130 protein-coding genes, 1 tRNA gene and 3 pseudogenes are annotated in these 105,911 nt (G+C 66.7%); 70 read left to right on the top strand and 64 right to left on the bottom strand.

What is annotated here, in order from left to right; all coding sequences use genetic code 11:
* The first annotated feature begins 107 nt into the window (after window positions 1-107).
* Complete coding sequence (locus AAHG03_RS18995; RefSeq protein WP_342152419.1) at window positions 108-962, top strand: methyltransferase domain-containing protein; 855 nt, start codon at window positions 108-110, stop codon at window positions 960-962.
* Between the two features lie 201 nt (window positions 963-1,163).
* Here AAHG03_RS18995 and AAHG03_RS18990 read toward each other — a convergent pair whose 3' ends face one another.
* Window positions 1,164-2,672: a carboxypeptidase M32 gene (locus AAHG03_RS18990; RefSeq protein ID WP_342152418.1), complete on the bottom strand. Its 1,509-nt coding sequence runs from the start codon at window positions 2,670-2,672 to the stop codon at window positions 1,164-1,166.
* Window positions 2,673-2,949: 277 nt separating this feature from the next.
* Here AAHG03_RS18990 and AAHG03_RS18985 point away from each other — a divergent pair, with 277 nt between their 5' ends.
* Window positions 2,950-3,129, top strand: a complete 180-nt coding sequence (locus AAHG03_RS18985) for a hypothetical protein (RefSeq protein WP_342152416.1) — start codon at window positions 2,950-2,952, stop codon at window positions 3,127-3,129.
* 33 nt (window positions 3,130-3,162) lie between these two features.
* On the opposite strand, the gene AAHG03_RS18980 is transcribed toward AAHG03_RS18985, so the two are convergent.
* The 3 genes from AAHG03_RS18980 to AAHG03_RS18970 form a co-directional block, all read right to left on the bottom strand.
* Entirely contained in the window at window positions 3,163-4,275 is a 1,113-nt protein-coding gene (locus AAHG03_RS18980) for a sensor histidine kinase (RefSeq protein WP_342152414.1), read from the bottom strand.
* A 295-nt stretch (window positions 4,276-4,570) separates the two neighbouring features.
* Window positions 4,571-6,202 carry an ABC1 kinase family protein gene (locus tag AAHG03_RS18975; RefSeq protein WP_342152412.1) on the bottom strand — a complete coding sequence of 544 codons (1,632 nt, stop codon included), beginning with the start codon at window positions 6,200-6,202 and terminating at the stop codon, window positions 4,571-4,573.
* A 124-nt stretch (window positions 6,203-6,326) separates the two neighbouring features.
* Window positions 6,327-7,640, bottom strand: coding sequence for a replication-associated recombination protein A (locus tag AAHG03_RS18970; protein ID WP_342152411.1), 1,314 nt, complete (start codon window positions 7,638-7,640; stop codon window positions 6,327-6,329).
* 142 nt (window positions 7,641-7,782) lie between these two features.
* On the opposite strand from AAHG03_RS18970, the gene AAHG03_RS18965 reads away from it, so the two are divergent.
* Window positions 7,783-7,872 (top strand) — tRNA-Ser (locus tag AAHG03_RS18965).
* A 110-nt stretch (window positions 7,873-7,982) separates the two neighbouring features.
* On the top strand, window positions 7,983-9,296 hold the full coding sequence (locus tag AAHG03_RS18960; protein WP_342152409.1) for a tyrosine-type recombinase/integrase: 1,314 nt from the start codon (window positions 7,983-7,985) through the stop codon (window positions 9,294-9,296).
* On the opposite strand, the gene AAHG03_RS18955 is transcribed toward AAHG03_RS18960, so the two are convergent.
* The 27 genes from AAHG03_RS18955 to AAHG03_RS18825 form a co-directional block, all read right to left on the bottom strand.
* On the bottom strand, window positions 9,260-9,469 hold the full coding sequence (locus tag AAHG03_RS18955) for a hypothetical protein (protein WP_342152408.1): 210 nt from the start codon (window positions 9,467-9,469) through the stop codon (window positions 9,260-9,262). The genes AAHG03_RS18960 and AAHG03_RS18955 overlap by 37 nt on opposite strands.
* A gap of 13 nt (window positions 9,470-9,482) precedes the next feature.
* Window positions 9,483-9,848, bottom strand: a complete 366-nt coding sequence (locus AAHG03_RS18950; protein ID WP_342152407.1) for a hypothetical protein — start codon at window positions 9,846-9,848, stop codon at window positions 9,483-9,485.
* A complete protein-coding gene (locus tag AAHG03_RS18945) occupies window positions 9,845-10,258 on the bottom strand; it encodes a hypothetical protein (RefSeq protein ID WP_342152405.1) in 414 nt (137 codons plus the stop codon). Before AAHG03_RS18945 ends, AAHG03_RS18950 begins: the two co-directional genes overlap by 4 nt.
* On the bottom strand, window positions 10,239-10,682 hold the full coding sequence (locus AAHG03_RS18940) for a hypothetical protein (RefSeq protein ID WP_342152404.1): 444 nt from the start codon (window positions 10,680-10,682) through the stop codon (window positions 10,239-10,241). Before AAHG03_RS18940 ends, AAHG03_RS18945 begins: the two co-directional genes overlap by 20 nt.
* A complete protein-coding gene (locus tag AAHG03_RS18935; protein WP_342152403.1) occupies window positions 10,675-11,220 on the bottom strand; it encodes a phosphohydrolase in 546 nt (181 codons plus the stop codon). Before AAHG03_RS18935 ends, AAHG03_RS18940 begins: the two co-directional genes overlap by 8 nt.
* Window positions 11,217-12,059, bottom strand: a complete 843-nt coding sequence (locus AAHG03_RS18930; RefSeq protein WP_342152401.1) for a hypothetical protein — start codon at window positions 12,057-12,059, stop codon at window positions 11,217-11,219. Before AAHG03_RS18930 ends, AAHG03_RS18935 begins: the two co-directional genes overlap by 4 nt.
* Window positions 12,056-12,316, bottom strand: a complete 261-nt coding sequence (locus AAHG03_RS18925) for a hypothetical protein (protein ID WP_342152400.1) — start codon at window positions 12,314-12,316, stop codon at window positions 12,056-12,058. Before AAHG03_RS18925 ends, AAHG03_RS18930 begins: the two co-directional genes overlap by 4 nt.
* Window positions 12,303-12,533 carry a hypothetical protein gene (locus AAHG03_RS18920; protein WP_342152399.1) on the bottom strand — a complete coding sequence of 77 codons (231 nt, stop codon included), beginning with the start codon at window positions 12,531-12,533 and terminating at the stop codon, window positions 12,303-12,305. The genes AAHG03_RS18925 and AAHG03_RS18920 overlap by 14 nt, the downstream gene beginning before the upstream one ends.
* A gap of 1 nt (window position 12,534) precedes the next feature.
* The gene (locus AAHG03_RS18915) at window positions 12,535-13,836 is read right to left on the bottom strand and encodes a hypothetical protein (protein ID WP_342152397.1); all 1,302 of its coding nucleotides are present in this window, start codon (window positions 13,834-13,836) and stop codon (window positions 12,535-12,537) included.
* The gene (locus tag AAHG03_RS18910) at window positions 13,833-14,063 is read right to left on the bottom strand and encodes a DUF3310 domain-containing protein (protein ID WP_342152396.1); all 231 of its coding nucleotides are present in this window, start codon (window positions 14,061-14,063) and stop codon (window positions 13,833-13,835) included. The genes AAHG03_RS18915 and AAHG03_RS18910 overlap by 4 nt, the downstream gene beginning before the upstream one ends.
* Window positions 14,063-14,779 (bottom strand): FAD-dependent thymidylate synthase, encoded by a 717-nt coding sequence (gene thyX / locus AAHG03_RS18905; protein ID WP_342152395.1) that lies wholly within the window; start codon window positions 14,777-14,779, stop codon window positions 14,063-14,065. The genes AAHG03_RS18910 and thyX overlap by 1 nt, the downstream gene beginning before the upstream one ends.
* Entirely contained in the window at window positions 14,776-15,156 is a 381-nt protein-coding gene (locus tag AAHG03_RS18900) for a hypothetical protein (RefSeq protein ID WP_342152394.1), read from the bottom strand. Before AAHG03_RS18900 ends, thyX begins: the two co-directional genes overlap by 4 nt.
* Window positions 15,153-15,608 carry a hypothetical protein gene (locus tag AAHG03_RS18895; protein ID WP_342152393.1) on the bottom strand — a complete coding sequence of 152 codons (456 nt, stop codon included), beginning with the start codon at window positions 15,606-15,608 and terminating at the stop codon, window positions 15,153-15,155. The genes AAHG03_RS18900 and AAHG03_RS18895 overlap by 4 nt, the downstream gene beginning before the upstream one ends.
* Window positions 15,609-15,612: 4 nt before the next feature.
* Window positions 15,613-15,987, bottom strand: coding sequence for a hypothetical protein (locus tag AAHG03_RS18890; protein ID WP_342152391.1), 375 nt, complete (start codon window positions 15,985-15,987; stop codon window positions 15,613-15,615).
* Entirely contained in the window at window positions 15,984-16,361 is a 378-nt protein-coding gene (locus AAHG03_RS18885) for a hypothetical protein (RefSeq protein ID WP_342152389.1), read from the bottom strand. Before AAHG03_RS18885 ends, AAHG03_RS18890 begins: the two co-directional genes overlap by 4 nt.
* Window positions 16,355-16,732 carry a helix-turn-helix domain-containing protein gene (locus AAHG03_RS18880; RefSeq protein ID WP_342152388.1) on the bottom strand — a complete coding sequence of 126 codons (378 nt, stop codon included), beginning with the start codon at window positions 16,730-16,732 and terminating at the stop codon, window positions 16,355-16,357. Before AAHG03_RS18880 ends, AAHG03_RS18885 begins: the two co-directional genes overlap by 7 nt.
* On the bottom strand, window positions 16,729-17,121 hold the full coding sequence (locus AAHG03_RS18875; RefSeq protein ID WP_342152386.1) for an HNH endonuclease: 393 nt from the start codon (window positions 17,119-17,121) through the stop codon (window positions 16,729-16,731). Before AAHG03_RS18875 ends, AAHG03_RS18880 begins: the two co-directional genes overlap by 4 nt.
* Window positions 17,118-17,414: a hypothetical protein gene (locus tag AAHG03_RS18870; RefSeq protein ID WP_342152385.1), complete on the bottom strand. Its 297-nt coding sequence runs from the start codon at window positions 17,412-17,414 to the stop codon at window positions 17,118-17,120. Before AAHG03_RS18870 ends, AAHG03_RS18875 begins: the two co-directional genes overlap by 4 nt.
* 12 nt (window positions 17,415-17,426) lie before the next feature.
* The gene (locus AAHG03_RS18865; RefSeq protein ID WP_342152384.1) at window positions 17,427-18,485 is read right to left on the bottom strand and encodes a hypothetical protein; all 1,059 of its coding nucleotides are present in this window, start codon (window positions 18,483-18,485) and stop codon (window positions 17,427-17,429) included.
* Window positions 18,482-18,613, bottom strand: a complete 132-nt coding sequence (locus AAHG03_RS18860) for a hypothetical protein (protein WP_342152383.1) — start codon at window positions 18,611-18,613, stop codon at window positions 18,482-18,484. Before AAHG03_RS18860 ends, AAHG03_RS18865 begins: the two co-directional genes overlap by 4 nt.
* Entirely contained in the window at window positions 18,585-18,782 is a 198-nt protein-coding gene (locus tag AAHG03_RS18855; protein ID WP_342152382.1) for a hypothetical protein, read from the bottom strand. Before AAHG03_RS18855 ends, AAHG03_RS18860 begins: the two co-directional genes overlap by 29 nt.
* A gap of 5 nt (window positions 18,783-18,787) precedes the next feature.
* Window positions 18,788-19,357: a hypothetical protein gene (locus AAHG03_RS18850; protein ID WP_342152381.1), complete on the bottom strand. Its 570-nt coding sequence runs from the start codon at window positions 19,355-19,357 to the stop codon at window positions 18,788-18,790.
* A gap of 66 nt (window positions 19,358-19,423) precedes the next feature.
* Window positions 19,424-20,107, bottom strand: a complete 684-nt coding sequence (locus AAHG03_RS18845; RefSeq protein ID WP_342152380.1) for a hypothetical protein — start codon at window positions 20,105-20,107, stop codon at window positions 19,424-19,426.
* A gap of 192 nt (window positions 20,108-20,299) precedes the next feature.
* Window positions 20,300-21,067 (bottom strand): hypothetical protein, encoded by a 768-nt coding sequence (locus tag AAHG03_RS18840; RefSeq protein WP_342152379.1) that lies wholly within the window; start codon window positions 21,065-21,067, stop codon window positions 20,300-20,302.
* Window positions 21,046-21,549, bottom strand: a complete 504-nt coding sequence (locus tag AAHG03_RS18835; protein ID WP_342152378.1) for a hypothetical protein — start codon at window positions 21,547-21,549, stop codon at window positions 21,046-21,048. The genes AAHG03_RS18840 and AAHG03_RS18835 overlap by 22 nt, the downstream gene beginning before the upstream one ends.
* A 3-nt stretch (window positions 21,550-21,552) precedes the next feature.
* Entirely contained in the window at window positions 21,553-22,050 is a 498-nt protein-coding gene (locus AAHG03_RS18830) for a hypothetical protein (RefSeq protein WP_342152377.1), read from the bottom strand.
* 14 nt (window positions 22,051-22,064) lie between these two features.
* Window positions 22,065-22,709: a S24 family peptidase gene (locus AAHG03_RS18825; protein WP_342152375.1), complete on the bottom strand. Its 645-nt coding sequence runs from the start codon at window positions 22,707-22,709 to the stop codon at window positions 22,065-22,067.
* A gap of 85 nt (window positions 22,710-22,794) precedes the next feature.
* Between AAHG03_RS18825 and AAHG03_RS18820 the strand changes: the two genes are divergently transcribed.
* The 3 genes from AAHG03_RS18820 to AAHG03_RS18810 are packed head-to-tail and all read left to right on the top strand — an operon-like array spanning window position 22,795 to window position 23,716.
* Window positions 22,795-23,037 carry a hypothetical protein gene (locus AAHG03_RS18820; protein WP_342152374.1) on the top strand — a complete coding sequence of 81 codons (243 nt, stop codon included), beginning with the start codon at window positions 22,795-22,797 and terminating at the stop codon, window positions 23,035-23,037.
* Window positions 23,034-23,453, top strand: a complete 420-nt coding sequence (locus AAHG03_RS18815; protein ID WP_342152372.1) for a hypothetical protein — start codon at window positions 23,034-23,036, stop codon at window positions 23,451-23,453. Before AAHG03_RS18820 ends, AAHG03_RS18815 begins: the two co-directional genes overlap by 4 nt.
* Window positions 23,450-23,716: a hypothetical protein gene (locus tag AAHG03_RS18810; RefSeq protein ID WP_342152371.1), complete on the top strand. Its 267-nt coding sequence runs from the start codon at window positions 23,450-23,452 to the stop codon at window positions 23,714-23,716. The genes AAHG03_RS18815 and AAHG03_RS18810 overlap by 4 nt, the downstream gene beginning before the upstream one ends.
* Window positions 23,717-23,986: 270 nt before the next feature.
* On the opposite strand, the gene AAHG03_RS18805 is transcribed toward AAHG03_RS18810, so the two are convergent.
* Both AAHG03_RS18805 and AAHG03_RS18800 read right to left on the bottom strand, forming a co-directional pair.
* Window positions 23,987-24,232: a hypothetical protein gene (locus AAHG03_RS18805; protein ID WP_342152369.1), complete on the bottom strand. Its 246-nt coding sequence runs from the start codon at window positions 24,230-24,232 to the stop codon at window positions 23,987-23,989.
* Window positions 24,222-24,386 (bottom strand): hypothetical protein, encoded by a 165-nt coding sequence (locus AAHG03_RS18800; protein ID WP_342152367.1) that lies wholly within the window; start codon window positions 24,384-24,386, stop codon window positions 24,222-24,224. The genes AAHG03_RS18805 and AAHG03_RS18800 overlap by 11 nt, the downstream gene beginning before the upstream one ends.
* 136 nt (window positions 24,387-24,522) lie before the next feature.
* On the opposite strand from AAHG03_RS18800, the gene AAHG03_RS18795 reads away from it, so the two are divergent.
* The 34 genes from AAHG03_RS18795 (at window position 24,523) to AAHG03_RS18630 (ending at window position 47,550) form a co-directional block, all read left to right on the top strand.
* Complete coding sequence (locus tag AAHG03_RS18795) at window positions 24,523-24,888, top strand: hypothetical protein (protein WP_342152366.1); 366 nt, start codon at window positions 24,523-24,525, stop codon at window positions 24,886-24,888.
* Window positions 24,885-25,172: a hypothetical protein gene (locus AAHG03_RS18790; RefSeq protein WP_342152365.1), complete on the top strand. Its 288-nt coding sequence runs from the start codon at window positions 24,885-24,887 to the stop codon at window positions 25,170-25,172. The genes AAHG03_RS18795 and AAHG03_RS18790 overlap by 4 nt, the downstream gene beginning before the upstream one ends.
* A gap of 60 nt (window positions 25,173-25,232) precedes the next feature.
* Window positions 25,233-25,766: a Ros/MucR family transcriptional regulator gene (locus tag AAHG03_RS18785; RefSeq protein ID WP_342152364.1), complete on the top strand. Its 534-nt coding sequence runs from the start codon at window positions 25,233-25,235 to the stop codon at window positions 25,764-25,766.
* Window positions 25,767-25,771: 5 nt separating this feature from the next.
* A complete protein-coding gene (locus tag AAHG03_RS18780; RefSeq protein ID WP_342152362.1) occupies window positions 25,772-26,332 on the top strand; it encodes a RusA family crossover junction endodeoxyribonuclease in 561 nt (186 codons plus the stop codon).
* Complete coding sequence (locus tag AAHG03_RS18775) at window positions 26,329-26,526, top strand: hypothetical protein (RefSeq protein WP_342152360.1); 198 nt, start codon at window positions 26,329-26,331, stop codon at window positions 26,524-26,526. The genes AAHG03_RS18780 and AAHG03_RS18775 overlap by 4 nt, the downstream gene beginning before the upstream one ends.
* Window positions 26,523-27,926: a DEAD/DEAH box helicase gene (locus tag AAHG03_RS18770; protein ID WP_342152358.1), complete on the top strand. Its 1,404-nt coding sequence runs from the start codon at window positions 26,523-26,525 to the stop codon at window positions 27,924-27,926. Before AAHG03_RS18775 ends, AAHG03_RS18770 begins: the two co-directional genes overlap by 4 nt.
* Window positions 27,923-28,969, top strand: a complete 1,047-nt coding sequence (locus AAHG03_RS18765) for a DNA-methyltransferase (protein ID WP_342152357.1) — start codon at window positions 27,923-27,925, stop codon at window positions 28,967-28,969. The genes AAHG03_RS18770 and AAHG03_RS18765 overlap by 4 nt, the downstream gene beginning before the upstream one ends.
* Window positions 28,970-28,972: 3 nt before the next feature.
* Window positions 28,973-29,188, top strand: a complete 216-nt coding sequence (locus tag AAHG03_RS18760; RefSeq protein WP_342152355.1) for a hypothetical protein — start codon at window positions 28,973-28,975, stop codon at window positions 29,186-29,188.
* Complete coding sequence (locus AAHG03_RS18755) at window positions 29,188-30,594, top strand: replicative DNA helicase (RefSeq protein ID WP_342152353.1); 1,407 nt, start codon at window positions 29,188-29,190, stop codon at window positions 30,592-30,594. Before AAHG03_RS18760 ends, AAHG03_RS18755 begins: the two co-directional genes overlap by 1 nt.
* Complete coding sequence (locus AAHG03_RS18750) at window positions 30,588-31,526, top strand: DUF1376 domain-containing protein (protein WP_342152351.1); 939 nt, start codon at window positions 30,588-30,590, stop codon at window positions 31,524-31,526. The genes AAHG03_RS18755 and AAHG03_RS18750 overlap by 7 nt, the downstream gene beginning before the upstream one ends.
* Window positions 31,523-31,777 (top strand): hypothetical protein, encoded by a 255-nt coding sequence (locus AAHG03_RS18745; protein WP_342152349.1) that lies wholly within the window; start codon window positions 31,523-31,525, stop codon window positions 31,775-31,777. Before AAHG03_RS18750 ends, AAHG03_RS18745 begins: the two co-directional genes overlap by 4 nt.
* Window positions 31,778-31,824: 47 nt before the next feature.
* Complete coding sequence (gene nusG, locus AAHG03_RS18740; RefSeq protein WP_342152348.1) at window positions 31,825-32,517, top strand: transcription termination/antitermination protein NusG; 693 nt, start codon at window positions 31,825-31,827, stop codon at window positions 32,515-32,517.
* 453 nt (window positions 32,518-32,970) lie between these two features.
* On the top strand, window positions 32,971-33,552 hold the full coding sequence (locus tag AAHG03_RS18735; protein ID WP_342152346.1) for an HNH endonuclease signature motif containing protein: 582 nt from the start codon (window positions 32,971-32,973) through the stop codon (window positions 33,550-33,552).
* Window positions 33,549-33,740 carry a hypothetical protein gene (locus tag AAHG03_RS18730; RefSeq protein WP_342152344.1) on the top strand — a complete coding sequence of 64 codons (192 nt, stop codon included), beginning with the start codon at window positions 33,549-33,551 and terminating at the stop codon, window positions 33,738-33,740. The genes AAHG03_RS18735 and AAHG03_RS18730 overlap by 4 nt, the downstream gene beginning before the upstream one ends.
* Before the next feature lie 127 nt (window positions 33,741-33,867).
* Window positions 33,868-34,464: a hypothetical protein gene (locus tag AAHG03_RS18725; protein ID WP_342152343.1), complete on the top strand. Its 597-nt coding sequence runs from the start codon at window positions 33,868-33,870 to the stop codon at window positions 34,462-34,464.
* A 59-nt stretch (window positions 34,465-34,523) separates the two neighbouring features.
* Window positions 34,524-36,170, top strand: coding sequence for a terminase large subunit (locus AAHG03_RS18720; RefSeq protein WP_342152467.1), 1,647 nt, complete (start codon window positions 34,524-34,526; stop codon window positions 36,168-36,170).
* A gap of 66 nt (window positions 36,171-36,236) precedes the next feature.
* On the top strand, window positions 36,237-36,434 hold the full coding sequence (locus AAHG03_RS18715) for a hypothetical protein (protein WP_342152342.1): 198 nt from the start codon (window positions 36,237-36,239) through the stop codon (window positions 36,432-36,434).
* Window positions 36,435-36,461: 27 nt separating this feature from the next.
* Complete coding sequence (locus AAHG03_RS18710) at window positions 36,462-36,677, top strand: hypothetical protein (protein ID WP_342152341.1); 216 nt, start codon at window positions 36,462-36,464, stop codon at window positions 36,675-36,677.
* Window positions 36,678-36,733: 56 nt separating this feature from the next.
* Entirely contained in the window at window positions 36,734-38,002 is a 1,269-nt protein-coding gene (locus AAHG03_RS18705; protein WP_342152339.1) for a phage portal protein, read from the top strand.
* Window positions 37,999-39,198 (top strand): S49 family peptidase, encoded by a 1,200-nt coding sequence (locus AAHG03_RS18700; protein ID WP_342152338.1) that lies wholly within the window; start codon window positions 37,999-38,001, stop codon window positions 39,196-39,198. The genes AAHG03_RS18705 and AAHG03_RS18700 overlap by 4 nt, the downstream gene beginning before the upstream one ends.
* Window positions 39,199-39,279: 81 nt before the next feature.
* On the top strand, window positions 39,280-40,626 hold the full coding sequence (locus AAHG03_RS18695; RefSeq protein WP_342152336.1) for a phage major capsid protein: 1,347 nt from the start codon (window positions 39,280-39,282) through the stop codon (window positions 40,624-40,626).
* Window positions 40,627-40,719: 93 nt separating this feature from the next.
* On the top strand, window positions 40,720-41,205 hold the full coding sequence (locus AAHG03_RS18690) for a hypothetical protein (protein ID WP_342152334.1): 486 nt from the start codon (window positions 40,720-40,722) through the stop codon (window positions 41,203-41,205).
* Between the two features lie 68 nt (window positions 41,206-41,273).
* A complete protein-coding gene (locus tag AAHG03_RS18685; RefSeq protein WP_342152332.1) occupies window positions 41,274-41,993 on the top strand; it encodes a hypothetical protein in 720 nt (239 codons plus the stop codon).
* A 27-nt stretch (window positions 41,994-42,020) separates the two neighbouring features.
* The gene (locus tag AAHG03_RS18680) at window positions 42,021-42,446 is read left to right on the top strand and encodes a hypothetical protein (protein WP_342152330.1); all 426 of its coding nucleotides are present in this window, start codon (window positions 42,021-42,023) and stop codon (window positions 42,444-42,446) included.
* Window positions 42,446-42,610 carry a hypothetical protein gene (locus AAHG03_RS18675; RefSeq protein ID WP_342152329.1) on the top strand — a complete coding sequence of 55 codons (165 nt, stop codon included), beginning with the start codon at window positions 42,446-42,448 and terminating at the stop codon, window positions 42,608-42,610. The genes AAHG03_RS18680 and AAHG03_RS18675 overlap by 1 nt, the downstream gene beginning before the upstream one ends.
* A gap of 599 nt (window positions 42,611-43,209) precedes the next feature.
* The gene (locus AAHG03_RS18670) at window positions 43,210-43,368 is read left to right on the top strand and encodes a hypothetical protein (RefSeq protein WP_342152327.1); all 159 of its coding nucleotides are present in this window, start codon (window positions 43,210-43,212) and stop codon (window positions 43,366-43,368) included.
* A complete protein-coding gene (locus AAHG03_RS18665) occupies window positions 43,365-44,021 on the top strand; it encodes a hypothetical protein (protein WP_342152326.1) in 657 nt (218 codons plus the stop codon). Before AAHG03_RS18670 ends, AAHG03_RS18665 begins: the two co-directional genes overlap by 4 nt.
* Window positions 44,018-44,365, top strand: a complete 348-nt coding sequence (locus AAHG03_RS18660) for a hypothetical protein (RefSeq protein WP_342152325.1) — start codon at window positions 44,018-44,020, stop codon at window positions 44,363-44,365. Before AAHG03_RS18665 ends, AAHG03_RS18660 begins: the two co-directional genes overlap by 4 nt.
* A complete protein-coding gene (locus tag AAHG03_RS18655; protein WP_342152322.1) occupies window positions 44,366-45,040 on the top strand; it encodes a hypothetical protein in 675 nt (224 codons plus the stop codon).
* Between the two features lie 3 nt (window positions 45,041-45,043).
* Window positions 45,044-45,469: a phage tail terminator-like protein gene (locus tag AAHG03_RS18650; protein ID WP_342152320.1), complete on the top strand. Its 426-nt coding sequence runs from the start codon at window positions 45,044-45,046 to the stop codon at window positions 45,467-45,469.
* Between the two features lie 100 nt (window positions 45,470-45,569).
* Window positions 45,570-46,499, top strand: coding sequence for a phage tail tube protein (locus tag AAHG03_RS18645; protein WP_342152319.1), 930 nt, complete (start codon window positions 45,570-45,572; stop codon window positions 46,497-46,499).
* Between the two features lie 69 nt (window positions 46,500-46,568).
* A complete protein-coding gene (locus AAHG03_RS18640; RefSeq protein WP_342152317.1) occupies window positions 46,569-46,793 on the top strand; it encodes a hypothetical protein in 225 nt (74 codons plus the stop codon).
* Window positions 46,790-47,215: a hypothetical protein gene (locus AAHG03_RS18635; protein WP_342152315.1), complete on the top strand. Its 426-nt coding sequence runs from the start codon at window positions 46,790-46,792 to the stop codon at window positions 47,213-47,215. Before AAHG03_RS18640 ends, AAHG03_RS18635 begins: the two co-directional genes overlap by 4 nt.
* 47 nt (window positions 47,216-47,262) lie before the next feature.
* Window positions 47,263-47,550, top strand: coding sequence for a phage tail assembly chaperone (locus tag AAHG03_RS18630; protein WP_342152314.1), 288 nt, complete (start codon window positions 47,263-47,265; stop codon window positions 47,548-47,550).
* Window positions 47,551-47,558: 8 nt separating this feature from the next.
* On the opposite strand, the gene AAHG03_RS18625 is transcribed toward AAHG03_RS18630, so the two are convergent.
* Window positions 47,559-48,656 carry a hypothetical protein gene (locus tag AAHG03_RS18625; RefSeq protein WP_342152313.1) on the bottom strand — a complete coding sequence of 366 codons (1,098 nt, stop codon included), beginning with the start codon at window positions 48,654-48,656 and terminating at the stop codon, window positions 47,559-47,561.
* A 133-nt stretch (window positions 48,657-48,789) separates the two neighbouring features.
* Here AAHG03_RS18625 and AAHG03_RS18620 point away from each other — a divergent pair, with 133 nt between their 5' ends.
* The 5 genes from AAHG03_RS18620 to AAHG03_RS18600 are packed head-to-tail and all read left to right on the top strand — an operon-like array spanning window position 48,790 to window position 60,704.
* Window positions 48,790-56,772 carry a phage tail length tape measure family protein gene (locus AAHG03_RS18620; protein ID WP_342152312.1) on the top strand — a complete coding sequence of 2,661 codons (7,983 nt, stop codon included), beginning with the start codon at window positions 48,790-48,792 and terminating at the stop codon, window positions 56,770-56,772.
* A complete protein-coding gene (locus AAHG03_RS18615; RefSeq protein WP_342152310.1) occupies window positions 56,772-58,493 on the top strand; it encodes a hypothetical protein in 1,722 nt (573 codons plus the stop codon). The genes AAHG03_RS18620 and AAHG03_RS18615 overlap by 1 nt, the downstream gene beginning before the upstream one ends.
* Window positions 58,493-59,350 (top strand): hypothetical protein, encoded by an 858-nt coding sequence (locus AAHG03_RS18610; RefSeq protein WP_342152309.1) that lies wholly within the window; start codon window positions 58,493-58,495, stop codon window positions 59,348-59,350. The genes AAHG03_RS18615 and AAHG03_RS18610 overlap by 1 nt, the downstream gene beginning before the upstream one ends.
* Window positions 59,350-60,243 (top strand): hypothetical protein, encoded by an 894-nt coding sequence (locus tag AAHG03_RS18605; protein ID WP_342152307.1) that lies wholly within the window; start codon window positions 59,350-59,352, stop codon window positions 60,241-60,243. The genes AAHG03_RS18610 and AAHG03_RS18605 overlap by 1 nt, the downstream gene beginning before the upstream one ends.
* Window positions 60,240-60,704, top strand: coding sequence for a hypothetical protein (locus AAHG03_RS18600; RefSeq protein ID WP_342152306.1), 465 nt, complete (start codon window positions 60,240-60,242; stop codon window positions 60,702-60,704). The genes AAHG03_RS18605 and AAHG03_RS18600 overlap by 4 nt, the downstream gene beginning before the upstream one ends.
* Window positions 60,705-60,774: 70 nt before the next feature.
* On the opposite strand, the gene AAHG03_RS18595 is transcribed toward AAHG03_RS18600, so the two are convergent.
* Together AAHG03_RS18595 and AAHG03_RS27110 are read right to left on the bottom strand one after the other, a co-directional pair.
* Window positions 60,775-60,981: a hypothetical protein gene (locus tag AAHG03_RS18595; RefSeq protein WP_342152304.1), complete on the bottom strand. Its 207-nt coding sequence runs from the start codon at window positions 60,979-60,981 to the stop codon at window positions 60,775-60,777.
* Window positions 60,982-61,257 (bottom strand): annotated as a pseudogene (locus tag AAHG03_RS27110) (HNH endonuclease signature motif containing protein); the annotation flags it as partial.
* Window positions 61,258-61,316: 59 nt separating this feature from the next.
* Between AAHG03_RS27110 and AAHG03_RS18590 the strand changes: the two are divergent.
* The 4 genes from AAHG03_RS18590 (at window position 61,317) to AAHG03_RS18575 (ending at window position 64,084) form a co-directional block, all read left to right on the top strand.
* Window positions 61,317-62,015 (top strand): NlpC/P60 family protein, encoded by a 699-nt coding sequence (locus tag AAHG03_RS18590; RefSeq protein ID WP_342152303.1) that lies wholly within the window; start codon window positions 61,317-61,319, stop codon window positions 62,013-62,015.
* A 197-nt stretch (window positions 62,016-62,212) separates the two neighbouring features.
* Complete coding sequence (locus AAHG03_RS18585) at window positions 62,213-63,004, top strand: hypothetical protein (protein WP_342152302.1); 792 nt, start codon at window positions 62,213-62,215, stop codon at window positions 63,002-63,004.
* A 181-nt stretch (window positions 63,005-63,185) separates the two neighbouring features.
* Complete coding sequence (locus AAHG03_RS18580; protein WP_342152301.1) at window positions 63,186-63,704, top strand: hypothetical protein; 519 nt, start codon at window positions 63,186-63,188, stop codon at window positions 63,702-63,704.
* A gap of 35 nt (window positions 63,705-63,739) precedes the next feature.
* Window positions 63,740-64,084: a hypothetical protein gene (locus tag AAHG03_RS18575; protein ID WP_342152299.1), complete on the top strand. Its 345-nt coding sequence runs from the start codon at window positions 63,740-63,742 to the stop codon at window positions 64,082-64,084.
* A gap of 78 nt (window positions 64,085-64,162) precedes the next feature.
* On the opposite strand, the gene AAHG03_RS18570 is transcribed toward AAHG03_RS18575, so the two are convergent.
* Both AAHG03_RS18570 and AAHG03_RS18565 read right to left on the bottom strand, forming a co-directional pair.
* Window positions 64,163-64,612, bottom strand: coding sequence for a tellurite resistance TerB family protein (locus tag AAHG03_RS18570; protein WP_342152298.1), 450 nt, complete (start codon window positions 64,610-64,612; stop codon window positions 64,163-64,165).
* 51 nt (window positions 64,613-64,663) lie between these two features.
* A complete protein-coding gene (locus AAHG03_RS18565; RefSeq protein ID WP_342152297.1) occupies window positions 64,664-64,852 on the bottom strand; it encodes a hypothetical protein in 189 nt (62 codons plus the stop codon).
* A gap of 214 nt (window positions 64,853-65,066) precedes the next feature.
* On the opposite strand from AAHG03_RS18565, the gene AAHG03_RS18560 reads away from it, so the two are divergent.
* Window positions 65,067-65,252 (top strand): hypothetical protein, encoded by a 186-nt coding sequence (locus AAHG03_RS18560; protein WP_342152296.1) that lies wholly within the window; start codon window positions 65,067-65,069, stop codon window positions 65,250-65,252.
* Between the two features lie 83 nt (window positions 65,253-65,335).
* Here AAHG03_RS18560 and AAHG03_RS18555 read toward each other — a convergent pair whose 3' ends face one another.
* From AAHG03_RS18555 to AAHG03_RS18495, 13 genes are all read right to left on the bottom strand, one after another.
* Window positions 65,336-65,542 (bottom strand): hypothetical protein, encoded by a 207-nt coding sequence (locus AAHG03_RS18555; protein ID WP_342152294.1) that lies wholly within the window; start codon window positions 65,540-65,542, stop codon window positions 65,336-65,338.
* Between the two features lie 25 nt (window positions 65,543-65,567).
* On the bottom strand, window positions 65,568-65,948 hold the full coding sequence (locus AAHG03_RS18550) for a hypothetical protein (protein ID WP_342152293.1): 381 nt from the start codon (window positions 65,946-65,948) through the stop codon (window positions 65,568-65,570).
* A 143-nt stretch (window positions 65,949-66,091) separates the two neighbouring features.
* Window positions 66,092-67,258, bottom strand: coding sequence for a helix-turn-helix domain-containing protein (locus tag AAHG03_RS18545; RefSeq protein ID WP_342152291.1), 1,167 nt, complete (start codon window positions 67,256-67,258; stop codon window positions 66,092-66,094).
* Complete coding sequence (locus AAHG03_RS18540; RefSeq protein ID WP_342152290.1) at window positions 67,258-67,986, bottom strand: hypothetical protein; 729 nt, start codon at window positions 67,984-67,986, stop codon at window positions 67,258-67,260. Before AAHG03_RS18540 ends, AAHG03_RS18545 begins: the two co-directional genes overlap by 1 nt.
* Before the next feature lie 28 nt (window positions 67,987-68,014).
* Window positions 68,015-68,227 carry a hypothetical protein gene (locus tag AAHG03_RS18535; RefSeq protein WP_342152288.1) on the bottom strand — a complete coding sequence of 71 codons (213 nt, stop codon included), beginning with the start codon at window positions 68,225-68,227 and terminating at the stop codon, window positions 68,015-68,017.
* A gap of 2 nt (window positions 68,228-68,229) precedes the next feature.
* Complete coding sequence (locus AAHG03_RS18530) at window positions 68,230-68,649, bottom strand: hypothetical protein (protein ID WP_342152287.1); 420 nt, start codon at window positions 68,647-68,649, stop codon at window positions 68,230-68,232.
* A complete protein-coding gene (locus tag AAHG03_RS18525) occupies window positions 68,642-68,893 on the bottom strand; it encodes a hypothetical protein (protein WP_342152286.1) in 252 nt (83 codons plus the stop codon). Before AAHG03_RS18525 ends, AAHG03_RS18530 begins: the two co-directional genes overlap by 8 nt.
* A 48-nt stretch (window positions 68,894-68,941) precedes the next feature.
* Complete coding sequence (locus AAHG03_RS18520; protein ID WP_342152285.1) at window positions 68,942-69,178, bottom strand: hypothetical protein; 237 nt, start codon at window positions 69,176-69,178, stop codon at window positions 68,942-68,944.
* A complete protein-coding gene (locus tag AAHG03_RS18515; RefSeq protein WP_342152283.1) occupies window positions 69,178-69,888 on the bottom strand; it encodes a metallophosphoesterase family protein in 711 nt (236 codons plus the stop codon). Before AAHG03_RS18515 ends, AAHG03_RS18520 begins: the two co-directional genes overlap by 1 nt.
* A 3-nt stretch (window positions 69,889-69,891) precedes the next feature.
* Window positions 69,892-70,206, bottom strand: a complete 315-nt coding sequence (locus AAHG03_RS18510; protein WP_342152282.1) for a hypothetical protein — start codon at window positions 70,204-70,206, stop codon at window positions 69,892-69,894.
* The gene (locus AAHG03_RS18505; protein WP_342152280.1) at window positions 70,203-70,457 is read right to left on the bottom strand and encodes a DUF7446 family protein; all 255 of its coding nucleotides are present in this window, start codon (window positions 70,455-70,457) and stop codon (window positions 70,203-70,205) included. Before AAHG03_RS18505 ends, AAHG03_RS18510 begins: the two co-directional genes overlap by 4 nt.
* A 66-nt stretch (window positions 70,458-70,523) precedes the next feature.
* Window positions 70,524-70,940 carry an HNH endonuclease gene (locus tag AAHG03_RS18500; protein WP_342152279.1) on the bottom strand — a complete coding sequence of 139 codons (417 nt, stop codon included), beginning with the start codon at window positions 70,938-70,940 and terminating at the stop codon, window positions 70,524-70,526.
* 63 nt (window positions 70,941-71,003) lie between these two features.
* On the bottom strand, window positions 71,004-71,495 hold the full coding sequence (locus AAHG03_RS18495) for an HNH endonuclease family protein (protein WP_342152278.1): 492 nt from the start codon (window positions 71,493-71,495) through the stop codon (window positions 71,004-71,006).
* Window positions 71,496-71,740: 245 nt separating this feature from the next.
* Between AAHG03_RS18495 and AAHG03_RS18490 the strand changes: the two genes are divergently transcribed.
* Window positions 71,741-73,294 carry a site-specific integrase gene (locus AAHG03_RS18490; protein ID WP_342152277.1) on the top strand — a complete coding sequence of 518 codons (1,554 nt, stop codon included), beginning with the start codon at window positions 71,741-71,743 and terminating at the stop codon, window positions 73,292-73,294.
* Between the two features lie 485 nt (window positions 73,295-73,779).
* Here AAHG03_RS18490 and AAHG03_RS18485 read toward each other — a convergent pair whose 3' ends face one another.
* The 5 genes and pseudogenes from AAHG03_RS18485 to AAHG03_RS18465 form a co-directional block, all read right to left on the bottom strand.
* Window positions 73,780-76,128 (bottom strand): DEAD/DEAH box helicase family protein, encoded by a 2,349-nt coding sequence (locus AAHG03_RS18485; protein WP_342152276.1) that lies wholly within the window; start codon window positions 76,126-76,128, stop codon window positions 73,780-73,782.
* Complete coding sequence (locus tag AAHG03_RS18480; RefSeq protein WP_342152275.1) at window positions 76,125-78,092, bottom strand: site-specific DNA-methyltransferase; 1,968 nt, start codon at window positions 78,090-78,092, stop codon at window positions 76,125-76,127. The genes AAHG03_RS18485 and AAHG03_RS18480 overlap by 4 nt, the downstream gene beginning before the upstream one ends.
* Window positions 78,093-78,612: 520 nt before the next feature.
* Window positions 78,613-79,964 (bottom strand): IS3 family transposase gene (locus AAHG03_RS18475; RefSeq protein ID WP_342152274.1). Its coding sequence is split into 2 segments (ribosomal slippage): window positions 78,613-79,626 and window positions 79,629-79,964, totalling 1,350 coding nucleotides; the frame shifts between segments, so codons are not numbered across the junction.
* 84 nt (window positions 79,965-80,048) lie between these two features.
* Window positions 80,049-80,492: pseudogene (locus AAHG03_RS18470) on the bottom strand (GAF domain-containing protein); the annotation flags it as partial.
* A 1-nt stretch (window position 80,493) separates the two neighbouring features.
* Window positions 80,494-80,685: a hypothetical protein gene (locus tag AAHG03_RS18465; protein WP_342152273.1), complete on the bottom strand. Its 192-nt coding sequence runs from the start codon at window positions 80,683-80,685 to the stop codon at window positions 80,494-80,496.
* Window positions 80,686-81,251: 566 nt separating this feature from the next.
* On the opposite strand from AAHG03_RS18465, the gene AAHG03_RS18460 reads away from it, so the two are divergent.
* On the top strand, window positions 81,252-81,983 hold the full coding sequence (locus tag AAHG03_RS18460; RefSeq protein WP_342152272.1) for a Crp/Fnr family transcriptional regulator: 732 nt from the start codon (window positions 81,252-81,254) through the stop codon (window positions 81,981-81,983).
* 439 nt (window positions 81,984-82,422) lie between these two features.
* Here AAHG03_RS18460 and tnpC read toward each other — a convergent pair.
* The 4 genes and pseudogenes from tnpC to AAHG03_RS18435 all read right to left on the bottom strand — a co-directional run.
* Window positions 82,423-83,625 (bottom strand): annotated as a pseudogene (gene tnpC / locus AAHG03_RS18450) (IS66 family transposase); the annotation flags it as partial.
* Window positions 83,626-83,865: 240 nt separating this feature from the next.
* Complete coding sequence (tnpB, locus tag AAHG03_RS18445; protein WP_342152271.1) at window positions 83,866-84,213, bottom strand: IS66 family insertion sequence element accessory protein TnpB; 348 nt, start codon at window positions 84,211-84,213, stop codon at window positions 83,866-83,868.
* Window positions 84,210-84,569, bottom strand: a complete 360-nt coding sequence (gene tnpA / locus AAHG03_RS18440) for an IS66-like element accessory protein TnpA (RefSeq protein ID WP_342152270.1) — start codon at window positions 84,567-84,569, stop codon at window positions 84,210-84,212. Before tnpA ends, tnpB begins: the two co-directional genes overlap by 4 nt.
* Before the next feature lie 334 nt (window positions 84,570-84,903).
* The gene (locus tag AAHG03_RS18435; RefSeq protein WP_342152268.1) at window positions 84,904-85,590 is read right to left on the bottom strand and encodes a TetR/AcrR family transcriptional regulator; all 687 of its coding nucleotides are present in this window, start codon (window positions 85,588-85,590) and stop codon (window positions 84,904-84,906) included.
* Window positions 85,591-85,693: 103 nt separating this feature from the next.
* Here AAHG03_RS18435 and AAHG03_RS18430 point away from each other — a divergent pair, with 103 nt between their 5' ends.
* The 11 genes from AAHG03_RS18430 to AAHG03_RS18380 all read left to right on the top strand — a co-directional run bounded on the left by AAHG03_RS18430 (window position 85,694) and on the right by AAHG03_RS18380 (window position 96,234).
* Window positions 85,694-86,185: a DUF892 family protein gene (locus tag AAHG03_RS18430; protein ID WP_342152267.1), complete on the top strand. Its 492-nt coding sequence runs from the start codon at window positions 85,694-85,696 to the stop codon at window positions 86,183-86,185.
* 218 nt (window positions 86,186-86,403) lie between these two features.
* A complete protein-coding gene (locus AAHG03_RS18425) occupies window positions 86,404-87,378 on the top strand; it encodes an amidohydrolase family protein (RefSeq protein ID WP_342152265.1) in 975 nt (324 codons plus the stop codon).
* Window positions 87,379-87,483: 105 nt separating this feature from the next.
* Window positions 87,484-87,729, top strand: a complete 246-nt coding sequence (locus AAHG03_RS18420; RefSeq protein ID WP_342152263.1) for a hypothetical protein — start codon at window positions 87,484-87,486, stop codon at window positions 87,727-87,729.
* A gap of 514 nt (window positions 87,730-88,243) precedes the next feature.
* Window positions 88,244-88,996: an SH3 domain-containing protein gene (locus tag AAHG03_RS18415; RefSeq protein WP_342152262.1), complete on the top strand. Its 753-nt coding sequence runs from the start codon at window positions 88,244-88,246 to the stop codon at window positions 88,994-88,996.
* Window positions 88,997-89,095: 99 nt separating this feature from the next.
* Window positions 89,096-89,431, top strand: a complete 336-nt coding sequence (locus AAHG03_RS18410; protein WP_342152261.1) for a DUF3768 domain-containing protein — start codon at window positions 89,096-89,098, stop codon at window positions 89,429-89,431.
* An 88-nt stretch (window positions 89,432-89,519) separates the two neighbouring features.
* Window positions 89,520-89,813, top strand: coding sequence for a hypothetical protein (locus AAHG03_RS18405; RefSeq protein ID WP_342152260.1), 294 nt, complete (start codon window positions 89,520-89,522; stop codon window positions 89,811-89,813).
* Between the two features lie 360 nt (window positions 89,814-90,173).
* Window positions 90,174-90,995 (top strand): hypothetical protein, encoded by an 822-nt coding sequence (locus AAHG03_RS18400; RefSeq protein WP_342152259.1) that lies wholly within the window; start codon window positions 90,174-90,176, stop codon window positions 90,993-90,995.
* Window positions 90,996-91,073: 78 nt separating this feature from the next.
* A complete protein-coding gene (locus tag AAHG03_RS18395) occupies window positions 91,074-92,162 on the top strand; it encodes a hypothetical protein (RefSeq protein ID WP_342152258.1) in 1,089 nt (362 codons plus the stop codon).
* 590 nt (window positions 92,163-92,752) lie between these two features.
* Entirely contained in the window at window positions 92,753-94,384 is a 1,632-nt protein-coding gene (locus AAHG03_RS18390; RefSeq protein WP_342152257.1) for an AAA family ATPase, read from the top strand.
* Window positions 94,381-95,247, top strand: a complete 867-nt coding sequence (locus tag AAHG03_RS18385) for a hypothetical protein (RefSeq protein ID WP_342152256.1) — start codon at window positions 94,381-94,383, stop codon at window positions 95,245-95,247. The genes AAHG03_RS18390 and AAHG03_RS18385 overlap by 4 nt, the downstream gene beginning before the upstream one ends.
* Window positions 95,248-95,583: 336 nt before the next feature.
* Window positions 95,584-96,234, top strand: a complete 651-nt coding sequence (locus AAHG03_RS18380) for a hypothetical protein (RefSeq protein WP_342152255.1) — start codon at window positions 95,584-95,586, stop codon at window positions 96,232-96,234.
* A gap of 50 nt (window positions 96,235-96,284) precedes the next feature.
* Here AAHG03_RS18380 and AAHG03_RS18375 read toward each other — a convergent pair whose 3' ends face one another.
* Complete coding sequence (locus AAHG03_RS18375) at window positions 96,285-97,067, bottom strand: hypothetical protein (RefSeq protein WP_342152254.1); 783 nt, start codon at window positions 97,065-97,067, stop codon at window positions 96,285-96,287.
* Between the two features lie 186 nt (window positions 97,068-97,253).
* Here AAHG03_RS18375 and AAHG03_RS18370 point away from each other — a divergent pair, with 186 nt between their 5' ends.
* Complete coding sequence (locus AAHG03_RS18370; protein ID WP_342152253.1) at window positions 97,254-97,526, top strand: hypothetical protein; 273 nt, start codon at window positions 97,254-97,256, stop codon at window positions 97,524-97,526.
* Window positions 97,527-97,568: 42 nt separating this feature from the next.
* On the opposite strand, the gene AAHG03_RS18365 is transcribed toward AAHG03_RS18370, so the two are convergent.
* Entirely contained in the window at window positions 97,569-97,907 is a 339-nt protein-coding gene (locus AAHG03_RS18365; RefSeq protein WP_342152251.1) for a hypothetical protein, read from the bottom strand.
* Between the two features lie 742 nt (window positions 97,908-98,649).
* Here AAHG03_RS18365 and AAHG03_RS18360 point away from each other — a divergent pair.
* The 4 genes from AAHG03_RS18360 (at window position 98,650) to AAHG03_RS18345 (ending at window position 103,348) form a co-directional block, all read left to right on the top strand.
* A complete protein-coding gene (locus AAHG03_RS18360; protein WP_342152249.1) occupies window positions 98,650-99,573 on the top strand; it encodes a restriction endonuclease in 924 nt (307 codons plus the stop codon).
* Between the two features lie 484 nt (window positions 99,574-100,057).
* Complete coding sequence (locus AAHG03_RS18355) at window positions 100,058-101,896, top strand: DUF262 domain-containing protein (RefSeq protein ID WP_342152247.1); 1,839 nt, start codon at window positions 100,058-100,060, stop codon at window positions 101,894-101,896.
* Between the two features lie 166 nt (window positions 101,897-102,062).
* On the top strand, window positions 102,063-102,320 hold the full coding sequence (locus tag AAHG03_RS18350) for a hypothetical protein (protein WP_342152246.1): 258 nt from the start codon (window positions 102,063-102,065) through the stop codon (window positions 102,318-102,320).
* Window positions 102,321-102,673: 353 nt separating this feature from the next.
* Complete coding sequence (locus AAHG03_RS18345; RefSeq protein ID WP_342152244.1) at window positions 102,674-103,348, top strand: DUF6538 domain-containing protein; 675 nt, start codon at window positions 102,674-102,676, stop codon at window positions 103,346-103,348.
* Window positions 103,349-103,445: 97 nt separating this feature from the next.
* Here AAHG03_RS18345 and AAHG03_RS18340 read toward each other — a convergent pair whose 3' ends face one another.
* A complete protein-coding gene (locus tag AAHG03_RS18340; RefSeq protein ID WP_342152243.1) occupies window positions 103,446-104,147 on the bottom strand; it encodes a hypothetical protein in 702 nt (233 codons plus the stop codon).
* 82 nt (window positions 104,148-104,229) lie between these two features.
* On the opposite strand from AAHG03_RS18340, the gene AAHG03_RS18335 reads away from it, so the two are divergent.
* Window positions 104,230-105,387, top strand: a complete 1,158-nt coding sequence (locus AAHG03_RS18335) for a peptidoglycan-binding domain-containing protein (protein ID WP_342152242.1) — start codon at window positions 104,230-104,232, stop codon at window positions 105,385-105,387.
* A 304-nt stretch (window positions 105,388-105,691) separates the two neighbouring features.
* Here the strand turns inward: AAHG03_RS18335 and AAHG03_RS18330 are convergent.
* The coding region (locus AAHG03_RS18330; protein ID WP_342152241.1) for a hypothetical protein at window positions 105,692-105,911 on the bottom strand (220 nt) is incomplete at its 5' end.

Here is a 105,911-nt window from a genome sequence, read left to right as displayed (position 1 = left end):
GGAGGAGGGAGGAGGGGGGTCCTCGACGCTTACGGCCGCGGGCCGGGTGCGATCCCGCTGACCCCTGCTATAAGGCGGCCCCCGCTCCGACACCGCAACGAACCGCCATGCTGCTCAACCAAGTCCTGTCGGTCGCGCGCACGGAAGGCGTCGGCGGGCTGCTGCATCGGGTCGGCAGCCGGCTCGTCGGCGCGCGCGCCCGCAGCTTCCGGGCGTATGAGGGGCGTTTTTCCGGGCGGCGCGCCCTGGAGATCGGCGGCCCGAGCGCCTGCTTCCGGGCGCGCGGCTATTTTCCGGTCTATCCGCTTCTCGCGGGCGTCGACAATTGCAACTTCGCCAAGACGACGATCTGGGAAGGCGCGATCGATGCGGGCGAGGGCTTCCACACCGATCCGGGTCGCCCGCCCGGCCGCCAGTTCATCGCCGAGGCGACCGATCTGAGCGCGGTGCCCGCGGGCGCCTACGAGGTGGTGCTGTCGTCCCACACCATCGAGCATACGGCCAACCCCCTGAAGGCGCTGGCGGAATGGCGCCGTGTCCTCACCCCGGACGGCCTGCTAGTGCTGATCGCCCCCCACAAGGACCGCACCTTCGACCATCGCCGTCCGGTGACGCGGCTCGATCACCTGATCGCCGACCGCGAGGCCGGGACCGGTGAGGACGACCGGACGCACCTCGCCGAAATCCTCGCCCTGCACGATCTCGGCCGCGATCCCGGTGTCGGCTCACGCGAAAAGTTCGCCCGGCGTTCCCAGGACAACCTCACCCACCGGGCCCTGCACCACCACGTGTTCGACACGGGGCTGGCCGAGGCGATGCTGATCGAGGCGGGGTTCCGGCCGCTCGCGGTCGAGGCGCGGCGGCCCTACAACATCGTCATCGTGGCGCAGAAGGCGGACGGCCGACCCGACGCCCCGCCACCGCTGCGGTTCTCCAGCCCGTTCCCCTCGGACCGGCGCTGAATCTCGAAAGAGTTCAACCCGGCTCCGCGCGATCGAGCCGATCCGACCCTGCGGCTGATCCCACCCTCACCCTCATCCTGAGGTGCCGCGAAGCGGCCTCGAAGGAGGCCTCCAGAAGTCTCAGCGATCCGCTGGAGCCCTCCTTCGAGGCTGCGCTTCGCTCCGCACCTCAGGATGAGGGGATTGGGTGGGTTGAGCCGGTCACACGGGCTCTTGCGCCTCCCCGAGATAGCGCCGCCGCAGATGCGCCAGGAAGTCGGCGGTGCCGAGCGGGCGGCCGGTGGCGGCGACCAGCAGGTCGTCGGTCTCCATCAGGCTCGCGCGGGCGTGGACGTTCGTGCGCAGCCAGCCGAGCAACGGTGAGAAGTCGCCGCGGGCGAGGCCGGGCCGGATCTCCGGCACCGCTTCGTTGGCGGCAGCAAACAGCTGGGCGGCGGCGAGCGCGCCGAGGGTGTAGGTCGGGAAATAGCCGAAGCTGCCGCCGGGCCAGTGGATGTCCTGAAGGCAGCCGAGGCGGTCGCTCGGCACGGTGAGGCCGAGCAACTCCTTCATCCCGGCATCGAACGCGCCGGGCAAGTCGGCCACCGCGAGGTCGCCCGCGATCATCGCGGTCTCCAGGCGGTAGCGCAGCAGGACGTGGGCCGGATAGGTCACCTCGTCGGCGTCCACCCGGATGAAGCCCGGCTCGACCCGCGTGTAGAGCCGGTGCAGGTTCTCGGCCGTCCAGGCCGGGCCGTGGCCTCCGAAGGACGCGCGTAAAGCAGGGGCGAGGTACTCACAAAAATCGAGGCCGCGGCAGGCCTGCATCTCGATGAGCAGCGACTGGCTCTCGTGCAGGCTCATGCCGCGGGCGAGCCCCACCGGCTGGTGGCGCCACGCGGCCGGGCGGCCCTGCTCGTAGAGGGCATGGCCGGTCTCGTGCAGCACGCCCATCAGGGCGCCGGTCACGGCGGCCTCATCGTAGCGGGTGGTGATGCGCACATCGTCGGTGGCGCCGCCGCAGAACGGGTGCAGGCTGACATCGAGCCGCCCGCGGGAGAAGTCGAAGCCCGCCGCCCGCATCAGCGTCAGCCCGAGTTCCCGCTGGGTCGCCACCGGGAAGGGGCCGGGCAGCGGCAGCGGCGGCGCCTCGGTGGCCTGCCGCTCGCGCACTTCCACGACGAGATCGGGCAGCACGGCGCGCAACTCCGCAAACAGCGGATCGATGCGGGCCCGGCGCATGCCCGGATCGTAGCCGTCGAGCAGGGCGTCGTAGGGCGAGAGCCCGAGCACCGCCCCCTTGGCCTCGCCGACGAGGCGCTGGAGCCGCAGCACTTCCGTCAGGTGCGGCCTGAGCTTGGCGAAGTCGGATTCGGCACGGGCCTCACGCCAGACCATCTCGCAGCGGGTCGCGGCCTTGGAGGCCGCGGCGACGAGATCGCCCGGCACGGCCGCCGCATGGACATAGGCCCGGCGCATCTCGCGCAGGTTCGCCCGCTCCCACTCGCCGAGGCTTTTGGCATCGGCCTCGGCCGCATCGAGCCGCTCCAAGGTGCGCGGATCGGTCAGGATCTCGTGCGACAGCAACTTGAGGGTCGCCATCTGTTCGCCGCGGGTGTCGGCGGCGCCGTCGGGCATCTGGGTCTGGGTGTCCCAGCCGAGGATGCCGCCGGCATCGTCGAGGGCGCCGAGGCGGGCGAAGGTCGCCGCGAGGGTGGTGTAGGCCTGCATGGGCTTCTCAGGTTCTTGTGTGCGCTGAGCCCGATCTAAGAGCCGAGACCGGAGCGAGGCAATCCGGGGAGGGCGGTCCCGCCGTCGCGCCTGCCGCGTCGGCCAGGGTGAACCAAATGCGTCCGGCAAAAACCCCCGGTTAAGGCTAAGCGCCTATCACCGGTCTCAGGGCCTTTCGCGGAAGCCCCCCGTGCCGTCGCCGCCTCCCGTGGGCGGCCGCGGTGCGGCGGCCGTGCCGCGGACGAGCCATCGAGCCTTGGTGTTGAAAGGAGCGCCGATGACCAGGGAACAACTCGCGACCGAACTGAAGCGCATGGCCTCCTCGCAGGTCAGCGACATCGAGCGCGCGGTCAAGGCGGGCCACAAGACCATCGCCTTGAACGAACTGGCCGACCTCGACCGGCAGCTCAAGGCGCTCGCCACCGCCCTCAAGGCGAAGCCCGCGGTCCGGGCGTAAACTGCCACACCCGGGAGACCGCCTCCCGGGACCTCACCCCTCGGCGGCGACCGCGGCCAGCGGCGCCACCAGGGCCATGACGACGCCGCCGCGCGGATAGCGCAGGCGGGCGTTGCCGCCGAAGCTGTGGACGAGGCTGCGCTCGATCAGGCGGGAGCCGAAGCCGCTGCGGGTCGGCGGGCGCACCGGCGGGCCGCCGTGCTCGGCCCAGCGGAACCACAGCCACTCGTTCCCGGCCTCCCCGGCGATCCGCCAGCCGATGCCGACCCGGCCGTCCTCGTTCGAGAGGGCGCCGTACTTGGCGGCGTTGGTGCCGAGTTCGTGCAGCATCAGCGCGATCGTCAGCGCCGCCCGCGGGCCGACCATGATCTCAGGGCCGGTGACTTGGAACCGCTCCGGCGTCGCGTCGCCGTGCAGGCGCACCGCGCCGTCGATGAGGCCGCGCAGCGAGGCGCTGGCCCAGGCCCCCTGCATCAGCACGTCGTGCGCCTGGGCGAGCGCCAGCATGCGCGCGCCGAGCGCCTCCGCCGCCGCGGGCAGGGAGGGGGCGTTGCGCATCGTCTGGGTGGCGATGGCCTGGACGATGGCGAGGGTGTTCTTGAGCCGGTGCTCCATCTCCATCAGCAGCACGGCCTGCCGCGCCTCGGTCTGGCGCTGCTCCGAGACGTCGCGGGCGAGCGCGAGGAAGCGGGGGGAGGGGCCCGCCACCGGCGTCACCGTCACGTCCCACGCGATCGCCTCGGTCGCGGCGCGGAAGCGCGCCGCCGTGCCGCCGCGGGCCGTCACCAGCGCGGCCTCGGCCGCCGCCCGCCCCTCCGGCCCGTCCCACCCTTCGCTCCAGACGGCGCCGCGCTGCATGCCCGCGCGCGGGTTGGCGACCAGCACGAGGCCGGCGCTATCGAGCAGGGCGACGCCGTCCGGGCTCGCGGCGAAGGGGAGGAGGATGGCCGCGTCGGCCGACGCGTCGAAGCCCTGCGGCGGCATCAGAGCGGCGCCGACGACGCAGCCGGGCCAGTCGGCGGCAGGGGTCTGCGCCTCGGGGGCGACGGCGCGCGGCGCCCCCTCGCCGAGGCGCGGAAACACGGCGTCGCCGCGGACGCGCTCGATCTCGGCGGGCGCGACACCGCCATCCAGGCCGGTTCGCATGGGTGTCCCCCTGGCGCACGGCCTCGACCCGGCCTCGGGTCGAGTCGACGCATCACCCGAGCCGGAGAGGCTTCGTGGTCTGATGCCGGGGCTTCAACGGGTGGCGGACTCGAAAACAGTCCGCTTCTTGAACCCGCCGCGCCACCATGCGGGCCGCGACTCGGTACGAGCCCAAAGGTAACAGATTCCGCTGTCCCGACAAGGCGGATACGAAGTCCAATGAAGTTTTCGCGACCGGCGAAATCTTGAGCCGGGCACGAACGTCTCGACCCGGATCGGCACAGGTTCCGAGGCCTCAACGGTCGCGGCTGAGCACCATCAGCCAGCCGACGCCGAGCATCGCCACGGTGAGCCCGATGATGACGAAGACCGGGGTGCCGAGGTCGATCAGGCGCGGCGCGAGTTGGGTGGCGAAGGCCGCCACCACGAGGCCGACGGCGACCCGCGCGGCGCCGCGCTCGATGCCGCGCACGAGCTTGTCCATGCCCTTCAGTTCGATCTCGACGGTGACGCGGCCCTGCTTGAGCCGCACCAGCATCAGATGGATCAGCGTCGGGAGTTCCGAGGCCGCGCCGAACAGGCCGGTGCCGAGCGACTCGGCCTTGCGAATCAGGCCGCGCAGGTTGAACTGCTGGCGCATGGAGGCCCGGACCGTGGGCCCGGCGGCGGAGAACAGATCGAAGTTCGGATCGAGCTGGCGCATCACCCCATCGGCGGTGACGAGCCCCTTGAACAGGATCGCGAGATCGGTCGGCATCGCGAGGTCGTTCTCGCGGGCCATGGTCATGAAGTCGGTCAGCACCAGCCCGAGATTGAGCGGGATCGAGGAATGGGTCTGGACGAAGTTCTGGGCCGATTGCTCCAGCTTCGTCAGGTCCGGGTTCGAGGTGCCGGTCCAGTCGAGCAGGGTCGCCATCAGGCCGTCGACGTCCTGCTTGAGCATGGCGCCGATGAGCACGAGCAGTTGCTGGCGCCGCTTCTGCGACAGCCGCCCGACGATGCCGAAATCGATGAAGCCGATGCGGTCGCCCGGCAGCACCAGCAGGTTGCCCGGATGCGGATCAGCGTGGAACACGCCCTCGATCAGGGCCATGCGCAGGAAGGCGTCGCAGCCCTTCTGCGCCAGCGCCTTCTTGTCGGCGCTCAGCGCCTTGAGCGCCGCCGCGTCGTTGGGCGAGACGCCGTGGATGAACTCCTGCACCAGCACCCGCTCAGAGCACCATTCCCAGTGAATCTTCGGGATGACGATGTCGTCGCGGCCGGAGAAGATCTCGGCGATCATCTCGCAGTTGCGGGCCTCGTTGAGCAGGTCCAGCTCGCCGTTGAGGCCGTTGGCGAGGTGGCGCATCTGCTCCTGCGGCTGGTAGCGGGCCATCTCGGGCCACTCCGCTTCGACGATGCGGGCGCCGTGCGCCATCAGCCGAAGGTCCGCCTCGATGACCTTGCGCAGGCCCGGCCGCAGCACCTTGACCACGACCTCCTCGCCCGAATGCAGGCGGGCGCGGTAGACTTGGGCGATGGAGGCCGAGGCGATCGGCTCGACGTCGAACTCGGCGAAGACCTGCTCGGGCGGCGCGCCGAGATCGGCCTCCAACTGCGGCCCGATCAGCGCCCACGGCACCGGCTTCACCTGGCTGTGCAGCTTCTCCAGCTCGTCGGTCCAGACCGGCGAGAGCAGGTCGGGCCGGCTCGCCAGGATCTGGCCGAACTTGATGAAGGTCGGCCCGAGCGTCTCGATGGCCCGGCGCAGGCGCTCGGGCTGGGACAGGCGGGTGACGTCGACCCGCGGGGTGCGGCGCGGGATCAGCGGGATGTTGTGCAGGCCCAGCCGGTCCACGACCTTGGTCAGGCCGAAGCCGATCAGGACCGAGGCGATCTCGGAGAGGCGCTGGCGATCGCGCGCGGCGACGAAGGCGGTCTTGAGCATTCGGTCTCTGGAACGTGCCGCGCTGGGGGAGACCCGGCGCCGGGCCGCCGGAGCGGCCCTCGCCGGGGCGCCTGCACAGGCCATGCCCATGGGGCTTTTTTGGGATGCGGCGGAAGCGCGATGCCTATTCCTCGCCGCGCCGCTCCCGGCGCAGCCGCTCCCACCACGCGAGGCGCTCACCGTAGCGGGTCTCCATGCCGCGGTCGGTCGGCTCGTAGAAGTGCTGCCGTCCGAGGCCTTCCGGCCAGTAATCCTGGCCGGAGAAGGCGTCGGGCTCGTCGTGGTCGTAGCGGTAGCCCTCGCCGTAGCCGATCCTGCGCATCAGCCCGGTCGGGGCGTTGAGGATGGTGCGCGGCGGCGGCAGCGAGCCGTTGGCCTTGGCCACCCGCGTCGCGGCCTTGTAGGCGTTGTAGACCGCGTTCGATTTGGGCGCGCAGGCGAGGTAGATCGTGACCTGCGCCAGCGCCAACTCGCCTTCCGGCGAGCCGAGGAAGTCGAAGGCGTCCTTGGCGGCGTTCGCCACGACCAGCGCCTGCGGGTCGGCGAGGCCGATATCCTCCACCGCCATCCGGACGAGGCGGCGGGCGATGAACAGGCGATCCTCGCCCGCATCCAGCATCCGGCAGAGATAGTAGAGCGCGGCGTCGGGATCGGAGCCGCGCACGGTCTTATGCAGGGCCGAGATGAGGTTGTAGTGGCCCTCCTGCGCCTTGTCGTAGATCGGGGCGCGGCGCTGCACGAGGGTCTGGAGCGTCTCGGCATCGAGCGTCTCGCCGGGCCGCGCCGAGCGCCAGACTTCTTCGGCGAGCGTCAAGGCGGCGCGACCGTCGCCGTCGGCCATGCGGACCAGCGCGGCGCGGGCCTCCTCGTCGAGGGGAAGACGGCGGTTCTCCATCTGCTCGGCCCGCGCCAGCAGGCGGGCGAGCGCCGCCGGATCGAGGGCGCGGAACAGCAGCACGCGGGCGCGGGAGAGGAGCGCCGCGTTCAGCTCGAAGGACGGGTTCTCGGTGGTGGCTCCGACGAGCGTGACGGTGCCGTCCTCCATCACGGGGAGGAAGGCATCGAGCTGGGCGCGGTTGAAGCGGTGGATCTCATCGACGAAGAGCAGCGTGCCCCGTCCCGTCGCCCGCCGCCGCCGGGCCGCCTCGAACACCTTCCGGAGTTCGGCGATGCCGGAGAAGATCGCCGAGATCTGCTCGAAATCGAGATCGGTCTCGTGGGCGAGAAGCCGCGCCACGGTTGTCTTGCCGGTGCCGGGCGGCCCCCAGAACACCAACGAGCCCAGCGACTTGCCCGCGAGAAGCCTTGTCAGCGCACCGTCCGGGCCGGTCAGGTGCTCCTGGCCAACCACTTCGGCGAGGCGGCGCGGGCGCAGCCGGTCGGCGAGCGGACGCGGCGCACCCGCCTCGAGACCGGCGGAGACGAACAGATCGGACATAGGCTGGCATCAACACCGCCGCCCGCGCCGCGGCAAGGCCTGCACGCCACGGGGGCAACGATACGCCCCGACAATCGCGAAGGCGACTTGTGGAGCGTCGACCCGCATGCTAGGGCGCTTCCCGTCGTCACGACACCTCTGCGGAGAGGTGGCAGAGCGGTTGAATGCACCGCACTCGAAATGCGGCATGCCTGCAAGGGCATCGGGGGTTCGAATCCCCCCCTCTCCGCCACTTGCCATACCCCTAACTCCTTGTCACTTAACGATTTTCGCCCAAGCCCTTGCGCCTGGCTCTCGTTTGTGTGCTACATCGCGTCATACAGACCGTAACACACGGACCCGATGTCTGGCGACTACCTTTTGAAGCGAGATGGCGTGTGGCACTTCAGCCGCCGCGTGCCGTTCAACGTCGCCGACCTCGACCGGCGCGGCATCGTTCGCCAGTCCACACGCATCCGCGTCGTGGAAGACCCGCGCGGCGCGAAGGCCCGCCGGATCGCCGACCAGATCAACGCCGACCTTGAAGCCTTCTGGCTCGGCCTGCTGAACGGCAGGGCGGAAGAGGCACAAAAGGTCTATGACGCCGCCCGCAAGCGCGCCCGCGGCTTCGGTTTCGACTACATGACCGCCGATGCCGTCGCGGCGCGGCCTGTTTCCGAAATTCTGGCGCGCCTCCAGACCATAAAGGGGCAGCCGCAAGAGCGTGAGGAGTTGGCGGCGTCCGCCTTGGGCGGCGGCGTGCCGGTCCCGCGGCTTATGCTGTCGGGCCTGTTCAATGAGTTCGAGCGGCTGAGCGCCAGCGACATCCGCGATCTCTCGCCAGATCAAGTTCGCAAATGGCGCAACCCAAAGGTCCGAGCCGTCGCCAACCTGATCGACGTGATTGGCGATCAGCCCATATCGTCCATCACGCGGCCCCAGGCGCTGGATTTCCGGGAATGGTGGCAGGCTCGGGTCGCCGACGAAGACCTCGACCCGGACACGGCCAACAAGGACTTCGGCCACCTGAACACGATGTTCAAGACGGTGGAGCGGGCGCTGAGGATCGGGCTGGGGCCGGTGTTCTCCGAGATGCGGATACGCGGCGCCAACAACGGCCAGCGCGTCGCATTCGCGCCCGCCTTCGTTCAGGACAGGTTTCTTGCCGATGGCGCGCTTGATGGGCTGAACGACGATGCCCGGTGCGTGCTCTACCTGATCGTAGAGACCGGCCTGCGGCTGTCGGAAGCCTGCAATCTCACCGAGGAAACGATCCGGCTGAGCGGCCCGGCGCCGCACGTCGTCGTCAAGCCGGATGGTCGCCGGATGAAGACGGACCAGTCGGCGCGCGAAATCCCGTTGGTGGGCGTGTCGCTCATGGCGGCGCAAGCGAGCCCGGCTGGCTTCCCGCGGTATCGAGACAAGGCCGCCTCGCTGTCGGCGATCGTCAACAAGGTGTTGCGCGGGCGCGGCCTGCTGCCCGAAGCGGGCCAGACCCTCTACTCGCTGCGGCACACATTCGAGGACCGCCTGACCAAAGTCGAAGCACCCGAGAAAGTGACGGCGGCGCTGATGGGCCATAAGTTTCACCGTCCGCGATACGGCCTCGGCCCCAGCCTAGAGCAGAAGCGGGAGTGGCTTCAGCGGATCGCTTTCAAGCCACCTTCGAAGGTGTGAGCCTCTAGAATGCGCCGCGCCCGGTCGCGCGGCGTCTCTTTCTGCGCGGCGGCCAGTTCGCGCTCCAGCCTGTCGAGGATCGGCGCGTAGACCTCGCCGTATCGCTCGACCAGATAGGCCGCATAGATCAAACCCTCACGGATCTCGGCGGCGCTCGGGTTCGGGAGCGCCACGCCCCCCTTCTCCCTAGGCATCGTCCGATCCCTCCCCCTGGCCGTGATCGGTGAGGGCGGCGGCGTACTTTTCAGAGCGATGGTGCGCCCCGGTACGGCAGGCTGCGTAGGACGCGCAGACGCGGTTGTGGTCGCCGTCCTTCCGGTGGACGCAGTAGAAGAAGCCGATGGCGTGCAGGTTGTTGAACCGAATGCTGTCGGCGTAGCCGAGCCCGACGCCCTGCGGGTCGCTTGTTCGAAACAGGCACTCACCGCAACCTTTCAGCCAAGGGCGCCCGTCCGGCGCCGGGTTGACGATGTCGTTTTCGATGTCGGGCAGCGGCGGATAGAACTCGTCGCGCAGCGGCTCGCCGTCGCGGGTCATGGGTTTCTCGCTCATCGGCCATTCTCCTGTTCCGCGAGAGCGAGGCGGCCGGCTTCGGTGAGCCGATACGGCAGGGTCTTGCCCTTGTAGTGAGCCATCGATTTCGGCAGCCACGTCTCGACGAGGCCAAGGGCGGCGAGCTTTTCCATGCTGGCGCGGCGCCACCAGTAGACAGCGCCCCGGTTCGCGGTCTCGTGCCGGCCGAGTTCGGCCAAGGCATCGGCAAGGCGCGGATGCAGGCCTGTCTCCCGCATCTCCCGCGCCCCGTCCTCGCGGTCCTTGGACCGGAGGGCGGCGATGACGAGGCGCCATTTGCCGGGAGTGAGATACAGATCGGCGGTGTGATGCTCGGGACAATCGCGGAGCGTAAGCTGCCGCTCGATCTCGTCGGCGAGAGCAATACGGTCAGGCATCCCGTCCTCCATCGGTCTCGGTGCGGGCGATGAGGGCTTGGAGCAGCGCGGCGCACAGGGCGAGTTCGGGCGTCGCGGCCTTGCCTTGGTGGCCCTTCAGCAGGTCCATGCTGGCGTCGGGCCAGACCCAGGCCGTGCCGTCGCTGAAGACGGCCCACGTCGAGCCGGGCAGTATCCGGCCGATTGCTTCAACGGTGGCATCAATGCTGCCCGTGAAGCGAGACGCATAATAGCGAGCTTCCCTGACGGCGTTTTCGTGGGGGGCGCCCATCGATCCTTGCGCCTGACGATAGGCGGCATCCCATCTCGGGCCGCCAAAAGTCTCAAAAAGATCGGCGTCGAGCGGGCGCACAAATTCATTCAGCGTGGCCTTGTCCGGCCCCTTCGCCGCGCGCACCCGCTCCAACAGCCCCTTCAGGGTCTCGACATCAGCCACGGGCCCAATCCTCCCCAACGCTGTCGAGTGCCGCCCGCAGGATCGCCGCCGACGCCTCGTAGCGCTCGCGCAGAGAGCCGGCGCCAGCAAGTTCGCGAGACGGATCGAGGTTGTCCTCGTTGTCGGCGAGCTTGACGATGATGGGGACGAGATCGCCGCTGTCGGCGATGGCCTGGATCCACGCGAGGTATGGCGGGCCCTCGGGGCGACTGAGCGCGAGCACGGCGCGGACGGCGGCGCCGAAGCCCGCGGCGCGCAGATCGTCCGCCGTCGTGTCGGTGTCCTCGATCGTGTCGTGGAGCCAGCCGACCTGAGCACACAGGGCCGCGACCTCATCGCCGAACCCCAGCCGCTCGGCGTGCGCCCGCGCTCGTGCCGCGACCTGGCCGAGATGCCCAGTGTAGGGTGCGCCGCCCTTGTCGGTCTGACCGGCGTGTGCGCGGCGGGCGAAGGCTTCGGCGGCATTGATGCGCTGGGAGAGGAGCCAAAAGGTCTCCGCATCCATGGCCTTGCCTGCGCTAGAGGGTGAGGTCGTCATCGCGTCTGCCCCTCCTGTGCGGCGGCTTCGACGGGGAGGGACGCCCCCTCCCGTGCGCCAGGGTCCGGCTGGTCGGTAGTGCGGGGGAGGGCTTCAGCCTTGTATTCGGCCAAGCGCGCGGCGCCGGACTTCGCCATTTCCGCCCACTCGTCGCTGTCGCAGTCGCAGGCCAGCGTCGCGGCCATGGCAAGGCAGACGTCGACCGATGCCATGCCGCCGTGCTCCCATTCCTCGCCAGCCGCCTTGTCGGCGAAGGCGAGGCCGATCGTCAGGGCATGGCCCCAACGCCATTTGCTGTCGTTGTCGGCGCTGGCCGAGAACGCGAGTGCCTGGACACCTCCGGCGAGGCTCGCGCCGCGCAAACCTTCGGGCAGATGAGACAGGGCCGCATCGCGTTCTGCCCGCAGCGCCTCCACCTCGGCGGAGAGGCAGGCGCGCTCGACGGCAGCGGCACGAAGCGCATCGAGTAGCGCCGCCGGATCGTCGGCCGCGGTGACGTCGAGCGTGATGCCAGCGCGCTCGGCAAGGCGGCGCTCGCCCTCGCGGCCGGCGATGGCCTCGTTGCAGGCGAAGACGACGCGCTCCTCCAAGGTCTGAAGTTCAGGCCGCAGGGCGTCGGTGCGAAACCGCGACTCGTACTTCTGAAGGACCGCCTCCATCCGCTCGGCGGTGTCGGCCTGGGCGAGGAGGGCGGAGAGCAGGGGGCCAGCCAGCTGCGCGTCGGCCGTCCGCTCCCACATGCCCTGAACGGGCCAGTCGTCGTACTCGTCGCGGCCGTACCAGCCGTTGAAGCCGAGGCGGGCCATTTCCTCGCGCAGCTTCTCGCGATCAACGGTCACGACGGCCTCCTACCGTTGTTGATGCACTCGGTGAGATATTCGGCGGCGGCCTGGGCGGCCCGGCGGAAGCCCGGCACGGTATCGGTCTCGCCCATCCGGCGCGTCAGGCGGCTCATGTTGTCGAGCGCCTGCTTGGCCGTCATGCCGGGCGGGCGCCGGATGCCGCAGGCGGCTTCCGCGATCCGACACGCCAGCTCATCGGCGTCGATCTCGGCCACGAAGGCGGGGCGGGCCCGCTCGCGATCAGCGGTCGGCATGCTGGCCTCCAAGCTGCTCGTCTTGAAAGATCGCGCCGGCCTCGGTCAGGCCGTAGAGCGTGCCGCCCCATGCAGGGCCCGGAAGCCACTCGACGAAGCCGGCCTCGACCAGTTCCTTCGCCACTGCGGGCGGCAAGGCGATGCCGTAGGTCGAGGGCTTATAGAGCCGCAGGTAGGCTTCGGCGTCGGGCGTGAGGTAGACGGTTGCGGTCGCCATCCTACTGCCCTCCCTCGGGCGCATCGTGCGCGGTGGCGGTGGAGGACGGCGGGGCAGGGAGCATAGAGTGCCAGGCCGTGGGGCCGCGCTCGCCGTCCTCGAAGCCGTTAAGGCCGTTGGTGCTGTCGAGGAACACCCACGGATGCCGCTTCGTGGCGACGCCAGCGCCATCCGCCTGCGGAGCGAGGCCCCAGTACGCCGCAGACGGCTCGACCCACCCTTCGCGCCAGAGTAGGATGACGGTCCCGTCCCGCGGCGCCGCCTCCATGTCGAAGGACCAGCCTCCGTCCGCGGTCTGTGCCCCCGCTGGGGCGGATAGGGTCTCGAACCGGCCGTCGCGGAATTCGTCGGGGAAGCGGCACCACAGTTTGCCGTCGTCAAGACTGCGGTAGACAATGAGCTTCATGTTATCGCGGAAAGGACGATAATAACCCTCGGCGCTCCACCGAGCGCAGCCGCTATACTGCGTCTCGGCCTCGCCCAACACCTCGTATTCCGTGCCGCGCACCTTATGCCGGACGATCTCGCGCTCCCCGCCCGCCGCGGGCTCGGGGGTGGCGGGTGCGGCGGCAGCCGCGCGACACTCGGAAAGAGCGTACTTCTTTGCACAGGGCACAGGCGGGTTGTCGCTCGGATGGCAGGTGCAAGAGCGCTCGTCGCCGATCTTGCGCGTGTCGATGTGCGGGTCACTGCTGTAGCTCTCGTAAGACGCGCGTGAGCAGTCGATCCAGCCTTCGCCCTCGCCGATCTCGCGGAACTGGTAGCGGACGCCATCAGGGCTTCGGAGCGCCGCCTGCGCTGCAAGCTGAGCCTCGGCAACCTCCGCTCGCTTGCGCCACTCGCGCACGCGCTCGTCCTCCACCACCCCACCGCCGCCCGGAGGGGCAGAGACCTCGGGTCCATCGGGGGACGGGGTGGGGGTGAGGAGGGTGCGGACGAACCTGAGCGCCGTGTCGTAGGCGTGATTTTCTTGAACAATCGCCTCGCCAAGATGCCAATACTCGCCCGCTTCTCGACGACGATGCATATCGGCCTTTGCGGCATCGAAGGCCTCAACCGCCCGCCGCACGCTCTCCGGTACGGCCGGGGGCGCGAGGGCGGCGCGAAGGTCGGCCTCGGCTTGCCGGATCGCTGCGAGCGCCTTGCGATCCTGGCCTGATAGCAGGGCGTCGAGCACGGTGTGCCCGGCATCGGAAATCGTGTCGTCCGGGTCGTTGCCTTCAGCGCGGCACCAGAGGCGCGCCACCATCACGACCGCATCGGATGCGGAGGCCGCAGCCCCCTGGAGCGTGGGGGCGGTCATCGGGCGGACTCCTGGGTAGCGGCGGCGCGGCGGCGTTCGATCTCGCGGTTGAGATACCAGCGGGCTTTTTCCAGATCCTCGACCGGATCGTCAGTTTTGATCCCGGCGCGCCAGATGTATTTCATGGCGTTGCCGAGGTTGAAGCCCATGTGCTCGCACACGGTGATGGCTTCCACGCCAGACGGATGCGACGTGTAGTGCTTCGGGTTGTTGACGGCGTCCGACATCAGTTCGCCTCCCATGCCGCGAGGGCGACCGGCGCGACTTGCCGGGCGAGGTCGCGCATCGCCGCGGCGTAGACCCTGATTTCGTGCTGAGCGTGCGCGTCGGCGCGCAAGTCGAGGAACCCGAGCAGGTTCCGCAGATCCACCTTCGCGAACATATGGCTGTAGGTGCTGACGGGCAGGACCGAGCGGGCCAATTCGCGGGGCCAGCCGGCGTCCAGCAGCTTGCGGTATTCGGCGAACGACGCCTCGCAGGCCGCGCGATACTGCTCGACCTCGCCGCGCCGCTGCTCGACAAGGCCGGGATCGCCCGCCTGCCGGCCCTGCTTGTTCGACGTGGACTGTTCGCCCACCACGGCCGGGTCCGGCACGTAGAACACCGCAGGCAGTTCGCGGTAGCGGCCGGACAGCTCGTTGTAGCTCCAAGTCCGATGCCGGTGCCACTGCCGAAACACGAAGATCGGCGCGTAGACCTCGAACTGGAAAACGACCGACTCGAATGGCGTCGTGTGCCGGTTCTTCCAGAGGTAGTGGATCAGGCGGTGGTCCGAGCCCTGATCCTCGCCGGCCCGCCATGCCGCGTCGTAGCTGACGCGGGCGGCCCGGACGATAGAGAGGTCGGAACCCATGCTCTCGACCAGCCGGACATAGCCGTGGTCGAGGACGTCGATGCGTTCGGAGACCTCGCCGGCCTCCATGCTCATGCTGGAGGTCGTCATCGGGCGGTCTCCGTATTTGAGGACAGCCCACCCCCACGAGGATGATCGGCTGTCGGGGCATCGGGGGTGGGGGTGACGGGCAGGCGCTTGATGGAGAAGCGCAGCGTCGTGATGTCGTAGCCACGAGCCTCAAGCTCCTGCCGGAGCGTATTGCCGTCGTGGACGATCAGTTCTTCAAAGGCCCGCATCAGCACGCGGGTGTCGCACTTCCCGTTGCGATCCGGCCACGAGTAGATCACGTCGGGATTGTTGTAGGGCTCGTCACGGCCGTAGCGGGCGAGCAACTGCCCCGGCTTCGCCCGGACGACGTGCCACCGCTTCCGCACGGGGCGCACCGCGCCCGTTCCTGCCTGGGTGGTCATGGCGTGGGGCGTCATAGCCAGACTCCCGTGTCATCAGGCGTCTCGCTCGTGATCGGTGGGTTGAAGCCAGCCGTTATCCACTCAGGAATGCCAAGCGGATACATCTTGCGAAGATCACCTACAGACCAGCCGAGCACTCCCGCCGATGGGGCAGAAGCCATGTCGAGACCAGCGCGGATACAGCACGTTACTTGATTGTGAAACCGATTTCCAAACGGCTCCTCATCGCCGTTTGCCTTGGTTCTATAATGATCATGCTCCGACAGCAGGCTATCAACCGCATCGCAGACATAGGAGGGGCTGTTGTCCCAATCGACGATGTCGGGGACATCGCTTTCTAAGCACCACAGGACATGGCGCACTTTCTTTGCGATCTTGAGACGCCGAGCTGGCGTGATACCATCGAATGTGCGCAGCGCCATCCTACGGGCGAAATCGTACCAGCGGCGATACTGAAGAGGCGTCATCGTCTCAGCCCTCCGCGCCGGCCCGATGGGCGGGTGATGGGGTGGGGGTGAACAAGTCGAGGTCTTCGGGAAACCGCTGCCAGCGACCGCCCTCGAAGGCGCAGGGACCGCCTTCCATCTCCATCCACTGATGGCCCGGCATCGGGACACCGAGAGCGACTCCGCCGATGAACACCTCGACGATCGCAGGCAGTCCGTCGAACATCCTAAGCTCGGCGCGCGCCCGGCGCTGGCGTCCAGACCCGACGTAGCGGGCCGAGACGATCTCCTGAAACGATGGCGGGACGCCCGGCGGCAGGCAGGCGAGAAGCACGGTTCTGACGGCCTCGGACGCGCCGCCGCCGCCCGCGAAGCTGTCGATAATGAGAGGTCCGCTCACTTCACCCCCTCCCTCTCTCCAAGGGACTCGGCTTCGCGCTTGAGGGTGCGGCAGTGACGGGCGGGAGGAGCGCCGGAGATCGCGGCCAGGGCGCGCGCCATGAGGCTTCCGGCCGAGGGCGATCCGGGCGCGGACCGGGCCTCGTTCTCGTCGGCGGCGAACTGGCGGATGAAGGCGACGAGCCGTTCGGCGTTGGCCAGCACCTCGGCATCGCGCTGCGCTACTTGGACGAGGCTGTAGGTCTCGGGGCAGTCGGGCGGAACGCCGATGCTGGCCGCCTCACGGCGGTAGCGGTCGTGGCGGACCACAAGGCTCTGAAGGCCTGAGGAGAGGCCGGACAGATCGAAGCCAGCGAGGTCGGACGCGCTCAGCATGTGCGCGCCTCCGGAGTGGCGACGATGCGCTCGATGGCGTCGAAGCGGGCCGGCGTGAGCTGGCGGCAATTCTGTATGTGCTTGTGTTCCCGCGGCGTGAGCGAGCCGCGTCCGGGCGCACCGGTGAGCAGGAAGGTCGGATCGGCGTCGAGGAGTGCCGCGATCTTGGCGAGCGTCGGCGCCTTCAGGGTCCGCACGCCGCGCTCGATCTCGCTGAGCGCGGTTGAAGCCATGCCGACAGCGATAGATGCCTCTTGCTGCGGGATGCCCTTGCGTCGGCGCGCCGTGTAGATGCGGCGGCCGATTTCGAAATCGTCAGGGTTAACGGGCCGGGGCATGGGTGCGCGCCTTTCCTGATGCGAGGGGTTCATCGTCGGGTGACGCGGCCGTCGAAGCCGCGCTTGAGGCCGGAGGCTTTGGAGCCCGGCATGGGTCGGCCCTTCGGCCGCTCGAAGCCGAGGATCGAGCGCTTCTGCGACTTGGCGTCGGCGATCACCGCGAGGTCACCGTTCGGCCCGTGTGTCTTCGCCTGGGCGCAAGCCTCGTGGACGATCGCCCGGTTGCCGAAGTCGTTGGTGCCGCCGAGGCCGAGCGCGCGCAGATGCTCGTCGATCAGCCGCTTGCCGGGCCGCATGAAGAGGCCGCACAGCGGGCAGATGCCCTTCTGCTCCTCGTAGAGTTCGAGCTTCTGCGAAGGCGTGAGGGGCCGACGCGCGGTGGTGCCGACGTCCTCGTATGTGACGGCGTCGCAGCGGATCACGACCGATCCCCCATCGCAGCAAGGGCCGCCTCGACAAGCTCACCGGTGGCAGGAGCGAGAGCGGTATCGGTGTCGGGATCGCGGCAGTCGGATCGGACGGCGCGAAGGGCCTTGAGCACGGCCGAGCGCGCATCCAGCGTGCGCGACACGTCGGCGGCGATCTCGGCGCTGGTCTTGGTCGCCATCGCCGATGTGCGCCAATCCTCGGCCGTCCCGGCAAACTCAATCAACGCCGAGGGGTCGCCGGGTATGGCGCTGAAGACCAAGATGTAAGGCGCGTGGGTGTCGGCCATGGCGCGCCTCCCTCAGTACGAGATGCTGACGTGCGGGACCGCCTTGCGGGCGATCATCGTCACGGCGAGCTTGGCGACCTCTTCCGCGATGCCGCCGGCCACCAGGGCGGCGACGGCCTCGCGATTGACCTTCCCGCGGCGACGGGCATCCGCCTCGCGTCGGGCAGCTTCAGCGGCCACGCGGGCGGCCTCCGCCTCGGCCTCGCGCTTCACGCGCAGTTCGGTCTCGGCAGCGCGGCGCTCGGCAGCCTCTGCGGCAAGCCGCAGCTCCTGTTCCCGGCGGGCGGCGGCGTCGCGCTCAGCCTGGGCCCGAGCCTCGACCCGCGCAGCCTCGGCGGCGATACGGGCCCGCTCCTCTGCTGCCGCACGCTCGGCCTGCGCCTGGCGCTCCGCAGCCTCCCGCTCGGCACGGGCCCGCTCGGCGGCGATGGCCTCGGCGCGGATGCGCTCCTCTCGTTCGCGAGCGGCGCATTCCTCGGCCTCTTGGCGTAGTCGGGCGCGCTCGGCCTCCTCCGCATCGAGGCGGACGCGCTCCGCCCGCTTGCCGCGCAGCTCGCGCAGGGCCGTGTCCTTCGCCATGGCGTACTCGGCGGCGAACTCCTCGAGGGTCGGGCCGATGGCGAGGTCGTCGAGCGCCGCGGTGGCGGCGTCGATTGCGGCGACGGTGGCGACAGACGCGGGCAGGCTGTAGAGCCGGGCGATCTCGGCCCGGTGCCGGGCAACGCGGGCGGCCTCGGCCTCCTCCCACTCGGTAAGAGGCTTGCGCACCTCGTCGCACAGTCCTTCGAGGATCGACCACGTGCGGCGGCGGCAGGCGTCAATCTTGCCGGGGATCAACTTCTGTTCGGCGGCAAGCGCCTTGCCAATGGCCTCCAAGGAGGTCTTCGTCTTCGTGATGCGGAACGCGAAGCTCTTCACCTCGGCGCGGCCCTTCGCCGTCGAGATGTCGGCGGTGAAGCCGTCCACCTCGGAGCGGATGCGGGCGATGAGCGGGTCGATCCCACCCTCGGTCGTAAAGACCTGAAGCGCCGTCTGCGGTGACGGCATGGGGATGAGTTCGGACTGGCTCACGGCTGCAGGCTCCACAGCCACCCGCTGCCGATGACGGCGGCGATGATCGAGCCGGGGCCGGCAATCGCGATGGCGAGCGCGGTCAGGTTCAGGCGCGGCTCAACGGCCGCCGACGGACGCGGAATCATCGTAGACCTCGGGGCAGGGGGTGTTGCCGTTGGCCGGCGCCGGCGGGTGCTGGCGCTCGTCTTCGTTCAGCGCGTGCGTCTGCGAGACGATCACCAGAGTGACGGTCGCGAGCACGATGGCGGCGCAGGCGACGGCCAGCGCGAGGCCGGCCATGAACTCGGCGGTCATGGCGGTCAGGTCGCAGCCGGGCTGACGAAGCCGGCCTGATAGGCGGCGGCCGAATAGGAGGCGTTGGCCGCCGCCGAGCGCCCGTAGTCGTAAGCTTCGGCCTCGCGAGTGAGATCGGCACAGGGCGCGGTCTCGGTGGTGCCGTAGAGGGCGGCGGAGATGGCGTCGCCGCGGTCGTGGGCGGCCCGCATGCCGGCGGCGTCGGCAGCCTCGACCGCGTCGACCCGGCGCATCGCAGTCGCCAGGATCGCTCGATTGTTGCGCTCGATGCGGGCGGGCAGCACAGCCGCGAAATCGGTCTCGCTGGCGAAGGTCACGGACGTGCCGGCCAGCGCGTTGCAGAGGACGGCGCGCAGAGCGATCACCTCCTCCTCGAACCGCATGCGGGCGAGGTTGGCGTGGTGTGCGCCCCGGGGCCCGAGCTGCGCGCTGGTCGCGTCGTCGATGGCGACCTGGCGGACGATCTCCACGATGCCGGCGATGGCGATGCAGGCGCGGCCGGCAGCGTCGGCGAGGTCGAGAGAGGTGAGGGCGGTGGTCTCAGCGGAATCGGTGGGGCTGAACGGCGCGCACATGGGCGGACCTCGGGCGGCTGGAGGGAATGGGGCAGGCACGGCGGAGGGGAGGGGCGCCGATGCGTGTCAGGCGGCGGGCGCGGCCAGGGGCTCGCGGAAGCCGGCGCGGCCCGCGATGAGATCGACGTCGTGGACCAGGCGGCGCCCGGCGCCGGCGGCGTGCAGCGCGTCGGCGAGTTCGCCCGCGGCCTCGTGGTTGACGAAGAAGCGGACCAGCGTGGACTTCACCGTAGCGGTGCGCAGATGGGCCGCCGCGCGGGCGGCGTCGGCACTGCCGGCATCGGCGGCGGCGTCGAGCTGCGCAAGGATGCGCTCGAAATCGAAGCCGCAGAGATCAACGGGTCGGCCCGCGGGCTGCTCCGTGCCGGCGATCTCGTCGAGACGAGCGAGGCCCTGACAGAAGCCGTCCACGCCGCGCTTGCGCAGGTAGGTGGCGAGCGTCTTGGCCTGGGCAGGCTCGGGCGACACGGCGACGAAGCCGGAGCGCTTGGTCCGGATGGTGCGGTCGAGGATGGCGTAGGCCGAAGCCGCGCCGCCGTCGCCGGCCCGCTGGAGCCGCAGCAACGCAGTCGTCAGGCGCTTGTGCTCGTCGTGCAGGAAAAAGGCGGCGAACGGCTCCTTCTTGGCGGCCTCGGCCTGCTTCTCTCTCGCGCGCAGGGCGCTGTCGCTGCTGCGGTTGCGGCGACGGCGCGTGAAACGATCCTCCCCCGAGGTCAAGTCGGTGACGGTCGGGATGCGAGCGAATGACATCGGGGAGGGCTCCACCGCGAGGGGCGATGGAAGCACTATAGGAATAGTCCTATTTTGACGTCAATAGGATTTTACCTATCGGCGGAAAATTGTGGAACGGCATCTCCCGTGGCGCCGTGGGCACAAAAACCCCGCACAAGGCGGGGCGGCGAGGATATCGAGAGTGGCCGGATAGCGGTCGCCGTAATGCGCTTATGCAGCGATCCGACGAAACGCCTCGTCAGACGCCGTTGCGTCGATAATTCTGGCGGTGCGCCCCAAGATTAGGCGCTGGTCCTGCCGAAACAGAGAATGGCGAGAGAGCACCGCAACCGTGTCGGGCGCGCCGGGAAGCCGGGCGACGTCGTCCAGCTTGAGGTAGGCCGACGACACCGAGACTGCCGACGGCGTGACCGCGGCAAAGAGAACCGTGCGCTCACCGAGGCGAGCGGCGGCGTCGAAGAGCCATGCATGCGTGGATGCGCCGGACACCTGCGGACGAATGTCTACCCTGTCCGATCCGAACACGCTGATGAGCCGGTCGGCAAGGCCGGTCCGGAACCGGCGGTCAAGTCGCTCGGCCTGCCGCTCGGCCACGAGCTGCGCGGCGCGCCGCGAGGCGTCGGCGACGATTGCCATGAAGCCGGGCAGCGCTTCGGAGGGCGCCTCGATCTCGAACATCTCGTGGCCGTCGAAGCGCACGCCGCATCGCTCGGCCGTCTCCCTGGCCGCGCGGTGAAAGAACTCGCTGGCGCCGGCCATGTCCGCCTCTGCGCAGGCGCCGCCGTCGTCGGTGATCATGAAGCCCTTGCCGCCACCGCCAATGCGAAGGCCGACGCAGCTGCCCGATGGGTAGAGGACCGGAAGCGTTACGCGCGCATCGAGGCCTGGCCCGCGGCGGACCTGGATCAGCGCGCGCGCTGCCTTGTCCGCTATGGCGGACAACGGCGCGCTGTGGGTCAGATCAGGGTGGGCGACCATGGCGGCAGCGGTATCGGCTCTCGTAGCTCTAAGCGGAAGGTATCACAGACATAGGCAACAGCGCTCGAAAAGTCGGGCGGCTCCGGGTCGATCGGCATGCAGACCGGAAGGTTGTGCGTCACCATCATCGCAAGCCCAAGCTCAGCGTTTTCCTCGAACGGGTGCAAGCCGGTCCCGCTGCTGAGCCCTCGCAGGGGGCCAAACCTGTTGACGTGGGGTCGGGGCGGGCGCCAATCGAACCGCGTGACGGGAAAAGTGTGGCCCGGAACCGAGAGGCAAAGCTGGAAGCCCACATGCTCGTTCGGCAGCGCCGCGGCGGCTGTGAGGTGAACTTCCATGTTTTGATCGGGGTGCTCCGCCAGTGCGGCCAGGGCGAACGTCCGAGGCCGCGTGCCAGCGCGCCAAATCAAAGGGCCGACGACGACTTTCTCGGCGGCGAGCGCGGTGCGCATGCGCGAAATGATCGCCGCCGAGTCGACCATAGGTCAGCGGTTCATGATGATCTTGGCCGTCTGGCCTTGTGCGACTGTAACTTTTTGGTTGAGGACGCCGCCCTCATCGGACATGCCGTAGCGCCCCTGTGGCACCTGCCAAGCCACCTTGGTCACAACCACGTAGTTTCCAGGCGGGATTTGATCGAACTCAAAGTTTCCAGTAGCATCCGCCGTTGTGGTCTTTATGTACTGCTTGAAGTTAAGCGTGTCTGTGGATTGGTCGATATTTTGCCCTGATTTCACTGTTGCAAACGCTTCTTCAGTGTAGGGGGTCGCAACAAACAGCCCCACCTTTTCGCCAGCCGCAGTGACTACGCCGCCGCCGACCTGCCGCATGAAGGCCTGTCCCTGTATGCGGGACGTGCCCTTTTGATTGACGCGGTTGAGGATTTTCGGGTCGTCAGGGGTTGCTAAGAGCTTTACCGGAGGCTTTTGCGATACGCATGCCCCGAGCAATCCAACTGCAACCAGAGCAAACAACTTCTTCATAATCACTTCTCGCTTTAGATCTGGCGACTGAACCAGATAACTCTGCCGATCACTTTGATGCGACTTGCCTCAACTGTGTACTTTTCATGCACTGTGTTGTCGCTGATCAGCACAATTTTCCTGGGCCGCGACAACGGTACCGCCTCCAAGCGCTTGATCACCGCTGTGTCGTCCAAGTTGACAGCGAAGACGCCCGGCTGCGCCACATTGACATCATCAAGATCGACCATGACGCGGTCGTTCGGCTTAAACGTTGGTTCCATACTATCGCCAACAACGCGAACGATGATCAGGCGAGTGGGGGAGACTGCGAGGACATTGCGCAAAAACGCGCCGGGAAATGGCCATTCCTCAACGACACGCTTCTCGTCGAATGGCGACCCGCCACCCGCGGACAGGTCAAGCTCATATTCAGGCACGATGACAAAGTCTCCGGGCAACCCGGATCCGTCATCCTCAAGCCCCAAGTCGTTCGGACTCACGCCGATCATGGCAGCGAGGGCTTTTTTGTCTTTATCTTTAAGCGTTTTAGGAACACCGCGCTCTAAGTATTGTTGTAGATAGGCGTGGTTCTTGCCGAGAGCCTTCGACAGCTTCGACAGGTCCAAAGTTTTGTTCCGCGCCACTGCTTCGCGGATCACGTCGCGCTCGTCGGCCATAGGCACAACCCTAAGCCGCCGCTTGCCGTGCGTCGAATAGGCAGAATCCTCTTGCAAGATAGGAATAGTCCTATAGATTGGCGGCATGATGATGACCGTCGGCGAATTTCTGCAGCGCGTAGAGGATCACCTCGCCGTCTCCGGCATCACGCCGACGCGCTTCGGCATCACGCTGGCTAACGACCCGAATTTCGTTCGTGATCTCCGGGCTGGGCGCGTCCCGAACCTCGAACTGGCCGGACGGGTCATCGCTCACATTGAGGCTGCGGCTAGCAGCGGCCAGGCCGTACCTGCTGAATCCCCCCAGCCTGCGAGGGCTTCCGCATGAGCCCGCACCCCGCCTTCCAGCGCGGCGTCGGCTACGGCGACCGCTTCGATGCCGAGATCTCCGACGGGCTCGCTCAAGGCCTCAACCTCAAGCAGATCGCCGCGCACATCGGCATCGGCGCTTGGTTCGTCGGCCAGCGGGCGCGCGTCCTCGGCTATCGCAGACCCGAGAAAGCCCCGCGGCTGCGCCCGATCCAGAGCGCCTACACGCCCTCGCGCCTCGCTCGCGCCATGCGCCAGCGCCTCTTCCTCCTCGACCGTGACGGCCTCGACCCGTCCCATGGCGTCGCCTGCCTTCATCTCGCGGGCCTGACGCTGCCCGAGATCGAGGGCGCGACCGGGTTTCCGGCTTCGGCCGTCATCGCGGCGGTGCGCCAGCATTGTGCGCCGCTCGGCGCTACGGGGGCTGATCGATGAAGCTCGCGTCCACCGAACTCGTGAACGATCTTCCGCGCTGCCGCGTGCGCGCGGACGCCTCGGTCGCTGGCCTGTTCCCGCGCACGATCATGGTCGCCCGGATGCTCGCCGGCGGCCTGGGCGTAGACGAGATTGCCTACGCCTTCGGGATCAATCGCAACGCCATCGGCCGCGAGCGCAAGCGCTTCTGTGGGGCCACCGGCGCCGTCACACAGCGCGACATCGTTCTGGCCTGCCGCCGCTTCGGTCTGGAGCCGGTGTGACATGGCCGCGATCTCCCGCACCTCTCATTTCCCCATCCAGCGGTCGCTTCACCGGCCGACCGCCGGATCGCGCCCGACCCTTGTCATTCCCACAGCGTCGGGGTCGGGCGCTTCTCGCTTCACTGGAGGCCGCCATGGTCATCATCAAAAAGCAAACTTGGATCGAACGGGGAGCGTCGTGCGCGCTTCATTGGATCTGGATTTGACCGTCGCGATCAGCGTCACCGGAACCGGCCGGAGGCCCGGAAGCGCCGTGGGATTCGGCGCACCCTATTGCAGCCCCGCCGGCGCCTCGCTCGCCCCGGCTGCCCTCGCCACGCTGGCGCACGCATCCTGCGCCGCGCCAAGCAGAGCCGGATCGCGCCGCACCACCGCGGCCATCGCGATCTCGACGTGCGTGAGCAGGCCCGCCCGCGCCTCGGGCGCCCGCTCGATCTCCCGCCGCACCAGCCACGTCACCATGGCGTGCAGCGCCAGGAGCGAGGCGGCTGCGCCGCTGTCGTCGTCAGCCCCCATGCCGTTTGCCCTCCTGCACGCGCCAGCCGTGCGCGCGCTTCACCCCGTTCATCATCTTGCGACCGCGCTTGCCGGCGCTGTCGCTCGTCTTCGCCGCCGTTGGGTTGCCGCCCGCGGCGTCGGTCTGTCCCTGCGCGTTCGGTCCTGCCGCCAAGCCGGGTCCGGTCGCGTCCGTGTGTTCGCCGCGTATCCCTTTCCCTCTCTGCTTCATCTGCGGCTGCCCTCCAGTGCTTATCAAGAAAGCACGGGGTTTTTTGCAGATGTGCAAAAAGTGTTTGCGGAAAACGCAAATGGCTAACCAAGACGTCGTTCGCGCTCAGGGCTGGACGACCGAACTCATTCGCTGGGAGGCGGAGGGTTGGGGCGACGCCGGCAACGCGATGGGCCGCGTGGCCCGCAGCGCCGGCATTCCGTTCAGAAAGCTATGGGCGCTGAAATACCGGCCGCCCAAGACGATCGCCTCGCACATCCTGTCCGCGCTCGAAGCCGCCCACGCCGCCGAAAAACAGCGGCAACTCAGGAAGCTCGCCGCCGATGCCGACTGCACCGAAAGCCTCGCCGCCGGGTCTCGCCGCCATTCTGTGGAGCAGGCTCGTGCTGTTCTGCGACAGGCAGTGGATGCGGCTTCTACGGTGGCTGAAGAGGGCCGCCCATGACTAGCGACCTCACCGTCGAACTCGCGAGCGACGGCCTCGTCTGGCGCGACGCCACGGGCAGCATCGTCGCCTCCATCACCGCCGTCGCCGGCGTGGACGAAGTCGCAGTCGTCATGCGCGGCTTCCCGCCCGAGGTCTGGTCGATCGCAGCGACCCAGCACCTCTCCGCCGTCCTGTCCGAGGTCGCCCGCAATGCCGGGATCGCGGCCCGGTTCGACGATGTCGAGCCGATGGTGCCGCGCCGAACCGCGCCGCCGGCCGACGCCGCCGCGCCCTGGGGCTGACGCCTCACCGCTCCCGCCGCCGGGCGGCTCCCGGCATCTCAAGAACCTTAGGAGCCCGTCATGACCGAGTCCATCGGCGACAAGCCGTTCCCGATCCTCGAAGCCTGCGCCGTCTTCGATCCGACGCTGAGCTACACCGCCGACATCGTCTCCGCCTACCTCGTTAAGAACCCGACGACGATCGAAAGCCTGCCGAAGCTCATCCTGTCGGTCAGCAGCGCGCTCAAGGCGTCGGTCGCGGTGGACGTGCCGGGCCAGGGCGGCACGCCAGCCCACGCCGAGCCCGCGGTCGAGAAGCCGACCGAGGCGCAGATCGCGGCCTCGATCACTCCCGACGCGCTCATCTCCTTCCTCGACGGCAAGCCCTACAAGACGCTCCGCCGGCACCTGACCACGCACAACCTGACGCCCGAGGGCTACCGCGCCCGGTTCGGCCTGCCCGTCGATTATCCGATGGTCTCGCCGAACTACTCGGCCGCCCGGTCCGAGCCGGCGAAGGCGGCGGGGCTGGGCCGCGGTGGCGCGGCGCCGGATGCCGATGCCGGCCCGAGCGCGGGCGACACGGCCCCCGCCGACGAATCCCTCGCGGCCTGACGCCCATGCGCGCGCCCGGCTCCACATCCCGACGCACGGGCGCGCGCCTCAAGCCTGAGGAGCGCCCGCAATACGCGCAGCGCCCCATCGTACCGGTGGTCGAGCTGCGCTTCCCGCTCCCGCCGAGCACGAACACCCTTTACGCCAACGTCCGCGGCGGACGGATCAAGACGCCGCGCTATCGGTCCTGGCGCCAGCAGGCCGTGCTGGCGATCGAGCTGCAGCGCCCGCGGCCCGGCCGCATCGCCGGCCCCGCCGAGGTCGAGATCATCCTGCCCCCGTTTCAGGGCGACCCGGACAACCGCATCAAGCCCTGCATCGACGCGATCGTGACCGCGGGCGTCCTCCCCGACGACGGTGCCCGCTTCGTCCAGGCGATCCGCACCGCCATCGACAAGGCCGCGACCGATGTCCGCGTCGTCCTGCGCGCCCTCGCGGTCGAGCCCGAGGACGCCGCCGAGATCGAGACCCGCGCCGCGCTCCATCAGAGCCCCACTTACATCGCCGTCGCGCTCGGGCTGAGCCAGGGGCAGGTCGAAACCGTACTTGCCGGGAGGGCGCGGTGAGAGCGCCCGCGGCCGACCCGCATCCGATCGTCGCCGACCTGAACCGGCGCACCGTCGCCCGCCTCTGGGCGGAGCGGAAGGACACCATCGACATCGCCGAGGCCACGGGCCTGCCCGAGGCGGAGGTCTGTCAGATCCTCGCGCACCTGCAGGACGAGCGGCACGCGGCACGCATCGCCGGAGCCCGCCCATGAGCCTCGAGGCCTATCACGCCCACATCGCCCGCAAGCGCGTCGAGGCGCAGCCGTCGGGCCTCACCCACGTGCCGGCGCTGCATTCGGCCCTGAAGCCGCATCAGGTCCACTGCGTCGAGTTCGCCCTGCGCGCCGGCCGCGCTGGGCACTTCCTCGATACCGGCCTCGGCAAGTCCTTCGCCGGCCTCGAATGGGGCCGCGTCGTCGTCGAGGCGACCAATCGCCCGGTGCTGATGCTGGCGCCGCTCGCCGTCGGCCCGCAGCACGCCCGCGAGGCCGAGCGGTGGGGCATCGACGCCGGCTATCGGCGCGAGCCGAACTCGGCCGATCGGGCCCGCATCGTCATCACGAACTACGAGCGACTGGACCGCTTCGACCTCGACGCTTTTGGCGGCGTCGTGCTGGACGAGGCCTCCATCATCAAGAACTTCACCGGCGCGACCACACGGCGGCTGATCGAGGCCTTCGCCCGCACGCCGTTCCGCCTCTCGGCGACGGCGACGCCGGCCCCGAACGATCACATGGAGCTGGGCCAGCAGGCGCAGTTTCTCGGCGTGATGGACAGTAACGAGATGCTGACCCGCTGGTTCGTGACAGACCACCGCGAGATGGGCCGCTATAGGCTGAAACGCGCCGCGGTGCGCCCGTTCTGGGAATGGGTCTCGTCCTGGGCGCGCTGCGTCGCCAAGCCCTCGGATCTCGGCTTCTCGGACGAGGGCTATGCACTGCCCGAGCTGCGCACGGCGCGTCATACCATCCGCGTCGATCGCGCCGAGGCCGCGGGCGAGGAGCGCGACGGCCAGGGCCGGCTCTTCCGCATGCCCGACCTGTCGGCAACATCGCTCCACCGCGAGAAGCGCCTGACCGCGGAGGCGCGGGCCGCCCGGGTCGCCGAGATCGTCGCGCGCGAGGCGGATGAGCCGTGGATCGTCTGGTGTGACACGGACTATGAGGCCGACGCGCTGGCGGCCGCGCTGCCCGGCGCCGTCGAGGTGCGCGGCTCCATGTCGGCCGACGTCAAGGAAGAGCGCCTGGATGCGTTCTCCCGCGGGGCCGTTCGCCACCTCATCAGCAAGCCGAGCGTGGCGGGCTTCGGCCTGAACTGGCAGCACTGCGCCCGTGTCGCCTTCGTCGGCCTCTCGTTCTCCTACGAGAGCTACTATCAGGCCGTCCGCCGCTGCTGGCGCTTCGGCCAGACCCGGCCTGTCGATGTGCATGTGGTCGCCGCCGACACCGAAGGCGCGATCGGCGCCGTCGTTGCCCGCAAGGCTGCCGACCACGACGCGATGAAGCGGGAGATGACCGCCGCCATGGCGCGCGCGTCCCGCGCCTCCGCCGTCCTCGAAGACTACCGCCCGTCCCTCAAGAGCACGCTGCCCGCGTGGATGGTGTCCGCATGACCGAGATCCCGTGCAACGCCGTCGCCGCGGGCGACGCCTGGACCTTGTGGAACGCCGACTGCGTGGAGGTCCTGGCGCGCCTGCCCGAAAACTCCATCGACTTCAGCGTCTACTCTCCCCCGTTCGCCAACCTCTACATCTACTCCGACTCGGCCCGCGACATGGGCAACGTCGAGACGGACGAGGATTTTCAGGAGGCCTACAGCCATGTCGCGCGCGAGCTGCTGCGCGTGATCCGGCCGGGCCGGCTCGTCTCCATCCACGTCAAGGATCTCGTCTACTACTCGAACGCCAGCGCCAAGGGCGACCGCGGCCTCATCGACTTCACCGGCGCCTGCATCCGCACCCATCTGCGCGCAGGCTGGACGCTGCACAGCAAAACGACGGTCTGGCGCTGCCCGGTGCGGGAGATGACGAAGGCCAAGCCCGACGGCCTGCTCTACAAGAACTTCCGCACCGACGCGGGCCGCGTGCGCCAGGGGCTGCCCGAATACATCGTCACGTTCCGCAAGTGGGACGACGGCATGGCGGAGACGGCGCCCGTCACGCACTTGCCCGGCCTCTGGCCGGAATGGGCCGGGGAGGGCGCCCGCTTCGTTTCCCGTCGAGCGGCCTCGCACGAGGACCTGCCCGACTACGCCGCCCTGTCCGACGCCAAGCAGAAGCAGGACCCGCGCTATCTCGAGTCCCTGGATGTGTGGCAGCGCTGGGCTTCCCCGGTATGGATGGATACCAACGAGACCAACGTCCTCAACGCCAAGCAGGCGCGCGACCCGGAGGCGGAGAAGCACCTATGCCCGATGCCGCTCGACCTAATTGAGCGCTGCATTCGGCTCTGGTCGAATCCCGGAGACACGGTGCTGTCGCCCTTCGCCGGCATTGGCTCCGAGGGTTACGTCGCGCTGAAGACCGGCCGCAAGTTCGCCGGGGTCGAGCTGAACCGGGCCTACTACGCGCAGGCTGCGCGGAACCTCGCTGAGGCGGAGGCTTCGGCCGGGACGCTGTTTTCGGCTGCTGCGGCCCTGCCCGTCGCCGCGGAGTAAGCCATGAGCGTCATCGACCTCGATGCCGAGCGCGACCGCCGTCAGGCTGAAGCATGGGCGCGGTATGCCACTGCCCGCGAAAAGGCGGACCGGACACTCGCCTTCGCGGACGGTATGGCCGCGCAGCAGGCCTACCGCGAGTTCATAGACCTCTGCATGACCCCCGCGCAGCAGGCCTTCGTTCGCGGCACCGTCACGCCGATCGGAAGGCGGGCGTGATGTCGGCCGCTGACGCAGCGTTCGAGTTCGGCCCTCACTCAGTTGAGTCGGAGCAGGCGCTCCTGGGCGCCATCCTCATCAACGCAGCGGCGCTCGACGGCGTGCGCCATCTGGTCGAGGCCTCGGACTTCGCCGAGGCGGTGAACGGGCATCTCTATGAGGCGATGTGCCTGCGCCGCGACGCGGGCGAGCCCATCGATATCCGCCTCGTCAAGCTGACGGTTGGCGACCGTGATCTCGGCGGCATGACCGTGGGGCAGTATCTCGCCGCGCTCGCGGGCGGCGCCACCACCGTCATCAACGCCCCAGGCTACGCCCGATCCATTCGGCACGCCGCGCAGATGCGCCGCGTCCTCGAGACCGCACAGGCCGCCGTCGGTGCGATGACAGGCGGCGAGATCGCCGACCCTGGCGAGTACGCCGCCGGGATGGTGGACGAGCTCGACGCCGTCATCGTCGCGAGCCATGGCCGCAGCGTGCGCCGGATGCGGCTCGGCCAGAGCGCGGCCGCAGTGCTGGATCGCGTTCGGGAGGCACAGAGCGGGCGGGCGCAGCGCGGCGCGCCGTTCGGCTTACCGGGGCTGGACCGGGCAACGCTCGGCATGCGCGACAATCAGCTCCTGATTCTCGCGGGCCGGCCCGGCATGGGAAAGACGACCGCGGGCATCCACTTCGCTCTGTCCTCGGCACGGGCCGGGTACGGCGTCGGCTTCGTCTCGCTCGAGATGGACGACATGGAGCTCGCCGAGCGTGCCCTGGCCGCCGTCGCCTACGATCGCCGCGACCCGATCAGCTACCGCGCGATCGCACAGGGCGTGGACATCGGGGAGTCGGCCTACCGACGTCTCGACGATGCGCGTCGGGCACTGGATCGGCTGCCCTTCGAAATCGAACAGCAGCCCGGCCTCACCGTCAGCCAGATCGCGGCCCGCGCCCGCAGCCTGCGCAATCGCTTCGAGCGGGCCGGCCATTACCTCGGCCTGCTGGTGATCGACCACATCGGTCTCATCGCCCCCTCGAAGCGCTACAGTGGCAATCGCGTGCAGGAAATGACCGAAATCTCCGGGTCGCTGAAGCGGCTGGCGAAGGAGCTCGGCATCCCGATCCTGGCGCTGTCGCAGCTCAGCCGCGGCGTCGAGAGCCGGCCCGACAAGCGGCCCGTGCTGTCCGACCTGCGCGATTCCGGCTCGATCGAACAGGATGCCGACGTGGTGCTGGGCCTGTTCCGCGAAGCCTACTATCTCGAACACGTCGCAGAGCCGACCACCGAGCAGTTCGACCGGCTTAACGTCGTCCGCGATACCCTCGAGATCGAAATCCTGAAGCAGCGCAGCGGCCCAACCATCCGCGTCGAGTGCTTCTGCGACGTGTCCTGCAACGTGCTTGCGGAGGCGGCCCGATGGTAGGCTTCTACAAGCACGACATCCCGGCCTGGATGGACGGGACCGAAGCCCTCAGCGACGGCGCCTATCGGGTCTACCACGTCGTCATCCAGCTCATCATGCTTAACGAGGGCCCGATCGCGCTGAACGAGCGCGGTCTGGCCGGCCGGTGCAATCAGACGCTCAAGCTGTTCCTGCGTCACCTCGACGAGCTCGTGCGAGCCGGCAAGCTCGTCGTGGCGGCCGGGCGGATCGAGAATGCGCGGGCCGCTCGCGAGCTCGATTCCGTCCGAAAAAACCGGGAAAACGCAGGAAAGGGCGGAAAAATCTCAGGTCAGCGGCGAAATCCGTCGGCTGACCTGGAAAACGAGCCCGCTAAGCCATTGGAAAACAACGATCAGGACGAAGCACCGCTTCATAAAGATCGAAGCCTAAAAGAGAAGAGAAGAGAAGACTCCCCCAAAGCCCCCAAGGGGGCCGAGCCGGAAGGCTTCGCCGAGTGGTGGGAGGCCTACCCTCCGCGGGATGGCGCGAACCCTCGAGCGCCGGCGGCGGCACGGTACGCCCTGGCCTTGAAGGCGGGTGTCTTGCCGGAAACCCTCTTGGCGGCGGTGCGAGCTTACGCTGCCGAGCTGCGGCGTGCCGGCAAGACGAACACGGAATACGTCAAGCAGGCTCAATTCTGGCTCAGCCCGAAGGATCGGCAATGGGAGGACTACGCCGCGAAGGCTGAGGCCCTGGCCGCGCGCCAAGCCGGCACCGCCCCGGGAGCGGCGGACATGCTCGCCAGCCTCTCCGACGACCGCTGGAGGTCCGAAGTGCAGATGTGGCGCAGTCGCGGAGGTCACTGGCCGCTCGGGCGTCTCACGCCGCCGCCGGACACCCCTGGTACGAAGGTGCCGCCATCGATCCTGGCCGAGTTCGGTCTCGCCCCTCGCTCACGAGCTGCAGCATGACCACCCTCGAAATCACCGACCACGCCCTCCTTCGCTGGATGGAGCGCGTCCACGGCGTCGATGTCGAGACGTGGCGCCAGCTGATGCGGGCTGAACTCGCAGCGTCCCTGGGGGCCTACGACGGCCGCGGCGACCCGTCTGCTGCCGGCTTCGTCGTCTGCGGCCAGACCGTCGTCACGGTCGTCTCGCCCGGGTGCCGGACATCGAGAAAGCCCGGGAAGGCGTCCCTGCGCCTGCCCCGCGTCGCCTGACGCCAGTTTTCCACCCCCTCCCGTAGCGTATCGAGGAACAGCCGATCATGCCTGCCAGCCGGAACGGAAGAGGCTTCGACGCCAAGGCGACGCCGCAGCACGACGCCAAGATTGCGGCCGAGGTGCCGCTGCCCGAGGAAGAGCGCAACAAGGTGCCTGACATCGCCGCCGCCGGGAAGCGCTGGTACGTCTGCATGACGGCGCCGCAGCGCGAGTTGAAGGCTGCGCAGAGCCTCCGCGAGATCGACGGCGCCCCGTTCCTCACCTACGTACCCTGCGAGTTCTTCTGGCGCCGGCCGGAGCGCGGGAATCTGAAGCTGCCGCGGCGCGAGTTCCAGCGCCCGGCGATGCGCTCCTACATCTTTGTCGGCGCGCCCGGCGGCATCGGAGACGAAGAGCTGGCCCTGCTGCGCGAGCGCGACGCCGAGGGTCGCAACCGGCACGGCCTCGTCAGCATCCTCGGTTCGAACATGCGGGGCGCCCTGGAGATCGGGCGCGTCGGCCTCGCGTGGCTGGAGGGGATGGCGGACGCTGAGCGCAGCGGCGCGACGGCTCACGCCCCCACGGCGCCGTTCGAGCCAGGCGACAGCGTCAAGGTCACGACCGGCCCCATGGCCGGCTTCACCGCCCGTGCCCTTTTCACCGACATGCAGGCCGAAGAGGTCGTGGTCGAGATCAGCCTGCTCGGCAGCACGACGGAGGTCCGCTACCCCTTCGACCATGTGCACAAGGCGGCGTGAAGCCTATCGGACGCTTGACCTGAGATAGAGCGGCGCTATTGTCCGCCCTGCGCCGATTGCAGAACAATACGGACGGTTCGAGCGCGAGAACGGATGTGAGGCCGCCGCAGGCCCTGCCGCTTCTCACCGTTGGAAAGTTGCGCCCCGAGCGACAGGATCGCTACGGGGCTTTTTTATGTTTGGGATAGGGCATGGGACGAGAGAGGGGCCCGAAGGCCCCTTCCATCAGGCCGGGAGGAAGATCAGGTCCCGGTTGGTCTTGCAGTAGTAGCTCGCCATCTGAAGGGTGAGGCCGCTGCTGATCACCGTCTTGGTCTTGATGTTGAAGAGCTTGTAGGTCACTTGCTGTCTCAGTCTCTGTCTGTGCTTGTAGTTATACAGGCAAATACTTGGGACGTCAACAGTAAAAAGCGGATCAGGCGAAGTATTTTCGAGATCAGGCAAGGTCATCCCATGCCGAGCCAAGATCGCAACGAGTGGACCGCCACCGGCCGCACCCGCCTTCGCGGCCTTTGGTTCGGCCGCTTGGCCTACGAGGTCGAAGAGACCCGCATGGTCAACACGTGGATCCCCGGAGCCCCGCACAGCCCCATGAACTGGCGCCCGGCCTATCGCTGGCGGCGCGTCCCGCTGCACGGGGTCATCGCCCTTCAGGGCACCAGGGACGGCGAGCGGATCGCGGCGCACGTCGAGGGTCGGGAATGGAGCATGGCCCGCCTCACTACCCTTCAGCCTCGCCTCGGCACCCTCGACACGAGGACAGCTCGCCCGGCCCCGAAGCGCGCCGATCCCGAACTGCTGACGGCTGATCACAGGGCATGGCGCCTGGAGGTCCTGAAGCGCGCGCACTGGCGCTGCCAGTGGCCGGAATGCGGGGCACAGGGCGGACGTGGCGGGGTCAGGCTCTACGCCGACCACATCGTCGAGCGGAAGGACGGCGGCGCTCCACTGGACCCGGCCAACGGACAGGCCCTCTGCCCCAAGCACCATCAGATGAAGACGGCGCAGGCGAGGGCGGAGCGGATGGGCCTATGAGGCAGGCCAAGGTGACGGCGGCGGACGTCCTGAAGGCCCGCGCCGATGCGCTCTACTGGAATATCATGCTCGGCACCGGCGGTGGGCCCTCGGGGATCCTGAGCGGGCACGCGACCCCGGAGCGGCGCACTCGACAGCAGCGCCGGCGCGCCGAGAGGCAGGCCCGCAAGCGCTGGGCGGCTGCCTGACCCGAGAGGGAGGGGTGGGGTGCAAACTCTGGGCGGGCAGGGGCCGGCAACCGCATGGGGTTGCATTCGCAGATTTTTTCCCAGTGGGTGAGCGCGAGGCCTGCGGAGTGCTGCGGACGTTCTGACGATGGCGAAGCCGAAAAAATCCATTGACTGGAAGGCGGTCGAGCGCGATTACACGAAAACAGCTTTGCCTGTCAGGGAGTTGGCGCGCTGGTACAACTGCGACGAGAAGGCAATTCGCCTGCGTGCGAAGGCCGAGGGGTGGGTCCGGCCCGGCGCCGAAACTCCGCAGCCCACTCCGCACGATCCGCAGACCTTGGCCGACGCGGTGGCGCCCATCGTGGAGCGCGTCAGGCCTGAAGCCGCGCCCGTGGACGCCAGTCCCGAGGCGATCATCACCCGCGGCCAGTCCCTCGCCGTCCGGATGCTCGACGAGCTGGAGGCCGACACCGCCTACATCGGCGAGATTGAGCAGGCGATCGAAGATGCGACGCCCGGCAAGGATGCCGCCCGTCGGCGGGATGCGATGCTGAAGGCGGTGAGCCTGTCGAGCCGCGCCGGCACCCTGAAGAACCTCGCCTTGGCCGCCAAAACGTTTGCCGAGGCCGCGGCGCCGGAGGGTAAAAAGAAGCAGCGGCAGGCCGCAGCCGACCAAGCGACGGCTGGCGGCGGCAAGTTCGCCCAGCGTAGCGGTCCGCGGCTGGTTTCGAGCAACCCGTGAAACCTGAGTGGACGACCGCCTGCCCGGATTGGGAGAAGCGCATCGTCGCCGGGCGGTCGATGATCCCGTTCAAGCCGCTGTTTCCGGCGGCCGCGCAGGATGCGCTGGACGTCTTCAAGTCGCTGCGTGTCGTTGATCTGCCTGGACGGCCGACCTTCGGCGAGGTCAGCGAACAGTGGGTCTTCGATTGGGTCGCGGCCATCTTCGGTGCCTATGACGCCGACAAGGGCCAGCAGCTCATTCGTGAGTTCTTCCTGCTCATCAGCAAGAAGAACACCAAATCGACCCTCGGCGCCGGCATCATGCTTACGGCGCTCATCATCAACTGGCGCCACGAAGAAGAGGTGCTGATCCTCGCGCCGACGATTGAGGTCGCGCAGAACGCCTACAAGCCCGCCGCCGCGATGGTGCGGGCGGACCCAGAACTTGACGCGGCGGCGGGCGAAGGTGGTTTCCTGCATGTGCAGGACCACCTCAAGACGATCACGCATCTCAGCACGCGGGCGGCCCTAAAGGTCGTCGCGGCGGACACTGACACGGTTTCCGGCAAGAAAGCCGGGCGCATCCTGATCGACGAGCTGTGGATCTTCGGCAAGCGGCCGAAGGCGGATGCGATGCTGCGAGAGGCGACCGGCGGCCTCGTCTCTCGACCCGAGGGCTTCGTCATTTCGCTCTCGACGCAGAGCGATGAGCCTCCGGCCGGGGTGTTCAAGGCGAAGCTCGACTACTTCCGCGACGTGCGGGACGGCAAGGTCGTCGATCCGAAGAGCTTCGGCCTGATCTACGAGTTCCCGAAGGCCATGGTCGAGGCGAAGGCCTACCTCGACCCCGACAACTTCTACATCACCAACCCGAACATCGACCGGTCCGTCAGCCGTGAGTGGCTGGAAGACGAGCTTCGGAAGGAAGAGGCCAAGGGCGAGGACACGCGCCGCACCTTCCTCGCCAAGCATCTCAACGTCGAGATCGGCATGGGCCTACGGGCCAACCGCTGGTCCGGCGCCGAGTTCTGGGAGCGCGCCGCAGAGCCGGGCGGCCTGACGCTTGAGGATCTGATCGACCGCTGCGAGGTCGTCTGCATCGGCATTGACGGCGGCGGCCTCGACGACCTCTTCGGCCTAGCTGTGGTGGGTCGAGACCGCGTCACTCGCGATTGGCTCGCCTGGACGCACGCTTGGGCCCACAAGGGTGTGCTGGAGCGCCGCAAGAGCATCGCGGCGAAGCTGAACGAGTTCAAGGCGGCCGATGAGCTGACGATCGTCGCCGACGAGTTGGACGACATCTCGGCCATCGTCGCCATCGCGGAACGCGTGAAGGATGCGGGCCTGCTGGCGTGTGTCGGTGTCGATCCGGCGGGCTTGGGCGAGCTGATCGAGGCCTTTGCCGAGGTCGGCATCACCCAGGACGACAAGCTCCTGATCGGCGTCTCGCAGGGCTACGGCCTGATGAACGCGATCAAGACGGCGGAGCGGAAGCTGGCGTCGGGCACGCTGCGGCACTCGGGCTCCGGCCTCGCCGCGTGGTGCGTGTCGAACCTCAAAATCGAGCCCACCGCCACCGCGATCCGGGCGACGAAGCAGAACGCGGGTGACGCCAAGATCGACGTGGCGATGGCCCTGTTCAACGCGGTGGCGCTGATGGCGACGAATCCCGAGCCGGCCAACACCCGATCCGTCTACGAAACGCGCGGCCTGCGGGTCGCCTGACCTCATCCCTTCCGCCAACCCTTGCGGCGCCCTCACGGGCCACTGCCGCATGTCTGTGAGCGACCCATGAACTACGGCACCAATGATCGGAAGGCGGAGGTCGAGCGGGCCGGCCGTCAGCCGGGCGCCTCCCGCGTCGAGCAATCCCCGCGTCCTGTCGCAGACACCGAGATCTCGCCGGAGGGGCGGCAGCGGGGCCGCGGTGAGAGCGGTGAGAGCGGTCGGTCCGGCCGCCTCGACGATCTCCAGTGCCGCTACCGCTGACGCCGCCACAGCCGCGCCGGAGCCCCGATGCGCCCTGACCGCTACCCCGATCAAGCCGAGGCGCCGGCGCCGACGCCGAGCGTCACCATGAGCGCGCAGGTGTTCCGCGAGTTGATGGGCACCGCCGGCGCCGGCATTGCCGGCTATGGCGCGTGGCTGCACTACCAGCCGCTCGGTTTCGTCGTCGGCGGCGGGGTGCTGGTCGCGCTCGCAATCGTCGGGACCCTGCGGGGCAACGGCTGATGCGCGGCCTGTTTTCGGCCATGCTGGGTGCGAGCCCGCGGGAATCGGCTCCGGCCGTGACCTCATGGGATCCGGCCGACGACCGCTGGTACTCCGACGACCTCGGCGGCCAAACCTTTGCCGGGCGCCGGGTGACGCCCGACATCGCCATGCAGTTCTCGGCGGTCTACGCGGCCGTCAACCTGCTCGCTAAGACGATCGCCTCGCTCCCGCTGCGCATCTACCGCAAGGACGGCAGCAAGAGCTACGAGGCGCCCGAGCATCCGCTCAACGACCTCTTAGAGTACCAGCCGAACGGGTGGCAGACGGCCTGGGACTTCAAGGCCATGCTGATGATGCACCTCGCGCTGCGCGGAAACGCGTATGCCGAGATCGTTGCCGGCCCGCGCGGTTTCGCCGACCGCCTCGAGCCGCTTCATCCCGATCGGGTCTCGGTCGAGCGGCTGCAGGATTACACCCTCCGCTACACCGTCACCGACCCGTTGCGCGGCACGCGCCGCCTGATGCAGGACGAAATCCTGCACCTGCGCGGCAGCATCGCCCCCGGCATCGTCGGCATCAGCCCGATCACCTACGCGCGGCAGACGGTCGGCCTCGCGCTCGCCACGGAAGAGCACGGCGCCCGCTTGTTCTCGAACGGTGCCCGGCCGTCTGGCGTCATCACGGTCCCGAAATCGTGGAGCGACGAGGCCTTCCAGCGCTTCAAGGAAGACTGGCGCCGCACCTACAACGGCCTCTCGAACGCGGGCGGCACACCGATCCTTGAGGACGGCGCCAAGTTCGAGGCGATCAGCCTGACCGCCGAGGATGCGCAGTTCCTCTCCACGCGCCAGCACCAGATCGAGGAGGTGTGTCGCTGGCTCGGCGTCCCGCCGGTCTTGCTCCACCACATGACCAAGACAACGTCGTGGGGCTCGGGCGTCGAGGCGATCATGCTGGCCTTCGTCCGCAACGATCTTCGGCCGTGGCTCGATTGCTGGACGCACGCGATCCGGCGCGACCTGATCCTCGCGCCTCGCCTCTATGAGGCACGCTTCGACATCGAGGACCTGATCCGCGGCGACTCGAAGGCCCAGGCCGAATTCTTCAGCCGCCTTGTCCTCAACGGCGTGCTCACCCGAAACGAGGTGCGCGACGCCCTCGGCTACAACCCGTTGCCCGGCCTCGACGAGCCGCTCCAGCCCAACACGGGCGCCACGTCCGACAAGCTGCCCGGCAACGGCGGCGGCGAGCGGAACCCGGAATCGAACCGCAACGGCCCCGATGGAGGGCCCGCGCTCATCGAGGCGAGCGCGGATGACGCGCGCGAGGAGCCCGACGAATGACGAAGCGCTTCCCGCACCTGATGGCGGCCATCGCCCGGCGCCCGTGGGCCCTGTCCGAGGATTGGCTCGCCGGACTCGTGGAAGTGGTCGGCCACCGCGCGTCCGGCGGCGCTCGGATCGACGCGGATCGGGCCCGCGAACTGGCGGAATCGCACTCGCAGGTGCGCGGCGCCGTCGTGATTGCCGGCCAGTCCACCGTGAACGGCCTGCCGACCTATTTCGGGCTCGCTGCCGATGGCGCGACGGTCGAGGCGCGATCGCGTGACGGCACTGCGGTGGCGGAGGCTTCCGTCATCGCGGTCATCGGCGTCTACGGCATCATCTCGCAGCGCTCCGCCCAGGTCGACGACATGAGCGGTCCGCAGGGCACGTCCACCGAGCGGGTCTCGCGCTCGCTGCAGCAGGCGCTCGCCGACCCGGCGGTTAAGGCGATCGTGTTCCACCACGACTCGCCCGGCGGCAGCGTCAACGGCGTTCAGGAACTCGCCGCCGAGATCATGGCCGCGCGCGGCGAGAAGCCGATCATCGCGCAGGTCGACAGCCTCGCAGCCTCGGCGTCCTACTGGCTTGCCTCCGTCTGCGATGAGGTCTGGATCACGCCGAGCGGCGAGGTCGGCTCGATCGGCGTCTACATGATGCACCGGGACTTCTCGGCGGCGGCCGAGATGGACGGGGTCAAGATCACCTTCGTGAAGGCCGACGACTCGCCGTTCAAGGTCGAGGGCAATCAGTACGAGCCGCTCGGCGAGGAGGCCGAGACGTACCTGCGCAGCCAGGTCAACAGCTTCATGGGCGACTTCGTCGGTGCCGTCGCCAAGGGCCGCGGCGTCCCGGTGGCGAAAGTGAAGGCCGATTTCGGCCGCGGTCGCACCATGCGGGCCAAGGAGGCGGTCGCCTCCGGCATGGCCGATGGCGTCGCGACCATGACGCAGACGCTTCAGCGCGTCGCCAAGATGAAGCCGGGGCAGAGCCCCCGGCGCAAGGCCGAAGGCGGGGTGATCGAGCACCGGGCCGCGGCCGACGAGACCGGCGGGGAGACCCGTGCGGACGCCGCAGGCGATTCGCCTGACGGCACCACCCAGGCAGCCAGCGACGTCGCCGACGAGCCGCCCGCGGCTGACCCGGCCCTCGCGTCGGCCGCAGCCCTCAACGCCCTGCGCCACCGTCGGCACTCCTTTCGCCAACGCACGGCCTGAGCCGTCCCCGTCGCCACGCCGCCGGGCAGTGGGCCGACATCTCCCGTCCGTTCTGCCCGGCTTCGCACAAGGAAACCGACCATGCTGAAGTTCCTCCGTCAGCAGCGTGCCGACCTCACCAACGAGGCGACCGCGATCTTCGACAAGGCCGCCGCGGAGCAGCGCGACCTCACCAAGGACGAGGCCGAGCGCGTCGACGCGATTGAGGCGGCTCTTCAGGAGAACCAGAAGAGCATCGAGCGCGCCGAGGCCCATCAGGAGCGCCAGCGTGCGCTCGGCGTGACCGCGCCGGACGCCAATGAACAGGCCGACCGCCGCACGGCCGCACAGCCTCGCACCGGCAACGGCTTCGCCAGCCTCGGCGAGCAGATGATGGCGATCGCGCGCGCCGGCATCGCCGGCGGCAACGTCGATCCGCGCCTACAGGCGACGGACGGCATGCGTGCCGGCCCCACCGGCATGTCCGAGGGCATCGCGGCGGACGGCGGCTTCCTCGTCCAGACCGACTTCGTCAACGACCTGCTCACCACCGCCTTCGAGGAGGACGAGCTCGCCTCGCGCGTGCGGCGTATCTCGATCGGCGCCAACTCGAACGGCCTGCGCGCCAATGGCGTCGACGAGACGAGCCGGGCCAATGGCTCGCGTTGGGGTGGTATCCAGGCCTACTGGATCGGCGAGGCCGGCCTGAAGCCGGACAGCAAGCCGCGCTTCAAGCAGATCAACATGGAGCTGCAGAAGCTCGTGGGCCTCTGCTACGCGACCGACGAGCTGCTGCAGGACACCACGGCGCTCCAGTCGTGGATCACCCAGGCCTTCCGCGACGAGTTCGCGTTCCAGATCGGCGACGCGATCATGAACGGCTCGGGCGCGGGCAAGCCGCTCGGCTTCCTGAACTCCGGCTGCACCATCGTGGTGCCGAAGGAGACCGGGCAGATGGCCGGCACCGTCGTGGCGAACAACATCCTCAAGATGTGGTCGCGCATGCCGCCGCGGAACCGCCGCAACGCGGTCTGGCTCATCAACCAGGAAGTCGAGATCCAGCTGTTCCAGCTGATGCTGCTGGTGAAGAACGTCTCCGGCACCGATAACGTCGGCGGGCTCGCGTTCCCGCAGGTGCAGTATCAGCCGCCCGGTACCAACGGGAACCAGTACGGCACCCTTATGGGCCGGCCGGTCATCCCGGTCGAGTACGCGGCCGCGCTCGGCACCGCGGGCGACGTCGTGCTCGCCGACCTCTCGCAGTACCTGGCGATCGACAAGGGGCCGATCCAGGAAGCCTCCTCGATCCACGTCCGGTTCATCTACGACGAGACCTGCTTCCGCTTCGTCTACCGGTTCAACGGCCAGCCGCTCTGGCAAAAGCCGCTGACGCCCTATCGCGGCATCAACACGACCTCGCCGTTCGTCACCCTCGGCACGCGCTCCTGAGGCGGCTCTCCGCCGTTCACGTCGCGACGAATCGCCAGGACCGAGCGCCCTGGCGGACCCCCCTTCCACCATCGGACAGCCAGGAGCGCAGCCATGCCGAAGCGCAATTTCGCCACCGCCACCAAGCTCGTGAAGGTTCTTGCCGCGGCGGCTGATGCCGCTGGTCGGGCCGGTCGAGCGGTCAACCTCAAGAACGCCGGCTACGCCACGGTGATCGTCAACATCAGCCAGGGCAACGCCGCCGTCGTGCCGATCACGCTGCAGCAGGCACGCGACGTCGCCGGCACCGGCGCCAAGGCGCTGACCAATCCCGTGCCGATCTGGGCGAACCTCGACACGGACGCGACCGACACGCTGGTGCGCCAAGCCGATGCCGTCGCCTTCACCACCGACGCGGCGGTGAAGAGCAAGACGGTCGTGTTCCACATCGACCCGGCCTACCTCGACGTCACCAACGGATACCGCACGCTGATCGTGTCGACCGGCGCCTCGAACGCCGGGAACGTCACCAGCGTCGACGTGCTGCTCGACGGGCACCGCTACCAGTCCGAGCCGCTCCCCTCCGCCATCGTCGACTGATCCGTGTGCAGCCCGGCGGTCGCGCTTGATCGCCGGGCCCAGGAAAATTCTGAACTAGAGGTGGTCTCATGTGGGTGAAGCAGCTGATCGGCCGCCTCGCGGGCTCGGTGGTCGATGTCCCGTACAGCGCGGCGCAGAACGCCATCGTGAACGGCACCGCCGTTCCGGCGACCGACGACGACTTGGAGGCCGCCGGCGTCGAGGTGCGCCCGATTGCCGAGGCGGCCGATCCGACCGCGCTGCCGGCTGGCTATACAGTCGAGGATACGGAGGCCGGCGGCTTCAATCTCAAGGATCCAGGTGGCGTGATCCTGAACGGCGAGCCGCATCCGAACCTGCCCGCGGCGATCGACGCGGCCCATGCGCACCGCATGGCGACCGTCCTGTCGCTCGTGCCCGCTCCGGTCGTCCCGGTTCCCCCGGTGCCCCCGTCTCCGCCGCTGTTCACGCTCGACGACTACCGGTTCGAGGCCATTGAGGGCGGCGGCGTCCGCCTGTTCGACCCGGCCGGTGCCGTGATCGGCGACAATCCCTATGCCGACGAGGATGCGGCCCGGCTCGCCGCGCGCGAGAACTTCGCAGCCGCGCGCGGCCTGTCGCTGGAAGAGCTGGCGGCGGAAGAGGCTGGGCGCGGCCTGCTGACGGAAGTGGCCGTGCCCGAGGATTGGAAGGGTCTGCACCACACCCAGCGTCGCGCGTTGGCCGCGCGCATCGCCGGCCGGCCCATCGCCGCGACCGCGGAAGCGGACGAGGTGATCGAAGAATACGTCACCCGGCCGGCGGCCTGAGACGCGCGGGGTGCGGGGGGGGGCGTTATGAGGCGGATCGCATTAGCGGCGGCACTCTTCGCCCTCGCGGGTGCGGCGCCGGCCCTGAGTCAGGGCGTCAACGGCTACGAGCCGCAGCCCGGCCCGGTTCTCAACGTCATGTCGGCGCCTTTCGTCCGCGCGACGATAGACCCAATCATCTTCGACGGCGTGACGACGACCCCGAAGCAGTTCGCGATCTCGAAGCCCGCAAACGCCACGACCTATCGGTTCGTGAACCCGTGCGACGTGGATGTCCGCATCCGCCGGGTGTCGTCGCTGTCGGAGCAGGTCACGGCGACCACCGGCATCCGGTATCTCGCCCGCACCGTCGAGGTGGTGGGGACCAGCAATCCGAGCTTCGTGTCGATCATGGCGGTGTCGGCGCCGAGCGGCCCGTGCGCGCCCGAGCTTCAGTATGGGAACGGGTCGTGATGACCGACACGCAGCGGCACAACATCAGGGTTTTCCGCCGGATGTTTCGGCTTCAGGGCCGAGAAGAGCGCGCCGAGTTTCGCGAGATGATCCGCGCCGAACCCATGCTCGCAGTGAAATGGTGGGGCGCGAGGCTGCCTCTGCCCGAAACGGCAACCGCCTGATGCGCTTCGCCGCCGTCCTATACCTCGTCGCCTGCCTCTCGCTCTGCCTCGTTTCTCCGGCCGAGACGCGCGGCATTGGCAGTCCCGGTATGGGCCTCCCTGGGCCGGCTGGGGAACGCGGCGAGCCGGGCGTAGCCGGTGCGGATGGCGCGCCGGGCCCGAAGGGCGATATTGGTCCCAAAGGAGCAAAGGGATCAACGGGTGACACAGGACCGACCGGACAGCCTGGAGCTATGGGGCCAGCAGGCCCTGCGGGTGCAGCAGGCAACCCTGGACCTGTGGGACCAATGGGCCCTGCTGGGCCTCGCGGCGCAGACGGCGTGGCTGGACCAGTGGGTCCGGCCGGCCCTACTGGCGAGCGAGGACTTTCGGGCGCGGCAGGAGCAGCAGGCCCGAGTGGACCGGCTGGTCCGAAGGGGGATACCGGCCCCGCTGGCTCGGCAGGGCCTCAGGGTGCTGTAGGCCCGGCGGGCCCGAAAGCGGCGCAGCTCGTCTGCACCTCCATCGTCACCGAGACCGCACTCCTTGCCATCAGCAGCGGCGTGCGGGCGGTCAACGGTATCTCCTGCCCTGGCGCCCTGGCTACCGATCTGCTGCTCGTGCTGCCCACGTCCTCGGCGGCTCTGCTTGCGGGCTATGCCGTGCATCATGCCTTCCCGACCGCGGCCAACACGCTTCGGGTGGTGCTGCAGGTGCCGGCGCTCGCCATCGGCGCCTCCTACTCCATCCCGGTCGCGATCTACGCGGTAAATCGATGAGCACATCCATCATCGCGCCGCCCGCGAGCACGCGCCTGACGACGGCCACGAATGCCCGCGGCGATCTCGGCCTGCCCGCGACCGCGCCGACCGACGCACAGCTGGAGCGCTGGATCGACCAAGCCTCCGCCCAGGCCTCGACGTTCTGCCGCCGCGTGTTCGGCCGCGCCACCTACCGCGAGCGCTTCGACCTCGCGAACCGGTGCCGCGACGACCTCTATCTCGGGCTGCTGCTCGATGCTGGCCCGGTCGTGTCGATCCAGGCGGTAGCGGTGGACGGCCTGCTGCTGAGCCCGGCCACCTACGAAGTGGACGACCGGTTGCTCTACCGGCTTCAGGACGGCGACCGCCGGGCCTTTCACGGCCGCGTCGTCGCCGTCGAGTACGTCGCCGGGTGGGTGCTGCCGAGCGAGGCGGACGATTACGCGAACCCGCCCGTTGGCGCGGAGAAGCTGCCCGCCGACGTCGAGCGCGCCGTGATCCAGTTGGTCGGCGGACCTGCCTTCGGGCTCGGGCGCGACCCGATGGTGAAGAGCGACGACGTCGAGGGCGTGGGTTCGCGGAGCTTCTACGTCCAGGGGGCGGGTGCCTCGCTGCCGCATCCAGAGGCGGAGGCCACGCTGTCGCAATACCGGAGGCTCGCGTTCGCATGAGCCCCGCTGCCGCCATCGCTATGCTCGACCAGCAAATCCGCGCGCACGGGCAGGACATCACCCTGCGCCGGCCTGTGGCGAACGGCACTGCGATCGAGAAGCCGTTCCGCGCCTTCGTCCGCGGCTACCGACCGGACGAACTGGCCGGCGGCCTTCAGCAGGGCGACACGCAGGTAGTGCTCTCGCCGACGGGGCTGCCCGCCGAGTTCGCCGACGCCGACTCGACCCGGCTCAAGAAGCTCGACCGCATCATCTTCGACGGGCGCACCCGCACGGTGAAGTTCGTGGAACCGGTGCGGATCGCCGGCACGTTGGTGCGGATGAACGTGACGGTGGAGGGCTAGATGGCGCTCACCCGCTTCAAGTCCTCGGGCCTCGACGTCCGCCTGACGGTGGCGGCCTCGCTCTCGCCGGAGCGTCGCCGCGCCCTGATCGCCGAGCGCGCCCGCGAGGGCCTGCGCGAGAGCCAGGAGATCAACCGGGCCGCGCTCGGGCACGTGCCGGGGCACGACACCTTCGTGGATGGCCGTGCTGAGGCGCCGTTGAGCACCGTCAACCCCGACCGCGGCGTCATCGTCTTCCGCTTCCACCTGCTGCGGCAGGTGATCCAGTGGGTGGACGAGATGCTGATCGTTCACTCGCCCGTGCTGACGGAGCGCTACGCCCGCAGCCACATCTGGTTCGCCGACGACCGGGAGATGGACCCGCTCAACCCGCCGCCGGCCGAGCAGTACATCGTGATGAATGCCCAGCCGTACGCGCGAAAACTCGAAAGGGGCGCATCGAAGCAGGCGCCCGATGGCGTCTACGAGAGCGTCGCTACGATGGCTCAGAAACGGTTCGGGCAGGTCGCCTACATCGGCTTCAGCTACCGCTCCATGCTCGGTGGAGCGATCGGCGATTGGGCGCAGACGGCCTCTGCCGACGCGCTCGCCAAGCGCATTCGAAAGGGCGACCCCGACCAGCATGAGACTTGGTTGACCCGTCAGCCATGCATCAAGATCGACGAGGGCCGCTGAGCCGTGGCGCTCTCTGCGGTCTCTGCCGCGGTCGAGGGCCGGCTGAAAGCGTGGTCGGGGGCGCAACCGGGCCGGCCACCGGTGCGCGGGCTCAACACCCAGGACGCTGAGACCCCGGCCGACAACAGCGCCTACCTCGAGGTCCACTATCCGGTCTCGACCTCGGAGCAGATCAGCATGGGCGCGCCCGGCGCGAACGTGTGGCGTGACGAGGGCGCGTTCCGGGTGCTGCTGAACGTCGAGTCGGGGTCGGGCGTCGTCGGCGCGCTCGCCCTGGTCGATGAGATCGCCGCCCTGTTCCGGGGCAAAAACTTCGACGGCGTCCGCTGTTTCGCGCCGTCCCAGCCCGTCATCGACGACCGCAACGATGCCGGCGGCTGGTTCACCCTGTCGTTCGCCGTCCCCTACGAGCACGACATCATCGCCTGATCCGGCCGCCCGCGCGGCCCGAGCCTGATCCTCTCCCCCGTCGGAGAGGCCTTTCGCGCGCCGCGTCGCGCCTTCCCGCTACCACCCTCAGGAGAGCACCATGGCCTTCGCCAATGGCAGCGAGCGGCGTACCGCGTACGTCGCCGAGACCAACTTCGGCGTCATTCCCGCCACCCCGTCGTTTAAGCTGCTGCGCATCACCGGCGGCGGCCTGCGCACGAACAAGGGCACCGCCACGATCGACGAGATCCAGGCCGATCGGAACGTCCGCGACGAGCTGATGACCTCGCAGGACGTGACCGGCTCCTACGATTTCGAGCTGTCGGGCGACACCTTCGACGACTTCATCGCCGCCGCGCTGCGCGGCGCCTGGGCGACCAACGTCCTGAAAAACGGCGTGCTGCGCCCCTCCTTCACGATCGAGGAGACCATCAACTTCGGCGGCACCAACAGCTTCAGCCGGTTCGCGGGCGTGATGGTCAACACCATGTCGCTCAACCTGCCCTCGCGGCAGAAGGTGACGGGCTCGTTCGGCCTGATGGGCGTGCAGGAGACGCTGGACACGGCGATCGTCACCGGTGCGACCTACGCGGCGGCCAACACCAACCAGCCCGCCACGTCTTCGGCGAACGTCGGCACGCTGACCGTTGGCGGCACCACGACCCCGATCCGGCTCAAGTCGCTGCAGATCGAGGTCAACAACGAGATGCGCGTGCGCGACGCCGTCGGCACGCTCTACTCCGCCGAGTTCGGCGTCGGTCGCTGCAACGTCACTGGCACCGCGGAGCTGTATTTCGAGGGCAACGATCAGTACGCGGCCGTCCTCGCCCATGGCTCCGGCGCGATCTCGTTCACCGTCGGCGTCGAGGCCAACAAGAAATACACGATCACGATCCCGAAGGCCCGGTTCCTCGACGGCGCGCCCAACAAAGGCGGCAACACCGACGACGTGATGTTGAGCCTGCCGTTCCGCGGGATCTTCGACAGCACCACGAACGCGTCGATCCAGATCACCCGCCTCGTCGCCTGATCCCTCCTGAGACCCTGACCCGCTGCGCGCTCGCCGCGCCGCGGCCCCTCATGCGCGAGGAGGCGCACCATGAAGACCGTCACCATCCTCTCCGACTTCTCGTTCTACCCGAATGGGAAGGACGAGCGCGCGTTCCGGACGGGCGAAGAGCCCGAGCTGTCGAACGAGCACGCCGATCTGCTGATCGGTAAGGGCCTCGCCCGCCTCAAGGGCTCCGACGCCAAGACCACCACCCCCACCAAGGCCGAGCCGGCGTCCGCCGCTGAGGTCGAGAAGAAGGATTCCGACGCGTGAAGCTCTCTGCTCTGAAGGTCGATGCCAGCGCCATCGAGGACGGCCAGTGGGTCGGCAACATTCCCGAGATGGGCGACCTCGAAGTCCGGGTCCGCGGTCTTAACAACGCCAAGTACCGGCGCATCCAGGCCCGCCTGATCGACGCCGTGCCCCGCGCCAAGCGCCAGGGCGGGCGCCTCGACCCGGATGAGCAGGACCGCATCACGGCGACCTGCCTGCGCCAGACCGTGCTTCTCGACTGGCGCGGCCTCGAAGGCGAGGACGGCCAGCCCGTAGCCTATTCCGAGGAGTTGGCGACCGAGCTGCTGACCAAGCCCGAGTTCCGTCGCTTCCGCGAGGGCGTGATCTGGGCGGCGTCACAGGTCGGCGAGGAGCAGGCCGAGGCGGACAAGGCTGACGAGGGAAACTTGCCGACTGCCTGAAGTGGTCGCTGGTTTGGGGCAAGGAGGTCGAATGGGCTGAGCAGGAGATGGAGCACGACCCCACCTTCTGCCCGCCCTTCATGGTCGACCGCCCCGAACTCGCGCCCCATCTGGCGCTCTATAGTGAGGCGTTCTCCGACCTCTCGACGGATCGGCCGCTCGGCGCCTTCGGCGGTGCCGGGCCTATCCCGTGGTCGGCGATCGACCGTTACGCGGCCCGGCACGAGATCGACGACGCGGACGATTTCGACCGGCTCCGCCGCATGATCCGGGCCCAGGATCGGGCCTATCTGGATCATGTGGCGGAGGAGGCGAAAGTGAAGGGCGGGAAGTAGGCGTTCCGCTAGAAGCGGACGCCCACCGCACCCGTTACTTCGGTGGTGTAATAATTGCTACCAAAAAAGCGGACGTTTGCATCTATATGGTTCATCATGGCGCCCTCTACGCGGGCAAAATACGGACCGAAATTGTGCTCCAAGCCTAATCCTAGGATGCCGTAAGGCTGAACGCCGTGCTTTTCTGTGCGGGCGACGCTGCCGCTGACAAAGGATGAGCAGCCCGTGACAAACCCTCGCGAATAACCAGACTGGCCGGTCTCGACAAATCCATTCACCGCCGTGCAGGTAATGTTGCCGGTTTGATCTACTCTATTTTTGCTTGTTACCGCATTTGCTCCAGCGCCTAAGCGTAAATACAATAGAGTATCGCCAAAGGTTATGCCGAAGCGGGCCGAAATATCTCCCCCGTAATCCCGGCTCAATGCGTCGCGAGTTTTGGTTTGATAAGTTAGCGGCAGACTGCCGACTTCACTTGGCAGCAGAGGGCGGATGCCCGGCGTTCCTGAACAGCACGCTGTATATACCGGCACCGTCAGATCTCTACCTACGACGCCCGTATCTGACCGCGCAACAGTTTCGTCAAACATCTTCCGGCCCCGGCCCTCGAAGCCAAATAAAAAACGGCCAGAAGTTATGTTATACCCAAGAGATGACCCAATGCTTCCGCCGGATATGGCAGACGGATTGGCATAAGCAAAGTAGGTATCTTGGGTTTGCTTGCCGGCGCCGAACTGGTACCCCCCGTGTACCGTAGCAAAGAACCCATCAAAAGAACTTGCTGGCGGAACAATCGGAGCGATTAACGCCGCGTTCTTTGAGATCAGCGCAACAGGCGGGACGGCAGATGCGACTGCGTAGGAAGCCGCGGTCTGGTGTATTGGCCTATCACGGCGCGTCCCGCGATCAACCCGAATAGCGCGTAGCTCCGCCTTCGCCGCCGTCGCGTCCGCGCGATCTTGGCGCGATCGCGTCTCCAGCGCATCGACCCTCGACTGAAGCTTCTGGATGACGGCGACCATCTGCTCGGGCGTCATCGTTTCGGCATATGCCGAAGTGGCAAATGTGAGTGCGGCCGAGACCGCGAAACCTGCTGCGCGACGCACAATGCTGCTCCTACTCGTCGTTTCGAGGAAGGGGCAAAAATCGACCTAGAGTCGAGTGCGCGGATGCAACAGGGCGCTGACTACCCTCTGTTGCCGCTTCCCCAGAGCGCATTTTCCTCGATCCGGAGACGTCATGGTCGCCGTCAACGAAATCCGCGACGAGTACCGTCTCGAAGCGAAGACCGAAGGCGTAGAACAGGCCAAGGCCGCCGCCGAAGGTCTCGCCTCGGCGACGGACAAGATCACGATCGCGTCGGAGAAACAGGAGCGGAAGGTCATCAGCGTCCAGCGGGCGCTGGAGAAGTTCGCCGCGGCCAACGATCAGGCGTTCCGAGCGCAGCAGCAGGTCGAGCGCGCCCAGGCGCTCGTGAACCGCGCCTTCGAGCAAGGCCTGAGCGAGTCGCTGGCGTACCAGCGCGCCACCGTCGTGCTGGCCGATAAGCAGGCGGCGCTTGCCCGGATCACGGCTCAGTCCGCGGCGGCAAACGACAACAACGCCGCGTCCATGGCCCGGATGCGGGCGCAGTACGACCCGATCTTCGCGGCCCAGCTAAAGCACCGGACGGCTCTGGAGGGCATCGCCGAGGCCGAGAAGGCCGGCGCGATCACGGCGACGACGGCGATGCAGGCGCGCATCGCCGCGACGCGCGCGATGGAGGACCAGACGCAAAAGCTGGAGCGGCTGGCCCAGACCCAGAAGGCGGCAGCGCAGCGGCAGGTGAACCAGCAACTCATCGTGCCGGACCGTGGCGCCGATATCGCGGCCTATGCGGCCGAGATGGACCGGCTGCGGGCGAAGTTCGATCCGCTGTTCGCCGCCCAGACGGCCTATCGCAGCGGCCTCGCGGAGCTTCGGCAGGCGCTCGCCACCGGTGCCATCTCGGAAGCCGCCTACACTGCCGAACTCGACCGGCGGAAGGCTGCGTTCGCCGAGCAGGTGCGCGGTCTCGGGCTTGTCAGCGCTGCCGAGCGGGCGGCGGCTGCCGCCGCGCAGGAGACGGCGCGCGCGACGCAGGCCGCGGCGAATGCTGCAGCCGCTGCGGCTGCGAAGGCGCGAGCCCAGGGCATCGTCTCGGGCCAAACGATCACGGCGGACCGGGGCGCCGACGTCGCCGCCTACGGCCAGCAGCTCGACGCGCTGCGGGCCAAATACAATCCGCTCTTCGCCGCCGGGCAGGCCTATAAGGCACAGCTCTTGGAGATCGGTCAGGCCGCGCGCGTCGGCGCCATCACCGAGACGGAGCGGGCGGCGGCGATCACGCGGACCAAGGAGACCTTCGTCAAGCAGGTCGATGCGATCCGCAGCAACTCGGGTGCCATCGCCGTCAATCGCCAGCAGTGGCAGAGCCTCGGCTTTCAGATCAACGACGTCTTCACGTCGCTGTCCTCCGGCGCGTCGCCGCTGATGGTGCTCACCCAGCAGGGCGGGCAGATTTATCAGGCGCTCGATGGCCCCCGAGGTGTCACGGCCAGCCTGAAGGAGGTCGGCAACTTCCTGACCGGGCTACTGACCCCGATGCGCCTCGTCATCGGCGGATTCGCTGCCATGGGGGTCGCGGGCCTCGCGGCGGCCATCTCCTTTGCCAACGCCCAGCGCGACATCCGCCTAGCCTTGCTCGGTATCGGTCAGACGGCCGGCCTCTCCGCCGAACAGGTCGACCTTATCTCGCGCCAGGCCGCCGATGCGGCCAAGATCTCCGTAGCGGCGGCGCGGGAGATCGAGGCGGCCTTCCTGAAATCGGGCAAGGTCACCGGCGATGTGTTTTTGGAGGCGACCGTCGCCGCCGCGAACTTCGCCAAGGCTACGAAGCAGGACAACGGGCAGGCCGCCGACTTCCTCGCGCAGAACCTCGGCAGCCTTAGCGCCGGCGGCTACGAGGCGTTGGCGAGGCAGGCGGCCAATTTCGACGCTGGGCTGGAGCGGCAGGTTCGTTCGTTGCTTGAGGCCGGGCGCGAGGCCGACGCACAGCGCCTCGTGCTGGAGCGCTTCGGGCAGGCCTATGAGAAGGTCGGGCAGCAGCTCACCCTCACGGATCGGGCGCTGGGCGTGGTCAAGCGCGGATGGGACGGGCTGTGGGACTCACTCGGCCGCGCGACCTCCGGCGCCAGCCGTTCCTCGGCTGAGCTTCTGACCGTCACCGAGACGCAGATCAAGAACCGCGAAGCCCTCGCGAAAGCGACGAACTCCGACCCCGCGAGCGATCAGCAGTACGGCGTCCTGCGCGAGCGGGCCGCGCGGCTGCGGGCCGAAATCGAGCGCACCGGTGAGGCTGTCCGCACCACGTCGGAGAACGCCCGCAACAGCCTCAAGTCGCTCGACAAGGCGGCTGTGAACGCTGCCGTGCCGGAGATCGCGTCCCTAACGCAGGTGCGCGAGAACTTGGCCAAGGCGAATGCAGAGCTGAACGGTCTGGAGGCAGGGGGCGGCAGCGCCGAGAGGATCGATGCGGCCAAGAAAGCCGTCGCTGCCCTTTCCGCGGCAGAGCGGGACTATCAGGTAGCCGGCGGCGCGGCGAACATGGAGCGCGCCAAGGCGAACGAGCTGCTCCGGGCCGGGCTCCAGGGGCTTCAGGCGGTCACGCCTGAGCAGAAGGCGGAGGCGGCGCGACAGCAGGCGCTTGCCGAGACGTTCGGCACCGTCACCACCGGTCAGGAGCGGTCTGCTCGCGCGGCCAGCGCCTACAGCCGCGCTATGGCCGAGCAGCGCGCCGCGTCGGATGCGTCGAGTCGGGCGATGACTGAATCGACCCGGACGACCAACGAGGTCGCTCGCGCGACGGCGCAGACCGGCAAATCGATTGAGTACCTGACCGCATCTCGCAAGGTCGATGAGCAAATCCGAGCCGGCGTGTTCCGCGAGGACGAACGCGAAGGGAAGATCAAGGAGCAGCTGCGGTCGCAGTTGGAGCAGATCAATCTGCAGGCGGCGCAGCGCAAGCGCACGCTGGAGGATCAGGCGAGCGCGCAGGAGTCGGCCAACGCGAGCGTCGCCGCCGGCACGCTGGCCTCGGCCCAAGCCTCGCGGCAGGTCCAGAACGAGATCGAGCTGCGCACCCTGGCCCGCGAGCGCGATGCCGCGTCGGGCGAAGCCAAGACCGAGCTCGCCCGCCGGTACGACGAACTCGCCGCCGCGCAGCAGCGCCAGATGGGCGCAGAGGATGTTCAGAAGGTTCAGGCGCTGATCGAGGACGAGAAGCGGCGGATCGAGTTGCTTGAGCGCGAGGCCGCGCTTGTCGGCCAGACGACCCGTGAGCGGCAGGTCGAGCTTGCCGTCCTGCAGGCCAAGCAGGGGCTGGATCGGCAGGGTATCAACAGCACGTCGGGTCTGAGCCGCGAATACCTCGACCTGACGAGGGTTCGCGCCGACCGCGAGGCCGCGCGCGCCGAGTTCGAACGTCTCGCGCAGGACGTTTCCTCGGTCGTCTCCGGCACCTTCGACGACATGTTCAAGGCCGGCAACAAGGGGCTGGCCGGCTTCTTCGACAGCTTCGCCCGCGGATTCGCCCGGATCGGCACGCGCATCCTTGAGCAGAACCTGATCGCGCCGCTCGTCACGAGCGCGATGGGGGGCGGCTCGGGCGCGGCGGGCACCGGCGCGAACCTGTTCGGCGGCTTCGACTTCAGCAAGATCGAGAAGGCGGTTTCCGAGGGCTCGTTCTCCGGCATCATGGAGTCGTTCGGCGACCTGCTGAAGCCGGGGGCGGACAGCAAGGGCGGCGGCTTCGCCTCGTCGAAGCTCGGGGGCGGCCTGCTTTCGGCCGGCGTCGGCGCCTCCATCGGCTACCAGTCGCAGAGCCCGCTCGTCGGCGCGCTCGGCGGCGCGGCGTCCGGCTTCGCCATGGGCGGCCCGGTCGGCGGCGTCGTCGGCGGCATCGCGGGCCTTCTCGGCGGTCTGTTCGGCAAGGACCAGGCGAAGAAGGCGGCGGCCAAGAAGCTCAAGGAGCAGCTGGAGGCCTACAAGGAGGCCTATCGCCAGGCCGAGCCCGAGATCCGGAAGCTCGAGGCGACGTTCCGCGGTGAATCCGTCGGCAACGTCGGCGGCCAGATCGACGCCGCGTTCCAGCAGGCGGTCCAGGCCAACAAGACGGCCTCCCAGGCCGGCGACCAGACCCGCGCCAACGCGATCATGGTGGACTTCACCAAGTACGCGTTCCGCCTGCGCGACGTGTTCATGAACGCCTTCGAGGGCACCCTCTCCGAGGTGGCTGCGGGCTTCGGCACGTCGGGCCCGTTCGCGCAGGCGAACGCGGCGGTGGCGACGCTGGGTGAGAGCCTGAAGGCGTTCGTGAAGGATGCCGAGAGCCTGCCGCAGGCGGAGGCCAACAGCGCCCGCGCCCGCGCCGCGGCGCAGCAGGCCGCTCTCGCCGCCCTCGACCCGCCCAAGGCGCTGTCCGACACGCAGAGCCGCCTCGCCGCGATCCAGGGCACCGCGGCCGGGCTGTCGCGCGTGTTGCAGGATCTCGGCATGTCGGCCGACGAGGCGGCGGCCGCCATCCGTGACAGGACCGCAAAGGCGATGGACGCGCTGCGCGCGCAGTTCTCCGCCGACCTCGGCGCCAAGATCAACGACGCGGCCGGCAAGTCCTACCTCAACGACATCGCCGACCTCGTGAAGGAGCGCGACGGCCTCTTGGCGGACGCCAGGGCGATCGGCGCCGACACCGCGCAGGTGGGCCGCTACTTCACGCTCGCCGCGCAAAAGATTGTGGACGGCTCCGAGTTGACCGGCGCCGCCTTCGCCGACCTCGTGAAGCGGTTCCCGGCGCTGAAGGGCGCGGTGGTCGAGTTCGGGCAGGCGATCGACACCACGGCGGCCAAAGCCGAGGCGGCGGCCCGCGCGGTCGGCTATCAGGATCGCAGCTTCGCGGCCGGCAACGACACGAGCACGTTGGCCGGCGCGCTCGCGGCGCAGGATCGCAAGGCGGCACAGGACCGGGCGGCTGAGGCCAAGGCCGGCGGCCGGGCGATGGCCGATCTCGAAAAGGCGCTGGCTGCCGAGCGCACCGCGATCATCAAGGACTTCGCCGCCCGCGCGGCCGAGGCGGAGGCGTCCGCCCGCGAGGCCGGTGCGCGCCGCGTGCTGTCCGCCGAGGACCGTTTGTTCGCCGCGCGCAACGAGGCCTCGACCCTCTCCGGCAAGCTCGCGGAGATGGATCGCCAGCACGCGCAGGAGCGCCTCGACGAGGTCGCGGCCGGCGGGCAGGCCATGGCGGCGCTGGAGGCGGCGCAGGCCGCTGAGCGGCTGAAGATCGTGCGCGAGGCCGGCGCGGCAGAGGCGGCCGCCCGCAAACAGGCGCTTGCCGAGGCGCAGACGTTCCTCGACGGCGCGACCAAGAACATCCGCACCTATCTCGACGGGCTGAAGACGGGGCAGGACACCGCTCTAAGCCCGGGCGACCGGCTGGCCGAGGCGCAGAAGCAGTTCGACGCGCAGCTCGCACGCGCCAAGTCCGGCGACCGCGACGCCATGGGCTCGATCACCACCTACGCTTCGACTCTGCTGGACGCTGGTCGAGCGAACTTCGCGTCGAGCCAGGGCTATCAGGACATCCTCGCCGCCGTGCAGCAGAGCCTGGGCGATCTGCCGAAGCAGGTCAGCGCCGAGCAGTTCATCGTGGATGCCATCAACAAGAGCACCACCGATCTCGGGAAGGCGATCGCGGCCAACAACCCGGTCGCCATCGCCGCCGCCCTCGACGCCAATTTCTCGAGGCTCGACACGAACCTCGACGGCAAACTGAGCGCCGCCGAGTTTGTCGCCGGGCTCGGCCCGCTGGCGACCGCCGCAGAGCAGGAGAAGGCCAGGGCGATCTTCGACCGGATCGATCAGAACGGCGACGGCCTGATCGACGCGCAGGAGAAGGCGCGATTCGATCTCGTCAGCGCGATCGAAGCCAACCGGCCGGAGCTGATCCAGCGCGCCCTGTCGTCCGAGTTCGACAAGCTCGACACCGACAGCTCGGGGGGGCTCACCGAGTCGGAGTTCCTGAAGGGGGTCGGCCCACTCGCCACCGCGGCCGAGCAAGCGGCGGCGCGCGCCTACTTCAAGGCCATCGACGAGAACGGCGACGGCCTCCTGTCCGCAACGGAGATGATGCGCGGGCAGCTGAAGACAGCGATCGAAATCAACAGCCCCACCGCCATCGCGACGGCGCTCAACAAGAACTTCGACACGCTCGACACCACCATGAACGGGCGGCTCACCAAGGCCGAACTGCTCGCCGGTCTCGGCCCTCTCGCCACCGCGCAGCAGCAGGCCGAGGCGCTGAAGGTGTTCAACGCCATCGACCGGGACGGCGACGGGCAGATTTCGAAGCTCGAAGCGGTCCTCGCCGAGCTGAAGACCAACCTCGGGAGCCCGACCGCCATCGCGACCGCGCTCAACGACAACTTCAAGATGCTCGACAAGACGAGCGACAAGGCGCTCGACCTCGCCGAGTTCACCGCGGCCATCGGCCCGCTCGCCACGAAGGCGGATCAGCAGGCGGCCAAGGCCGTGTTCGACAGCATCGACCGGGACGGCGACGGCCTAATCTCGAAGATGGAACTGACCCGCTCCGATCTGGAGACGGCAATTAAGGCCAACTCGGCATCAGCCATCGCGACCGCGTTGAACGCCAACTTCGACACGCTGGCGGACAAGACCAGCGGCGGCATCACGAAGGCGCAGTTCGACCTCTCAATTGCTGGCCTCGCGACCAAGGCCGAGCAGGCCGCCGCCTACAAGGTGTTCCAGGCGATCGACGCCGACGGCAACGGCATCATCACGAAGACCGAGGCTGTACGCGCCGAACTGCTGGGGCAGTTGAAGCTGAACGACCCGGCCAAGATCGCGTCCGCCCTCAACGCGAACTTCTCGACGCTGACCGACGCCACGAACGGCCGGCTCACGAGCGCGCAGCTTCTTGCCGGGCTCGGGCCGCTCGCGACGAAAGCCGATCAGGCGGCGGCCCTGGCGGTGTTCCGAAACATCGACGCCGACGGCAACGGCATCATCACCAAGCTCGAAGCCGTGCGGGGCTCCATCGTCGGCGCGGTTCAGGCCAACAATGCGAAGGCTTTCGCCACCGAGATCGACAAGAGCTTCACCGACCTCGACACCCGCGTGGACGGGCTACTCGATAAGGCGGAACTGGCCAACGCCATCAAGGGCCTGTCCACCGACGCCCAGGTTCAGAGGGCCAACGCGTGGCTCAAGGCGATCGACACGGACGGCGACGGCATGCTGTCGAAGACGGAGTTGATCCGCGCCCGCATGGAGGACGTGAAGGGCAACACCGGCGCAACCAAGACGGCGGTCGATCAGACGAAGACGACCGTTGGCGCAGGCAACACGCTCGCCGCGGACATGAAGGCCTTCCTCAAGACGATCAACGACTACACCGGCCTGAGCAAAAAGACCCTTGACGCAATCGGCGGCTACAGCAGGCAGCAAAAGGAATTGCTCGGGGCGATCAGCAATTTCCAAAAAACATCTGACAAGAATTTGGCCCTGGCTGCCGCTTCGCTCGACACGCTGAAGTTATCGTCGGCCACGCAGGAAGGAACGCTGAAGGCCCTTCAGGGGCAGTTCTCCCTCCTGAACCCCATCAACATCAACGGGTTCAAGTTGCAGAACAACATGGTGGAGGCGCTGAACAAGATCGTCTTCAACACGGCCAACACGGTCATCGGCCTCAAGTCCGGCGCGAGCTACACCTACGCGACGGGCGGTTGGGTCAACGGTCCAGGCACCGGCACATCCGACAGCATCAGCGCCCGCCTCTCCAACGGCGAGTTCGTGGTCAACGCCGCTTCTGCTCGGATGAACGCCGGGCTGCTGGAGGCCATGAACGACAACCGCACGCTGACGGTGCCGGCGATGCCCGTCCCGGTGCCGGTCGCGGTAGGCGGCGGCGGGGACGTGGTCGGTGAACTGCGGGCGCTGCGCGCCGAGGTGGCCCGGCTGCGCAGCGAGAACAAGGCGGGGCAGGAGATGCAGGCGCGTGTCACCCTGGCCGGCGCCAACAAGGTTGCGGCCGCCACCGAAGGCGTGCGCGAGGAAGCGGCCGAGCATCGCAGCGACGACAACCGCCGTGAGCGGAAGGTCGCAGGCGTAGCCGGGGGGCGCGGCTGATGTCGCGCTTCACCGATCTGCTCGCCAACCCGGCGGCCGAGAAGCGATTTCTCGTGATCCTTGAGCCCTACGATTCGGCCGCGGGCATCGTGCGACCGCTCTACCTCTCGACCCACGCCTTCGTCACCCAGCCCTCGGACACGCCATCGAACCAGTATTTCGAGGCGCGGTTGAACAGCCCCTACAGCTTCTCCCGGTCGCTGTTCGCGTCGGGCAAGCTGTCCGGCCGCTCCATCCCGGCCGCGGGCGCGATCGTGCTCAACAACGGCGACGGTGGCCTCGATGCGCTCGCCACCTACGCCTGGGGCGGACGCCGGGTGCGGGTCTACCTCGGCGGCGAGGGCTTCGCGCTCGCGGACTACGGCCTGATCTTCGACGGCACCGCGCAGGGTCTCAGCTACGGTGATTCCGACATCACCGTGAACCTCCGCGACTTGGCCTACGTCGTGGACCGTGAAATCCAGCCAGTGCAGTTCGCCGGCACAGGCGGCGCGGAAGGTGCAAGCGATCTCGCGGGCAAGCGTCGGCCCATCGGCTACGGTGTCCTGCGGAACATCGAGCCGATCTTCCTCGGCATCTCCGACGGACGCTACCAGTTCTCCTTCGGCACCGGGCCGAGCGTCGCCGTGCTCACGGTCTATGATCGCGGCGCGCTGCTGCAGTACGCCCCCAATCCGGGGCCGGGCCAGTACACCGTCGATCTCGCCACCAGCACCATCACGCTCGGCGGCAGCTTCAACGGCCCCGTCACCGCCGAGGTGATCGGGCGGCAGTACCTCTTGACCACCAGCAGCAGCAGCAACACCATCGGCACCGGAGCGAAGACGTTCACGGCCCCGGCCGGCCTTGCGCTCGCTGTCGGCATGCGGGTGCGGATCGCCAGGACGGCCGACCCGGTCGGCACGATCATGGACGGCAACATCACGAGCTACGCCGGCTCCAGTCTCACAGTGGATGTCAGCGGCACCCGCGGGTCCGGCACCTATGCCGACTGGACGATCAGCCCGTGGGGCACTGTGGCGGGCGTCCTGCGCGACATCGCCGCCCGCATGGGCATTACCGTGTTCGACGCCGCCGCGCTCGCCGCGCTCAATGCGGTCCAGCCGGCCTCCATCGGCTATTGGATCGCCGAGGGCGGCAACGCGGGCCAGATCCTCGACGCGGTCGCCGACGGCTGCGGCTGCTATTGGGGCTTCGACCGCAGTGGCCAATTCGAGGCAGGGCGCGTCGAGTCGCCGTCCGGACCGATCGCAGCCTACGATGCGACGCAGGTGCTGAGCATGGACCGGCTCGCGACCGAGGAGCCGTCTTGGCAGGCCTTGGTGCGCTACCGCCGCAACTGGCGCCCCTCGAGCACCGATCAGTTGGCGGGAGCGGCCCAGGCCAACCAGACCTTCTTCACCACCGAGTGGCGCACGGCAACCGCTCAGAACGCGGCGGTGCAATCTGCCTACCCGCTCTCGAAGCCGATTCAGGTCGACAGCCTGTTCGACGATCAGAGTGCGGCGCAGGCCGAGGCCAATCGGCAGCTCACCCTGTTCGGGACGCGGCGCGACTACTTCCGCGCTCGACTCAAGGTCCAGCCGCTGGCGACCGAGAACGCCGACACGGTGACGATCATGCACCCGCGCTACGGGCTCGCCGCCGGGCGGCCCTTCCGCGCGATCGACGTGACCTCCGACATGGTCGCCTATGAAGTCGAATTGGGGCTCTGGGGCTGATGGCAAATCTCCAGATCCTCAGCGATGTCCCGAGCGACCTCGGCGCCTTCTCCGGCGGATCGTGGTTCGCCAACCTGCCGCTGACGAACCTGCTGACGCAGCAGCCCAAGCAGGTCGCCCGCTCGACCTCGGCGGCGACGAGCGCCACCCGCTTCGTCTGCGACCTCGGACAGGCACGACAGCTCCAGTCCTTCGCGTTGATCGGCTCGAACCTCTCCGCGAAGTCGAAGGTGCGGTTTCGGGTATCGAACAACGCCGACAGCTCGGCGCCGCTGATCGACGCGACCGTTTCGGGTTACCCGCCCAACATCGTCTTCGGCTCGATGCCCTGGGGGCAATTCCCGTGGAGCGGCTACCGCGACGACCCACTTCCGGCCGGGCAGGTGACCTACTATCAAGCGCCTGCGCCTGTGGCGGGCCGCTACGTGTTCATCGACGTCGACGACGCGACCAACACCGCCGGCTACGTCCAGATCGGCCGGTTCATGGCCGGGGCTGCCTTCGTACCGCGCTACAACATGGCCTACGGCGCCGCGCTGAAGTGGAACGATCCCACCCGCGTCAGCACCAGCGTCGGCGGGCAGAAATGGTTCGACAAGCGCCCGAACTTTCGCGGCTTCCGCGCCTCGTTCGAGCACGCGACCGAGGGCGAGGCCTACGGCGCGATCTACGACCTGCACCGCCGCGTCGGCATCTCCGGCAACCTGCTGATGATCTACGACCCGGCTGACCAAGCCGATGTGATCCTGCGCCGGACGATCTACGGCTCGATGACCGAACTGTCCGAGATCGTCACCGCGAACGCCTCGGTCGATGCCCCCTATACATGGTCGCTGGCGATCGAGGAGTTGATCTGATGCCCGGAACCGCCACTTGGCCCGTCACTGTCAACGGAAACACCTATACGCTCGCGGACTTTGATGGATTCGCCTACGTCCAGAACTTTCCGGCGATCATCTCGGACATCAACGTCGTTGCGCTGCAGGCGGCAGCTGACCGTGCCGCGATCCAGGCCGCCCTGGCGAACAACGGCAACCTGCTGATCCCTCAGACGCAGTGTCGCCTGGAATATATCTCGACAACCCAGATCAGGCTACAGCAGTTCGGCGGTAACTTCATCTGGATAAACGGCCTCAACAGGCCCATTCCTTTCGGCGGCGTGAACCTCGCCAATGATGGTCTGGCAGAGGCGACCCTGTATTATGTCTACGCCTACATGAACGGCGCGACTATGATGATGGAGGGATCAACCGTCAATTACGTCGCCAGTGCCAACGGCATCAGAGTGAAGAACGGCGACGCGACGCGTACTCTTGTCGGCATGATCTACATGGACACCGGAGGCGTGTTCGCAAATTCCAGCGCCAAGCGTTATGTCAGGTCTTACCTTAACCGTCCTCAGTTTCTTGCCAATGGCAGCTTCGGGTCCGGCTCAACGTCATCTACCTCGACTGTCGATATCGCCCCGTTCTCGTTTAACCTCGTAGCCTTTGCCGACGATGCGGTTGATATCTATTACGTCGGCAATATCGTGAATAACGGTGGTAACAGCGTCATTACTCTCGGCGTCGATGGCGGTAGTCTCGGTAGCGCGCAGGCTATCACTGGCGGCAGTGGGACGGGTAACGTGCCGATCTCTCCGCGAGTAATTGTTCAGAGGCCGGACGGGATGCGCGTCATAAGCATTCGCGCATCTGTTAGCGCCGGAACGGCGACGCTGGGCGGGCAGCTATTTGGGAGCATCGGTTGATCATGATCGGACCTTCTTTCGGAGATGAAGTCCTCGCGGCCGGGCTCGCCGGCCTTCCCTTCTCTTGGAGCGAAGAGGGGGTGATCTACGATCCAGCCCTGTCTGATGCCGAGCGCGCGCGGATCGAGGCGGTGGTCGCCGCGCACGATCCCGAGCAGCCGGCGTCGCCTCCCGTGCCGGCCTTGATCTCGGATCGACAGTTCGCGCAGGCGCTCGCCGCAATGGGGGTCATCACCCGGCCGGAGGCACTGGAGTTCGTGAAGCGCGGCGAGGTGCCGGCGGCGCTCCAGGCCGCGATCGACGCGATTCCCGACCCGGATGAGCGGTTCGCCGCGGACATGCAGGTGAGCGGCGCGACGACGTTCGAGCGCGCCCACCCGAGCACCCTGGCGCTCGCCCACGCCCTCGGCTGGAGCGACGCGCAGATGGACGACCTTTGGCGCAGCGCCGCGGGCCTGTAGCCGATCCGCCGCCCGCGGGCGGCTCCTGAACGATCCACCACCGGAGAGCACCACCATGACGACGCTGGAGCTAGGGATGCAGCACGTGCTGCCAGCGGCGACCGTGCTTGATGTCCTGAATGAGCCGAAGCGAGACCCCATATGAGCCTGCAATTTTTCGTCCCGGCCGCATGTCGGCCACGATCTCCCTCACGTCCTCATCGGTGAGCTTGGCGTTCGGCGATCGAACTCCTTGCAGGGTTCGGCCCTTCGCGCGTGCATCTGCGACGTTGTCCAAGCGTGTTCCTAGGAAAAGGTGATCCGGGTTCACGCAAGCTCTGTTGTCGCACCGATGGCAAACATCTTTCCCTCTTGGGTCTTCAGCTTTGTACAGAACTACAGAAGCTCTGTGAGCAAGCACAACAGAACGCGGCCTAGGCCAGCTAAAGCGACCGTAGCCTGTTGGGGTTATTGAACCGGTCCACTCCCAGCACCCTGTTTTTTCGTTAATTTGAACTTTGTTTTCGAACCTTCGGCGAAGCAGGCTGGCAAGCTCGTCTTCAAGCTGAAGCATAGTAAAAATCCTCAACGCCAAATCAGACTGCCATTCTAGGCAACTGCGGAGCCAAGTCTATGACCGTTGCTGAGATCCAGCGCGCTCTGATCGCGCGCGGGTATGACCTCGGGCCCGCCGGCGCCGATGGCGATGCCGGGCCGAAGACGATCGCGTCCGTGACCGCGTTCCAGCGTTCGGCCGGGCTGGTGCCGGACGGGATCGCGGGGCCGAAGACGCAGGCAGCGCTCCAGGGCGCCGACCTGTCCGAGCGGCGCGCATCGGTCGAGAAGCCCGGCTGGCTCGTGCTGGCCGAGGCGCTGAACGGCCTGAAGGAGGGCAAGGGCGCGGCCAACAACCCCGAGATCGTGCGCCTGTTCGCCGATGCGGGCTTCCCCGGCATCAAGACCGATTCCACGGCGTGGTGCGCCGCGTTCGTGGGGGCTGTGCTGAGGCGAGCCGGCCACGCCGCCTCGGGTAGCCTCGCGGCCCGGTCCTACGAGGCCTACGGTGTCGGGCTGAAGGGCCCGGCCCTCGGCTGCATCGCCACGAAGAAGCGCGGCAACAGCGCCTGGCAGGGGCACGTCTTCCTCGTCGTCGGCGCCAACAAGGATCACGTTTTCGGCTTGGGCGGCAATCAAGCCGACGCCGTGAACGTGGCGGCCTTCAAGCGCTCCGAAATCACGTCCTTCCGCTGGCCGGCCGACGTTCCGCTGCCCGCCCCGCACACGCTGCCGACGACGATTGCGGGGGCGAAGGCGGGGGTGAGCGAGGCGTAATCGGCGCGGGCTGGTCGCTACTCCAGCCGGTGGCAGTCTTGTCGTTCGAGGACGCTCGTGGCTGCCGGAACGGTCCACCCTGGCAATCGGAAATTCCGCGGGTCTGCTTCCCCCGCCGCCGCGCCGAGCCCGAACGCTAGCACAACCCGAGCGCGCCGGACCAGCCGCGCACCCCTTCCACATCGAGAGACACCACCATGATCCGCGCGATTTCTCTCGCGGCGCTGGCGCTCGCCTGCGTCTGCTCTCCCGCCATGGCCGCCGAATGCTCGCTCGCTCCTGTGGCGGCCAAGGACTGGCTGTGGCTCGCCGGCTTCATCGCCCTGGCCTTCGCCTACGTCGCCTTCGACGTCTGGCGCACTAAGCGGCGGGCCGACCGCGAAAGCCGCGAGTGGGCCGATTTTCTGCGCAGGCTGTGCTGGCTCGCCTGCATCACCTGCGGCGCGGCGGCGCTCCTGCTGATCGGCGGCGCCCCCGCCATGGCGGAGACCGTCACCGTCAACGGCCAGCCCGTCGTCGTCTTCTCGTGGGGGCCCTGGGTTGTTGCCATCGCCGAGATAGCCCGCGACATCCTCGTGCCGGTCCTGACCGCGGCGCTGCTGGCCGTCGTGACCAAGCTCTACCCCCTCGGGCGGATGTTTCTGTCCGAGGCGCTGGTCGAGCGCACCCTGCGCAAGTGGTTCGACTACGGCATCAACGCCACGGCCGGCGCGACCAAGGACGCCAGCGTGTCCATCCCGGTCGGCGCCGCGGTCGTCGCCAACGCGCTTCAGCGCGGCGTGGACCGCGCCGACGCCTCGGCGGTGAGCAAGTGGGTGATGAAGGAGGCCGGCGGCGAGGTCGAGGTGGCCCGTAAGCTGTTCCGGCTCCTGCATCTCGAGGAGGGCGCCGACGCCAACGCCGTGGTACCGAAGGCACTGGAAAAGGCCGGCGTCCTACCGGCTGCAGCCGATGCGCCGGCGGGCCCTGATCTCGCGGCGCGGGGCTGAGCCTCGCCCGCAGCAGCGTGGGGCACGCCGCCTATCTTGGCGGAGCGACGGCGGCCCCACTGACCATCCCGAGCACGACGCATGAGGTCGCACCCGACATGGCTGACGCCATAAACGACAGGATGCCGCGATGCCTGCAAGCAGGATTGCGTCCGAGGCCGTCGCCCGGCTTGGAGCCCGGATGCTTGGACTGAACCCGCAGCGCCCGCGCCCGCTCCTGCCTGTGCACCCTGCCGGCCCCTACAGCACCTATCGCCTGTTCGAGTGGTGCATGGCGACGATGATGCTGCTCATGGCGCTGACGCTCGCGATGCCGGGCGACACGATGGAGCGGCTGGCTCTTCGCCCGATCGCCGAGATGGGCTTCAGCGAGGCCAACATGGCGCTCGCTTTCGGCTCCGTCGGGGCCGTTCGCATGATGGCCCTGTTCCTCAACGGCTTCATCAACAACGCGCGGGTCGGCCCGAAGGGCGCATATGCCCGTGCGTTCGGCGCCGCGGTGGGCTGCTTCATCATGGGGCAGTTCAGCTTTGCCCTGATCTACGACGCCTTCGCTGAGGCACACGCGCCCAGCCTCAGCATCTCGATCTTCGGCACGCTGGCCGGGTTTGAGGCTCTGTCCGTCTACATAGCCGTGCTGGACGGCGCCTCGCGAAAGGGCCGCATCGGACAGGCCCTTGCGAGACTTGAGGGGGTCTAGAGTGAATGGAAGCGCTCGTTACGTTTCTCAAGGACGTGATCGCGACCCAGCAGTTCCTTCAGGTATTCGTGGGCGGCTGCACCATGCTGCTGATCGGGTGGATGGTGACGCGGGCGCGGGTCGATAAGGAGCACCTACCGGCGCCGGCGCCCGCCACCATCGCCGACGTGCCGCCGCCGTTCCTGCATGGGCCGCGCGAAACCGTCGACATCCTGCGCGAGCTGCGCGACCTTGCGCGGCGGCAGGCCGAGGACACCGGCCGCATCGCCGAGTGCGTGCGGATCATCCGGGAAGAGGCCAAGCGGCAGACGGAAATCCTGGGTCTGATCGAACGCGAACAGGCGGTCGAGAACCGGTCGCACGAGCGGGACCGGGGCTGACCGCCCGAGATGGTCTCCGGACAGAAAAAGGGCCTGCGGCGCGAACCGCAGGCCCTTTTTCGTTTCTGGCGTCGCGGCCTAGAACTCGAACTTGGCGGTGTCCACACCGAGCCGGGCGGCGATCTTCTTCAGCACCGCCTCTTCCTCCGGCTCCAGCTCGCCATCGGCGTTCGCGATGTCGAGCGCCACGAGGTACACGTCTTCGGCCATCTGCGAGCCGTTGGGCCGGGTCTTGATGTCGTCCAGCTCGCGGGCGAGCTGCTGGCGGCCGGAAGCGTCCTTGGCGCGCTTGAACATGGTCTCGGCGACCTGCTCGATGGCCGTCTGCTGGTACATCTTGCCGAGCGTCGGATGGTTCGTGAGCGTGCGGACGATCTTGGACCGCTCCGAGTCCTCGATCTCGCCGTCGGCATTGGCGACGAGCGCGCCCGCCGCACAGACCGCCTCCAGATAGTCCTTGTTCTCGCTGTAGTTCGCCTGCACCTCTTTAGCGCCGGCACCGAACGCGCGCTTGAATGCCCCGAGCATGGCTTGTCTCCGTGTTAAGGGTGCAGGGCGATCCCGGCCCTGCGGCGGGTGTCAGAAGACGCCGAGCCAGACGCCGACGCCGTGAACGACGCCGACTGGGGCGACGATGCAGCCGAAGGCGAGGAGCACCCACGCCGACGCTTTTATGCAGACCACGACGTGCGTGACCCAGGCCGCGATGCACGAGGCCCAGAGCCCCAAAATGCAGAGGGCGCCGCCCAATTTGGCGATGCTGCTCATGCTCTTCTGCCTCGACGCGACACCCAGAGGGTGCCTTTGACGGTCCAATAGATCACCGTTCCCAGCCCGATCATGTCGAGCGCCCGGTCGGCGACGTCCCAAACGAACATGGCATCGGTCCTTGTGCCATAACGTGCATTCTGACATTATGACATGATAGACGAACGCGCAAGGCAGGGCTATGGGATCGCCAGGAGATTTTTCAGGGACGACCGTGCCGCCGAAGCTGAGCAAGGACAGCCCGTCGGGCCGCATCAACGTGATTGCGACCGAGGAGCTTCTTCAGCGCGTGGAGGAGTGGCGAGCGCGGCAGCGGCCCATTCCGAACAAGTCGGAAGCCGCGCGGCTGCTCATTGAGCGGGCGCTAGACGACGCTGACCGGGAGAAGCGGACGACGTAGCCGCCCGATCCCTTCGCCCGCCACAAGGCGCCCCGGTCCTCAGCCGCGGCGCCTTTTTTGTTCCTGGCCCTGCGCGACTACACTTACGGCTTCACGATCTCTGGACCGACCCACCGAACAGGCCAGTCGGAAACACCTTCGTGGTCGAGATACCACCACTGTCCATTGCCTGCGTAGCGTGCTGGCATGCAATCGTTCCACCAAGTCTCTTCCGTATCCGGATCAAGAACGGGAAGCACCCAATAGAAGGCGCCGACCTTTAAGTTATCAGTAAGCTCATCTTCAATCATAGCACCCTCCATCGCCCCGCCCGGCTCAGCTGGAGCGGGGGTTTTCGTATCCGCGCCAGGCCGCCCGGAGCGCCTCCGGCGGCCAGCACCCGTGCGTCGTCGCGCTCGCTTCCCGCAGCTCGCACCGCCATTCTCGCTCGATCTCCCACGCGCCCCGTAACGCAGCGACGGCCTCGGCCTTTGTCCTGACCTCTCCGCCGATCGGGATATGCGGCTTCCAGACAGCGACGAAGCGCCGCGAGCAGTGGATCGCCCATAGCCATGTCGGACCGGCCGGGTAGGTGACGAGGTAGACGCGTCCGATGGCCTCCCCTCGAACCGTGAGGAGGAAATCCGGCCCGCGCTCGCCGAAGGTGTACGACCAGACCTCGGCGTCGGGATCAGCGGTCGGGTCTCGTTCGGTCATCCCTTGAGGCTATGCCACGGCGCTTTTGGTGAGCCCGGCCCGCGGCAAACCGGCCTCCGCTTCGTGCGCGTCAGCCTCCCGGGCCGGGTTGCCTCTTGCCGGAGGTGATTCCGGCCCGACTGCTTTTCTCTCCTGGCTCGAACCTATGCCGGAGAGCGACCTTTGTTCAAAATTTGCAAGGTTGGAACTTCTGCCTTCTGCTCAGGCATATATCCACAAAGCTTTTGCACCATATCTAGCGAAAACCCTATTGCTTCCTCTGCCCCGTTTTCATGAATGATGCCTCTTTGCACAAGCAAGGCCCATGCTTTTATTAGTAGTCCGGGCATCTCTAACGGAAGCTCATTATCCAATGGCTCAACTTTAAGCTCGCCCTTCACGGCAAGGTATTTTCTAAAGGCGATGTATTGACCTTCGTCTAGTACGCCTAAGTTCTTGCATCGATGTGCGATGGCTTGCATAGAAACTCGCCAACGCTTTTTAAGGCCGATGAGGTGCGCCGTGCGAGTAGAGTAGAACTCTGCCAATATTGATTCCTTCGGAAGCAGGAATGCTCCCGCGAACCAATTTGCCTCACGCTCAATTCTGTCCCGAATTGATTTAGCTTCGACATCTTCCTGTGTGATGTGCCTATGAAGCACGATGTGGCCCAACTCGTGAGCGGCATCAAAGCGTGATCGCGCGCAGGATGACTTGTCCGAGCCAAGCAAAATGTAAGGCCGCCCCTCAATCCAGCATGAAAAGGCATCAATTTTCTCCGACCCCATAGTAAATCTTGATACTATAATGCCGTGCGTCTCTAGCAAAGCAATCATGTTTGCGATGGGGCCGTCGCCCAGGCTCCAATGACGGCGAACGCACCTAGCAATTTCTTCGACATCCTCAAAGCTCAAGCTGTCGATATCATACCGCTCATCAATAAGCGGAATGTTCGGCGTAGGCAGCTTAACATGCCGCATAATAAATTGTAAAAGCTCCCAAAGCCATTTTGTTTTAGCCTCAAGAGCAGCGTTGACCTTATTTGTTTTTGGTCCGACACTTCTGAAATATCGTGCGCCGCGCACGCCTTCAATGGATTTGGTTGGCTTCAGGAAGAACGAAACAGGTTGATTAAGAATGTCTGCGATCTTCAGCAGCACGTCCATGTCGGGCCGTCGATCCCCGGCCTCGTAGTAGGCGATTGCTTGGCCGGTGATCCCAAGCTGGCGCGCGAGGTCAGCGCGCGACGTTGCCACCGCCACTCGGGCTTCCGAGAGACGCTGAGGCACGAACCCACCGGTTCGATCTGGGAAGCGGACAACGTTGCGCATTAAGTTTGGTCGCGGATGAGCTTCAGGAGATTTTCGATAGCTTCGGGATCGGGCGAATGGGTCGGTCCCTCTTCCGGGGGAACGCTCGTCGCCGCATCGGGCTTCTCATCCTCGACATCTGACGCTTTTGGCAAGAGGTTTGGCGTCCCCCAGATGAGCTTGGCTCGCTTCGGATGCGGCAAGCCCAAAGTGGCGAAAGTCAATTCCCGGTGCCCATGAAGCAAAATGATATGCTTCCGGTTTTGCTCGTCCTTGAGCGACTTGTTCCATTCCGGGAATAAGTATGACGCATTCGTAGCGCCAAAATTGTCGCGAAATACTGCGCGGCGCGGCGCAAGATCGGGCTTTTCCACCTGATTGATAGTGATGCGAGAATATCTCCCTCGCATGACCAAGTGTTTTCCTGTCGGAGAAGCATAATTTTCCCAAGACGGCTCGAACGGCAAAGAGCCAGCCTCTATCAGCTTCTTAAATTCGTGCTCTGCCGCCTTGCAGATCAGATCACCGCGTTGGTATCGACCGCTCGGGTTGTCGAGAAACTCTGTCCGAACGATAAGACTATCGGCGGCACCATACGCCCGCTTAAGGGCGGGTCCAATAAGAGGCCTGAGGCGCGTCGGGAACTCGTGGTCGATTAGCGCTTGGGCCGGATTGTCTGCCTCGGGCATGTCGCCCCCGTTGAAAAGTGCGTATTTCAACAAAACATAGCAAAACTGGAAAAAAGTCAACACCCGCTCTGCGCGGCCTTCCGGGCGCTCACCTCAACGCTTTTAGGTGAGCTTGCTGCATAATACCGGGCTTTCGGCCAGCATGAATGCTTCGGTCCATCTCAGCGCGTGCCAGATCGTCCCCATAGGCTTGGTCGATCTGCTGCCCCCACGGGCTCCACGCAGGGAACGGGTTCCAGGGGCAGCGCACGAGGCGCTTGACGGACTGTGCGTAGAAACGAGCAAATTCGGTCAGGTCCATCCTCAATCCTCCTTCACCTCAGATCCCGTCCCTGATCGGTCGTGGTGGTTTTGGGGGAGGGGGTTGGGCGTCTCGGCGTTGCCGATCGCGCTGTCGGGCTTCGCCCCGAGCTGCTGCGCATCTCGGCCTTCGGCTTCCATCGCTGACGCAGGGCGCTCGCCGCCGTAAAACAGATAGCCGTAAGCTGCGGCTCGATCCGCTATTCGCTTGAAATCGACGGATGCTCGTGGGCATGTTTTGGGGTCGATGCAGTCGTCGGCCTCGTTGGCGAGGTCGAAGAACATCTCGGCGATGCGGTCATCCTGAGTGAAGCCGCTGCGCGAGGGATCGCCGTCCCGCAGGGACGATGACGCTGCGGCGGCATCGCCGGAACGGCAAGAGCCCGTCCCCATCGGGGCGCGCCCTGAACCTCTCTCACCCATGGCTCCCCTCCCTAGCGAGAGGCGCGGGCCGGGCGGAGGGGTCGGGGCCATCGGGAGCCGCTATCGCCTCAAGCTCCCGGATGCGTTGGATGGCGGTCTCGCTGTCGGCGTTGCCGATCATTAGAGAGGTCTCGGCGTCGCCGCTGTCGATCAGCAGCAGCACCTTCATCTCGGATCGGAAGAGCCCGTGAATGCCAGCCAAGCGGCGCTTCACTTCGGCCTCAAAGTTCGAGGGCAAGCCCATGGCTCAAGCCTCCTGCTGTGCTGTGGAGAGGGGAGGGGTGGTGAGGGCCTATTGCGCACAGGGCTTCCACCATGTCGGCCCGGCATCGGTATCCTCGCACCACGTCATGCTGCCGTCGCTCGCTACCCACATGCCGGTCGCGTCCGAGAACATCGGGTTGGTCTCCTCATCGTCCCACCGCATGACAAAGGCGCCGCAGTTTGGGTCCATGACCCAGATCAGGCTGCCGTCTCTCGGCGCGGAGTGGATGCCGCGCCAGTTGCCGGTTCGAGGATCAAGGTCCATCACCCTTCCCTCCCCGTGCCGCACACAGGAAGCCGGTCAGGGGCGATCTGTGGGGAGAGGGAATGGGCGCCGTCCATCGTCACGACGAACGCCTCGATAGGCCCGCCGGGCGTGTCATCGTCGAAGCAGGCGACCGACAGCCGCCCCGACGCGAAGGCGCCTGTGTCGAGGTTGGTCCGGTTCGGCAGGCAGACCGGGCCGTCGGTGAACGGCGTGTGGCCGTGAACGACGTGCTTGCCGTCAATGCTGTAGTCCACGCCGCGCGGGCACCGGAACCAGAGCAGTGACTTCTCGGTCTGATCGGCCATGCCGAAGCTCGGATCGCCGCCTGCATGACAGAAGATGCGGTGTCGGGTCTCGCGGCTCAGCGGCAGGCTTGCGGCCCACCGGACATGCGCGAGCGGCACCGCCCCGCCGTAGGACGCGACGGTTGCGCCGCCGCCGTTGCCGATCCACCATTCCGGCTCCAAGGGCTCCATGACGGTCTGCACCATCATGTCCTCGTGGTTGCCCTTGAGGCAGACCCATTCCTGCCCTTCCGGCGGCCCGGCCATCAGGGACTCGATCACCTCGCGGCTCTGCGGCCCGCGATCCACGTAGTCGCCGAGAAAGACGACGGTCCCACCGCCGCGCCGACTGATCTCGTCAACGGCACGGGTGAACAGGTCGAAGCGACCGTGGATGTCGCCGATTGCGAAGGTCTGTCCCATATCTCAGGCTCCCTGCTCTGCTGTGGTGGATGACGGGGTGGGAATAGATTTGCGCGCCCGACGAACCTCAGCCGGCGGGAAATCCTCGGGGCACAGGCGCTCACCCTTGCCGAGTGCAGCGAGCGCTCCTGCCGTGGTCAGCCAGAACCATGTGCGGCCATGCTCATCCGGCTCAGCACGCTCAGCTTGGCCAGCGGCCACCATGGCGCGCCATTCGGGACTTTCGCCGCCCGCGAGGAAGCGGTTGCGGTAGGATCGGCGCGTGCGGTTCGGCAGGCCGAGCGCGTGGCGAGCGAGTTCTAGTTGACGCGGGGTCATGGCTTGGCCTCCGTCGCCGACTCGGGCGCGGGTATCTGCCGCACCTCAATCTCAAATGACGGGCCGCCGTTCGTAGCTATGAGGGCCTGCTTGTAGCCAGGGCCGATTGCCTCAACGACGGCCAGCAACGCTTCCGTCGTCACGTCGGTCTGATCGCTCAGCCAGAGCTTGCCGTCCGCGCTTTTGCTGCCGGCGTAGATCCTCTTCGTGAGCGGCGAGCAGCCGACGTGAAGGGGGCGTTTGGCGGCCATCACCCCCTCCCTGCGCAGGAGAGAGGCCGGGCGGAGAACGCCCTGGCAAAGCCTTTAGGAGCGAGGCTAGTTGGCATGGCTCGCCTCCGGGCCGTACATCCCGATCTCGCGGCGCGCGCGGCGCAGCGCCTTTTTCGGCAGCGCCAGCGGTGCGCCGTGGTTCGGATGCAGACCGGCCTGGATTGCTGCGGCGACGACAGCCTTGTATTCGTCGGAGGGCGTCGTCCCTCGCGACTCGTTGCAGAACCGGCAGCACAGCACGAGGTTGCGCCATCCGTTTGTGCCGCCATCAGCGACGCGGACGACATGCTCTCGGGTCGCCCGGCGGTACTCCATCGCCTTCGCCGAGCCCGGCGCGTTCGTTGCGATACCGAACCGTCGTTTCATTTTGGCGCGGCTCGCCGCCATCGGCAGCCACGTCTCGCAGTTGCAGTAGAAGCAGCGACCGCCGAAGAGGCGAAACAGGGTGGAGAGCGAGATCATGCGCTTGCCTCCCCGGTCAGAGGGAGGGGGCCGGCCGGGAACGCCCTGGCAACGGCTTCGGGATCAAACGGCATGGCTGGCCTCCGACTTATCTGCCGCGGTGGATGACGACCGCCTCCAGCCGCCGCGACCCTTCGCGATCATGTCGGCGACGTTCTCGACCTGACGGCCAAGGGATAGGTGCTTGGGGTTGCAGCAGGCCGGGTTGTCGCAGGAGTGCATGACCACGGACCCGTGGCGCTCCTGCACGTTCACGATGGGCTCGCGGTACTGCGCGTAGATCAGCCGGTGCGGGGAATAGAGCTTCCCGGCGACCTTGAAGCGACCGTAGCCCTTGGATGATTTGGCCGCCGTCCACGGCCAGCATTCGTTGGGCCCGTGAAGCTCGACGTGAGACCATAGGCGCTCAAGGTCATCAACATGAAGTTCGGGGAGGGCGCTGACCTTCGGCCGCTGCGGGGCTTGGCGCTGGGGTCCAATGCGCGGCGGCGTAGCGCCGAGGGGAGCGGGGCCGGCTGATCCGTAGAGCCTGAGCTTGCGGCACCAGATGCGCACGCGCTTCTGTTCGATGGTCTCAACGGCGCGAGCCGCACCGTCATTCCTTGCGTCATACAGCAGGCGGAGCGACGAACCGTTATGCCGTTGGTCCGGCTTGCCTTTCAGTCGGCCTGCTTCGGGCCGTTGGCTGACCCCCTCTCCGCCAGTCTTGCTAAAAGCTTAATCGTCACGGTAAGTTGCTGATACGCAACGTGTTCGTACGGCCCGACTGGTACATTCGGGTGGTACATATGCCCTTACCGATGGCACGTCCCTGGAAGCATCCCGACAGCGGCATCTACTACGTCCGCAAGGCCGTCCCTGCTCAGCTGCAGCCGCTTGTCGGCCGAGCCATCGAAAAGCTCAGCCTGCGCACGAAGGATGCCGAGGTCGCCCGCGCCCGATTCGCTGATGCGATCCGCGAGATCGAGGCGCGCTGGGCGACGCTTGCATCTGGCCCGCAGGAGCTGAGCGAGCGCGAGGCGCACGAACTAGCCGCCCCGGCCCACGACCGTTGGATCGCCCTGCACCGCGACAACCCGAGCCAGAATTTTTGGCGTACTGACCTTTTCGCGCGCCTGTGGCAGCCCCGCCGGGTCGGGCTGTGGGGCCGTCCCGACGTCGTCCATCAGGTTCTGCATGGCGCCTACGCCGACCGGGGGGAGGACGACATGGAGGCGTGGTGCCTCAAGCAGGCCGACTTCCTGATCACGAAAAAGGGCCTGCAGCTCGACGCTGACGGACGCCGCACGCTGGCTCAGGCGGTCGCGGCAGCGATTCAGCGCGCGAGCCTGACCCTCGAACGGCACGCGCTCGGCGACGCGGCGCAGACGCTGCCTGAGCGTGCACCGTTCGCGGGTCGACCGCCCGTGCCGCGCCCGACGCCGACGGCAAAGGTCCTATTCGACGACCTGGTGAAGGGGTGGGCTGCCGAGCGCAAGCCGGTGGAGAAGACGGTCTACGACTGGACGCGGGTCATGCAGCAGCTTGCCGTGTTCCTCGGCGACGACGATGCCACGCGGGTCACAGCCGACAAGCTCGTCGCCTGGAAGGACAGCCTCGTCGCATCGGGACTATCCGCGAAGACCATCCGTGAGAGCCGTTTGGCGCCGGTGCGGGCGGTGCTGCGCTGGGGTGTCGACAACAGACGGCTTCCCGAGAACCCAGCCGAGCGCATCACCATCAGCGTCAAGCAGAAGCCGGGCCAGGGCAAGCGCGGCTTCAAGGACGCCGAGGCGGCTCAGATCCTCGCGGCAGCGGCGGGCGAGCGCGACCCGGTCAAGCGGTGGGTGCCGCTGGTGTGCGCATACTCGGGCGCTCGGCTGTCGGAGGTCTGCCAATTACGCGTTGGGGATTTCAGCGAAATCGACGGCGTCGCGGTGATGCGCTTCGATGCCGAGGCCGGCTCGCTTAAAAATGTCGGTTCGGAGCGCACAGTGCCCCTGCACTCGGCGCTCATCGCCGCAGGCCTCCTCGACTATGTGCGCGGGCGCGGGGTCGGTCCGCTGTTCCCCGACTTGCCACCAGACAAGTTCGGCAAGCGCGGCGGCAACGGTACTAAAATCCTTGGGCGATGGGTGCGCAGCCTTGGGCTAACCGACTCACGGCTTGCACCGAATCATTCCTGGCGGCACCGGTTCAAGACGCTCGCGCGCAACCACGGCCTCGCCAGCGATGTGACCGATGCTATCACCGGTCACGCGCATCGCTCCGTTGGTGATCAGTACGGCGAGTACGACGTTAGGGCGATGAAGCGCGAGCTCGAGAAGATTCCGTCAGGGCCATTGGTCGTGAACAGACCTAACGTCGTGCCATGATCGTCGAGCTCTGGCGCTCATGGGTGTACCCGTAGAGGGCTTCCGTCAAGCTGCCGCTAAGCGATTGAGGAGCCAAGCAAACGCTCGGCGCCGACGCGCACTCTGAGAACGCGCGTTCATGCGGTTGCGCGCATTGGACTTCGATGTCGGAAGTAAAGTTCGCCAATTGCAGGCGACCTCTAGAAACTAGATCGAATACGCCGCGGTAGATCGGATAATTGAAGGGCAACCGTCCGAGGTTACATCAGACCTGGATGCTGAGTTCGCTCAAGGCCTACGCGGACTGGATTGGGGGTAGCATCAATCAGACAGCAATCTTGATCTTCTTTCGCTTTTTTTGGTTATCACATTATTTTCCATTCTGGGTGAGGTCAGCAAACGACAAAGATTGGCTACCCGGCCCCCTGACTCTATGAGCACCTCCCGCGTCCAATTAATACGTACAGCGTCGCTGTCACCGGAAGGAGCGATGAACCACAGCGGCATCACAAGTCGAGAGCCTTCCTAACGGCCGCCTCCATCGTGTCGTGGTGCGTGCAGCGTGGCTTCCCGGCCGCGTTTATCCGCCATACCGAGAACCCATCACGGGTTCCCTCTCGGATTGGGTCGTACTTCCATTTGCCCTCGGTAATCAGACGGACCAGCACCCGCTCCTTACCAGTCTCGTCGCGGATCGACATCAGCTTCACAGAAGCGTCGTTTTTGATCAAGTGCTTGCCTTTGGGGTCGAGCGCGTAGACAAGGTCGTCCTTCCAAACAACGAAGTCTGGATAAAAACGACGCGAGCCTCCCTTTTCCAAAAGCGGAATCGAGTAGCCGCCGTTCGATGGGTTGCGCACCCAGGTCAGGCCGAGCGCGTCGATGGCCTTGGCACACTCCATCTCAATGTCGCTGAGGTCGCTGTAGCCCTTATGTCCTGCGTTCAGGAAAGGCTCGACCTTGTCCGGTTTGGTGAGCACGGACGCGACGGTGTACGGGTTGCTGTCCTCGAACGTCAGGTCAGCGTTGTCGATGAAGGTATCAACGAGGCGCTCGGCGCGGTCCCTAAGGTCCGCAGCCGCGCGGCTGGTGATCTCAACCAGGGCCTCAAACCGGGGGTCCGCCCAGTCCACCGTCTTCGCCGCCTCTGGGTAGCTCGCCTGCATAGCCCTTCGCACTACCCACCGCGCGACCACACGGTTCGAGTGCTCCCGTTGCTCGGTTACAATTTCCGCCGCCGAACCGTCTCCGACCCGCTGGCGCGCGCGGGTTAGCTCGCCGGGCCCCACCACGTTGACTGCATCCCGCGTATAGTCGGGGATCAGGGAGATGACCTCCTGCAGCGGCCCAACAGCGTCGTCGGCGTCAATGTGGATCTCCGGGATGGTCAAAACCGACTTGGGTTCAAGCCTTGCCCGACTGCGCTCACGCGGATCACTGAAGCCTTCGAGCTTCACTTCTGGCATCTCCGCAGCGACCTTCCGACGAACTGCCTCTAGGATACGGGGAAACTCCTGCCTATTGTCGATGCGAATGTAGAAATTCGCAGTGTTCAAATCGGGGTCGGGATAGTGCCGGGCGCCGGGCTGCCGGAGTACGCGACCGATGACCTGCTCAGCTTGAATGGCGCTGCCCATACTCTTGTCAATGTAGGCGAAGGCGCACGCCGGATCGTCCCACCCCTCCTGGAGGGACAGGTTGAAGATGATATGCCTGTACGGCCCCTCGCTGAAGGCCGCGAAGTCGTCCTCGCCGCCCGAGAAGAGGACGAAGCCGGGCGGGGGCGGGTTGTACTTTCGGTCGAGCTTGAGGTCGCAGTAGACCGCGATTTCGGTGGGGTCTACGCCGAGTTGCTCGACAAGGTGACGCCAGATCAGGATCGGAGGCGCCTTGCGTTCCCGAAACGGCTTCGTGGGCATGTCCGTGCTGCCGTCCTCCGCGTTGATGTTGGTGCGGCAGACGTAGATCGCTTTAGGTAGGAATCCGGCAGAAAGGTCGATGGCCTTCTCGGTCGTTGCCCGGAACTCAGCCATCATGTCGTTGAGCGCCGTCTCCATCTCGGTGGCGTAGCCGCCGAGGACGACTTGGCGCTTCACGAGGCCGGCCTCTACAACCGCACCGCTCGGGACCGCCGTTACCAAGCCGCGCTCTGGCTGGTCCTCACCGTCGCCGACAGCGTCAGTCCACCCGGCGTAGGTTAGGCGGTCGATGATCCGGCCCAGCTTGCCCGGCGTCTTCATCGTCGCCGATGCTACGAGGATCGCGTCGGGTTCAAGCTCGAACAGCAGGTCGACCTGCTGGTCCGCGAGGTTCTGCGCTTCGTCGTACACGATCAGCAACGGACGGCGATTGCCGTCGGCGTCCTTGCGCTCCCGCAGCCTGTGCCAGAGCGACGCCTCGCCGCTGTCTCGCGTGACCTTGTGGACTTTAAGTGAGCCCTCGCCCCGCTTCTCCTGATTGAACGCGCCGACGGTCGTTAGAGCGATCACGGGCTGGCTGCCGTCACGTACCCGGGACTCGTCGATGTTGCTCATCTGCTCAACGAGAAACCCCTCAACCAAGCCCCTGTACTTTCCGCCGGACGACAAGTTTGCGAAGGTCTGCTCGACCACCGCCTTCGCCTTCGAAATCCAGAGAACGATGGGCTCGCCCACCATCTGCGTCCGGAGTTGCGCGACCGCGTCGGCCAAGATGGCCGTCTTGCCGGAGCCGGTCAGCGCCGACAACGCTTGGTAGAAGGGTGTCGCCCAGTTTTGCTTCTCCCACGGGCGTTCGGGGTCCGTGGTCAGGGTGGCATAACGACGGGCGATCTGGTCGGCGGCACGGGCCTGGTACGGGAGCAGCTCGATGTTCATGCGGCGTCCTCGCGGGCCTGCTGGGCTTCCACGGCCGTCCCGTACTGCGAGAAGGCCTCGTTGAAGCCGAGCTTCTCAAGGATGCGGTTCGGGATCTGGTAGAACTCCGTGTTTGGACCACTGTACGTCGAGATGCGCGCGTAAACGTGGAACGGCTGGGTCAGCCCCTCCTCCTGTGCCTCCTTCGCGATGGCGCGGAACGCCTCCCGATTCAGTACGGATGGTTTGTCGGGCCCGTTCCACACGAGGAAGTAGCCCTCGCCGCGGCCGCTGCGGGCGAACAGATGCTGATGCGAACCAGCCGGCAGGCGCTGCAGGTGGGACGCGCCGCGCTCGCCACGGTCCCAGTGGCTGGTCAGCAGGAGGTCGATCATCTCCTCGCGTTCAAGCGCGAGCACCGCGGCCGCGTCGACCTTCGACATGAGCTTCGAGAAGCGAAACCCGCCGGGAAGCGGTGACGCTCCGGCAACGATCTCGCCGGCGTCGTCGACCACCTCGCCGGCGAGCGCACGCTTCAGGCGTTCGGCGGTGAGCGTGCGCGCGTAGGCATCCCCCCGCTCGGGTCGCCCCTGCTCAATCAGGATGAAGCGGCGCTCGGCCCCCGTCTCGGCGTTCAGTTGGAGGATGGCGTGCCCCGTCGTCCCCGTCCCCGCGAAGGGGTCGAGCGCGATCCCGCTTTTCGGGCACCAGATTTGTATGATCTTGCGGATGAGCTTGAGCGGCTTCACCGTCTCGAACGCTGCGCTCTTGCCGAGAACGGCCTGAAGCTCTTCGACACCTTCACGGCTGCGACCACTCTCGGACGCGGTCCATGACGTGCTGCCGATCTCAATTGGGGGCTCCTCCGCATCGACCCAAAAGGTGATCGGGACCGCCCCGGCCTTCAGCTTCTTGATGTGATGCTTCTTGGCCGGCCGGCCGAGGCCGTCCTGCCCAAAGTAGAGCACAGGCCAGTTGTTCTGCGCGAGGCGGGCGTGCGCCTTCGCCGACGCCGTCCGGACGATCTCCCTCCGGCGGTCCTCAGACCCCTTCGGCGACCAGCCTTTCAGCACCAGCGCCTTCGCCATGCCGTCGCCCAGATCAACCTCCTGGTACGGCGTGCCCCAGAGTTCCAGCCATTCCTTGATCTGCGACTTGCGATTCGCCCAGGCGCGCCGACCGGGATCAAAGAGCTCGCCCGTGAAGGGGGACTGGATTGAGAAGACCGTGGACGCCGACTGTGTGGCCGCCGTCAGGTCCCCCCACTGCCAGTCCCCATCCGGGTCGTTGTCGGCGTTGTTGAAACGTTTGTTGGTCTTGTGGGTCCGCTCCAACAAGCCGGTCTTTACCCGCTCCTCGTTCTTGGCGTAGACCAGCACGTACTCGGTCGTGTTGGAAACATGTTTCGCGTCGTTCTTGGACGTGGTCTTCTGCCAGTTAATGATGGCTAGCCGATTGCTTTCACCAAAAATCTCGTCGAGCAACATGCCAAGTCGGAAGAGCTCGCGGTGGTCGATGCAGATTGCCAGGACGCCAGTCGGCTTGAGCATCTCACGCATCACCCAGATGCGCGGGACCATGAAACGCAGCCACTTCGAGTGGCGCGACCCGTCGTCCGTTGGGACGAGCTTGCCGAGGTCAGGGTCGTTGGGGTCTTCGTCCCAGCGGTCGTTGTATCGGAAGTCCTTGCCAGTGTTGAAGGGCGGGTCCGTGACGATTAAATCGACCTGTCCGCGATACTTGTAGAGGCTGACCATAGCCTGCAAGTTCTCGCCCTCGATCACGAGGTTCTCGCACTGCTCGGCCTCGGTGCCGTGACAGAGCTTGCGCTCAATGCGTTGCGACCGGGGTTGGACCTGCCGCACGATCTGCCAAGGCGGCCGCTGCCCGGGGTAGGACATGCGGATGCCGCCGAGGTCCTGGCTGTCGCGGTCCATCAGCGCCCTGATCAGGTCCTCGCGACTCAGCTTGTCGTAATCTTCCATCATGGGTTCCCGACTGACGCGACACTCCCCCATTTGCCCCGGCTCTGGCCTGCGACGCAACGCGTACGGGAGAACGGCATGATCGCGCATTTGAGTGACTGATCCGTTGCACCTGACCTCTGTCAGGAGCTGCCGATGAGGCACATTATCAGTTTGTTCGCTTTATGTTCTAATTGCAAGCGGCTGCCATGCAAGCGTCTTGGGGCGACTCGATTAGGGTAATTATACGCCTCCGAAAAATTTACCTGGCTGCAACGACAAATCTTCGCGCAAATTATGCAAATAATATCGAATAATTTTTTTAAGTATTGAAGATTATTTCGGCATTGTGCTGGTAATTATAGTTCGAGCCATGCGATCTGATATTATGACGCTCTTCGCAGATTATGCCATGCGGCCTCTGCGCCTGCGCCGTACATATGAGAATACCGTATATGTTTGACAAATGTCCGTCGTCAGATGATTTGAGACGGTTTGCGGTGCTCAGGAACGGAGGCTCTGGTCCACCTTGGTTGAGAGGTTAGGCAGCCTGCGCGTGGTGACGCAAGCGGCGGTCCATGAGGGTCTGACGCTTGATCCGCGCCCGCTCCTGCAGGATGGCCTCGCCGCGGCCGAAGTAGACGTCGGCAGGGGTGAGGTTGCCCAGGCTCTCGTGAGCCCGAGCGTGGTTGTAGTGCTCGACAAAGGCGGCAACCCGCGCCTCCGATTCGCCGGGCAGGTAGGCGTGTTCGAGTAGAATGCGGTTCTTGAGCGTCTGGTGCCAGCGCTCAATCTTGCCCTGCGTCTGCGGATGGCGCGGGGCACCGCGGATGTGGGTCATACCCCGGCTGCCGAGCCAGTCGGCCAGATCACCCGCGACGTAGCTCGATCCATTGTCGGTCAGCAGCCTCGGGCGATGCACCACCTGCACCTGATCGAGGCCAGCGGCGGTCAGCGCAAGGTCGAGCGTGGCGGTGACGTCGCCGACCTGCATCGTCGTGCACAGCTTCCACGCCACGATGTAGCGCGAGAAGTCGTCGAGCACGGTCGAGAGGTAGTACCAGCCCCAGCCGACCACCTTCAGGTAGGTGAAGTCCGTCTGCCAGAGCTGGTTGGGCGCGGTCGTCTTGTCGTGGAACGCATCGGCGGCTTTGACGACGATGTAGGCCGGGCTGGTGATCAGGTCCTGGGCTTTGAGCAGGCGGTAGACGGTGGCTTCCGAGACGAAGTAGCGCCGCTCGTCGGTGAAGCGCACCGCCAGTTCGCGCGGGCTGAGCTCTGGCTCCTCCAGTGCGAGGGCGACGATCTGCTCGCGGATCTCTGCCGGCAGACGGTTCCAGACCCGGCTGGGCCGCGAGGGACGATCCGCCAATGCCTCGGGGCCGCCGCACTGGAAGGCGTCATACCAGCGGTAGAAGGTGGCGCGCGGGATGGCGAGCTTCTCCAGGGTAGCACGCACCGGCAGGTGAGACTGCTCGACCAACTGGATGATCTCCAGCTTCTCAGAGGCCGGGTACCTCATGCCTCGTCGCCCCCAGCCGCGGTCATGCTGTTTTTGAGCAGGCGGTTCTCCAGCACGAGGTCGGCCACGACTTCCTTCAGCGCACCCGCCTCGCGACGCAGGTCCTTGACCTCGTCGGCGGTCGCGGCACGGGCCGTGTCGCCGGCCAGCCGCTTCTTGCCGGCTTCCAGGAACTCCTTGGACCAGCCATAGTACATCGAGCTGGCGATGCCCTCACGCCGGCACAGCTCGGCGATGCTGTCCTCACCGCGCAGCCCTTCCAGCACGATGCGGATCTTCTCCTCGGCCGAGAACTGCCGGCGTGTCGCGCGGCGGATATCCTTGATCACGGCTTCTGCCGGCTTCCGCGCCGGCCCGGACGTCTGTTTCATCTTCGCTCCTGGGGGCTACGATGAACCAGCCATCCTCCGTTCGTGAAGACCCTCAATCTGTCTCAGGAGTGCTGACGGCGGACACGCGAGAACCCTGAGGGTCTGTTCCTGCAACGTCGTCAGTTCGCGCGGCTGGAAATCGAGCACGCAGACGGTGCCAACCGCGTGGCCCTCCTCTGTCCTCAGCAGCGCCCCGGCGTAGAAGCGCAGGCCAGGCTCGCCGGTGACGAGGGGATTGCAAATGAACCGTGGGTCCTTGGTCGCGTCCGGGACGATCAGGAACTCGTCCTCCAGGATCGCCTTGGCGCAGAAGGAGCTCTCCAGTGGCGTCGAGCGCACTCCGAGCCCGACCTCGGCCTTGAAGAACTGTCGCCCCTCACCGATCAGGTTCACCACCGCGATGGGCGTGCCGCAGACAGCGGAGGCGAGCCGCGCCACCTCGTCGAAGCCCTCCTCAGGCGGGGTGTCGAGGACGCCATAGCTATCGAGGGCCGCGAGCCTGGCGGCCTCATCATCTGCGACCGTCATCTCAGCGGTCCGCCCCGCTGCTCTGGGCCGTCCTTTCCCGCGCAATCCTCAGGTCGATACTGTTGCGCTTCCCCAGCCGCGGAGCGGCGTGGCCGACCTCGCGGACGTTGGCGTAGCGGCAGCTAGCTAAGCGGCCGGCGAAGGCCCGGAGTTCCAGCGCGAGGGGGACAGTGAGCGTGTTGCGGGCAGACATGGCCGGCTGCTTACACGATCCCCACGGTTCCCACACGGTCCCTACACCATCCACGGGTTCGAGCACGAATTTCTAGCCTACATGGCCATGGTCGCCCACCTCATGCCCGGGGAAGGGTGGAAAGGTCCATACTGCGTCGCCATGGCCCTCCGCCGATTGCATCCGACTTTGAATGCCGCGAACGGAAGGGATGTTGATGCCTTGAGCCGTTGCAAAACCCCAGTGGCCAATGCTCCCGTTTCTCAGCAGGTTTGGACACATTGACGATCAGATATGGGCGTAAGGGCGGTCGTTCAGCTGATACCTCCTAACTCTCGCCGCAGACACCTCAGACGGCCACCGCTTCCGCAGCTCCAACGGTATCGAGTCCCGGCACTCTTCACCACGCGCATCGTGCCTCAAGGCGGTCGCCCCCGACACCTGTCATTGATCTTGCCGGATGCAGTCCGACTCCAACATTGTCCTATCGAACTCGGTTACCTCCGGCATCCCGAACCTCGGCATCAGGCAAGCCTTGGAGATCGGGTTTGTGGACTGGTGGCTCGACCTCGGGGGGCGCTGCGACCATGTCCGACCATAATCCGCTGATCCGCAAGCTCGCTAGCCTGACCCAGCTCGCGGAGGGCGACAAACGCCTGCTGGAGGAGATCACCGCCCATCCCGTTGTCGTACCCGCCAAGAAAGACCTGATCCGCGAAGGCGACGCGCCGCTGGGCGTGTTCCTCGTCATGGACGGCCTCGCTTGCCGCTATAAGCTCCTGCCCAACGGAGCCCGGCAGGTCATAGGCTACCTGGTGCCAGGCGACTTCTGCGACCTCGATGTCGCCCTGTTGGAGTTGATGGACCACAGCATTGGCACCATCACCCAATGTCGGGTCGTGCACATCCCGTCCGAGACGGTTCAGGGCATCCTGGACAACCATCCCAGGCTGGCCCGTGCGCTTCGCCTAGCGGCGCTCGTCGACGCGGCGACGGCACGCGAGTGGCTGGTAAGCGTCGGGCGCCGGACCTGCGAGGGACGCCTTGCGCACCTGCTGTGCGAGTTACATCTTCGCCTTCGGGCGGTGGGGCGGGCAGCCTGCGATAGCTACGAGTTGCCGCTCACCCAGGTCGATCTCGCCGACACGACCGGCATGACAACCGTCCACGTAAACCGAACCCTGCGGGCGCTGCGCGAGCGCGGCCTGATCGAGGGCAAGGGTCGCCACATCCGGATACGGGACGCTGCAGAGCTGTGGGTGCTGGCAGCCTTTAACCCAGGCTACCTGCACCGTGTTCAGGCTGGCGGACAGCGCTGACATCCCTGGTGAGATAGTCTGCCGCTCCGGCCGCTAAAACTACGATCTGGAGCGCCTTTCTGCCAGCGTCGTCCAGGCTTAGCGGGCGCTTCCGCCGCAGAGCTACGTGCCGGGGCGGCATGCAGTGCGACCCCGGGGCTGTAACTGCCAGAGGTCGTGGACGGTGCCCACGCCTTGTCCTCGACGGGGCGCGAGCCTGAGGCTGCCATGTCCGCAGGGGGCGGGCAGCGCATTCTTGTGGTCGAGGACAACGTCAAGGTTGGACGCTTCGCCACTTAGATCCTCATGACTTCGGCTGACGCACCGTTGGGCGACCAATGCGGAGGAAGCCTTTGACAGGCTGGGCGCGGACACGGGTGGCTTCGACCCTGCGTTCTCCGACGTGATCATGCCGGGCGTGGGTGGGCTGAAGGTAAGCGTTCGGTGAGAGGCCGGTCGATCAGGCGGCCTGGACAGCCGGCTGTGCGGGCGTCCAGTTCCAGGGCAGCAGATCGGCCAACCGCTTGGCGGGATGATCGGCGATGCGTGTGAGCACGTCGCGCAGGTAGGCCTCGGGATCGAGCCGGTTCAGCTTGGCCGTCTCGATCAGGCTGTAGAAGACGGCCGCGCGCTCGGCCCCAAGGTCAGAACCGGCGAACAGGTAGTTCTTGCGCCCGACCGCCACGCCGCGCAGCGCCCGCTCGGCCGCGTTGTTGTCGAGCGCGATGCGTCCGTCGTCGAAGGCGCGGGTCAGCGCCGACCAACGGGCCAACATGTAGCGCAGCGCCTTGGCCAACTCGGACCGACCCGGCAGCTGGGTCAGGCTCCGTTCCGCCCACAGCTTCAGCGCCGCCGCCAGCGGCTTCGCACGCGCCTGCCGCTCACGGGTGCGGGCGTCGGGCGGTTTGCCGTGCAACTCACGCTCGATCCCGTAGAGCGCTTCGATCCGCGCCAGCGCCTCCGCGGCCAGCGCCGAGCCGGTCGCGGCATACACGTCGAAGATCTTGCGGCGCACATGCGCCCAGCAGGCCGCTTCCGTGAGTGGGCCGCCCGGTCGGGCCTTCTCGTAGAGCCCGTTGAAGCCGGCATAGCCATCGGCCACGAGCACGCCGGAGAAGCCCGCCAGATGGGTGAGCGGACGCTCGCCCCGGCGGTCGGGCGAAGCGAAGAACACCGCCGCCGGCGGACGGGCGCCACCATGGGAGCGCTCGTCGCGCACATAGGTCCAGAGCCGGCCGGTCCGGGTCTTGCCACTGCCCGGCGCCAGCACCGGGATCGGCGTGTCGTCGCCGTGCAGGACGGCCGAGCCGGCGATCACCTCCCGGCGCAGGAGATCGACCAGCGGCCTCAAGCTGGCCGCGGTGGCGCCGAGCCAGCCGGAGAGCGTCGAGGTGGCCAGGTCCACGCCGTCACGGGCATAGATCTCGGCCTGACGGTAGAGCGGCAGGTGGTCGTCGAACTTCGCCACCGCGATGTGGGCGAGCAGTCCGGGGCCGGCCCGTCCGCGGGGAACGGCGTGGTGGGGCGCGGGCGTCTGCACCACCTGCTCGCAGGCGCGGCAGGCGAAGGCCTCGCGCACGTGGCGCACCACCTTGAACCGGCCCGGCACGTAGTCGAGGCTCTCGGTCACGTCCTCGCCGATCCGGCGTAAGCCCCCACCGCAGCTTCTCGGAGGAGGCGCCGAACCGCGCCCGCTTCAGCCGGGCGAGTTCGAAGCGCAGCTTCTCGATCAGGGTGTCGGCCTGGACCGCCTCGCGCGCCATGCCGACGATCAGACGCTTGAGCGCGTCGACGTCGTCGGGCAGCAGGGCAGGAACGAGAGCCACGCCAACAGCTTAAGCCGTGTCGAGGGGGCTCGCCACAGCCTCGGTCCCGGACGCCCTCGCCTCGGTAGTCTTCCGCCTCAGCCCGCGATCCTCGGCCGGTCGGTGCGCAGCGGCGTGCGCCAGTCGATGCCCTCCAGCAGCATGGCGAGTTGGGCCGGCGTCAGCGCCGCCGCGGCCCCGGCGGTGGCCGGCCAGACGAAGCGGCCCTTCTCCAGGCGCTTGGCGAACAGGCACAGGCCCTGACCGTCCCACCACAGCACCTTGATCAGGTGCCCCTGCCGCCCGCGGAACACGAAGGCCTGCCCCGAGAACGGATCACGGGAGAGATGGTCCTGCACGAGGGCGGCCAGACCGTCGAAGCCCTTGCGCATGTCGGTGTGTCCGGTGGCCAGCCAGACGCGCGAGCCGGACGGGACCGGGATCATCGGCCGAGCAGCGCTGCGATCACGCCCTGCAGCAGCGTCAGGTCCGCACCGGCCTCGGCCCGCAGCCGATGACCGCCGGCCAGCTCGATCTCGACGACGCCCGACCCGGCCGGCCTCTCGGCGGGCGCCGGCAGGGCGAGCGGGACGAAGGCCGGCGGGGCGGAGGGCGTCCGAGCCTGCTGCTCGGCCAGCACGGCGCGCCGCCAGCGGAACAGCAGGCTGGAATGCAGGCCGTGTCGACGCGCCACCGCCGAGGCGGTCGTGGCGGGATCATCCGCCTCAGCCAGAATGGCCCGCTTCTGCTCGGGCGACCAGCTTCGGCGCGTGCCGGCGACGATGATGTGAGGGTTGGTCATAGGTCCAGACACAGGGCCGATACAGCGCCATCCGACGCCAAGTCCTGTATCCAGAGCAGAGCGCTACCCGCACAAGGCGGCCGTCAGCGAGCGCTTACGGCTGAAGCGTGCCAACAGGCCCTGGAGCTGGCTGCCCGACATGTCGGTTCTGCTCGCCTCCGGCTATAGCCACGTCCTCAGGAAGGACGTCGTGCGGCTTCGACCTCCTGCACAAGCCCTAATCGGCGGAACAGCTCGGCTGCATCCTCGACGGCATCATGGCGTCGTAATCGATGAGTCGCGGGCAGGCGCCACTAATTCCGAAGACCGAGGTACGAGGCGAACGGTCCGAGGGCTAGTCGGGGACCGGGGAAACGCTGCCGGCCGCGCAATTGTCCAGCCTCCCCCCGGCAAGGAGGATCTCGACGGCTTCGGCAACGTCCTCCCTTGCCCGCAGCCTGAGGCTCGGCAGATCCACGCCGTAGAGGGCGTGCATCTGCAACGGCATCAACACCCGTTCGACGAACCGAGTCGCGGAAGGCGTCGCCGCGGCGAGCATCTCTGGCGTATGACCTCGGCCGGCGATGGCTTCCGCCAGGGTCGATACGCACCCGCCGAAGCCGATCCGGTAGGTGGCCATCGCCATCTCGGGGAACCGCGCCGCCTCGGAGATGGTCAGACGCATGAGCGCGATCACGTCCGGCACGAGGATCTCCTCCGCCAACCGCAACCCGACCAAGCGCAGATTCTCCTTCGAGGTTTCACCGCTGGAGGCGGACGCGATCCGGTCCATGGACTGCGCCACGCGGCGGCGCACCACCGCTTCGTACAGGGCTTCCTTGTTCCGGTAGCGCGCGTAGAGCGTCGCCTTCCCGGCCCGCGCCTTCTCGGCCACGCCCTCGAAGGTGGTACGGTCGAAGCCGTGGGACAGGAACAGCCGCGTCGCCACCTCGAGCACACGCTCCTCGACCTCGCCGGCCTGGTCGGCACGCGGCCGACCGCGACGCCCGGAAAGGACGGGGCCGACCGCCTGTGTGGCCACCTCTCGCAAATCAAGCTCCTCCTGGCCGGAACAATAGGGCGGCACTCGGCTTTCGTAAAATGAACGCTCGCGTTCGTTTTTCCTCAGACATAGGATTCGGCCGATGGCAGAGCAGGATTACGCGCAGTGGTACATCCAGGGGCTCCAGGCGCTGAAGAGCGCCGACCAGCAAGGCAAGGAAGCCGCCGAAGCGGCCACGAAGGACCTGAGCGACCCTGAGCTCCGCAAGATTGCCGAGGAAGGCGCCGCGACGGCCGCGCGCCATGCCGAGACCATCACGCGCCTCCTGCAGGAAGCGGGCGGGCAGCCGAGCGGCAAGCCCAACAAGATTATGGAGGGCATCCGCGCCGGCACCGTCGACGTCATGGCCGCCGCCAACGACCCGGCTGTGAAGGACGCCAGCGGCGTCGCCTCAGCCCAGATCTCGCTGCACTACTACATCGCCGCCTACGGCACGCTTGCCGCGACGGCCAAGCACCTGGGCCGCGAGAAAGAAGCCGCCGAGCTCAAGCGCATGGCCGACGAGATGAAGGCGTTCGACGAGCGCTACACCAAGGCGGGCGAGGCGCGCGCGAACAAGCAGGCCAGCCAGTAAGCCCAAACTTCGCCGGCGTTGTCCGGGCGGGTCCGAATAACGGTCCCGGGCGGCCGACGCCGGCAACCCAGGAACCCAGGGATCGCAGGGACCTTTCCCCCTGCGGTGCGACGGCCGGGCGCCCTTCCGCCCCCTCAGGCCGCCCGGCCGTCAACACTGCTCGTACCGCCTTGCCAGATCGACCGCCCTGGGCCCTCGGGGACGGTCGGAGAAATCGTATGCCGCGCACCATCGCACTTGAAGAGCACGTCCAGTTCGAGCCGCTGATCGCGCGGATCGGCCGGGAGCGGATCGAGGCGCAGGGCGTGCCGTCCGGCGGCACCGGCCGCGAGCGCCAGCTACGGGACGTCGGGCATGAGCGCTTGGCCGTCATGGATGCGGCTGGCATCGACGTGCAGGTCCTGTCCTGCTCGCCGCCCGGCGCCGACCTCGTCGACGGGGAGGAGGGCGTCGCGCTCGCCCGTGCCATGAACGACGCGCTCGCCGGGGCTGTGAGCGAGCATCCGGACCGCTTCGCCGCCTTCGCCCACCTGCCCATGCGGGAGCCGAAGGCCGCCGCCGACGAACTGGCGCGCGCGGTGAACGAGCTCGGCTTCCGCGGCACGATGATCAACGGCACGACGCGGGACCGCTTCCTGGACGACCCCGCCTTCGCGCCCGTCCTGGCGCGGGCCGAGGGGCTCGACCTCCCCATCTACCTGCACCCCAGCATGCCGCCCGCCGCGGTGCACCGGACCTACTACGACGGGCTGCCCGGCAAAGCGGGGGCCCTGCTCGCCAGCGCCGCCTTCGGCTGGCACGCCGAGACGGCAATCCATGTCCTGCGGCTCGCGATGGCGGGCACCTTCGACCGCCATCCGCGGCTCAAGCTCGTCATCGGGCACATGGGGGAGATGCTGCCGGTCATGCTCGCCCGCGTCGACGACCTGGCGCGCTCGGATATCGGCCTCGGCAGGCCGCTCGCCGACGTGATCCTCCGGCATGTCCACATCACCACGAGCGGCGTCTTCACCCAGCCGCCCTTCGTGGCGGCGCTCACCACCTTCGGCGCCGACCGCATCCTGTTCAGCGTCGACTATCCCTACAGCGAGAACGCGAAGGGCCGCCGCTTCCTCGACGAGATGGTCGCCTCGCCGGAGGACAAGGCCAAAATCGCGCACCGCAACGCCGAGAGGCTGCTCAAGCTCGCCTGACCAGCGCAACCGCGAGGTTCCGTCCGTCGACGCCGGCGGGCGGCTGCCGTTCGCGGATGACTAGGACATGCCCGCGACCGGTGGGGTCGCCTGATTGGAGTGCACATGCTGAACCCCTTTTGGTCCGCGTTTCTGCTCGCCTTCGAGGCACAGCGGGTCATCGAGTTGCGGCTGGTGCGGATCGCGTGGGGCGGGACCGAGGCGCAGGCGGAGATGATCTCGATGGTTTCCGAGAAGGTCGTTGCCGCGATGGAGGCTGCCAACACCCTGATGGCGGGCGGCTCGCACAATCAAGTCATCGCCCGCTACCGAGAACTGGTCGCCGCCAATGTGCAGCGCCTGGCAGCCTGAGTAGGCTGCGGGCGACAGGCACCCGAGACGTCATCCGGCGGATTGAGCAAGAACGCGCGCCACCGTTCCGGAACACCCACTGGAGGACATCGACATCCCTGATGTCAGCCTCGGCAGTCTGTGCGCTCAGTGCGGTCAGATCTGCCGCCTTCCTGTCGTCGCGGGTGACCACTGCTCGACGCATCGAACCACTACACCGCCAGCACGCAAGTGGTCGAGATGCGCCTGAATGTCGGCAGCGGGGTCGTGCACGGCGCCCGGCCGCATAGCTTCGCAAAAAGCTAGGTATTTATTCTTGTTTTTCGCGACGGCTTATGCCATTGTGACGGCTCGGTTGATGAGTCGGTGTGCTGCATCGGTGCCGGACGACGTGCGGTGGAGGGTGTCCCATGACAGGGCCAGCAAGACAGTGGCGGCGCGAGCCGCACCTACGACCGCGCCGGCGTTTCAGCCTCAGCCGAACCTCTCAGCAAGGCCCCCACTACGGGGGCCTTCGTCGTTTCAGGGGCCTTCCATGACTGCCAAATTATCTTCCCGAACCAACTTGCCCGTCCGCATCGCCGAGACCCCGCTTGTCCCCCAGCCGCCCGCGCTCGTGCTGTTCGGTCGTGACGGCGGCGGCAAGCCCCGCGCCGCGTGGTTCGACGCCGCCGACGCTGAGGCCGCCACCACAGCGGGCACGACCATGCGGCTGCACGCCCTGCCACTGGCCAACGCGGTCGGTCGTGACCTTGCCGGACAGCTCGCCCGGGGGCGGGTTCTGCCCAGCGGCCGCGCCCTCGTGCCGTTCGCCAAGCGCGACCTCTACGCCCGGTTGGTTGCGCTCGCCGGCGAGGAAGTTGGGCTCACCGTCACCTCGAGCGGTCGGAGCGATCCGCCCGGCGCCGGTGATGCTTCGACCACGGACTCGTCGGCGCAATCCGATGTTCCCGCGGCGGCGAACGGCGACACGGCGGCATCATCGGGTGACGAGCCCTCGTGCGGCGACGGGGTGGACGCGTCGCCTTCCACCGGCGCATCGACGGCGCCACGGCCGGGCACCCACCTGTTCGTCGGTCAGCCGCGCCCAGGGGACCGCAGCGAGATCGGGCTCGGCAGCATCGTGCTCGCCCACGAGGGGCCCGACGACGGCTGGTGGGAGGCTGAGGTGATCGGCACCAATGGCCGAACTTTCTCGCTGCGCTGGCGGGACTACGACCCCGCCGCCTTCCCGACCATCCTGCGCACCGCAGACGAGCTCGCCCTCCTGCCGCCCAGGGCACCCTAGTCGCCCGCGAACTGCGCCCGAGCCGCTGCTCGGGCGCGCCATCGGTGCCGCGCCCCGCGCAACCGCCGCCCCTACGCCCTCCTACACTAAGAGATTCCCATGACCGCCGTCCTCGATGCGGAGCGCGTGCGCGCGCTCAACGACATTCTCCGCCGCACGCTCAGCGGCGGCACCCTCGTGCTCACCGCCGGGATCATCGCGCTCGGCCGCGAGCGTCAGCAGATCGTGCTCGACGCCATCGCCGCATTCGACCGCTTCGACGCCGACAACGACCCGTACGGCGAGCACGACTTCGGCGCGGTCGAGGCCGCGGGCGAGCGGGTGTTCTGGAAGATCGACTACTTCGACCGCGCCGGACGCTACGCCTCACCGGATCCGGCCGACACCAGCGTCACGCGCCGCGTGCTGACGGTCATGCTCGCCCTCGAATACTGATTTGAGCATTTCTAGCGGCTGCAAAGCCGCCGCTCAGTCGGTCTTCAGCCGGAGCGGCTGTTGACAGCAAGACGAAGGGATAAAGATAATGAAGTATCTTGTTGCTGCGATCATGATCGTTTCGGCCATTCCAGTGCGGGCCGATGTTTTCAGATACACATGCCGGGTCAATGGAAAATCGCTCGCCGTGCGTATCGATGACGCGCGGAAAACCTTGCGGTGGCGGAAGAAGACCTACGCGATCACCGCCCAGGAAAACTGCGCCAAGTTCGGCTGGCGAGCGACGAGGCCGGGCGAAGCCTTCGATTTCTGCACCGCCACGCAAGGCTACGCGGACTTCCAACAAGGCAACCGGCTGATCCAGTGCGATCAGGACCGCTGAAAGTTGGCGACCATGAGCCTCCCCTGCAGACGCCGCAGCCGGATATCGGCGCGGAATGGCCGTGAGGCGGACACATCGTCCCGACCCGGGCATCACCTTGACCAGGATCATTCGAAACAGGGTTGCCGCATAGCGAGACGCTGGACGAGGCTCGTCATCGCAGTGATGCCGTTCTTGACGGTCGGGGAAGCTGCCTGGGGGGCCGACTCGGCCGCGACCGCGCCAGCACGTCGTTCGGTACTGTCTATCGCAGGCGACGCTGCCTCGCCGCCGGCACGGGCCGTTTGGGGACCAACCGGCCGGGGGGCAAACGTACGCTATGGCGAGCCCGGCGACGAGCCGGACGTCGAGCTGCTGTGCATGTCAGACCGCAAGATCGAGCTGCGGGTGTTCGACCCGACTGGCAAGAGTGAGCGCAACCGGATCAAGCAGGTGCAGCTCGTCGGGCTCGGCGCCGTGCAGGCGGAGGAGATAGACCTCGTTCCCATCGACCGGCTGGTGATCACGATGTTCCTCGATGGCGGCAGCCTTGCGCTCACCGCCCTGCTACTCGACCGCGATTTTGAAGTGTCGTTCCCCGGGGCACGCCTGCCCGTGCACGGCGCGGGCGCCTCCGCCCGGGTGCGCGACCTCCTGCAGACCTGCCTCGCCGGCCAGCCGGTCGGCGCCCCGTCACCGAGCCCACCGCCGCTGCCCGCGCCCGCCGCGCCGCCGGCCGGCGCCCCCGCGCCGGAGCGGCCCGCGGGGGCGGTCGCGCACCCCGCAGTCGACACGATCCACAGCGGGCTGTGCCTGGAGCTGAAGGTCGACGGCCGGGATCGGCCGTGCAACGGCAACATGCGGCTCAAGGATGATGGCCGGGGGACGGTCGATTTCATCACCGGCTACTGTAGCGAGCGGGGCGCGGCAAGGACGGTGGTCGATTTCGAGGTGCGCCAGTCCGCGGACCTCGAAAACGCCTACGGCTACGCATTCCGAGTCAGCACGCTGCGGCTGATGACTTTCGACGCCCCGGAGACGCGCACAGTCTGGGCGGCAACCGGACTGTGCCAGATGGTCAAGCCCAACCCGGTCAAGGCCGGCGCCCGCGCAGTGCAGCAGGACATCGTTGTGATGTGCTCGGCGGTGCCGTCCGACGGCCGGGCGCCGGTGAAGCGGATCGACTGGAAGTTTGTGTTCTGAGGCTGGTCGGCGCCGAGCCATGACCGCTGAACGCGGCGTAGTCCGACGCAGAACCGGATGCGTGATCGAAGCGGAATCATGCGGGAGCATTTCGGCGAGGGCGGCGTCGGCTGGATGAGGACGTGCGAGATGGACTGGTTCGAGCGGCTGACCGGGTTCCGGGAAGCGGATCACAAGGAGACGCAGGCTCGGCTACGCATCGTCGACGGCCGGCTTGTCCGTGAGGACTCCGACGAGAGCTACGCGGTAGGGACATTAACGCTACCCTCCCTGGCAGAGCTTCGCGCCGCGGCAGCCGGTGTTCATCGTCCTGGCCGGCTGCGACTCTCCATCGTTGAGGGTGATGCGCGCGCCCTGCACCGGGCGCCGGAAAATCGCGATGCGCTGTTCCAGGTCGCCTCGCAGTTCAACATGCTGGAAATGGTTGGGCCGGACGTAACTCCGGAGGATGGTGTCACCGGTTACGCCCACGACCATACGCAAGGCCCTGCCTGCGCCTTGGCCGCGGGTGCCGCTACGATCTACCGCAACTACTTCGTGCCGGTCGCGGGCGAGGTCGGCCAGACGGCGGAGCGCCAGCTCGACGGACTCGCCGAGCTTGGGGATGCGCTCGCACAGCGGCTCGGCACAAAACGGGCGGCGCTGTGGGCGATGCGCAACGGCTACGCCCTGCCGACACGGGCGAGCCTATATGCCATTGCCGCGTATCTAAGCGCGGCGGACGAGGAGATTCTCGACGACCTTCGCGGCTGGCTGCGGCTCGGCCTGCACGGGGACGTCGAGGTCACTGACGGGCCAGCGCCGCGCCCGCTCGTCAGCCAGATCTTCTGCTCGGCGCTGCCAGTGGCCTACGCGCGCCTGCCAACCGCGATTTGGGCGCCATTCGCCTGTCTCGTGTTGGAGGCCGCCTACGAAGCGACGCTGCTGGCGGGCGTGCTGAACGCGGCGCGGGGCGCTTCGAGCCGCGTGCTGCTCACGCGGCTCGGCGGCGGCGCCTTCGGCAATGCAGACGCGTGGATCGACGCGGCCATGCTGCGTGCGCTGCGACTAGCCAGCGACCGCGATCTCGATGTTGCTATTGTGAGCTACGGGCGACCGTCCTTCGAGTTGCAGGCATTCGTAGGAAGGTTCATCGACGCGAGAGGTCGGTTCGCAAAAGAGGCCTGAGTGCTACGCCCTAGAAGCACAACCGAACTGCCTTGACCGAATGGGAGTCCTCTTTCGACCCATCATAGGCGTGCCAGTTTTTGCGAGCATCCCCCGAAAGCAAATATAGGTTCGATTGATGCTCTACAGCCAGACATAACCCCAAGCGAACATTCGACGTGCTGCCGCCAACGGTCTCGATGGGGTCGGGAGCGGTCCTTGCCCGTCCCGCCCGAAGCGGACGTTCCGCGACCGACCCAGGTTGGCTATGCGGACTGCCGTCGGCGTTTCCCGAAAGCCGACATTCATCGGCCGTCCGGCAAGGTCGGCTCGGGGTAGCAAACAGAAGTCAGCTTGGTACCCGCAAGCCGACATGCCATCATGCGCCCGTCTCGGGCGTCCAACGGCATGAACTCGATATTTTGGAGCGGATGTGCCGAGCAACTATGGTGCTGCCGCGGCGCTCGGATTTTGGCGGAGAGAGGCACCACTCAATCTCCCCCATACAGGCCTCAAACAAGGCACGGTCGACCGAGACAGGGTTGATCCGTCGCCGCCCTGATGAGAGCAAAAAACGACACTCCCATGCCACATCCACCGGAAGGCGATTCATGGATCAGGTAATCTTCGCCATAGATCCTCGAACAGTACCTTTGCCCGACGTGACAACGGTTATCATATCGCCTGGCGGTGAGAAGTGGAACGATTTTGGCTCGCAAATCCAAGTTAACATCAGCGTCGAGGACCCGAACCATCCAACACGCAAGTTCACACTGAGAGGTTACTTCGCTTTCATTGGAAGCGAGCGGGAAGGTGACGTCCGTTTGCTGCGGCGCCTTCTCTCCAGCGCGCCAAATGGTCGCCTACCTTCTAACCAGATACCTAAATTCTTTACGATGCTTCCGGATATGAGCGCCTACCGCCAGATCGTAACGATTCTGGAACCTGACTTGGCAACTCGTCTTCTGGCGAAAATGAACGATGTCGTCGCTGCCGACGAGGGCTTCATGGGGACGGTTTCCCTGCAGGACGTGAGGAGCACGCGCGCCTTCAACCATGCCTTCCTCCGCTCGTCCGAGGCCTATTTCGCTTGGACGAACGCGGGTTCAATCCTACGGGGCTTGGAGCACGAGGAGATCGGCGCAATCTCCAACACATTCAACATTCGCTTCAAACTGAGCGGACGACCCAACGAACACGACCTTAGTTTCAAATTCGACGTTACGGAGAACATACTGCCGCGGCGCTTCGCCATCGTGATCGGAAAGAATGGGGTCGGGAAAAGCCAAACCTTAGGGATGATCGCCAAGGCGGCACTCAGCGGCGGAGACGAGTTGACCGATGGCGATGGTGATCGGCCATTCATCAATCGCCTTCTCGCCTTCGTGCCTACGCACGCCACGTCGTCGATCTTCCCTAGCGAACGCCGCAGCAGGCCCCGTATTTGGTATCGCCGCTTCGCCTTGAGCCAGTCGGGCAGCGCCCGTGGCAGGCGTACAACCTCCGACGTCCTCGTCCAGCTGGCGCGCTCAGAGGAGCGCGTCCATGATCGCGACCGGCTGCACCTCTTCATGACGGCAATCGCCGCCATCGACGACTGGGAGGATCTCGGACTTCGCATCTTAGGCGGGAAGGGTAGTATAGCCTTTCACGAGCTGCGAAGTGGGGGCGAAGAGGAGAGGCTCGAACGATACGCGGCCATAGACATACAGCGCGAGCCGATCCGAATGGTGGACGGTAAGCCTTACCCGCTCAGCAGTGGCGAGCAATCCTTCCTTCGGTTCGCAGCGATTGCCAGTCTACATATAGAGAACGGCACCCTGGTCCTGCTCGACGAGCCTGAAACGCACCTTCATCCTAATTTCATCAGCCAATTCGTGGCAATTCTCGACAACCTCCTTGAGCAGACCGGCTCGGCCGCCATCATTGCCACCCACTCCGCATATTTCGTTCGCGAAGCGTTTGAGGATCAAGTCATCGTCCTGCGCTCGGAGGCTGATCGCCGGATCGTCGCCCAGCGTCCCAACCTAAAGACATTTGGCGCCGACGTCGGCTCGATTTCCTATTTCGTGTTCGGCGAGGACCAACCATCACGTCTTGCGCGAAAGGTCGAAAAGCGGATCATGGATGATAGTTCGTCCTGGTCGGAGACGTTCGAAGCCTACAAGGACGAGCTATCGCTGGAGCTTCTTGGCGACATCCGCGCCCGCATCGAACCCCCACGTCCGACACGGCCCCGGTGAACAAGCTCGAACGTCCCACGTACGATGACGACGCAGCACTGGACGCATTAGCCGGAAACCCGCTGCTTGGCAGCCATCCGACGCTCCAGTCTCATGTCGCCAAGCTCAAGGCCGCGTACATGCAGTACGTCGCGGCAAGCGGTGACGTTCGCGCCGTAGCGCCCGTAGCATTACCGGCGACGACTGCGACCCATCTCCGGGGACATTACGGTAGCCCACCTAAGGCGCTGGCGCACATTGCGGAAATTCGCATGCGAAGCGACTCAAACACTTGTCCGATGTGTGGTTCGCTGCACAGCGGGACCTTGGACCATGTGATGGACAAGGAAGATCATCCAGCATTCTCAATATTTTCCCAAAATTTGGTTCCTGCCTGCAAGTGCAACAGTAAGAGACTTAAGCCTCTCGTCGGACCGAACCCCGGTGAGCGGATACTCCATCCATACTTCGACACAGTGCTTTCTGAGCGCATCGTTGCCGCATATCTTACGGACCTCGGTGCGATCCCCCGAATTGAAACCCGGATTGTGCTCGACCCACTCAATCCACATTTTGCAGCAGCCAGTTTTCATCACGATAGCGTCATCATGCGCACCGGGATCCATGGCTATCTACTCTCGCGATGGGCGAAGCTTATGCTTCGACCATGGCTTATAGTTCCAGAGCTGAGGCTTAACCCGGTTGATCGAAGTGAGTTCGTCTCCATCGTCGGGGCCGAACTGGTCCGGAACGACGAAATACGCGACAGCAAAAACAATTGGGACTCGGTGTTTTTGTCGGGCCTGCTGGACGATCATGTAGTCGATTGGCTGTACGCCCGGCTTACCAGGCCAGGCCGCCTGCCGAACGGGCCGTTGCTGTGACTCCCAACCTCCGCCACGGAATCAATTGATACTCTGCAAATTCGCGGTCGTAGCTCGCGTCCGGCCGGACGGCTATGCGCGCTGTGAGTGATCCGGCAAACCAGTAAAACTAATTTTGTGCTTGCACACTGCCGGCTTGCTTTGGAAGCTGCCACAAGACGGCGCGCGGTACTCGGCGCTAGAATGTACGTCTTCGGGCGTGCAAATGTTCAGGTGTGTCGAAAGAGAGCTGATTGAGCACACCGGCTCGGTGAGCACTGCCTCCCTGAGCATGGCTCATGGCAGAGTCCACTCATCCCCCATCCCAATAGGCAGCCTCCCATAGGAGAACTAGGTATGCCCCGGCCCCCTTTCCCGGATGGCCTCTCTCGCAGTGACCAGATCAACCAACTCACCGGCGGCTACGGCCAGATCGCCACCGAGCTGGTTGCCGAGGGCTGGTGTCCCTACCTCCTCGTCCTCAAGTATCGGCATCTCGGGGGGCGGCGGGACACCGTCGTTGCCCAGATGAAGCGTGAGGCCGAGCGGGCGCATCGCTGGCTCTGTGAGCGGGTGTGGCGGAACTGGCGGGCCCCCAGCCGCCGTGACTGCCTGCCCTACTGGGTCCTCGCCCCGGACTTTCCCGTCGCGAAGCGGGCCAAGGTCAGTGCCCGCTCCGCGTGGCGCGATCTGCTGCCCAATGACGGGCTCCACCTCCAGGGCGTCGCGGTGATGCCGCCGGTGGGGCGGCTGCGCGAACCGCTTGACGAGCATCTGGGGCCATCGGGTGCCCGCTACTGCCCGCGGGGCGGCCCCCTCATGTCACTCACCGCCACCCCCATCGTGAGCGATCTCGCCTACGTGCACACCTACAATTTCAAGGCGCTGACGCGAGGGCGAGCCGACTTCGACGACATCTTGACGCTTCCGCCGTCCTCGGCTGAGCTCGACAGCAAGCCCAGGCCGGCCACGGAACCATGGCGGCCCCCAGTACTGATCCGCGCGTAGGCCAAGCCGGGGTAGTCTCGCCACCCCGGGCAAGTCCTCATCTCAAGCTCCTACAGCGGGTCGATATTGGTAGCGACGAACCGCGTTCCGCCTTGATCGTCCGGGCCACCACGCCGGATGATTACTCGGTACTGAGAGGTTTCCTCCAACAACAGATCATTCAGCTCCCGGGGGGTTACGTCGACCCGTAGGATGACGGATTCCTCGTCCTTCACGACGGCACGGCGCAGCTCGTCATAATCCTCGTCGTCAAGCTCCTCGTCTTCGTATTCGTCGTCGATCTCCTCGTCACCACTCTCGCCCGATTGATCTTCGCCCGGTTGCTGCTCGGGCCGGGCCCGCATCTGCTTTTCCCAGTCTTCTTCTTCCTGCTGCGGCGAGTGCTCCTGGCAAGCCGCCCGGCAGGCCTTCTCGATCCCACCGTCCTTCTTGATCCGCGCGACCAGCTCATCGTTCGGCACGCCGGCGTCCGCATAAGCTTCCATCGCCCGCGCGTAGCGCCACACACGGTTGCGCTTAGACTTGTTGGTGCTGCTGACCTGAAAAAGGAACAGCATCACCGCCCGCATCACAACAAACTCGTAGTGCCGCTCGTCCTTCTTGCGGAGGAGGCCGTATTGATCGAAGAACTTGTCGGCGACGAACCGGCGCCACTCCCCGTAATCAGCCTTCAGCCGCTCAGCGATTAGGCTGCCCCAGGCCATGCGCCGGCGACGTTGTGCCTGGAAGCTCTCGTTGTCCCCCTTGATCGCCACCTGACACTGACGGGCCGCTTCCACTGGGTCGTGCTCAACCAGACGCTTGAACTCCTCGTTTTCTTCCTGCTCCTTCATCGCTGGTTCTCCCATCGGGAGGCAAAATGCTACGTTTCGTAGAGAAAATGACTCCCAGCTGCGCTCCTGGCGGCTTCAGCCCCGAGTTAGGGCTTGACCGCAGTCCGGCGCATAGGACACAGGTGGGCTCCATTACGCCAGCGTTTAGCTATGTGGGGACACTCTGTGTCCCAAACAAGGATGTTCATGAAGCGGTCGGTGATCAGGCGTGTCGCGGTGCGGCTGAACGGTGGTGCGGTCCGCGGTTCGTCGAAGGCGCTCGCTGATGCGATGGGCGTACAGGTGAAGACTGCGCGTGCCTGGTTGCTCGACCCCGCGCAGGACAACCATCGCACCATGTCGAAGACGGCCAAACGCTTGTTCGCTTTGCTTGTGATCCTGGAGGCAACCGGCAAGCTTGACGAGAAGCTGCTGCAATCTATCGCTGTCACTGAAGAAATGCTCGACGACTCGGATTGAATGAGGCAGATAGTATTGTAATATGATATCCTTTCATTTCGTTTATTTCGGATGGTCTAACCATTCCTTGGTCGCCTTCGCCCACCGCTGCCTTTTCACTCCTGCGAATTGCGTCAAAACTTTGCGAGCTACGACGTCGGACGCAAAGCCTTTTGCGGTTGCCAAGTATGCAAACAGACCCGCTGGCTTATTGCAAAAACCGCGAAGTCCCCAATCCTTGGTGCCCTTGCCCCACGAGCTGTCATATTCAGCATAAAGCTCTTGTGAATAATTCTTCTCAGAAACGATCAAGAATTCCGTGATGCGGCCGTCATCATCGTAGCTCCAGAGGGCGACCATATCGTTCGGATCAATTTTCGAACTTTTCTGTTGCTTGCCCATGAGGATAATTCCTTACTTCCTTCGCCAAACCGTGCGGACAGGAGAATTTCGCTCGCCGCCGCGAGGTTAAGGCACATCTATCATCCACACCCGAGTGCGGCTCTCACCGCACACCCCAGCGCGTGACGGGCCCGGCCTCGCCCGTCGCGTCGTTCACCTGCACGCGCCAGCCGCTGCTGATGGCGACTTGGCAGACCTCCTACGCGATGACACCCCCGCCCACCGTGAGCGCCGCGGCCCGTCCGGCGATGCCGACCGCCTCGTCCGGGCGCAGGCGCGTCGCTGGGTGCGCCCGGAGCGGGCCGGCAAGCAAGCGCGCAGGCGTTGCGAACCTTTCGACACCGCGCGCTCCTCCTGCATGGCGGATCATCCATCGCGTCGAGGCGAGGTTAGCGCGTGAGGCCGATGGGGGCGATGGCGCGGCGCGGGTGGATCGCGGTCGCAGTCGCCCTCCTGCTCGGTGGGGCGGACCTCCAGGCCACGCGCGACGGGGCCGATAAGGGGGACGACCCGACCGCGCGCGCCCACGTCTACGTAGCTCGCATCGGTAGCCTCTCGACGTCGGCACGCCACCGTGCTGAGTCGTGGCCATGCGCTCCACCGGACCATCCGCCCTGGCCTATGATATGAACCTCCCCGCCGACGAGCCCGCGAGTTTATTGCTCGAGCGGATCACAGCCAAGCGGCTTGACGTTCCCGCCAGCAAGCGTCGCGGTTACCCCCGCATATCCGCGCAGCTCTAATGGCTATTCCCGACTTCCAAACCCTGATGCTCCCGGTGCTCACGCAGGCTGCGGGTAGCGAGGTGCGTATCGGCGACGTCGTCGAGCGTCTCGCCGACGCGTTCACCCTTTCGCTGGAGGACCGCTCCCACCTGCTGCCGTCGGGCCGGCAGACCACTTTCGCCAACCGCGTGCACTGGGCCAAAAGCTACCTAGGCAAGGCCGGGCTCGTCGAACTCACCCGCCGCGCGCACTTCCGAATCACGCCTCGCGGACGCGAGGTGCTGGCCCGGCCACCCGAGCGCATCGACATCAAGTTCCTCAGCCGCTTCCCCGAGTTTCAGGCCTTCCGCGTCGCCGGGGAAGGGAACGGCGAGGCGACGGAGGTGGCTGCACAGGCGGGCGGTGCGACGGCGGACCTTACCCCCGACGAGATCATGCGCGCGGCTGCGCGGCAGCTCGAATCCGCGCTTGCCGGCGAACTGCTTCAGCGTGTGGTGGCCGGCACCCCTGCCTTCTTCGAGAGCCTCGTGGTGCGCCTGCTAATCGCGATGGGCTACGGCGGCTCGGTCAACGACCTCGACAAGGCGCTGATCGGCAAGTCGGGCGACGGCGGGGTGGACGGCGTCATCGATCAGGACCCGCTCGGGCTCGACCGTATCTACGTGCAGGCCAAACGCTACGGACCGGACAACACCGTCGGCGCCTCCGCCATCCGAGACTTTTTCGGCAGCCTCGACCGGTTCAAGGCCACGAAGGGCTTGTTCGTGACGACATCGACGTTTTCGGCCTCGGCACGCGAGACGGCCGAGATGCTGAGCAAGCGCATCGTCCTCATCGATGGTCCGCAGCTCGCCCGGCTGATGATCCGCCACAGCGTCGGCTGCCGCATCGAGGAGACCTTGACCGTGAAGCGCCTCGACGAAGAGTTCTTCGAGGGATGAGCTGACGGCAGTACGGACGAGGTTTGCCCGTTCTATCGAAGCGCCCATGGTTCAACGGTCGAGCGGGCCTGCGCGTCTTGGCCCGCCTTCCGGGAGGTGATCGAACCGTGGGACCCAACTCACATCATCGCGACCGGACACGGGTTCCTCCGGCATAACATGCCGGCCTTGGACCGACCCGTCGGCGACATCGTCCGCGGCGGCACGGTGCTTCCCATGCGCGAGTACCGGACGCCTTCAGGATGCATCGCGACCATCGCAATTCCGCATCTCAGTCGCGCTTCGGCCTCACTCTGGCAGCGCCCGGTGCGTGAGTTCCTAGCGAGCTGAACGCTTCTGTCGGACCGAGCCTAACAGCAACGCTCCCCGGGCCGTCGGTCCAGGGAGCGTCTACGAGCTACCGCCTTTGCAGGGGATGGTGCTAAACGCGGCGAGGATTCGCCGCCCGAACGTCGGGCCCAGCCCGGGCAAGCCAGGGGGAACGATGACCGGCAACTCTATTACGTCGCAGGATCTGAGCCTCGCCCAGATTTTCCAAAGCTTCTACCGAGTGCCCGACTACCAGCGTGAGTATGTCTGGGGCGAGACGGACGCCAAGGGCGAGCTCGGCGAGGAAGTGGAGCAATTCCTCAAAGACATCTTTGGCGAGTTCGAGCAAGCGACGAAAGACTACGCGCCGGAATATTTTATCGGCACTATTGTAGTGTGTGCTGCGGGTGGGGCCGTCTTCGACCTGATCGACGGGCAGCAGCGCAGCACCACGTCATTTCTAACGCTTTGCGCTCTGCGAGACATGATCGAGGAATTAAATCAGTCAGTTCCTCCGACCTTAAAAGGGCAGATCTCGTCATCGGATACCGACTGGCACGGGGATACGGTTGAACGGATGAGGCTCGACCTCCAGTACGAGGACGCCAGCGACGTCCTGGTCGACTACGGTTCCGGCAAGGGGAAGAACGCGCGGCGCGAGGGCACCCGTTCGATCCGCAACCTCGCCAACGCCTACGACACGATCCGGGAGTTCCTGTCCGTTCAGTTCCCCTCCGACGCCAATGGCCTGCGCCGCTTTCACGGCTACTTCACGAACAAGGTGAAGCTGATCCGTATCGAGACGCCGAACGTCAGCAGGGCGCTCAAGATTTTCGAGACCATCAACGACCGCGGCGTCGGCCTCGACGCGATGGACCTGCTCAAGAACCTCCTATTCATGAGCGCCCGCGCGGAGGAGTTCAACAAGCTCAAGGAGGTCTGGCGTTCGCTTACCCAGGCCATCTACGACGCCCGCGAGAAACCGCTGCGCTTCCTCCGGTACTATCTCATGGCCACGTACGACGTGGACGCCCAGCTTCGGGAGGAGGACATCTACGACTGGCTCATTCGGAACGAGAAACAGACCAAGCACGCCAGCGACCCAATCGGTTTCGCGCAGCGATTGAGGGATGGCGCTCTCGCCTACCAGAACTTCACCGGTGGGCGAACCGTGGCGGGCCAGGCCGACCACGGCATCATGAACACCCGGGCGCTCGGCGGCAGCGCCGTCAAGCAGCACTTTGTCCTGCTGCTCGCGGGGAGGCACCTGCCGCCGGTCCTGTTCGGGCGACTGACGCGCCAAGTTGAGGAGCTGATGTTCGTCTGGCTGATCGCCGGCGTGCCGACCAAGGACTACGAGCGGACAATCGGCCAAGCGGCCAGGCGGCTGCGCCATGTCAAGGACGAGGCGGCCTTCACCGCCTTCGCGGACGAGTTCATCGTCCGTCAGAAGGCCGCCTCCCGCCAGGCGTTCACGTCGCGACTATCGTCGCTACGTGCCAATGAATTGCGCAAGTTCCGCCTGCGCTACCTGCTCGCCAAACTGACCCGCCACTTCGACGTCTTGGCCTACGGCGAGGCCGGACGGGAGAGCCTGACCCACTACCTGGAGACCAAGAACGACATCGAGCACATCCTGGCGCAGGGTGCTGACGAAGAGGCTCAGGCCCAATTTGGCGACGGGGCCGACGACCCGGACCTCATTCAGCGGCTCGGCAACCTGATGCTCGTGGAGCTGTCCGTGAACCGCGTCATCAAGAACATGTCCTACAGCAAGAAGGTTGAGGTCTATCCGAAGTCGCAGTTCCTCCTCGCGCGCTGCCAAGCTTCGCCTATGGTTGTGGGCGTCGGCGACAAAATCACGCTCGCCGTCCAGCGATTGGACCCCGCCCCGACCTGGGACCGTGCGGCCATCGAAAGGCGGCAGAAGTGGTTCGCCGATACCGCCATTGAGGTCTGGGGACTCGACGCGCCCCAAGGGCTAGCCGCCGGGATAACGCCAAAGGTGCAATAATTTCCTTAGCAGGTGAGCGACGACGCCCAGTCCGTACACGGTACAGTCAACCTCGTCAGGACGGCCTATGTCCGGCCCGACAGCGCGAACGGTGCCGCGGCGGGCGTTAAGTGCCCCGGTGTGCTATGTGCCCTGCCGCCGATGAACTTGGGGAGCAGGGATCGGCATGGCGAAGGAACGCGCGCCGCAGTCGCGCTTGGCGCTGGTGGTCACGGTCGCCGTCGGGATCCTACTGGCGGGCGTCGGCACGCTCGGCTGGCAATGGTACCGCTACGTCACCGCCGGCGACACGCCCTACGATGAGGTCGGCATTGAGGTGAACCGCCGCCTGCCCGAGCCGCTGCGGACCTGGGGCTGCGCGCGCATCAAGGAGCGGTTTCCCCGCGCGGTGCCGCCCTACGGCTGCCAGCCGGGGCAGGTCTGATCGGCGCCCGACTGAGGCAAAGCTGACACGCTTCGTTCTCCGGGCGACCTGTGCGGCGGCGCTCATCCGACGGTGAGCGGGAGCCCCGGGGGCCGGGCCGCCCGAGAGGGGCAGGCCGGACCGCCGTGATGGATCGTCGTGTTGTAACCTCGTCCGCGTATCGACGACGGTACAATTGGCTGGTACATTGAACGCTCAAAGCCAGACGAGCAGCCGTTGATTTGATTGAGTTTTTTGGCCTGAGGGGCCAGTCCCCCCCTCTCCGCCAATCTTGCTAAACAGCCAATCGTCACGGTAAGTTGCTGACTCGCAATGTGTTCGTACGGCCCGACCGGTACATTCGGGTGGTGCATATGCCCCTGCCGATGGCACGTCCCTGGAAGCACCCCGACAGCAGAATCTACTACGTCCGCAAGGCGGTGCCGGTCCCGCTGCGCCCACTGGTCGGCCGGTCGCTCGAGAAGCTCAGCCTGCGCACGAAGGACCTCGAGGTCGCCCGCGCTCGTTTCGTCGAGGTCGTTCGCGAAATCGAGGCACGCTGGGCGACTCTCGCGGCTGACCCTACGGTGCTGAGCGAGCGGGAAGCGCATGAGTTGGCCGCGCCGGCCTACGATCGCTGGATCGCCCTACATCGCGACAACCCGAGCCAAAATTTCTGGCGGACCGACCTTTTCGCGCGCCTGTGGCAGTCGCGCCGGGTCGGACTTTGGGGACGTCCCGACGTCGTCCATCAAGTTCTGCACGGCGCCTACGCCGACAGGGGCGAGGACGACATGGAGGCGTGGTGTCTCAAGCAGGCCGACTCCCTCATCGCGAAGAAGGGCCTGCAACTCGACGCGGACGGGCGCCGCATGCTGGCTCAGGCAGTTGCTGCGGCAATCCAGCACGCGAGCCTAACCCTCGAACGTTACGCACTCGGCGATGTGGTAGAGGCGCCACCTGAGCGTGAACCGCCCGGAGGTCGAGCGCCTTCGCCGCGCTCGGCGCCGACGGCAAAGGTCCTACTCGACGATTTGGTGAAGGGGTAGGCCGCCGAGCGCAAGCCGGTCGAGAAGACAGTCTAGGACTGGACGCGGGTGATGCAGCAGCTTGCGGCGTTCCTTGGGGACAACGACGCCACCCGAGTCACAGCCGACAAGCTCGTGGCCTGGAAGGATAGCCTTGTAGCGTCGTGGCTATCCGCAAAGACCATTCGTGAGAGCCGCTTGGCGCCGGTACGGGCTGTGCTGGGGTGTCGACAACAGAAAGCTCGCGGAGAACCCAGCCGAGCGCGTCACCATCAGCGTCGAGCAGAAGCCAGGCCAGGGCAAGCGCGGCTTCAAGGACGCCGAGGCGGCCCAGATCCTCGCCGCGGCAGCGGGCGAGCGCTACCCGGTCAAGCGGTGGGTGCCGCTGGTGTGCGCGTACTCGGGCGCTCGGCTGTCTGAGGTCTGCCAGTTGCGCGTCGAGGATTTCAGCGTGATCGATGGCATCGCCGTGATGCGGTTCGACGCCGAAGCCGGATCGCTGAAGAACATAGGGTCGGAGCGGACTGTACCCCTTCACTCGTCGCTCCTCGGCGCCGATTTCCTCGAGTTCGTGCACAGCCAAAAGAGGGGACCCCTGTTCTCCGATCTGCCGCCGGACAAATTCGGTAAGCGCGGCGGCACCCATCACCTTAGAGTGCAACATGCGGAGTTCGCCACGCGCGCGGGTCAGACCAACGTAGAACAGACGGCACGCCTCGACCGCCTCCGCGGCCGGTGCCCGCCTGCGGGGGATGAGCCCCTCGTTCATCCCGAAGCGCACGGCAGCGGTGCGCTCACTCGATGCTTTGTCCGCCGGCACCGGAGATTTCCTAAGGCGTCGCCCGTAGGAAACGGGGGCTGGAAAGCCCGGTTCGCCTCCATGTCCATGGCAGGAGGTCTTCATGGCTCTGAAGCAAATCTTCCTTGTGAGTACGATCATCACGGCGGTGGCAGGCGGATACGCGCAAGCCCAACAATCGGCCGTCAGCAATCAGCGGGTGACCCAGGAACAATCGGAAGGACAGGGCACGCAGATCTTCGTCAGCTCGGCGGGCGTGCGGCAGATCCAGCAGGCGCTGACGCAGAAGGGCTACAGCACCGGTACCGTCGATGGGCGCTGGAACGCGCAGACCACGTCGGCGGCGCGCAGCTTCCAGCAGGCGCAGAACATGGAGCCGACCGGCACGCTCACGATCCCGCTGGTCTATGGCCTCGGTCTCGAGAAGGACGTCATCCTCGGCAATCGCGACGGGCAGGGGGGCGATCAGGGCAATGATCAAGGCACGAAGCGGGCCGATAACCAGCGCGTCGTGATCGAGCGCGCCGACAGCCGCGGCACGCCGCTCCACGTCAGCCCGGCCGGCATCCGGCAGATCCAGCAGGCCCTGAACCAACAGGGCTGGAACACCGGGCAGGTCGACGGGCGCTGGGGCCCGACGACCGTTCAGGCGGCGCGCAGCTACCAGCAGTCCCAGGGGCTGGAGCCGACGGGCCGGCTCGAAGTCGGCCTGATCTCCGCACTCGGCCTGACCGATCCAATCTTCTCGTCCGGGCACGGCACGGGCCCGCAGGCTGCCAACGCGGCGCGGCCGCAGCCCTCGCAGGCGGCCGGACAGGGGGGTGATCGGCAGGTCGACAACCAGCGCATCGCCATGGAACGCACCGACAGCCCCGGCGAGCCGCTCTACATGAACAGCGACGGCGTCCGCCAGATCCAGCAGGTCCTGAACCAGCGGGGCTATGCCGCCGGCCATCTCGACGGTAACTGGAACAACGACACGACGGTCGCGGCCAGGCACTTCCAGCAGGCGCAGGGCCTCGAGCCGACCGGTACGCTGACGACGAATTTGCTGGCCTCCATCGGCATGCCGAACTGGCAGCGCGGCGAGTTCATGGGCGGCATGACGGCCAACGCGAACGCAGCCGGCAATTCCAATCCGCAGACGACCGGCTCCACGGCGGGCGGTTCGGGCAGCGCGAAGGACGGCGTCGCCGCGCGGGACAGCGCTCCGGCCGGACGCGGCAGCGGCGAAGGACGAGGCGAGTCGGGCAGCCGATAGAGCTTCGATCCGACAAGGCGGGCATCGGCTCATCCAAAAAGCCGGTGCCGCACGGGAAGCGCGAGCATCGCCCTGGATCCAGGGCGATGCTTTCGCTCGTCTCGGGCGTCGCGTGCACTTGGCGCCCCTTCGGTGCCGAGCCGGCCTTCGTGCCGCAAGCGCTTGCGGCCCGTGCAACCGCGGGCACCCCTGAGACCTCACGGAAGACACGGGCGCTGTCCGTCCCTTTGGCGTTACGGTGCGCCGGATCGTGTCAAAAGACTTGTAGATAAGATGGGTCCACTCGCGCGTATATGCCCGCAATTCAATTGCGCAGTGTCAATAACATACTTGAATTGTTCGCCTTAAATTTACGTCTAATGGCTTGATCGACAATGAGGGCAGCCGGCGAAGCCTGAGTGTCCGGCGTCAGCACTTTTGAGACAGATTGAGGGCCTTCACGAACGGAGGATGGCTGGTTCATCGTAGCCCCCAGGAGCGAAGATGAAGCAGCCATCCGGGCCGGCACGGAAGCCGGCAGAAGC

This window comes from Methylorubrum subtropicum (genome assembly GCF_038442325.1).
Lineage (GTDB): Bacteria > Pseudomonadota > Alphaproteobacteria > Rhizobiales > Beijerinckiaceae > Methylobacterium > Methylobacterium subtropicum.
The sequence above is the reverse complement of the archived record's forward strand: the minus strand, read 5'-3'. Positions and strand labels throughout refer to the sequence as shown.

Coding starts and splice junctions, on each gene's coding strand:
- AAHG03_RS18780 (WP_342152362.1), top strand. CDS start 25,772: ATGCGCGCGCCCGGCTCCACATCCCGACGCACGGGCGCGCGCCTCAAG.
- AAHG03_RS18655 (WP_342152322.1), top strand. CDS start 44,366: ATGGCGCTCACCCGCTTCAAGTCCTCGGGCCTCGACGTCCGCCTGACG.
- AAHG03_RS18935 (WP_342152403.1), bottom strand. CDS start 11,220: ATGACGACCTCACCCTCTAGCGCAGGCAAGGCCATGGATGCGGAGACC.
- AAHG03_RS18505 (WP_342152280.1), bottom strand. CDS start 70,457: ATGGCCGCCAAACGCCCCCTTCACGTCGGCTGCTCGCCGCTCACGAAG.
- AAHG03_RS18545 (WP_342152291.1), bottom strand. CDS start 67,258: ATGCGCAACGTTGTCCGCTTCCCAGATCGAACCGGTGGGTTCGTGCCT.
- AAHG03_RS18605 (WP_342152307.1), top strand. CDS start 59,350: ATGCCCGGAACCGCCACTTGGCCCGTCACTGTCAACGGAAACACCTAT.
- AAHG03_RS18925 (WP_342152400.1), bottom strand. CDS start 12,316: ATGCCGACCGCTGATCGCGAGCGGGCCCGCCCCGCCTTCGTGGCCGAG.
- AAHG03_RS18880 (WP_342152388.1), bottom strand. CDS start 16,732: ATGAACCCCTCGCATCAGGAAAGGCGCGCACCCATGCCCCGGCCCGTT.
- AAHG03_RS18900 (WP_342152394.1), bottom strand. CDS start 15,156: ATGACGCCCCACGCCATGACCACCCAGGCAGGAACGGGCGCGGTGCGC.
- AAHG03_RS18520 (WP_342152285.1), bottom strand. CDS start 69,178: ATGGACCTTGATCCTCGAACCGGCAACTGGCGCGGCATCCACTCCGCG.
- AAHG03_RS18960 (WP_342152409.1), top strand. CDS start 7,983: ATGTCTGGCGACTACCTTTTGAAGCGAGATGGCGTGTGGCACTTCAGC.
- AAHG03_RS18645 (WP_342152319.1), top strand. CDS start 45,570: ATGGCCTTCGCCAATGGCAGCGAGCGGCGTACCGCGTACGTCGCCGAG.
- AAHG03_RS18855 (WP_342152382.1), bottom strand. CDS start 18,782: ATGACCGCCGAGTTCATGGCCGGCCTCGCGCTGGCCGTCGCCTGCGCC.
- AAHG03_RS18550 (WP_342152293.1), bottom strand. CDS start 65,948: ATGACCGAACGAGACCCGACCGCTGATCCCGACGCCGAGGTCTGGTCG.
- AAHG03_RS18745 (WP_342152349.1), top strand. CDS start 31,523: ATGACCACCCTCGAAATCACCGACCACGCCCTCCTTCGCTGGATGGAG.
- AAHG03_RS18820 (WP_342152374.1), top strand. CDS start 22,795: ATGATGATGACCGTCGGCGAATTTCTGCAGCGCGTAGAGGATCACCTC.
- AAHG03_RS18380 (WP_342152255.1), top strand. CDS start 95,584: ATGCCCCGGCCCCCTTTCCCGGATGGCCTCTCTCGCAGTGACCAGATC.
- AAHG03_RS18430 (WP_342152267.1), top strand. CDS start 85,694: ATGGCAGAGCAGGATTACGCGCAGTGGTACATCCAGGGGCTCCAGGCG.
- AAHG03_RS18715 (WP_342152342.1), top strand. CDS start 36,237: ATGAACTACGGCACCAATGATCGGAAGGCGGAGGTCGAGCGGGCCGGC.
- AAHG03_RS18350 (WP_342152246.1), top strand. CDS start 102,063: ATGGCGAAGGAACGCGCGCCGCAGTCGCGCTTGGCGCTGGTGGTCACG.
- AAHG03_RS18610 (WP_342152309.1), top strand. CDS start 58,493: ATGGCAAATCTCCAGATCCTCAGCGATGTCCCGAGCGACCTCGGCGCC.
- AAHG03_RS18630 (WP_342152314.1), top strand. CDS start 47,263: ATGGAGCACGACCCCACCTTCTGCCCGCCCTTCATGGTCGACCGCCCC.
- AAHG03_RS18870 (WP_342152385.1), bottom strand. CDS start 17,414: ATGGCCGACACCCACGCGCCTTACATCTTGGTCTTCAGCGCCATACCC.
- AAHG03_RS18490 (WP_342152277.1), top strand. CDS start 71,741: ATGGCACGTCCCTGGAAGCATCCCGACAGCGGCATCTACTACGTCCGC.
- AAHG03_RS18335 (WP_342152242.1), top strand. CDS start 104,230: ATGGCTCTGAAGCAAATCTTCCTTGTGAGTACGATCATCACGGCGGTG.
- AAHG03_RS18425 (WP_342152265.1), top strand. CDS start 86,404: ATGCCGCGCACCATCGCACTTGAAGAGCACGTCCAGTTCGAGCCGCTG.
- AAHG03_RS18395 (WP_342152258.1), top strand. CDS start 91,074: ATGCGGGAGCATTTCGGCGAGGGCGGCGTCGGCTGGATGAGGACGTGC.
- AAHG03_RS18795 (WP_342152366.1), top strand. CDS start 24,523: ATGGCTAACCAAGACGTCGTTCGCGCTCAGGGCTGGACGACCGAACTC.
- AAHG03_RS18920 (WP_342152399.1), bottom strand. CDS start 12,533: ATGGCGACCGCAACCGTCTACCTCACGCCCGACGCCGAAGCCTACCTG.
- AAHG03_RS18365 (WP_342152251.1), bottom strand. CDS start 97,907: ATGGGCAAGCAACAGAAAAGTTCGAAAATTGATCCGAACGATATGGTC.
- AAHG03_RS18750 (WP_342152351.1), top strand. CDS start 30,588: ATGGTAGGCTTCTACAAGCACGACATCCCGGCCTGGATGGACGGGACC.
- AAHG03_RS18945 (WP_342152405.1), bottom strand. CDS start 10,258: ATGGAGGACGGGATGCCTGACCGTATTGCTCTCGCCGACGAGATCGAG.
- AAHG03_RS18830 (WP_342152377.1), bottom strand. CDS start 22,050: ATGAAGAAGTTGTTTGCTCTGGTTGCAGTTGGATTGCTCGGGGCATGC.
- AAHG03_RS18405 (WP_342152260.1), top strand. CDS start 89,520: ATGAAGTATCTTGTTGCTGCGATCATGATCGTTTCGGCCATTCCAGTG.
- AAHG03_RS18980 (WP_342152414.1), bottom strand. CDS start 4,275: ATGCGAACCGGCCTGGATGGCGGTGTCGCGCCCGCCGAGATCGAGCGC.
- AAHG03_RS18885 (WP_342152389.1), bottom strand. CDS start 16,361: ATGCTGAGCGCGTCCGACCTCGCTGGCTTCGATCTGTCCGGCCTCTCC.
- AAHG03_RS18345 (WP_342152244.1), top strand. CDS start 102,674: ATGCCCCTGCCGATGGCACGTCCCTGGAAGCACCCCGACAGCAGAATC.
- AAHG03_RS18500 (WP_342152279.1), bottom strand. CDS start 70,940: ATGATCTCGCTCTCCACCCTGTTTCGCCTCTTCGGCGGTCGCTGCTTC.
- AAHG03_RS18370 (WP_342152253.1), top strand. CDS start 97,254: ATGAAGCGGTCGGTGATCAGGCGTGTCGCGGTGCGGCTGAACGGTGGT.
- AAHG03_RS18700 (WP_342152338.1), top strand. CDS start 37,999: ATGACGAAGCGCTTCCCGCACCTGATGGCGGCCATCGCCCGGCGCCCG.
- AAHG03_RS18730 (WP_342152344.1), top strand. CDS start 33,549: ATGAGGCAGGCCAAGGTGACGGCGGCGGACGTCCTGAAGGCCCGCGCC.
- AAHG03_RS18480 (WP_342152275.1), bottom strand. CDS start 78,092: ATGGAAGATTACGACAAGCTGAGTCGCGAGGACCTGATCAGGGCGCTG.
- AAHG03_RS18765 (WP_342152357.1), top strand. CDS start 27,923: ATGACCGAGATCCCGTGCAACGCCGTCGCCGCGGGCGACGCCTGGACC.
- AAHG03_RS18510 (WP_342152282.1), bottom strand. CDS start 70,206: ATGACCCCGCGTCAACTAGAACTCGCTCGCCACGCGCTCGGCCTGCCG.
- AAHG03_RS18415 (WP_342152262.1), top strand. CDS start 88,244: ATGACTGCCAAATTATCTTCCCGAACCAACTTGCCCGTCCGCATCGCC.
- tnpB (WP_342152271.1), bottom strand. CDS start 84,213: ATGATCCCGGTCCCGTCCGGCTCGCGCGTCTGGCTGGCCACCGGACAC.
- AAHG03_RS18530 (WP_342152287.1), bottom strand. CDS start 68,649: ATGGGTGAGAGAGGTTCAGGGCGCGCCCCGATGGGGACGGGCTCTTGC.
- AAHG03_RS18460 (WP_342152272.1), top strand. CDS start 81,252: ATGTCCGACCATAATCCGCTGATCCGCAAGCTCGCTAGCCTGACCCAG.
- nusG (WP_342152348.1), top strand. CDS start 31,825: ATGCCTGCCAGCCGGAACGGAAGAGGCTTCGACGCCAAGGCGACGCCG.
- AAHG03_RS18845 (WP_342152380.1), bottom strand. CDS start 20,107: ATGTCATTCGCTCGCATCCCGACCGTCACCGACTTGACCTCGGGGGAG.
- AAHG03_RS18975 (WP_342152412.1), bottom strand. CDS start 6,202: ATGCTCAAGACCGCCTTCGTCGCCGCGCGCGATCGCCAGCGCCTCTCC.
- AAHG03_RS18680 (WP_342152330.1), top strand. CDS start 42,021: ATGAGGCGGATCGCATTAGCGGCGGCACTCTTCGCCCTCGCGGGTGCG.
- AAHG03_RS18615 (WP_342152310.1), top strand. CDS start 56,772: ATGTCGCGCTTCACCGATCTGCTCGCCAACCCGGCGGCCGAGAAGCGA.
- AAHG03_RS18790 (WP_342152365.1), top strand. CDS start 24,885: ATGACTAGCGACCTCACCGTCGAACTCGCGAGCGACGGCCTCGTCTGG.
- AAHG03_RS18570 (WP_342152298.1), bottom strand. CDS start 64,612: ATGCTCGGGGCATTCAAGCGCGCGTTCGGTGCCGGCGCTAAAGAGGTG.
- AAHG03_RS18360 (WP_342152249.1), top strand. CDS start 98,650: ATGGCTATTCCCGACTTCCAAACCCTGATGCTCCCGGTGCTCACGCAG.
- thyX (WP_342152395.1), bottom strand. CDS start 14,779: ATGACGACCTCCAGCATGAGCATGGAGGCCGGCGAGGTCTCCGAACGC.
- AAHG03_RS18910 (WP_342152396.1), bottom strand. CDS start 14,063: ATGTCGGACGCCGTCAACAACCCGAAGCACTACACGTCGCATCCGTCT.
- AAHG03_RS18895 (WP_342152393.1), bottom strand. CDS start 15,608: ATGACGCCTCTTCAGTATCGCCGCTGGTACGATTTCGCCCGTAGGATG.
- AAHG03_RS18660 (WP_342152325.1), top strand. CDS start 44,018: ATGAGCCCCGCTGCCGCCATCGCTATGCTCGACCAGCAAATCCGCGCG.
- AAHG03_RS18725 (WP_342152343.1), top strand. CDS start 33,868: ATGGCGAAGCCGAAAAAATCCATTGACTGGAAGGCGGTCGAGCGCGAT.
- AAHG03_RS18850 (WP_342152381.1), bottom strand. CDS start 19,357: ATGTGCGCGCCGTTCAGCCCCACCGATTCCGCTGAGACCACCGCCCTC.
- AAHG03_RS18675 (WP_342152329.1), top strand. CDS start 42,446: ATGACCGACACGCAGCGGCACAACATCAGGGTTTTCCGCCGGATGTTT.
- AAHG03_RS18515 (WP_342152283.1), bottom strand. CDS start 69,888: ATGGGACAGACCTTCGCAATCGGCGACATCCACGGTCGCTTCGACCTG.
- AAHG03_RS18485 (WP_342152276.1), bottom strand. CDS start 76,128: ATGAACATCGAGCTGCTCCCGTACCAGGCCCGTGCCGCCGACCAGATC.
- AAHG03_RS18640 (WP_342152317.1), top strand. CDS start 46,569: ATGAAGACCGTCACCATCCTCTCCGACTTCTCGTTCTACCCGAATGGG.
- AAHG03_RS18735 (WP_342152346.1), top strand. CDS start 32,971: ATGCCGAGCCAAGATCGCAACGAGTGGACCGCCACCGGCCGCACCCGC.
- AAHG03_RS18810 (WP_342152371.1), top strand. CDS start 23,450: ATGAAGCTCGCGTCCACCGAACTCGTGAACGATCTTCCGCGCTGCCGC.
- AAHG03_RS18825 (WP_342152375.1), bottom strand. CDS start 22,709: ATGGCCGACGAGCGCGACGTGATCCGCGAAGCAGTGGCGCGGAACAAA.
- AAHG03_RS18915 (WP_342152397.1), bottom strand. CDS start 13,836: ATGACCGCCCCCACGCTCCAGGGGGCTGCGGCCTCCGCATCCGATGCG.
- AAHG03_RS18535 (WP_342152288.1), bottom strand. CDS start 68,227: ATGGACCTGACCGAATTTGCTCGTTTCTACGCACAGTCCGTCAAGCGC.
- AAHG03_RS18710 (WP_342152341.1), top strand. CDS start 36,462: ATGCGCCCTGACCGCTACCCCGATCAAGCCGAGGCGCCGGCGCCGACG.
- AAHG03_RS18565 (WP_342152297.1), bottom strand. CDS start 64,852: ATGAGCAGCATCGCCAAATTGGGCGGCGCCCTCTGCATTTTGGGGCTC.
- AAHG03_RS18355 (WP_342152247.1), top strand. CDS start 100,058: ATGACCGGCAACTCTATTACGTCGCAGGATCTGAGCCTCGCCCAGATT.
- AAHG03_RS18970 (WP_342152411.1), bottom strand. CDS start 7,640: ATGTCCGATCTGTTCGTCTCCGCCGGTCTCGAGGCGGGTGCGCCGCGT.
- AAHG03_RS18760 (WP_342152355.1), top strand. CDS start 28,973: ATGAGCGTCATCGACCTCGATGCCGAGCGCGACCGCCGTCAGGCTGAA.
- AAHG03_RS18990 (WP_342152418.1), bottom strand. CDS start 2,672: ATGCAGGCCTACACCACCCTCGCGGCGACCTTCGCCCGCCTCGGCGCC.
- AAHG03_RS18390 (WP_342152257.1), top strand. CDS start 92,753: ATGGATCAGGTAATCTTCGCCATAGATCCTCGAACAGTACCTTTGCCC.
- AAHG03_RS18785 (WP_342152364.1), top strand. CDS start 25,233: ATGACCGAGTCCATCGGCGACAAGCCGTTCCCGATCCTCGAAGCCTGC.
- AAHG03_RS18995 (WP_342152419.1), top strand. CDS start 108: ATGCTGCTCAACCAAGTCCTGTCGGTCGCGCGCACGGAAGGCGTCGGC.
- AAHG03_RS18685 (WP_342152332.1), top strand. CDS start 41,274: ATGTGGGTGAAGCAGCTGATCGGCCGCCTCGCGGGCTCGGTGGTCGAT.
- AAHG03_RS18420 (WP_342152263.1), top strand. CDS start 87,484: ATGCTGAACCCCTTTTGGTCCGCGTTTCTGCTCGCCTTCGAGGCACAG.
- AAHG03_RS18555 (WP_342152294.1), bottom strand. CDS start 65,542: ATGATTGAAGATGAGCTTACTGATAACTTAAAGGTCGGCGCCTTCTAT.
- AAHG03_RS18860 (WP_342152383.1), bottom strand. CDS start 18,613: ATGATTCCGCGTCCGTCGGCGGCCGTTGAGCCGCGCCTGAACCTGACC.
- AAHG03_RS18815 (WP_342152372.1), top strand. CDS start 23,034: ATGAGCCCGCACCCCGCCTTCCAGCGCGGCGTCGGCTACGGCGACCGC.
- AAHG03_RS18620 (WP_342152312.1), top strand. CDS start 48,790: ATGGTCGCCGTCAACGAAATCCGCGACGAGTACCGTCTCGAAGCGAAG.
- AAHG03_RS18400 (WP_342152259.1), top strand. CDS start 90,174: ATGTCAGACCGCAAGATCGAGCTGCGGGTGTTCGACCCGACTGGCAAG.
- AAHG03_RS18375 (WP_342152254.1), bottom strand. CDS start 97,067: ATGAAGGAGCAGGAAGAAAACGAGGAGTTCAAGCGTCTGGTTGAGCAC.
- AAHG03_RS18465 (WP_342152273.1), bottom strand. CDS start 80,685: ATGTCTGCCCGCAACACGCTCACTGTCCCCCTCGCGCTGGAACTCCGG.
- AAHG03_RS18805 (WP_342152369.1), bottom strand. CDS start 24,232: ATGGGGGCTGACGACGACAGCGGCGCAGCCGCCTCGCTCCTGGCGCTG.
- AAHG03_RS18690 (WP_342152334.1), top strand. CDS start 40,720: ATGCCGAAGCGCAATTTCGCCACCGCCACCAAGCTCGTGAAGGTTCTT.
- AAHG03_RS18665 (WP_342152326.1), top strand. CDS start 43,365: ATGAGCACATCCATCATCGCGCCGCCCGCGAGCACGCGCCTGACGACG.
- AAHG03_RS18720 (WP_342152467.1), top strand. CDS start 34,524: ATGATCCCGTTCAAGCCGCTGTTTCCGGCGGCCGCGCAGGATGCGCTG.
- AAHG03_RS18770 (WP_342152358.1), top strand. CDS start 26,523: ATGAGCCTCGAGGCCTATCACGCCCACATCGCCCGCAAGCGCGTCGAG.
- AAHG03_RS18695 (WP_342152336.1), top strand. CDS start 39,280: ATGCTGAAGTTCCTCCGTCAGCAGCGTGCCGACCTCACCAACGAGGCG.
- AAHG03_RS18410 (WP_342152261.1), top strand. CDS start 89,096: ATGACCGCCGTCCTCGATGCGGAGCGCGTGCGCGCGCTCAACGACATT.
- AAHG03_RS18835 (WP_342152378.1), bottom strand. CDS start 21,549: ATGGTCGACTCGGCGGCGATCATTTCGCGCATGCGCACCGCGCTCGCC.
- AAHG03_RS18585 (WP_342152302.1), top strand. CDS start 62,213: ATGATCCGCGCGATTTCTCTCGCGGCGCTGGCGCTCGCCTGCGTCTGC.
- AAHG03_RS18840 (WP_342152379.1), bottom strand. CDS start 21,067: ATGGTCGCCCACCCTGATCTGACCCACAGCGCGCCGTTGTCCGCCATA.
- AAHG03_RS18590 (WP_342152303.1), top strand. CDS start 61,317: ATGACCGTTGCTGAGATCCAGCGCGCTCTGATCGCGCGCGGGTATGAC.
- AAHG03_RS18525 (WP_342152286.1), bottom strand. CDS start 68,893: ATGGGCTTGCCCTCGAACTTTGAGGCCGAAGTGAAGCGCCGCTTGGCT.
- AAHG03_RS18950 (WP_342152407.1), bottom strand. CDS start 9,848: ATGAGCGAGAAACCCATGACCCGCGACGGCGAGCCGCTGCGCGACGAG.
- AAHG03_RS18755 (WP_342152353.1), top strand. CDS start 29,188: ATGTCGGCCGCTGACGCAGCGTTCGAGTTCGGCCCTCACTCAGTTGAG.
- AAHG03_RS18985 (WP_342152416.1), top strand. CDS start 2,950: ATGACCAGGGAACAACTCGCGACCGAACTGAAGCGCATGGCCTCCTCG.
- tnpA (WP_342152270.1), bottom strand. CDS start 84,569: ATGACCAACCCTCACATCATCGTCGCCGGCACGCGCCGAAGCTGGTCG.
- AAHG03_RS18580 (WP_342152301.1), top strand. CDS start 63,186: ATGCTTGGACTGAACCCGCAGCGCCCGCGCCCGCTCCTGCCTGTGCAC.